The following is a 98,459-nucleotide window of genomic DNA, read 5'->3' on the forward strand; positions in this document are numbered from 1 at the left end:
GCAATGGAATGCCTTTAGCCCGCGCTTTTCGGCTCAATATAAATGGAAATCAACTGACCGGGTTTATTTTATGTACTCTCATGGTTTCCGCCCTTCGGTACTCGACGACTTGTGCCGCTCAGGTAGGATAAAGGGAGGCTTTAAAATTGCCAATCCTTCGGTAAAACCTGAATACCTGAATAATTTTGAAACCGGTATCGATGTGAGACCTGTTGAAAATCTGTTTGTTTCTGCTTCAGTATTTTATTCACGTGGTAAAGATTTTCAATATTATGTGAGTAATGGACAAACAATTGATATGGGATTTGGTGACAGACCAATATTTATCAGGGCAAATATCAGTGAGGTGGAAATGTATGGTGCTGAGGCTGAACTTCGTTATGATTTTAATGCGCTCTTTTCTGTTTTTGCCAATTATTCATACACCCATTCTGTTATTCTAAACTATGCTAAAATTGCGCTGAACGATACCATCGACCTTTCTGGTAAGTTTTTGACTGATGTTCCTAATCATATTTTGAGCTGCGGTGCAAACTGGAATAACCGATGGGTAAATGCCGGATTGTTTCTCAGATACACAGGCCGGATGTATATCAATGACCAGAATTCAGTTGATGAAATACTGCTTTCTGATCGCTATCCTGCTTATACTACATTAGATTTAAAGCTTTGGAAGCCAATTAAAAAGCACTGCAAAGTTTCACTTAATATTCAGAATTTACTGGATGTCAAATATTACGACAGCAAATATGCTGTTTGTCCGGGTCGGTTTATTACCGCTGAGTTCTCTGTTCATTTTTAAACATAATATTTATATGAAAAACTTATTCCGCTTAATGCTGTTAGCCGCCATTTTTATAACACAGGTTGTAAAAGCGCAAACCAATGATTTTTATGATGATGCCCCACAGTTTGATCTGAAAATGCAGGAATTATTTGTGGCGGGTGAAGTTGCTAATCCCGGGAAAGTTGATTTCTCTAAACTCTCTTTGCGTCAGATGGTTGTGAAGGAAACAGCGCTTGAGGGCGAAAATGGAAGGTTTGAAGGTGCGTATCAGTATGAAGGTTATTCCCTTTACGATATCCTTGACAATATTGTTTTGAAGAAGAACAATGAATCTGAATTTCCGCCGATTATTGATTTGTATGTCGAAGTTGAAAATGCAGCCGGCGAAAAAGTCGTACTGAGCTGGGGTGAAATATATTATCCCATTCATCGTCACGAAATTATGATAGCCTCAAAGGTCAGACGAATTGTTCCTTCCAAAACCAAAGACTTATGGCCTTTGCCCGCTGATTCAAAACTGGTGGTAGCTTCCGATTTGTATACTGAGCGTAATATCAGTGCTCCTGTAAGAATCACCGTAAAATCAAGCACCCTGAAGTATACCATTGACAGGAATATTCCTGATATGTATGCCGGAGAACTGAAATTTACAGATGGTGACAAACTTCTGAAAACACTAACTGATGGTGCACTTACGGGTGATATCATTTCATATGGCTCTGTTTTTTACGGGCGTGGAATGGGAATACATGGGACCACTCCGTTTAACGGCGTGATGCTGAAGAATTTTACAGGTGAATGGTACAAAATGGATCAGCAAAAATTAAGAACCGGTTTGTTTGTTGCTTCTGCTCCTGACGGGTATCGTGCTGTTTTTACTTTCAGCGAAATTTTTAACCGAAACGACCAGGCTGAAGTATTGATTGTGCCTATGCGTGGTGTGAAATCCCAGGGTGCATACTTACTTTACCCTGCCGCTGATTTCTTTTCTGACAGATCTATTCGCTGCTGGAACAGGTTAACTTTTATGCAATCAGCCGATATGTAAGATCCGGTGCACATGAGCCCAATGGTGTCTCGTTAAGATTTTTCTGAAAAACACTACACTCATTCATCAAACAGGTACGCTGGATAAAAAGATCCGGACAGTTGTACATTTGCTATTGACAGGCCGGCCTTTCAACCGTATATTCGCTGCGCAAATTATAATCCGCAGCTTTGGGTAATGACATTGAATACTTCACCAGGCTTTTACACTACCGTATGGTAAGCCTCAATAAATATATATCGCTTATTCAATTAACTAATAAAGCATTTTTTTTGAAACGTAATTCAATAATAAACTTGTCATTTCTGAACTTCACATTTTCTTCATGTGAAAAAGAGCAGGATAAACACCGATACTCAGGAAAGCAAAGTTGAAATAACAGATGTCGATTGTGCTGTTGTGGGTTGATCTTTAAATTCCGCGAAAAGCAGGAATTCAAGAAAACCAATTCCATGTTTATTACAAAAATAATATTTTGTCCCCAATAAAACACCTTACAAATCTTTAACTAAAGCAAAATGAAAAATACACTTTTTAAATCAATTGCAGTAATTGCACTATCACTGTTGATGGTAACCTGTACAAAAGAAAAACAAGAATCACAAAACCACACTGATCAGATTACTGATGAGCAGCTTATTGAGCGGGTCAATTGGTTTGCTGAGGCTGCTAATGATTTTAAGGATGGCAAGTACCTTAAATCCGGGGAAAAAATGCTTATTGAAGATGCTATCTTATCCATTGAGTCGGCTATGAATTATAAGTATAGTTACTCCCATGTGAAGTTTAAAGACTATTATGTGCAGGATGTTGAATTTGAAATTCCTATTCTCGCCACAGAGGGTAAAGCTTTTGTAGTTGATGCATTGCAGGGATTCAACACAGCACGTCAAAAATTCAGAGAGATTTTTCAAGCGATAAATTTAAGCAACAAAAACTTTTACATGTGCTCCCTAAAAAACAACGGTATTGCTACTAATGGAGCTGCCGTGAAAGTAAAAGCAACGGTTTATTTTGGTTATGGAAATAGAAATGTACAGACTGCAACTAATGAAACAGGTTATTATTGGTTTCTTGATGGTGGCGATTGCGATTTAATGGGACAGTATGGCGCGCCTAACTACCTTAGAGATAATTATTCGCCCGCCATCTATCTGCCATGCCCTAATGCAAGGGTTTGGTATGATCAAACCGGCTCATTTAAATTTATAAATCCAACGGAATATCCCAACCCAAATGGCGGAGTTATTGACAATTATTGTGATTATAAGTTGTTTTATGCTACAACCACTGTTGGCCCAATAACTTCAGAAGTAGAATGTGTGGGTTCGGAAGCCATTAACGGAGCACAACCCGAAATTGACTACTACCGGGAGCAATTGCAATCTTTAATTGATGCCAAGTTATCTTCGCTTAACAAACAGTTTATGGATGTAACATTTGTAACTCCTGACCAAACAAATGGAACTGTCAGAACCATCAAACATTTACCAACTCTCTTTTACGGGAAAATCCATTTCGCCTGCCCCGAGATTCCCATTGAGATACTTCCTATTACAATGGACTAACTTATTGTTTCCCACAATGATACATTCACTCGTTAAAAATAATATCATTATCACGGCAATGCTGCTGAATACAGTTTTTTTGCCTTGCAGCAGCATTGCCCAGGGAACATATTCATTGTTGTTCCGCTGTCCTTATGACGAAATGTCAATGTCAGTTATTGAGAACAACCAACATGAATATGTTGCTGTTGGGTTCGATAACACAAAGCCATATTATGATCTTTCCGGACGCAGAGGAAAGATATGGAAATTTACTAGCCCCACTGACACTTTGACCAAGACTTATTATTTAAATGATACTTCACTTTCATTTATTCAAATTTTTCAAAATGGAGAAGGGAATTATCATGTTTTTGGTATTTACAGTTTCCCTCCTGATTTCAAAGAATATTCGATTGCTATGTTGGAATTAAACTCTGACTTTGAGATTGTTAAGCAAAAGAGCGTAGTATTACCCGACCTCAATCATCATGTTTCTGATGTTATTCGATTCTTCAACGGCTATTACTATTTATTTGGTGTTGGGCATTGGGGCGATACAGTAAAAAGTTTCGTGTTTAAAGTAGATCAGGAACTAAACCTCGTAAATTACTCATGTTTAGCTTCTCCCGCAGAAGAATCAGGTTATTATATGGATTGTATCCTTTCACCTGATTCAACCAGGTTTTATGCGGTTGCATCTTTTCCTAGTGAAGGTGATGGGGCTTGCCATTTATTTGTTTATGATACTGCGCTAAATTTGCTATCGGTTAAAGTTTTCCCAAAGTATTTGGACCTAAATCAGGGAATTTTTGAGGACTTTTCACATAATGTTACCATTGCAAATTTTTCCAATAACAGGATACTTACCGCTGCTGTAATGGGCAAAATGCTTAATTGGGATCAGGAAGTCAAGATTGGATTTTCGTTCCTGGATACTACAATGCAGTGGGTACCACCACAGTATTTTGGTTCCGATGATACTACATTTTATACTGCGTATGGCCGGCCTACGTTTGCCTTCAGGAATCCTGACAGTATATTTTTTACAGGTACCAAGCGACAAATAGCCTCTTTCTTTCCACAAAATCCCAATTGGTTGATAGCGGGTGCTTTGGACTCTACTTTACAACCATATTTTATTAATTATTATGGAGGCGATGCCTATTATCATGCCAACTCCATGCTGCTTACTTCGGATGGGGGGTATTTGATACTTGCCGACCGCTATGATAAAAACACCCAAGACGATGAATATGATGTGTTTTTCCTGAAACTTGATAAAGATGGATTGATAACCGGGAGTGAACATCAAACTTTATGTCCACAAAAAGTTTGCGTTATAAACCCCAATCCTTTTAATGATAATTTACAGATTGATCTGTTTATTGAAAAGGCCAGGTTATCAATTACCGATGTTTCAGGAAGAGAAGCAGCAAATATTTCGCTTTCAAAGGGAAACAACAAAATAAACACAATTTCTTTCCCGGGTGGAATATATTTTGCCCGGATAATCTCAAACAAACAACAAATGCTTCAAACAGAAAAACTAATTAAAATCAAATGATATGAGAAAATTATTTACGCTGGTTACTATGATTTTCAGCTTGTCAATAATCGTAAATTTTTCAAACGCCCAATGTATTAAAACTTCGTGCAATGGTTCATCCAACACAGGCACCCCTGCTGCCGCGCGATTGTATCGCGTGGTTAATTAAAAGTTATTTCATACATTTATCCTGTATTACTTTTTGGATTCTGCCATGAGTCGCAACTATAAATTTTATATCCCGCTTTTCGACCGCGGCTTCACCGGCCATGTTAAGCAGCCGTTTGGTTTGCGTATTTCAGCAAACCAATTACGGATGCTAATCCCGCAGAGGAACGAATGCGGGAAAATGTTGGATGTATTTGGTTTGATTAATATGTTGAGCAACGCGAAATCCCGCAGCGAAGCGTTAGCGGGAAATGGCAGAATGTACGACCCGGTATTGGGCCGTATGCTTTCGCCGGATAATTATGTTTCCCTGCCGGAGCATACACAAGGTTACAACCGTTACACTTATGCCTTGAATAATCCGCTTATTATAACTGATCCCAGTGGTGATAATCCTGTTTTATTGTTTATTGCATTTGCGGGTGTTTTAAACGGGGCTATGTCAGCGCAAAATGGAAATGGGTTTTTGCAGGGTTTTGCCATAGGTACTGCAACAGCTGCTTTGAGCTATGGTGTTGGAGCGGTAATTTCTGCACCAGGCACGGGATTCATTTCAGGAATGATTGGTAATGGAGTATCTGCAGCAGTTAGTGGAATGGCTACATATGGAATTAATTCAATTGTTACAGGACAACAATTTAACTGGAAAGGTTGGGCACTAAATGTTGGTATGTCAATGGCAATGGGGGGGATATCTAAGGGTTTTGATGCAAAATCGAAAGGGTTAGATTTTTGGACTGGACGCGGTATAGTTGAATTGAAAGGATATATCCCAAATTATCAAGGTTCTGAAACTGGTATTAACACTAATGAAGAATTATATGAATACACGAAAAGCAACTTCCAAGGTTCAGAAGATTATGTAGAATGTACCACAATCGGTAATAGTAATAATGAATTACCTTCAAAGTATTTGGTTGACAGCGAAGGCTCTATTTATACAAGTCGAATTGAGAATGGAAAAACTGTCGATTATTATATTGCTGGGTTAACTGAGGTCGGTCATAGACATAAAGCCTCCATTTGGTTATCTAGGAATGTTGTAAATTATACTGGCGACTTGGTTCCTGTTTTAGGTCATGAAGTTATTCATGCATATCATGGTTTTTTTGGTTTTACTGCAACTTATGGAATAAATGCAACTGAATATTTTGCACATCGTTATACTACTTTAACGTTGGGTAATTCACAAACTTACTTTGAGAATAGTATGAAACTGATGTATAGTGATTTCTTTTTTGATGTGCGTAAAATAGCGCCCTATCATTATGGAATTAACTATATTTATCCTAAATGGGTGCCTAAAAGAATATCCAATGGATGGTAAAAACGAGTAGATAAAGCCAAAAATAATTACAAATGAAACCCACATATGCTTTAGACACAAACATGTATGAAAATTATTTTCATACATATGGGTTTCATCAGACCATTTTAATTAAATTTTTTTGCAGATGAAAATAAAAGTTTTGTTTTTAATTCTACTGATGAGCTTAAGTGTTAAACTTAAAGCACAATATGGTTATTATTATAATAAGGATTTGAGTGTTGGGATAGATATTATTTCGTCAATTTATTTTATGCAAATTTTTAATACAGAAATGTTTGCACGAAATGACAAGATGATGATAGATTCTCTGCTCTCAAGAGACAATAAATTATATAATCATCCAACCCTTTCAGATGTATTACATGTACCCATGAAAGGAACTCTCATATCAGGCGGAATTAGCATAGAAAAAGATATTATTTCTTTTAAAGATATTACATCTAATATGGAAATATCATCTTTCATAATGATTGATTCGTTAACGATAAAGTTAAGTTTCTCTACATTCAAGACTTTTTCTGACAGAAAAGATTCATTATATTTCCATAAAATAGTTTCATATTTTAAACCAAATCCTAATGATTTTATTCCTAGTGTATCTTGGAAGTATTCCTATTTAGATGAAATAATACAAGATACTTGTCATAATAAAAATTGGTACTTTTTTGATGGGAATCACAATCTGATTAAAATAATTCCTGATACAGTATTAATTCATCCCTTTTCAAATAAAAAGGATAAAAATAATTGAATTATTACTTAACCATCCGGTAAACTGGATATTCTCTACCACCAAAGGTTTCCTGATCTTGCCCGAGCAGAAATTGGTAGAGTTGGTTTAGGTACGAATACAGATAATTGGCAAAACATACAACAACATCTCCCAAACTACCCACACCCGAATTACCTCAGATCGTATTTTTAATTACTTTTACACCTACGATGAAAAAGGCAACCCCGATGAATATACCTTTCCATCTGATTATACCATTAAAAACGAGTACAAAACCGGTAACGGAGCTTTGCAGAACGTGAAAGAAAAACAAAGCGGTAGAATAATCTATGCACCCGGCAGTTTCAATGCACGTGGGCAGATGCTTCAATATGCCTTATCAATAGCAGGGATTCATACCGCTATTGCAGGTGGAATAACTTATGGAGCAGATGCATTAATAAATAATTCTGCTTTTAACTGGAAAGCGTATGGCATGAATATAGCCACTTCTATGGCTATGGCGGGGTTAAGCTATCAAAAACCTGGGGCTCAACATACAAATTATTCTCTTGCTGATATAGAAGCTGGCGGGATAACTGATCCGAGAAGAGGGTATGGGATGAGGTTTGGTGATCCGCCTGGCTATGTAAAGGTGTCTAGTGAAGAAGGCTTGATAAAGTATAATATTCCTGGGGCTGAAATTGTTAGTACTTCAATTAAAAATGAAGGCATGTCGTTAATAGATATTGCAAATACCTTTTTCGGTGCTGTACAATCACCTTTTTTTGTGATGCAAAATGTTGCTAATATTCCTGGTGGTGACAAAGTTGTATCAAATTCATTTGGGAGGTTTTCTAATTTTATAGGTAATGCTTCATTTGTGTCTAATGCGGGTTATTACTACTTTTCTGATGGAAAGTTTTCAATTGGTGACGGAGCAAGAGTAGTGTCAAATTTAGCGTACAATACGCCCTATGTTGGAAAAGTTTATATGGCTGTTGACATTGGCTTTGGAATTGATGGTTATTCATTAACTGATCGTTTTGGCGATTGGATTGATTATCATTTGGGTGATTATCGCGATGTTGATGGAAGGTTTTTTATACAAAAACGGTAATGAAAAAAATATTTTCAAGGTTGATGTGCCTTTACGATTACATGTATTATCGATTAACGAAATGGTTTAAAAAGTTTTATCCTGAAAAACATATGCCAAGGCAAGGTGTTGCACTTGTATCGCTCTTGCAGTTTTTTGTTCTGTTTGATATTTTTGGCAACTTCTATCTGGCTTTTTACTCTGCATCTGAGAGAAATTCCTCATTGAAATTTATATCAATTATTCTGGTGGTATTTGTATTGATTATAACAGCGTTCAACGATTATAAGTATAAAAGCAAATACAAAGAATACGAAGAGCGCTGGGCCAATCTGGATGAAAAGAAGAAAGATCAGTTAGACATAATTGTGCTTTTATTAGCGATAATACCATTTATTTACTTGCCTATTTTGACCAACGTGTTTGATTTTACGAAATAATAATAAAGTTGCCTGTGAAATTGAAAATAGCTTTGCCAAACACACCTGCCTTACCTCCGACCGAAATTTTAATTATATATACACTTACGATTCCCAAGGCAACCCCGAAGAATATACCTACCCACCCCCTGCTGCCGCGCGATTGTATCGCGTGGTTAGTTAAAAGTTGTTTTTCCTTCAAACGGTTTACCAGCAAGGCAATCGCAAAGGCAATAATTGCAAATCCGAAAGAAAGCCGGAAAGAGTTTATACCAGAACTATTTAGAAAGGCAGGAAATAGCTCATCGAATGTGAATCAATATAATTACTGGAGACATGACAATCATCCGGTAGAATTGTGGAGCAACAAAGTAATTAACAAAAAAATTGATTACATACATAAGAACCCGGTTGATGCAGGATTGGTATTCAGGGCAGAAGATTACGTATATGGCAGCGCTGCTGATGATGCAGGTGAAAAAGGTATGTTAACGATATCATTATTGTTAAGTAATGCCACGCGATGCAATCGCACGGCAGCGGAGGCTTGTTGATTTTACTGTGACTCCCCAAAGTATAGACACAACATTTGGGGTACAGTTCATAAAGGGGCTTTTTTATTTGTAAACTTTTGATGGTATTTATTTACTTTTAAAAAGAGAGGAGCGAAGTTTCTCTCTTTTTTTATGGGTATTTATACTCATCATTCTGATGGCTAAATGTTTCAAAAAGTGGTATTTAAACGAATTGATTGGGCCGTTTAGACAGTGTAATTTTGTACCATAAGATAAGATCCGGCGATCTCATTGTTGAGGATGTTCAAAAGGTCTGCCATCAATCTTTTGCACAATTATCACGGAAACTCAAACCACCATGAAGAATTTTATCATTATTGTAAGTTTGTTAATTCCATCTGTAATTGGTATCGCCCAGCCTCATAAATCAGGGGTTGAAAAAAGCCCGGGTATGATGATGGGTTTGGATAGTACCCTGATAAAAATGGAATATGCCAGATTTAACAATTACAGTGCTTCGGAATACTGGGAACGTATTTATTCGCCTGATAGGCTTATTTACTATTGTGTTAAATCAGATAATAAAAACCAGCTGAACGTGGCTCATATTTATGAGTTTGACCAGGATGGCCTTAATCATAAGTATACTACCATTGCCACTCAGGAAAAAATAAAATACGCCTGCGATTACCTGAACCAGATAGCTTTAAACAATAAATACATCTACGAATATAAAGGCGTAAACAGCAACAACCAGGGGGTGTGGGTGTCGAGTAAAAGAATAAAAGATTTTTCGGATTGTAATTGTGGCAATGTCATGGTTACTGTTACAGCGAATATTTCTGCAACAGGAGCTGAACAGTTGATTAGCAACTGCCCGGTGAAACCAGGGAAATCCGGAGAACTTCTTTCCATTGTTTATTCACCTTTGAATTGAACGAAAACAAATGTTTATGGCCGGGGGGCTAAATAATTATGATTTTAATTTTTAGGGTTTAAAGCGGCGGGGTCTTTTGATCCCGTTTTTTTTGCTGTTGCATTCATTAGTCATTATGGCAGACATTAGTATATCAATCAAACATTTACAGTGTGTGGTTGTTTAAAACTCAAACTGAACTTAAACTGATTTATATGAAACGGCCGATTCTTCTGGTTTTGTGGGTGTTTGTTTTCTCCTGTGCAAATGCTCAGATAAATCTGGTGGGTGCAGGAAACAATCAGGGAAATAATATTGAAATTGTAAAATGGCAGGCGCTTGATTCTGCCTCAGTAGTTACGTTTCCAACGCAACTTGAAGCCTATTATCTGTCATCTTCAGTATTTGATGCCTGGAACGGGCTCTACTATCTTTCAGGTATAAATTCTACGGGCAGCGGTTTGTTTTCATTTAACACCCTTACAAATGAGCAGCAGTTTGTCGATTTTACTTCATTCTCTAACATTTCAGAGATTGATATGAGTACTGGCAAAATCTACAACCTGTTTGCCGATACGTTGGGATTTATCAGTATCAATGAATATGATATTGCTACCGGAACTGACAGTCTGATTGGTCAGGTTTATGAGCAGGGCATACCTGGTTTGGTCGTTGATGCCATTAGCTTTGATGCCAATAACGGTATCCTTTATTATGTGGGAGTTGATAGCACCTCCTCTTTATGTTTATTCAGCTTTCATGTAAGGGAAAATGATTTTTTTTACGAAAAGGTCCAATTGAGTTTTTCAGCACCAATCAACAACATGACAAGTTTAAACTATGACAATGATAAAGATCTACTATTTGCCATGAATGCTGAATTTGATGAATTGGGGAATTATCAGGGGAATAGTGTAGTTGAAATAGACATTAAATCAGGAGAGGTGATAACACGTGGCCAACTTACCGGATTCCCATATTACCTGGCTGCATCTTCTGCTTATGACCAAAATACCGGCAGCATGCTTGTGGTTGCCTTTGATTCAGCCTTTGTCCGGAAAATGATTGTGTTTAATACAAATAACAACACTTTTACGACCGGATTTGTGCCCGGTTCGGTTTCTGAGATAATTTGCGATAACTCTGAATTTGCAAGAAGTACTTATCTTCTGACAGCTGTTTCGAAAAAGGAGCAGGCCAAACTGGTGCTATATCCCAATCCTGCAAACGAACTTGTGAGCATTGAAGGGCATGGTATTGATTCATTGCCTGCTCTCCTTCTGATTTATCAAGTTGATGGTAAGCTGGTAAAAGAAATAAATTTTAATAGCCACCAACTAAAAGTATTGGATGTCAGCGATATGAATGCAGGAATTTATCTGCTCCATCTTAAAACACAGAAAGAGCTATTGCAATCAAAACTGGTCGTTTTCTGATGCTATCAATAGCGCTTTTACTACCAGACTGATGGTCTTTGATGTCTTTATAAATGCATGCCTTGCAGGTTGCTATTGGCTATGAATGCATTGAAAATGTTGATAATGAGGCATTGATGTCATTGTAAAAAGGACATGTATGCTGAGAGCTTTAAAAATATAATGAAAGAATTGTTTCTAATTTAAAATGATTATTAATAAATTTACTGAAACTTAATTAAATTATGAAGACAAAAAATTACATTTCAATGGCATTGGCCGGCTTTTTGGGACTGGCTATGATGACTTCCTGCGGAGGAGGTAAAACCGGAAGTGAATCGTCGGCGGGAGCTGCCTCTGGTGAGGCCACAGTGGAAACTGCAGCCCCCGATGCAGAACAAATGGCCCGCGGCGAGAAAATCTTCAATGAAAAATGCTTTGCTTGTCACCAGGCAAACGGACAGGGCATTCCGAATGTGTTTCCAAGTTTGGTTGGTTCTGATTTTTTGCTTAACCAGAAGGTACTTGCTGTTTCGCAGGTATTGAATGGTTCAGAAAAAGTGTCGGCCAGTAAAACTATCAAATATCCGGCTCCAATGCCTCCACAGCTCGGTAATAAAGAGGATGCTGTGGCTGTTATCAATTATGTACTCAATAACTTTGGAAACAATGGTGGGTACGTTACACTTGAACAAGTTAAGGATGTGGTTATAGAGCCCCGGTAACAGGTTTATCAGGTGAATTTTGGCAGGTTTTCAGTTTATGAGCATTAAGAACCTTGTTTTTGCTTTAAACATCTACCCTGTATCTGTGGCCGGTTTCCTGTGGTTTAAATAAATAATCTTTGCAATTATCTCTTTTTTAAAGACTTAAAATCTGACAGTATGAACATGAAAAAACTTAAGCATCTGGCTCTCGTTATTATTTTGAGTATGGGCAGTACGCTTCAGGCTCAGGATTTCAGCAATTACATTTCGTGCCAGGTAGATGGTAAAGAATACAAGGCAGAGGCCCGAAGAATGAAAATTCCGGTGCGAGGATTTGAGTATCTGGGCCTGGCCGCTTTTCAGGTAAATCCTGATGTTCAGGTTTGGATTCAGCTTTACTATTTTTCTGATAGTCTTAAGCCCGGCACTTATCAGGTAATTTCAGAAGACGATTTGGAGTCTTCTGCCAAAAGAAAGGCTGATCAGGATTTGGTTTGGGTGATGATTGATTATTCAGAAGAAACAAAAGGTCTTGGCCATGCATTTCATGATGGAGAGTCTCTGAGTGGAACGCTAACTATCGACAAGGTGACAAAAACTTCCATTGAAGGCTCATTTGAAGCTACCCTCAGAGGCGTATATTATAAGAAAAGGGCCGTGGCAACCATGACAGGCTCTGGCATTAAAGGCAACCTGGAGCGCAAGGCCTTTACCAAAGCAGGAGGTGGTATGTTGGCCAATGCCGGCCCACATGATCATGATAATACCAAAAAAACAGACGAAACAGATACCATTGTACTCAGTGGAGGAAAGTTTTTCCTGGATTGGTCTAAACCAGCAAAGGACGAATAAGATTTTTTGCTGAAATCAATTCACCGGATACATCATTCTTGTCAAAAGAATTGTTGAATCCGGTGTTTTTTTATAAAATGGCTTGCATGCTCATTACAACCATCATCAGAAAATAATAGATATTGATAAGTATAAAAGAATACTTAAAGTCAACGTTTTCTCTGGCAGGGAAAATCAGCCTGGTAAAAGTGATGACAAGGATTACTGACAGAGCCCATATTGTATAAACAACTGCATGATAGTTAAAATGATAAAAAGCCGGTAACATAATGGCACTTACAGCTGTAGCCGCAATCCAAATAAAGGAGAGGCGCCGGATTTGAATATCTGAAAATCGCGTAGTCAACGACTGAAGCCCGGCCAACTCATATTCATGGCCATAGCGGAGCAATAAAAGCCAGAAATGTGGTATCTGACCGATAAAGAAAAAGAAACCGAGAGCAATGGCGGCAGGATTATTTAAAGAGCCTCCGGCAGCTACCCAGCCTATGAGAGGAGGCAGGGCACCCACAACGCCTCCAGGAACAGCTGCAAAGGCTGACCTGCGTTTGAGTGGCGTATAAATGGCGTTATACCAGAAAAAAGTGAGTAAGCCCAAAATTGCTGTAAGTGAACCGTTGAAAATAAAAAGTATGGCTAACCCTGCGGTTGCAAATAGCAAGATAAAAATCCATGCCTGAAGCATGGAAATAATGCCGGCTGGAATTGGTCTGTTGTGCGTCCGGGGCATAATCAAATCAGTTTTATGCTCCTGAACCTGATTAAGTGCTGATGAAGCACTGGCGAGCAAAAACACTCCTGCAACAGGAAAAACAATGCCACGGGAAAAATTTCCGTGGCTGAGTAAATATCCTGTTAAAGTGGTGAGTGCTACCGGCAGCGAAATGCTGAATTTGCCAAGCCGGGCGCAGGCTGATATTAAGCTGGTTCTCCGCCCTGTCATTGAAGGGTTTTAAGGTATTCAATAATTTTAACAATATCCTCATCGGAAAGCTGCGACTTGTATGAAATCATCTGCCCTTTTGCATAACCCTTTACGATATCGGCGTTGGGTTCATAAATGGATCGCTTGATATATTCATCATCTGCAATAATTTCCCGCTCTTTCCCGTCGGTTTCAACAATCACTTTGCTGCCGTACACTCCTTTGTAGGAGGGTCCCACCAGTTTTGAACCATCAGAAGAATGGCAGGCAATACATCCGTTTATTTCCATCAGGCGCCTGCCTTCGGCTGCGGGATTGGCTGCTGCAGCTGCTTTCATCGATGTGTCGGCCATTTTTGCGTACCAGGCGTCAAATTCCTTTTTAGGCAGTACTTTAACTTCAGTAAACATATAGGAATGTGATAACCCGCAATACTCGGTACAAAACAGCTCATAACTTCCCTCTTTAGTCGGTATAAACCACATTTTATTTCCCCTGTCGGGAACCATGTCTTCTTTTACTCTGAAGGCAGGTATGTAGAGGCTGTGTATCACATCCAGTGAAACAAGATCCAGCATAACAGCTTTATCAACAGGTACATATAGTGTATCTGTTTTAATGCCATTTTCATATTCAAACATCCATGACCACATGCGTGCAGTAGCCGTAACCTTCAATGAATCTTTCGGCGCTGCCTTAATGGGCTGATAACCGGCCCAGCCATAAAAAAACATGATGATTACCAGGATGGTTGGAATGACCGTCCACACAATTTCAAGGGTGTTACTTCCGTGAAGCTGGGTTGCCACCGGATTTCGCTTTTTGTTGTACCGGTATATAAACCAAAGCAATGTACCGGTTATTCCGATAAGAAAAATAACCGAAACCCCTATAATAAAGAAAAAGGCGTTGTCAGTTGTTGAAACAAAGTTTGAAGCTCCTGAGTACATATCGTTTATCTGTATAAGTAATCGAAAAAAGTAATGAGAACCACGGCTGCAAATATCATCAAAACTATGGTGGTCATTATCTTGTAAATTTTGTTGTCGAATTTCAGATGCATAAAGTAAAGCAATACAATAACTGCTTTTACAGAAGCAATAACCATTGCGGCAGCTGTGTTATAAGGGCCCAGTTCAATGCTGGTAACCGCTACGGTTATAACGGTAAGTGAAATCAACAGGAAAAGAACCAGTAGGTGGTCTTTATAGGCAACAATGTGATTTTTATCTTCGCTCATAGCCTTGCAGGATTAATGGATGAGATAGAATAACGGGAACAGAAATATCCAGATCAGGTCAACCAGGTGCCAGTAAAGGCCGCTGTTTTCGAGCAAAGCGTACCTTCCGCTGTTAATGGCGCCGTTGTTTACCTTGTATAGGGACACACTGAGTAAAACCATGCCAACAATAATATGTACGGCATGCAGACCGGTCATGAAAAAGTAAAGGCTGAAAAAGAGCATATCACCATGACCCAGATTTTTCATCAGCTCAGAACCCGGATACATGCCATGCTCAAATTTGGCGCCCCATTCAAAATATTTATTTACCAGAAAAGTGAGAGCCAGCAAGAGTGTTATCATGAGCGAAATCAAAGCAACTTTTTTGTCGCTTTTTTGAATGGCCGAAATGGATATGGCAACAGTAGCCGAACTAACCAGCAATATCACGGTATTGAGAAGCCCGATAGGAATGCTTAGTTCTTCATGAGCCAGATGAAAAGCAACCGGATTTCTGAAGCGGTATACTGAATAAACAATAAACATGCCGCCAAAAAGCAGAATTTCGGTAAAAATAAACAGCCACATGCCTATTTTGGCAGCAGTGTCATCGCGGTGCAGATCGGCGTGATGGGTTGTTGTGTTTTCCATACTTTCAATACTTTATTTATAATCGTAGGCTTCATGATCAACTACCGGAATCTCCTCGAAATTTTCGAGAATCGGGGGAGAGGCAATCGTCCATTCAAGGGTTTTTCCATCCCATGGATCTTCTATTTCTTTTCCTGAACCTTTGCGGGCTTTCAAAAGGTTAATAATTACAATTAGCAGCCCTGTAACCATAATCCATGAACCAACTGTTGAAATTATATTGGGCGTTGTAAACTGTGGTAAATAGTCGTAATAGCGGCGTGGCATTCCTACCATTCCTAAATAGAACATGGGGAAATACAACAGGTTAAAGCCGATAAAAAAGATAACCAGCCCGATGTTGGCGATTTTTCCATTGTAAACCTTGCCATAAATCTTCGGATACCAGTAATGCAAAGCTGCAAAAAAAGCAAAGCCTGTTCCACCGAAAACGATATAATGGAAATGTGCCACAACAAAAGCTGTATCGTGTACATGAATATCGGTGGCCAATGAGCCCAAAACCAGCCCTGAGAAACCCCCGATCATAAACACAAAAATAAAGCCTAATGCCCAGAAAAAAGGAGTTTGTAAATTAATTGAACCTTTATAAAGGGTAGCTGTCCAGTTAAATACCTTAATGGCTGAAGGGATGGCTACCAAAAATGTAATAAAGGAGAATACCCAACGGGCAGTGCTGCTCATACCTGAAGTAAACATATGGTGCCCCCACACAAAGTAACCGACAAAGGCAATGGCCATACTTGAAACCACCATTGCTGAATAGCCAAATACCGTTTTACGTGAAAATGTTACCATAATCTCAGTGATTACGCCCATTGCCGGAAGGATCATAATATAAACGGCAGGGTGAGAGTAAATCCAGAAAAGGTGCTGATACAAAATTGGATCACCGCCAAGTGCAGGGTCGAAAAAACCAATTCCTAATGTTCGCTCTGCAATTACCATCAAAAAAGTAATGCCAACAACAGGAGTAGCCAATAACTGAATCCAACCGGTGCCATAAAGTGTCCAACAGAAAATGGGCATTCTCATCCAACCCATTCCCGGTGCCCTGAGCCTGTGCATGGTTACCAGGAAGTTTAAACCAGTGAGGATAGAGGAAAATCCCAAAATAAAGGCTCCTGTTACTGCTGCAACCACATTGGTATTTGTTTTCAGGCTGTAAGGGGCGTAAAAAGTCCATCCGGTATCAGGAGGGCCGCTTCCCATAAACTGGGAGGTAATCACTATAATGGCTCCTAAAATATAAAGATACCAACTGAATAAATTAAGTCTTGGGAATGAAACATCTTTGGCTCCTATCATAATTGGCAGAAACAGGTTGCCAAAAACTGCGGCCACTCCGGGTATCACAAAAAGAAATATCATGGTAAGCCCGTGCACTGTAAACAGTCCGTTGTAAGTTTGAGCTCCCATTATTTGTTGCCCGGGTGAGATTAGCTCAAATTTCATCAATAACCCCATGATAACTCCTGAAAGAAAGAATGTCATCATAGCGTAGAAATACATCAACCCAATACGCTTATGGTCGGTTGAGGTGAGCCAACCCATCAAGCCTCTGTGCTTTCCCTGGTACTCCAGAAAGTTAGGTTCGTGTTTGTGTTCTTTTTGTTCAGTCATTGCGCGTTTATTCTTTGTTTGATGTTGTTTTTTTTCGGGGTTTCAAAACGAGAATCAGGAAAATGATAACGCCTAATCCAAGAATCAGGCTGCCGGCCATTTTTGTGATATTTAGCACATATTGTTGACCGACAGGGTCATAAGAGTAGCAAAATTGCAACACTTTAAAGATAGTGGGCCCGCTTTTACCTTCGGATGTTTCAACCACAGCCATTTTAAATTCAAAAGGCAAAAAATAAGTTCCCTGAAGGTATCGGGTGATTTTTCCATCAGGACTTATCATAATAACGGTGGCCGAGTGTAGAAAATCATTACCGGCCCGTTTGAATTTAAAGCCAACAGCATTGGTTGCTCTGGTAATATTTGCACTGTCGCCCGTAAAAAAATTCCAGCCGCTTTTGTCAACTTCTTTGGTGATGAGATTCAGATAATTCTCGCGTTTTTTGATGGCGAGGTCAGTGCCTTCCCGCTGGTCAAAACTGATGGTTATCACCTGAAAATCCTTCCCTAAAACCAGGTCGGTTTTGCTGATGACCTCTGCCACACTGGTCATTAAAGGGCTGCAAATTCCCGGACAACGGTAGTAAACAAACATCAGGACAGTCGGTTTGTCAATCATTTGTTTCAGATTGTATAATTTGCCATCTGTTCCGGTAAATGACAGGTCATCGGGCAGGTATTCGTCAAGATGTTCCACGATGCCAATTTCAGGTTGAGGCGATTTGATATCAGCAGTTGCCGGTATCTGAGCCTTTAACCCGAACGAAAGGATGGCAAGCGTTGTTAAAGCAATGATTCTGATTCTCATATTTTTAAGATTTGGTCGGATATCAAATTTACTATAAAAACACATTAGTGCAAATGATGGTGAAGGCTTTCCTCTAAGTAGGGATGGTTGCGCGGGATGATATCCGCAGAAGCAAGTGCTTTACCAACAACCAGAGAAAAGAACCCGGCAAATGCAGCAAAGAAACCTAACTCAACAATACCAAAAACCGGTGTGTGCATCACGCCTGGAAATATCTGTTCATACAGATCGATATACTGGCCAAAAATCAGGAGTATGCATATGGTCATAACCACTTTGATGTTTTTATTCATCAGTTGCGAAAGCAGCATCACAAATGGCAAAAACCAGTTGATGATAAAGTTTACATAGAAAACGACTTTAAATCCATTGTGCCATCTGAAGGCAAAATATTCAGTTTCTTCAGGAATGTTTGCATACCAAATCAGCATAAATTGTGAAAAGGTAAAATATCCCCACACAATACACAACATAAAGATGTATCGCGAAAAATCGAGCAGATGACTTTTGTTAAGTGCAGGAAAATATCCTTTTTGGTGAAGCAGAAGTACAATCAGTACAATAACGGCTGAGCCATGGTAAAATGCTGCCACAAAGTTTCTTAGCGAGAAGATTGTGCTGAACCAATGCACATCAATGGACATTATCCAGTCGAAAGTGGCAAATGAGAAAGTAATGGCAAGCAGGAAAATGTGAATTTTTGACAGCAATTCGCTCTTTTCAAAATAGAGCATTCCACCTTTTTCATCTTCTTCAAGTGAAGCTTTCCGCAATAAACGGGTCATGACTGTCCAGGCGATAAAAAAGATGACCAGTCTGATAAAGAAAAAGGGGATATTTAAATATGGTGCTTTGTGCTGAATGATAGCATCCGTGGCCACTGCTTCCTCATGAGACCAGTGGTAAATCGAATGCATACCAAAATAGAGTAACAGCATAAAGATACCTGAATAAGGTATAAAGGCCATCATGGCTTCCGGAACGCGTTTAAACATTGACGACCATCCTGACTGGGAAATATGCTGCAAGGCAAGGAAGAAGCTTGCTCCAATAGCCAACGAAAGGAAATAGTAGTTATTAAGCAGTAAATTGGCCCAGGCTCTTTCGGGCTGGGTAATAAATCCGTAGATGATAACGGCTGCTCCGGTTGCGATCAACGCAATGGCTGCATATTGAAAGCGTTTTGATACTGTAAATCTTGTGTTCATCTCCGCTCCTTATTTTACGGGTTTACTTTGCAGTTCATTCTTTACAAACATGGCAATTTTCCAGCGATCATCAGGCCGGATCATATGACCATGAGCCCCCATGACATTATAACCAACGCTGATTACATGGTAAATGTCACCTTCAGGTGCTGACATCATTTTGTCTGATATCAATGATGCTGGTTTTATGGCATATCTGCCACTGGTAAATAAATGCCCCTCTCCGTTGCCCTTTTCACCATGACACCCGATGCAAAAAGTGGTGAACAACTCTTTGCCCCTGTTTAGGTTATCAGCGTTTACTTCTAAAGGATTTACAAGTTCAGCTGCTGCCTGAGCCCTTCCTTCGATTGTTGCAGGATAGGCATATGGCATTACTTCGCGTGAAATGGTGTTGGCTACCGGCAATCGCATGGCCGAGCTATCAGACATTGCCGGAATTTTGGCATAAGTCTCATAAGTGAGTGAATGAGCCATATCCGGAAAGTATTCGTATCCTTTGTCGTTGCGTGTGCGGTCGCACGAAGTGCCCAGAAACAGGATTGCTGTTGCTGATATAAGGGCCGATATTATTTTCTTACTGATCATGTGCCGCTTAGTTTTGAGGTTGTAACTCTTTTTCATACACTTCAAGTGCTCCTTTTTCACGGAGAATGGAAGTTAGTTTGTCAACACTGTTTTTTAAAAGCGATTTGTCAAAAACAATCACAAATTTATCGTCAGTTGAACGTGAATCAGGCAGTATATAAGACTTTCCGGGGAATATTGCTGCCCTTGCCGAAAAAGTAAACAAACTGGCTAACGTAATGGTAAGAATGGTCAGGATAATCGTTACCACGATAAATGACGGAAAAGCATTGGTTGGCTTGCCGCCATAGTTTACCGGCCAGTCAATGACAGAAGTGTAATAAAGAAATGCCAGCACGCTTACTGCAGCTATAAATCCATATAAAAAGGCCGCAAAGGTAAACCGTGTTTTCTTACCCATGGCTTCTATGACTTCATGCATAGGGTAGGGGGTGTAAATTTCGCTAATCTCGATGCCCTCCTGCTTAACCTGGTTTACAGCAGCCATCAGGGTATCTTCTTCGTCAAATACACCTATGATGTGGGTCTTATTCATGGCTTGTATGTTTTTTGTCGTTTGTATTGATACTGGTAACTTTCAGTACACTCTTTACTTCACTTATGGCAATCATCGGGATGTATTTGAAGAACAATAGTACTCCGGCCGTAAACATTCCCAGTGTTCCGATATAAATGCCAATCTCAACCCAGGTAGGGGTGTAGGTGGTCCAGCTCGAAGGCAGATAATCTTTGGTGAGTGAAGTGATCAGAATGTTAAACCTTTCATACCACATGCCTATGTTGATAAAGATGGAAATGATAAAAGCCATGGTGAGGTTTTGGCGTACTTTTTTAAACCAGAAAAGTTGCGGAATAAATGCATTGCAGGTGACCATTGCCCAAAACTGGAATGTGTAATCACCGGTAACCCTGTTTTTAAAGAAGGTAAACATTTCATATTGACTTCCCGAATACCAGGCAATAAAAATTTCGGTTGCATAGGCCGTGCCCATTATCAATGATATAAAGATCAGGATCTTGGCAATTGCATTTAAATGCGAATCGGTAACGTAATCCTGAAATTTGTACATTTTGCGTATGATAATCATCAGGGTCATGACCATGGCAAAGCCTGAAAAAATAGCGCCTACAACAAAATAAGGCGGAAATACAGTGGTGTGCCATCCGGGAATGACAGAAACTGCAAAGTCGGTAGATACGATAGAATGAACTGAAACTACCAGCACGGCAGCAATCCCGCCCAGCACATAGCTTAAGGCTTCGTAGCGCAACCATTCTCTTGATGAACCTGTCCAGCCAAATGCAAAGAAGCCATAAACAGCCTTTTTAATTTTCGAAGTGGCTTTATCGCGGATAGTGGCAAAATCGGGCACCATTCCAAAGTACCAGAACGAAGCGGAAATAAGCAGATAAGCGCTGATAGCAATAAAGTCCCAGAAAAGTGGCGAGTTAAAGTTAACCCACAAAGGACCGCGTGTGTTGGGATAAGGGAAAATGAAGAATGCCAGCCAAACGCGTCCCATGTGAATGGCAGGGAATAAGGCTGCACAACCAACAGCCACAACAGTCATTGCTTCTGCCGCTCTGTTGATGGATGTTCTCCATTTTTGTCTTAGAATCAGGAGGAAGATGGAAAAAGCTGTTCCTGCGTGGCCGATACCAATCCACCATACAAAGTTGATGATCTCCCAGCCCCAGCCAACGGAGTTGTTAACACCCCATGTGCCAATACCAATGGCAACTGTCCGGTAGAGAGCTATTACTCCAAATGCAGTCATCAGAAGTGCAATCAGAAATGCCATCTTCCACCAGCCGGGAATCGGTTGATCGATAGGGGCTATGATGTCACTGCTGATCTGTTTGTAATTTTTGTCGCCCAGAATCAGAGGCCCTCGAACTTCACTTTTATACATAAAGTTTAACTTTTATGTGATTTGATTTTTCTTTGTCTTTTTACTCAGGCTTTGTTTTCTTCTTTGTTTCTGACCAGTGTCAGGTATCCGACCGAAGGTAGGGTGTGCAATTCCTCAAGCAGGTGGTAATTGCGGGAATCCTTAAAAAGTTTAGATACTCTGCTGTTGGGGTCGTTTAAGTCGCCAAACACAATGGCTGAAGAAGGACACGCCTGAGCACAGGCCGGAATAATCTCTCCGTCTTCAAGAGGCCGGTTTTCTGTTTTGGCCAGCAGTTTCTTTTCCTGAATACGCTGAATACACATGGTGCATTTTTCTACAACTCCTCTTTCCCTGACAGTAACGTCCGGGTTCAGCACCATGCGGCCAAGATCAGAATTCATGTTATAATCAAAGTTTTGATTGGTGGCATATCTGAACCAGTTGAACCGCCTGACTTTGTATGGGCAGTTGTTGATACAGTATTTGGTTCCGATACAGCGGTTGTAGGCCATCTGATTCAGGCCTTCACTGCTGTGGTTTGTTGCTGAAACAGGACAAACATTTTCGCAGGGGGCATTGTCACAATGCTGGCACATCAACGGCTGAAAAACGACTTCGGGATTGTTTTCATCGCCCGAATAGTACCTGTCAATCCGCATCCAGTGCATATTGCGGTTTTTCATCATCTCTTCCCGACCAACAACCGGTGAGTTGTTTTCGGCCTGACAAGAGATAACGCAGGTGCTGCACCCCGTGCATTTATTAAGGTCAATGGCCATTGCCCAGTGGTGACCTTTAAATTCGGTTTCTTTGTACAGGGTCACATGCTTTTTCTCAAATTCTGCATGCAGTTCATTGCCAGCTGCAGGGTTTTCAAGGTAAGCTCCCAGTACTGTTTCTCTTACAATGGGCCTGCCCTCCATACTGCTGTGCATTTGAGTGGAAGCCAGTTTGTATGTTCCTTCTGCTTTTGTTACTTTAACATCTGTGTTGTAAAAACAACGGGTGCCATTTTTATAAGTAATGAGTGGGTATGTGTTTTGGCCAACACCATTGGCCACTTTGCCAAAATTTGTATGGCCATAGCCTAATGCTACCGATATGGTTTTTAAAGCCTGACCGGGTTGTATAAATACCGGAAGGGTAATGTTGTTTATTTGTATCAGGTCGCCTGTAGCCACGCCGGCTTGCACAGCATCTTCAGCTGACATGGCCGCAAAATTATCCCAGCAAACTTTTGAAACCGGGTCAGGAAGTTCCATCAGCCAGGGGTTATTGGCATGGTTTCCGTTGCCCATCGTGAGATTTTGAACCATCAATACCTCCAATCCATCACTGGTTTTTATTTCGGCAAGTGCCGCCAGTGCAGTGCTGAGGATTTGCTGATCCATAGAAACTGTTATAACAGGCTGTGCTGATTCAAAAATGCCCTTCTGCAAAGTGGTTTTCCATTCTGCTTCTCCAGCTTTAAGAATTTCGTTTATCCAGTTGTTTTTCAGATAAGTATAGTAATCGTTCTCCTTCCCAAGCCATTTTAACAATGTATCCTGTGGCTGACGGGTGTTGAACAAGGGGCTGATAACAGGTTGCGCTAAACTATAATACCCGCGTTTGGCTTCTGCATCATCCCATGATTCAAGAAAATGGTTGGCTGGCAGAATGTACTTGACAAACTTCATTGTTTCATCTTCAACAGGGCTAAATGAAACAGTCAGCTTTATTTTTTTTATACCCGATTCAAATGCATTGGTGTTATAATAGTCATAAGCCGGATTGACATTCCACAATATTAATCCGCTGATGCTGCCATCATTCATTTGGCTTACCAGTTCTTCCATTTCACTGTCGAGAGCCTGTTTTGTGAGCAATGCCGCGCTAAAGTCAATGGTGTTGCCATTGTTTTCAAGCAGTTGGTTAATACCATTTACCAGTACTTGCTGATGCGGGTCATTGCTTCCGCTCACCACCAGCGATTTGCCTTTGGCAGCCCAAAGTCTGTTGGCAAGCTCATTTATTGTTTCATTCTCATTTTTTGCTGAAGAATCTTCCTGTTGTGCATCTTTAGCAATAAGATTATTATACAGTTGAATGAGTAAGGCAGCTTCTTCGGATGGTTTTATAGCAACGCGCTTATCGGCCTTGCTGCCCGTAATGCTTAAGCCTGATTCGAACTGAATATGGTAGGAAAGTTTCTTTTCATCATTGGTCAGGCTTCTGGTCAGGGCGTATCGGGCGGCATATTCAGCGGGCGACAGCCACGAGCCAAGGAAATCGGCTGAGAAGCTCACAATAATTTCGGCTTTGTCAAATCTGTAATCAGGTACAACAGGCTGGCCATAAGCGTTTTGGTTAGCCATGATGATTCCTGATACAGAAAGAGGATCATACACCATGTGTCTTACTCCCGGAAAAGCAGCTATAAATTCATTGATGAGCTTTTTTGTGGAAGGGCTGATAATATTAGAGGTCAACAGTACCGTATTTCCTCCGGCTTCACTTATTTCGCGGAGCGAAGAAACAATTTCGGCGTCAGCCGTTTGCCAATTGATCTCTTTCCCTTCTTTGAGCGGATTTTTGAGGCGGGCAAGTCCATCGTAAAGGCTGAGTACCGATGCCTGAACTTTGGCTGTTGTTCCCCCTTTGGTAACCGATGACAAAGTATTGCCTTCAATTTTAATTGGCCGGCCATCTCTGACTTTTACCAGAATGCTGTTGTATTCAGATCCGTCAAAAAAAGTAGATGCATAATGACTGGCCATTCCGGGGGTCACATCTTCGGGTTTATTCAGGTAAGGGATAGCCTTTTTTACCGGATTTTCACAACTGGATGCAATAGCAGCCGTGGCAAAACCAAATCCGCAGAATTTTAAAAAATTTCGCCTTGACGACGGTTTCTCTGCAATTTCTTCATTGATAAGGTCAAGCAGGTTTTTGCCTTCCGGTATCAGATTTTCGTTTTCGGAGTGTAAGACCTGTTTATTTAATTCTTCCGGGCTTTTCCAGTATTTCTTTTCCATTTAAAACCACTTTTATTTGGATGCTGTTAGCGACTTGTTTTTTTTGAAAGTACAGGCAGACTCATTTTGATTTGGGTTTTCGGTTGTCCTGATTTTCAGTTTATTTGCATATATATTGTTCCCCAAATGGATATGCATTATTAATAATGGCATTTCATGCAATCGAGGCCACCAATGTGTTCAACGGTTACAGAATCAATTTTACCCGATTTCAGATCTTCGTGAAGCTTTTCGTAAGTTGAATAGTATTTGTTGCCTTCGAAGTTTATTTTAGTGTCTCTGTGGCAATTGATGCACCATCCCATTGACAGATCGGAAAATTGTTTCATAATATCCATTTCGGCCACAGGGCCGTGACATTTTTCACATTCAATTTTACCTGCATTGGCATGCTGTGCATGGCTGAAGAACACATGATCAGGCAGGTTGTGAATACGTACCCATTCGATGGGTTTTCCGCTTTTGGCTGCCCGGTGTATTTTATTGATTTCAAATTTACCTGAATGGCGCCCGCTTAAAACTACATTGTGGCAGTTCAGACATACATTATTTGAAGGAATGCCTGCCGATTTGCTGTAATCTGCAATGGAATGACAATAGCGGCAATCTGTTTTATTGTCACCTGCATGAACCTTGTGTGAAAATTTAATTGGTTGATCAGGGGCGTATTCAGGTGTGCGGCTTAATGCCTGTGCTTCTACAACAGCCAGATTAAAGTGCACGCCAAGCCCAACAAGAATAACAATCACATGAATGAAGCGGTATTTTATCTTTTTGGTAAAAATCAGGTCAATAAGCGCAAGGGTCATAAGCAAGGCAAATAGAATAAAGAGCATTAGCTTTTTAGGGAATATTTTATGCTCTTTCATGCCTGCATGGCTGAATTCTGAAAGAAAGGATGCAATATAAAACACCTCCTGCTCGGTAAGTTTGTATTCAGCATGTGCTTGACGCATGACTTCAGAGGTGGGCTCCGCCATTGACTTATATATGTTCATTCCGTCCTTGTCCATAAAAGATGCTGCCAAATCCATGGCTGACGGATTCCAGTTAAGAGTGTCGTTGGTCACTGTGTTATGACAAGTAACGCAGGCAGTTGTACCGCCTTTTTCAAAAGGAATCAGTCCGTAAAAGAATCTTTCTCCGCGAAGTATTTCTGTCCTGGTAAATCCTTCTCTCTTGTTTACGTCAACATTGAAAACCACCTCTTTTTCAGGCTCCCATTTTTCAATGTAGTCGATAATGCTGTTAATTTCACCATCCGAAAGGTTGGTAAAAGTTAACATGGGGACTTTGTTGTTTTCTTCGTAAACTTTAACTGCAATGGGATCTCCGGCGTCGATCAGCTCTTTGGAATTGCGAATGAATTTTAACAGCCATGCTTTTTCACGTCGCTCAGTAACTCCGAGCAATTCCGGACCCACAAGTTTACCTCCTCCTATTTTATGGCATACAGCGCAGTTTTTTTCAAACAATTGCTTGCCTTCGTTCTGGGCGTTTGCATTGCTTTTGTCTGCTAAAAAGAAAATAATGGTCATCAGCGCAGCCAGTAGCATTCCGGCCGGTCTGAAACCTGATTTGCCTGCAGTTGGGTTCATATTTGGTTGATGTATGTATTTTTTATTCATTTTGCTTGTCATTAAAATAAAAAAGGCACTTACCCCGAAAGGTAATTGCCCTGCAAATAATTTATGAGCCTGAAAAGGCATCAAATGTTTACTGACTTTGAAAGTATGCAAGCTAAAGGTAATTTTGTTAACCATACGCTTTGTCTAATGAGTTTTACATCTTCGGCATGCTCAATTTATTGAAATCAGATTTTTATTCGTATTCTGTTAATAGATTTTCAAAGAAAAATAAACAAAGGCCTTTTTTTTTCTTGAAACAAAGGCTTTGATACTTGCGAATGTACATAATCAAACGAAAAATGAAAAATAAAGTTGGCAATAAATTGTTGACTCTTTGTAGTTTGTACTGAGTCTAAACAAGAATTATAATATGGCATTCTTGTAATCCGGTGGTTTTCATATAATTTATATCTACCTATGCGGTTATAAGTTCATGATTGCATGAATATAAATTGTGGAATTTAGATTATATATTTATGTAACGGGAAATTGGCGGGCTGTTTCTGTTGATGAATATATTGGATGTTAGTTTTATACCCTGTAAATTATGCAAAACAGAGGGCTGTTTCATAAAAAGTCCGGCAACAAATTTTGTTGCCGGACTTATAAAAAATCAGAATAAATGGTTGGTTCTTGATTTATTTAAACAAATAGCCAATTTTTAAGCCAGAAGAGAAGGAGATAGGGAATTCTTCACTTGAAATTACATAACCGTAATGATAGCCTTCAAAATACTCTTCAGTCGTAAATCCATAGCCAACACCGGCATATACATCTACGGCAAAGGCATTGTCAAACACCCATTGTTTGCCAAAAACAAGCTGAAATACGCCGGAAAATACATTAACTCTTTTTTCTCCGGCGTTGTAATAGCTGGAGGAGTAATCGTACCACCATTCGTCGCGAGAGAAGAAGCCAAAAGCAATTTCAGGTTTAATATAGCCTCCTTTAAGTATATGGGCATAGCGCATTCCTCTGAGGTAAAAATCAGGGTCTTTGATAAATTTATACCCAAGTTTTACAAATGCACCACCTGCGTTTTCGTCTCCCGGATCGGCGCCCAGTCCTATAATTCCGAAACTGGCTTCCATGCTGCGGCCGGGCCTGAGACTTCTTTCATAGGCAAAGGTTGTGTTGCCTGTTAAAGGGGAAAGAAAGTCAATTTTGATAATGTTCTTTTTGTTGTCAATATAAGTTTCAGGATTTGTCATGGTTTTCTGAAATTCCATTTCCTTTCCATTCTCAAAAATAATCTTATCTACATCGTCTTTATCTACTGATAGCAATACATCAGCAGAATATTCAGGAAGTGTGTACTTAATCTCATCAAGTCCAATTTCTTTTATTTTGCACTTAATCAGCTCATTATTTTTTTTCATAATAAGATCCTGCGCGAAAGTGCTGCCACCCAAAAGAAAAATGGATAAAATTAACATCAGGGAGTGTTTTCTCATAAAATTGAGATTTGGTTGGGTTTATGATAATTGTCTGTTCAACACTATAAGACTGTAAAAAGGTGAAATGGTTGCACAAAGGTTCAATAACTATGCCATTCTTGCAAATAATTTATTTAAACACGCCGTAATCGCCATCAATTGTACTGATATTTTGTTACTTTTGCACTCCCTTTTCAACCTTGGAGAGATGCCAGAGCGGTCGAATGGGGCGGTCTCGAAAACCGTTGTACTCTTACGGGTACCAAGGGTTCGAATCCCTTTCTCTCCGCAACTGATGCCTGTGAATCAATGATTTACGGGCATTTTTTTATTTGCTTTTTTCGAGTCTTCGCGCTGAAACCTGTAATGATTTTAAATCAGAAGGCTTTGAATTTTTTGGAAACATGAAAATATGCACTCAGCTTCAACGCTTTTATCTGACAAATACCCATTTTTCATCTGTTGAAAGCTGTTCCATATATTCATACCCTTCATAATCAAAGAGTTTTATTTGCTCTGGATGGGTAATTTCCTTGTCGATAATAAAACGGGTCATCATACCTCGGGCACGCTTGCCATTGTAACTTATAAATTTATATGCTCCGTTGCGAAACTCTTTGAAAACAGGCGTAATGATTGTTGATTTTGTTGCTTTAAAATCAACAGCCCTGGAATACTCTTCCGACGCAAGATTGATCAATGTATTGCTCCCCGATTCCTTGATGGCTTTTTTTACACTTTTGGAAATGCTGTCGCCCCAGAACTGATATAGGTTGGAGAAACCTTTTCCGGCTATGTTAGTGCCCATTTCAAGCCGGTAGGCAAGCATTGTGTCGTTGGGCTTAAGTATGCCGTATAAGCCTGAAAGTATGCGAATATGATGATTGGCAAAATCAAGCTGCCTGCTGTTTAGCTCCCGGGCTTTTAAACCATCATAAACATCGCCTTTAAAGGCAAATATAGCCGGGCGGGCTTCTTTTTCACTAAAAGGGTAATGCCAGTTCTGATACCTCAGGGCTGTAAGTTCGGCCAGATTGGAACTGATATTCATCAGCAGAGCTAATTCTCCGGGAGTGCTCTTTTTCAGAATATCAACGAGCTTTTGCGCATGTCTGACAAATTCAGGCTCTGATACTTGCATAGCCTGATAAGGAGATGTATAATCAAGCGTTTTACTGGGTGACAGAAGAATAAGCATAATCAGGGTTATTTAGTCGCTGCTGAATGTTAAATGCCTTTTATAAGGATTCATTTTAAGCACTTTCATTGTTTATAAGATGTAAACAAAGGATGCAAGTGTTTAGTATAGTGCCAGTTGCCAAAACAATACCGTAATGCTAGGCTAATAGGTGTTGAATCCGTTGTTAAAGGTGCTGATTCCCGGCAAACCGAAAGGTGAATAATAATTGTTGCCACCCTGCTGCATTCTTATTTCTGCCCCTATATGCATATTTTCGCCCACTTTATAGCCAATTCCAAAGCTCATGCCCTGGGCTTCCATTTGCAGCTGTTCGGGGCTTAAACGGGCGTTAAACGCCGGGTTGATGGTTTTATAAGCCGAACCACTAAGCGTAAGTTTGTCGTTGACCTGATAGGCCCCCGACGCAAAAACAGTCAGATTGGTCATGTTTCCGGAAACTTTGGCAAAACTGCCTTCGGTGCTTATTATTCCCAGATTGGAGTATGTTGCATGAGACACAACCGCCCCGGCTGTAAGTGTCAGCTTTTTATTCACTGGCTGACTGAATGAAGGTGCAATAAATGTATTGAACAAACTGCCCCCGCCCGGTACTGAAGTGAAAGTAGCTCCTGTTTGCAAATTGAATTTAACAGGAGAAAGGCTTTGCGACATTCCGGGATAAGTGCTGGGGCTGCTGTAAGGATTGAACCCGAATCCCGGATTTTGCGATTGAACAGCCAGACTGAGTAAAAATAAGGTAATCAGCAGAATATTGCGCAGTTTCATAGTGCCAGAATTGAATGCATAAAATTAAGCATTATCAGTTTAGTGAAACAAATTTCATTCCAATTCTCTGTTAATAAATGCTAATATTGAAGGCGGTGTTTTTGATTTAAACTCACACAAAGAATGGTTAAAACCACTTTCGTGATTTCATATATAAGAACATGGCTACTGCAATAAAGCACATTCCAAGCATGGCCAGGGGGTATCCCCACCTGAAGTGAAGTTCAGGCATATATTCAAAGTTCATTCCGTAAACGCCAGCCAGAAAGGTTAGTGGAATGAAAATAGCACCTATTAGAGTTAGCGTTTTCATTACACTGTTAAGTTTATTTGAAACAGTAGATGAGTAAAGTTCCATTAAGTTGCTGATGGTGTCGCGGAAGCTTTCCAGATTTTGGATAATGTTTTGCAAGTGATCGTATAAGTCATTGATATATTTAATCGTTTTTCTATCTATGAGAGTCGTTTCATCGTGTTGCAATTTTCGCAATTCATCTCTTAACGGATAAACATATTTCCGCAAAAGAATCAATTGTTTTTTCAGGTGCATCAGGTCGAGTGGTGTGATTTTATCTGTGTCGCGGATTAACTCCAGCTCTGTAGCTTCAATGTGATCTTCTATTTTTTCGAGTATGACGAAATAATTGTCTATGATTTTGTCAATCAATACATAAGCAAGGAAGTCAATTGTTTTATTGCGGGCTTTGCTCAATCCGTTTAACAATCGTTCACGAACAGGTTCAAAAACATCGCCGGTACGTTCCTGAAATGAGATAAGGTAATTATTTCCCAATATCAGGCTGATTTGTTCTCCTGAGATAGAGCTTGTTGCCGCATCCCATGTAAGCATTTTCAAACTGATATAAATCACATCGCCATAGTTTTCAATTTTGGGCATTGATTCAGTGTTTAGCACATCTTCAAGCAAAAGCGGATGCAGCGTGTGATGATCGCCCAACTGGCTTATAAGGCCTGTATTGGTAAGTCCGTTTACATTTATCCAGTTGTTTTTGGTTTTATCAATTTTGTTGATAATGTCTGCTGCATGTGCAGATTCGGTTCTGGCAATTGAGGCTGAATCAAAACAAAACAGATCGAAGCTGGTTTCCTGTTCAACATTGCCTGTGTAAACCAGGGAGCCCGGTGGCAGGCCGGTTTTTTTGCGATAATTTCGGATGCGTTCCTGTTTTGCCGGGTGTGAATTATTTTTCATCGGGCTTGTTTTTGTAAACAATGGTGCGATGTGGATAAGGTATTTCGATGCCGTTCAGGTCAAATTCCTTTTTCAGCGTTTCATAAACGTCGCATTTCAACACAAACCCTTCGCCTGAATTGGCTGCCCATGCGTAGGCTCTGAGGTTGACAGAGGATTCACCAAATCCCAGCATTCGGATAATAACTTTAGGTATGCCGTTTTCAATCTCTTCAGCTGTGCGGTTGTCGCGGCAATTGGCGTGCGCTTCAATCACTTTGCGAAGGATGGAAATGGCCTTATCCTGATTGCTTTCATAACTGATGCCAATTTCAATAAAGATGCAAACTTTTTCATCTTCAATGGTTGAATTGATAATGGTTTGCCCGCTAATGACGGTATTGGGAATAATAATCCGCCTGTTTTCGAAGTTATTGATGATGGTGTGCCTGAGCGTGATATCTTCAACCACCCCCTGATGAAGTTCGCCTATTTTAATATTGTCGCCTACCCTGAAAGGCTTGAAAATAACAATAAATATTCCGCTGATAATATTCGAAAAAGCCTCCTGAGAAGCAAAACCAATAATGGCTGCAAAAATACCAGCCCCTGCAAAAAGGGTGATGCCAATTGTTCTGAGTTCAGGAATGGTGTAGAAAATAAGTGTGATTGCCAGCATAAAAACCACAAAGCTTACTGCGTTGCGCAGAAATTTATACCGGGTAGGGTCTACTTTAAGCACATGGCTGGAGCGCTCAAAATAGACTTTCATGAGCTTTTGAAGAACTCTTGAAAGAATAACAGCAATGGCCGCTATTACCCCTGCAACAATTAAATATTGAATAAGTCTGTGGTTGATTTCTGCCAGGTTCGAAAAGTCAAAGGAAAGCGTCTGCATTGATTTTTTTTATACAAAGGTAAGAATTTGAATCGTGACTAGCCGAAAGGCTCATGAATTGTAAGGCTAACTGTCATGACAAGCTGAAGTTTGTCTGTTATGAGGGGCAAAAAAATACCCTGCCGTAACCACCGACAGGGTAAATTTACTCACACACACACTAACTTATAATCAGGAGAAACGAGGGTCTTTAGTTGTTAATAGAAAATTTTTAATATTGTAATTCAGTTTCTTAAGCTTTTTTTTATCGGTTTTTACTACGCCTGATTCTTCAAATGAAAAGTTAAAACCAAATCAGCTGTTTGCCTGGCTGAGTGCAAATATCTAAAGTGATTTTAAACAGAATATAAAGCCTGTGTTATCTGTAGGTTAAGAAAGTGAGGGTGTAAGTTGTTTATCGGGGATAAATAATTGTCATTTGCCAGACAATTTCAGGTTTTTAGGCAATGAGTCAGGTTTAAGTTTTTCATCAGTGGTATTAGTCATAGGAATTTATTCAATATTTACGCATAAATCAGGCGAATTAACAATTATTGGCAATTAATATTTTTATAATTCCAAATTATTGATTTATAATGCTTACCTTGCCACCTAAACTGAGAAATATGAAGAAAAACAAGCCGGTTTCAAGTCTCAACAATAGAGTTATGCATTCAATTTCTGCAGAAATGTCAGCAAGCTGTGGTTCCATCAAAGGGAAATTTCCCGTTGTGATTGATGGAGGCCGGACAACTATTTATATTTCTGATAAAAGCCGCGAGGCTGAAATTATTGAAAGATATAGTATCCGGAAAGGACGTTAATATTCCATATCTTAAATTCCGCTGCATCCTTCCAGTGTAAATGAATTCTGTGGAACAAATTCTTTCATTTATTGCAACGCCTGAATAACGGTGAGGGGGCAATATTGTCCCCGATGTGCAAAAGGAGAGTGTATCAGATATCCAGATGAAACTTTTTTGATTCAGGTGACGTAAAAAAGTTGTCGCATTGAATATGCCCTGTTTCGACCTGACTTTGAGCTTACGGGCGAAAGACCAGTATGTTAAACCGGAAAGAAAAACCTTAGAGGTAAAGGCTGTTTCTCTGCTCTTTTAATCGTTCATCACTGATATAATCGTCGTAATCCATCAGCTTGTCAATCATTCCTTTGGGTCCTATTTCAATGATTCTGTTGCAAACGGTTTGGATAAACTCATGGTCGTGTGATGACATAAGGATGTTGCCTTTGAATTTAATGAGGGTGTTATTAAAGGCCTGAATTGATTCCAAATCAAGATGGTTGGTAGGGGTGTCGAGCAGCATTACATTGGCATTGCGGGTCATCATACGGGCAATCATGCAGCGCACTTTTTCTCCACCGGAAAGAACATTGGCTTTTTTATAAATTTCATCGCCTGAAAAAAGCATTTTACCTAAAAATCCCCTGAGGTAAAGCTCGGTGGTGTCGTTCGAAAATTGTGCGAGCCAATCAGTGATACTGATATCAGTTTTAAACAAATCTTCATATTCTAATGGAAGATAAGCCTTCAGGATAGTTTGTCCCCATTCAAAACTGCCGGTGTCTGCCTGCTCGTGACCTTTCAGAATTTCGAAAAGCATGGTCATAGCTCTGGTATCGCGCGACAGGAATACAATCTTATCATCTTTCATCACTGTAAAGTTGATGTCGCTGAACAGCTTGACTCCATTGAGACTTTTACTGAGGTTTTTAACTTCAAGGATGTTGTTTCCGGGTTCACGCTCAGGGGTGAAAATAATGCCCGGATATTTGCGGGTAGATGGTTTGATTTCTTCAATATTCAGCTTCTCAATCATTTTTTTACGACTGGTAGTCTGTTTCGATTTGGAAGCATTGGCACTAAAGCGGGCAATAAACTCCTGCAATTCCTTTTTTCGCTCCTCAGCCTTTTTGTTTTGTGTTTGCAGCTGTCTGAGTGCCAGCTGACTTGACTCGTACCAGAAAGTGTAATTGCCCGGGAAAAGCTGTATTTTATTATAATCAATGTCAACAATATGCGTACATATTGAATCTAAAAAGTGTCGGTCGTGTGAAACAACAAGCACTGTATTGTCAAAATTTGAGAGATAGTTTTCGAGCCAGTTCACGGTTTCAAGGTCGAGGTCGTTGGTTGGCTCGTCCAGTAAGAGGTTGTCTGGTTTGCCAAATAGTGCCTGTGCAAGCAAGACTTTAACTTTTACTTTACCATCCAGTTCACTCATAAGTTTTCCATGCAGATGTTCAGCTATGCCCAGTCCGCTAAGTAAACTTGCAGCATCGCTTTCGGCATTCCAGCCATCCATTTCAGCAAAAACTTCTTCCAGCTCAGCCGCTCTGATGCCATCACTTTCCGAAAAATCTGCTTTTGCATAAATAACATCCTTTTCGTGCATCACCGACCATAGTTTGGTGTGCCCCATTAACACTGTGTTGAGTACAGTATGTTCATCAAATTCAGAGTGATTCTGTTTGAGCACCGATAAACGTTCACCCGGGACCATGCTTACATTGCCTTTGGTATATTCCATTTCGCCCGACAGCATTTTAAGAAAAGTAGATTTTCCTGCGCCATTAGCCCCAATTATACCATAGCAATTGCCTGGTGTAAATTTTAAATTTACATCCTGAAACAATATCCTCTTGCCAAACTGAATACCCAGATCCGAAACTGTAATCATTTAATTTTGTGTTTGTTGTATTAAAAAATATCTCTTCATTAAAAGGGCTGCAAAGGTAGAACTAATAATTGGATTTTTATGGCATGAATTACAGTGTTGTTGAATGATTCTTCAGTGTGAAGGCTGAAGATTTGTTTTAAATTCCGGATTTGGTTGCTCATGTTTTTCATTTTATGAGGTTCCGGGACGATTTTTAGTTTTTCACAGGTTAGGCCTAAATGAATTTATTTTCATGTTCTTATATAAAGGTATAATGTAGTTTCTTAGTTTTGCCGGCAATATGCGCTACCTGATTGGAATAGATGATACAGATAACCTTGAGAGCAGGGGTACCGGCCATCGGGCACGAATGCTGGGGCTGCAACTCGATGAGAATGGGATATGCCGGTTGCACAGCATTACCCGTCATCAGTTGTTTGTAAGCCCGCTGATTCCTTATACTTCACACAACAGCTCGGCTTGCCTGATGGTGTCGGATGTCGGAAATAAACAACAACTGATTGATTATTGCCGCCGCTTTCTGTTGAGCGAAAGTGCTGAAGGCTCTGATGCCGGCCTTTGTATTGCTGCTTATGATTTGATTCATGATGACATTGTAAACTGGGGCAATCAGGCTAAAACCGTTGTACTCAAAATGGAGGATGCCATTGAAATTGCGCAGAAAAATGATGTTTATCTTGAAGGATTGACCGGTACCCGGTGTGGAATAATTGGATCTCTGGCAGCTGTTGGCTTGCGCAAGGAGGGCAACGACGGACGATTGCTTTGGATGCGTCATCTTCGCGAAACGCAGGGCATATTTACGATTGACCAAATTTTAGCTTTGATCAAGATTGAATCGGTGGTTGACATGGAAGGATTTCCTGTACCTCCCAATGCTATTGTCACGTTGAGCGATTGGTCAAGGCCCGTTATGATGAATAATAAAATAACTCTCATTTTACAAAAATACAGTTCCAATGAAGAAACCTATTACACCTGTGCTTCAAAAGAGTATATCAAGCATATTTCCGGATAAACGCGTTCAGACACTTGCCGGGATCTTCGTGCTGTTTTTGGTTGGAATGATGGCCATGCTGCTTCATGCAAAGCTGCGTGTGCCTTTGCACCTTCCTGGTAAGCAGGGCCTTTTGTTTATGTTTTTGATTGTAAGTTCATCCCTGATGTCAGGTTTCAGGTTTTCAACTCTTATTGCTACAACCGGTTCTGCTGCTTTGCTTTTAACAGGTTTTGGAGGGTTCAGCGATCCATTTATGCCGGTTTATTATGTTGTGCTGGGCGTGATGATGGATTTATTGCTTGACTCTTCCTCTTTATCATCCGGAAAAGCCTGGTTTATTGGTTTGGCCGGATCCTTGAGCTTTTCGGTAATTCCCCTAAGCAGGGCTTTGATAGCTTTTTTAACCGGACTACCATTCCCTTCATTGTTGAACGGGGTGGCATATCCCTGGTTAACACATCTGCTTTTTGGCTTTTTGGGAAGTTATTTGGCTGCCCTCGCTGTTAAATCAGCTGTGCCGGAAAAGTAAGAGGTATTCCGTAAAACATTTATTAACTGCTTTACCAGAGTTTGATTCCGTTTTTTAAACTATTCGAAATGAAAAAATATTCATATCGCTGTTTCAGATGTGCTGTTGGCTTTATTGTATCAGTTGTTGTTTTAACACTGGCAGTTGCCTGTAGTGATGAGTCTGCAACCGACAATGTTCCGGTTATTCAGTTGATTCCTGATAACGGATCGCTGATATCTGATACTACTTTGCCTCCCGGTGGCTCTGTACCTGTAACTATCCGTGCATTGGGAGGCGGAAGTAATATTACTTATTTCGGTATTCGCATGTTTGACGGAACAACACATTACGTGCTTGATTCAGGGATGAATGCAGCCAGCCTTAATTTTAACCAGATACTTTATAAAGGCAATAGCCCTGTTGAGGAATGGACATTCGTGATGATGAATCATGACCGTCAAAAGGCTTCAGTTACCCTGACAATTGGCAAAAAAAATGTGACCGGCTGGGGCGCCATTTCCACATTGGATCATCTGGAATTGGGGGCTCAGTCAAATATGACTGCTGGTGGTTTTCTTTCGATGCCAGCAGGCGAGGTGTACAATTATGCTCAGGCAGCTGCAAATCAGCCCGGCATTGATATGATTTATTATTACGGTGAATATGAGGCAACATTATCGTCGCCCGGCGAGAGTGATGCACCGGCCTACTTTCCTGATCTGGCTTCATGGTCTACGAAAAATGAAACCCGATATGATACAACTTCCCTGAGTGAACAGGATTTTTACCGGGCATTTAACGATAGTTTGCTGATTGTTTCCTACGAACCTGTCAATGGAAAACGCAAGGCTAAAAATCTTACAGCGGGTATGGTTGTCGCTTTTAGAACCCAATCAGGAAAAATTGGCCTGGCGTTTATTAAAAATGTAATACCAGGTGCCGAAGGGAAACTTGAATGCGCGGTTAAAATTCAGAAATAGTGAAAAGGAAGTCTGTAAATATATTCATGGTTTTGTTTCTGCTGGTTTTTTCAGAAACGGTGTTTGCTCAGTTTGCCATAGAAGGACAGGTTACTGACAGTCTCACAGGCAATCCGTTGCCAAACGTTAACATTACAATTGATGGTTTGAAAAGAGGGACTGTTTCAGGAGGTAATGGATTCTTTACGTTGACCAACCTGCCTGCCGGACGCATTAAACTGCATTTTACCCATATAGCCTGCCAAAGCAAAACCATCAGGATTGATTTACAGCGTTCATTGAATTTGGGCGTTATTCGCTTACTGGCTGAATCATATGAACTGAAGGATGTGTTTATCACAGCCGACAGGCTTGAACGGCGTGCTGAAGAAGTGCCGGCCTCCATGTATACGATTCCAGGGAAAATGGCTGAGGTTTATGCCGTAAACAATGCCGATGAAATGTTATTGATGATACCGGGTATACGTATTGATCGCGACCGGGGGATATTTTCAAAGAACTCAAGTATCAGTATGCGCGGATTGAACGGCAGTGCACGTACCCTTGTTTTGCTCGATGGAGCGCCCATTAATAAAGCTGATGGCGGTGGAATTAACTGGAGCAGAATAGACCCTGATGCCATTGAACGCATTGAGGTAATGAAAGGGCCCAATTCGACCATTTATGGTGGTAATGCAATGGGCGGAGTTGTAAATATTATCACTGCCCGCAATCCGGGTACTTTCAGGGCGCGATTGAAAACTTTTTATGGTACTTACAATACTTTTGGGGGGAATCTTTCGGCAAGTGGTGCAAATATTCATCAAAACAAAGGTTTTTTCTGGTCGGTTAACAGTTTTTACCGCAAGGGAGATGGTTATTTTGTGGTGGCAGAGCTGGAGCGCGACAGTCTTGATGCCAAAACTTATCTGGAGGAAACCGGAGCTTCATTCAGAGTGGGTTATCAGTTCACCGCCCAAAATTCAATAGAGGCAGAATATAATTATTATTGGGATAAGCGCGGCGATGGCACGTTTATTACTGAACCAGGTGGAAGTTATAATCAGTATCCTTCACATTTTCTGAGGGTAAAATATCAGGGAACGCTCAGCCGCTGGCAACTTAATGCCAATGGGTTTTACCAGTTGGAAAATTACCGTCGGCAAAATGAAACCATCAAGAAACAAACGGGCAAATACACGCTTTACGAAACTGATTCAAGGCGCGTTGATGCCGGCCTCTGGCTCACAGCTGCCTTGCCCATGAAAAACGGAAGCAGATTGACCACAGGCCTTGATGCAAAGGCAGGGTCGGTTGATGCCTCTGATATTTATTATACAGCTACTGACATTTTAACCAATAAAGGGAAAATGGATATGGGAGCTGCTTTTCTTCAGCTTGAAATGCCTGTAAACGGCACAAAACTAAGCTTTGAAGCCGGCTTAAGGGTAGATGGAGCCCGATTTCATCATGGAAGCTTTGTTATTGAAGACCCTACTTCCTTTTCTGCATTTATGGTTGAATATCCTTCTCAATTTCATGATACTGCATGGTTGGCTGTTAGTCCCCGACTGGCTCTTTTGTTTCATCAGTCACCGTCATTTAAGACTTACCTGAGTTTTGCTCATGGTTTCAGGGCTCCGACTCTTGATGATATGTGCCGCAATGGAAATATAACCAAGGGATTTAAAAAGGCCAACCCTTTGCTAGGCCCTGAAAATCTGAATAATTTTGAACTGGGTTACTCTGCAGGCGTAAATTCAAAGCTTAAAATTGCGCAAAGCGCCTTTGTTTCAGCCGGAAATGAATTCCAGTATTTTATTGCCAACGGTGATTCGGTTTATACCGGAGGAAATAACCTGAAACCAGTGATGCAGCGTCAGAATATCAGCAACGTAATGATTTATGGTACCGAAGTCAGTCTTTCATGGCAGCCATTCAATTCTTTGTCAGTTTTTGCAAATTATGCATGGAATCATGCTGAAATCCGCTCTTCCGAAAATAGCAATGGACGCAGTCTTGAAGGAAAACGACTGATGGAGGTGCCCGAGCATCAGGCATCCGGCGCAATTGAATGGCGCTATAAATGGTTTATGGCCGGGGCAAGCCTGGCCTATACCGGAAAGTTGTTTGCCGATGACGATAATCTGATTGTCAATCAGGCACGGACAGAAACCGGCGTCAGGGTATCAGCTAATTATCATGAAAGAATTTATCTCAGCCTGAGTATGCAGGATGTTTTAAACAACCGGTATACTGATAGCAAAGGCAATATTTCTCCGGGGAGGTTTATGATGTGCAGCATTATCTGGAAGTGGTTATAGTAAAAATGCAATAGCATTTTGAGCGTTTGCCTGTTTAGCAGTGCTGAACACAGCATTTTTTAAGGGAGGCGAAAATAATTATCGCCATGATTGCATGGGCTCTGTTTTTCCTGAGAATTCTTTTATTTACCTTTTTTACAGTTAGTTACAGCAACTGCCAGATGTGTTGCTTTTGCAGAGTCGTTTATTATCAGCGTTTGCTTGATTCAAAGTAAAGCTTTTGGGCGAAAGGGACTTATTCCTGCAATTAAAACTGACAGGTTTTTAAGTTTACTTCATTTAATTTGCTGGGATAGAAATGCATTTAAAGCAGTAGATTGAGCTTTTTCATGATGTCGAACAGTTGCTCTTTTTGAAATGGCTTTGATAGATAGTCGTTACAACCTTCAGAAAGAGCCCTTTCTTTTTCATTTTGCATAGCATAGGCTGTTTGTGCAATAATCGGTAGTCCGGCCCTGAACGAGCGGATTTCTTTGGTGGCTTCGTAGCCGTTCATAACAGGCATTTTAATGTCCATCAGAACTGCATTGATATCATAATTCCGGCGACATAAGTCAACCGCTTCTTTCCCGTTTTCAGCATGTATAAGCTCAATAGGAGTGCCACTCAGCAACTCTTTGATGTATTTGAAATTGATTTCTTCGTCTTCAACAACCAATAGCGTAAATTTTGTTTTAAATATCTTATCAGGCTCATGCAGTGTGTTTATTGCGCCTGATGGTAAAAATGGTTTATACGGGATGGTGAAATGAAAAACAGAACCTTTGTGCAATTCTGATTCAACCCATATTCTTCCGCCCAACAGTTGCAGATTGCCTTTACAGATGGCGAGTCCAAGTCCCATGCCTTCATAAAATTTGTTGATGTCAAGCTCGGGCTTGTGAAATCGCTCAAAAATTTTATCAAACATATCAGGGGCAATACCGATGCCTGTATCTTCAACAAAGAAATTTATCTCCTGATTGCGCAGCGCGTAGCCAAACTTTATTTCTCCTTTTTCTGTAAACTTTATTGCATTGCTAAGTAAATGATTCAGTACCTGCCTTATTTTCATTTCATCGGTCAGAATTATGTCATTTTCGCCTTTTTCCTCCGCGATAAGTGAAAGTGTGACGTTTTTATTCACCAAAGGTTTGTACAGGTTGTATGAATCAGCAAGCAGTTTGTTGAGGTCTGTTTTGTTTTCAAATGGTTTAATGTTACCTGTTTCAATCAATGAGATATCAAGAATCTCACTCACAACTTCAAGTAAGCGGTTTGAGCTGTTGACAACAACTTTCAGATATTCTTTCCGCTGTTCCGGGCTCAGTTCGTTGTCATTCAATAATTCTGCAAATCCAACAATGCCATTCATTGGTGTGCGTACTTCGTGTGAGATGTTTTGAAGGAATGCCGTTTTCAATTTGTCACTTTCAACTGCTTTTTTTTCGGCATTTCTGAGTTTTGTAAGGTGTAGCCGCAGATAAAAGAAAAAAAGCAGGGCCGTAGCGCTTACATAGAATAATCCTTTATAAGTTTGAGCTTTTGTCAGGTAATTGTGATCTTCAATGATGGAGTTCAGAAATGAATCGGAAAATGCTATCCATAAAAAACCAAGCATCAGATATATGCCAGTAAATTTATATTCAAAGCTGATTTTCTTCATCGTTGGATAGAGTTAACTGTTATTCATCAATGGTTCATTTTAATAAACAATGATAACGGGATTTTGCATTAATGCGTAACCATCAGAAGGTACAGTTCAGGAAAGGAGTATCAGCGTATTGTTGAGTCAGGTGGTGATTACACAAAAGAAACATATCAGACTATAAATATAAACAAAAAAACGGGAATTTCGATTAATTGGCTGATTTTCAAAAAAAACGCCATTGGCATCAGGCCAATGGCGTTTTTGGGGGCATGAATCAGGTGAGTTACTCAGTAAGCACAAAAGATGCTTCTTTAACATCTCGTGAATTTCCTCCGATAAATACTTTAAAATCGCCGGGTTCAGCTACATAATTAAGGTCGTAATTATAAAACTTCAGGTCATTTATATCAATGGTAAAGCTAACTTCCTTTGTTTCGCCTTTCTTGATCATAATCTTTCTGAAATCTTTAAGTTCTTTCACAGGCCGGGTTGTGGAGCCAACCATATCGCGTAAATAAAGCTGGACAACTTCCTGCCCGTCATAATCTCCTTTGTTGCTGACTTTTACTTTTACTTCAATGACTTCACCCGGTTTCATGCTGTTTTTGCTCAGCACCGGTTCGCTGTATTCAAAACGGGTATAACTCAGCCCGAATCCAAAAGGATACAGCGGGTCATTGGTCACATCCAGGTAATTGGAGCGGAATTTGGTAAACCATTGGCCGTCGGGGAGGGGGCGCCCCGTGTTTTTATGGTTGTAAAACAATGGAATTTGTCCGATGTTTTGAGGGAAGGTGGTCGTTAATTTGCCTGATGGGTTTTCATCTCCAAAAAGTACATCTGCCACAGCATGGCCGGTTTCGCTTCCGCCAAACCAAATATTGAGGATGGCAGGGATGTTTTCACTTTCCCATTTTAAAGCCAGAGGCCTTCCGGTGAGCAAAACCATTACGACAGGTTTTCCGGTTTTGAGCAGGGCCTTGAGCAGTTCCTGCTGATTTTCAGGAATACCAATGTCGGAGCGGCTTGAGCTTTCACCACTCATTTCGGCTGCTTCACCAACAACTGCTACAACTACATCTGATAATTGGGCAGCGTTAACGGCTTCGGCAATCATTTCTGATTCCGGACGATTATCCCGTCCGGCAGGCTTTCCAAACATGGTAGCTCTCTCTTCGAATGATGCATCGCCCGAAATATTGGCCCCTTTTGCATAATGAATCAGGTTGGCGCTACCCATGGCTTCGGCCAGGCCATCAAAGATTGAAACTGACTTTTCGAAATCGGCAGCAACAGTCCAGGTGCCCACCATGTTTACCCGGTTATTGGCAAGTGGCCCAACCAATGCAATTTTGGTGTTTTTTTTGAGCGGAAGTATGTTGTTTTCATTTTTGAGAAGAACAAAACTTTGAGCGGCTGTTTTTCTTGCCTGGGCACGATTGGCTTCACTTAAAATATCAGTTGCTCCTCTTTTTTCATCACAATAACGGTAGGGGTCATCAAAAAGGCCGAGTTTATACTTGGCTTCAAGCACGCGATGACAGGCTGCATCAATTTGTTGCATGTTGATTTTGCCTTCTTCCAGCGATTTTTTAAGGGTCGTAAGAAAACCTTCACCCACCATATCCATATCGATGCCTGCTTTTAAAGCCAGTGCTGATACTGTTTTCAGGTCGCCAAGGCCATGTTCAATCATTTCATTGATGCCGGTATAGTCTGTAACTACAAATCCGTCAAAACCCCATTGGGTTCTTAAAACATCTGTCATGAGCCATTTACTGGCAGTAGCGGGTATTCCGTCAACTTCATTGAATGAAGCCATTACACTTCCTGCGCCGGCGTCAACAGCAGCTTTGTATGGAGGGAAATATTCATTATACATTCTTTGGTGGCTCATGTCGACCGTATTGTAATCGCGGCCGGCTTCCGATGCACCATAAAGGGCGTAATGTTTAACACAAGCCATAATGGTATTGTTGGCTGATAAGTTCTGTCCCTGATATCCGCGTACCATGGCTTTGGCAATTTCACCACCCAAAAATGGATCTTCTCCACTTCCTTCAGCAATGCGTCCCCAGCGGGGATCGCGGCTGATGTCAACCATTGGAGAAAAAGTCCAGCAAATGCCATCAGCACTTACTTCTTTGGCTGCAATGCGTGCGCTTTCTTCAATCAATGCCATGTCCCATGAGCAGGATAGTCCTAATGGAATCGGAAAAACAGTCTGATATCCATGAATGACATCCATCCCAAAAATCAAAGGAATTTTTAAACGGCTTTCTTCCACAGCTACCCGCTGAACATTGCGGATTTTTTCGGCAGTTTTAATGTTGAATAATCCTCCAACCTTGCCTTCAATAATTTGTTTGCCAATGTTTGAATTAGCTGCCTGTCCGGTGGTAAAATCACCTGCACTTGGCAGATTCAGCTGCCCGAGCTTTTCGTCAAGCGTCATCTTTGACATCAGTTCGCCGATGAATTTATTCATTTTCACCTCATCAGTAAGTGGCTGAGCCATGGTTTTGATTGCAATAGCTGTTACCATGAGCAATATAAGGATGCTGACTTTTTTCATCATATTAGTTTGTGTTTGGTTTTTTGTGCGAAATGGACTGAATTTATTTTATTGATTTTTGGTCTGTCGGGGTACTTTCAAATCCAAGCTTCATAAGCCCATGCTGAACTTCAGGACAACTCATAAAGAGATTCCATAATAATCCGGATCTGTAATTTTCAATCATGACAATGATTGGGCCCTGATCGATGGCCAGGTGTGATTTGGCGTACCAATTTTTGGTTTCGTTGAAAGCGTCGGTAAAGCCATACTCACTCCATATTTTTGGTCCTAAATCATAGTAAAAATGACGTAATGCCTTCATGGAGTATTCGGGGGTGTAGGGGAAAGCCGAGAGTGCAGCAGTGGGTGAAATTACGCCAAGGTCATTGTCAGGAGAATGGGCATTGTAGCCTTCGTGATTGTCGCTGGCTGTGAGTCCCCAGCAGTTTTCGCCATAGCCTTTGAATTTACCCGGGTTTTCGATGCAGTGTGCCCGGTTAATAAGTGTGTGATTTCTGTTTTGTTCCCAGTAGTCTGCATATCTGTCTTTAAGCCCGTGGGGGTTTAATCCCAGAAATGAATAGTGGGAGAAGAAAAGTGGCCCGCCAAAATCAAATCCCAGCGGTAGTTTAATGCCATAAAATTCTTTTCCATTTTTAAAAAAGTTGCTTTGAGCCCATCCGCGGTGATAAACTGCTGCACTGACCGGATAGCGCTCACTGCTTGCAGCCAGCACGTACATGATTAAACATTCATTGTATCCTCTAACCGGAAAATTCATGGCCCAGTCGTTGTTGGGACTCCAGTGCCAGTAAAGCACTTCTTCGCCACCCCTGGTAAACCAGCTCCATTCCACATCATTCCATAGTGAATTGATGCGGTTGCGTAATTCCGATTCAAGTGGGGTTTGCTGATTGAAATACTGACGGGCAGCCAGTAAACCCTGAAAAAGAAAGGAAGTTTCAACCAAATCGGCTCCATCGTCTTTGCGGCTGAAAGGGATGGTTTTGCCGGTTGTACCATTCAGCCAATGAGGGAATGCACCGTGGTAAGCATCAGCTTTGGACAAAAATTTGACTATTTTCAGCAGGAATCTGGTTGCCGTGTCACGGCTTATCCACCCCCGGTTAACAGCCACAACGGTGGCCATAATGCCAAATCCGGTGCCTCCCGATGTAACTACCTCGTCGCCATAATCATAGGCAATGTTGCTTCTTTCGCGCGCCATTCCACTTACGGGATGAGCAAAATCCCAGAAATACCGGAATGTTTGTCGCTGAACTACATCTAAAAGTGCTGAATCGGAAAGCCCTGTAATAATGCCAACAGGTGGTATCCGGTTATCATGAGGCTTGAGAGCTGTTTTCTTTTGTGCAAAACAGCTGCTAATAACAGTTAATGTTAAAAGTGTGAGAATGATTTTTTTCATCATGCTATTTTTTTGACACCCTGGGATTTTGTGGTTTTAAAGCTTTGTTGTTAAACGCTTTAATCTGTGATTTTGATTGTGTGAAGTGTATTTTTTCAAGGTGTGAAAGTAACACTAAGTTCGCATTTTTGCAAATACTTGCGTCATAATAGTTGCAATTTTGCACTATCTGATTAAAGGCTTGTTTACAGCATTTAAAAAAGCCTGTTGACCCGTTTGTTGCGGGGAAAAAAGTTCAGAAATGATTGACGTGAAACAAACCTACCTGCCGAAATTAAACCTGATGAGGAAAGGATATTCTTCATCTTCTGGATTTGCAACAGCAGCAGCCTGAAGGCCTTGCAGAAAGCCTTTGCGGTTGCCGCTCAAATCCTGATAAAAGCCTTCTGTAGCCAGTTGATTGCCTTTGATAAACTTATCCATCAAAGGCTGGTCGGGAATGTTGTAAAATACTCGATTTAAACTGCAGCGGTTTTTGTTGAGGTAATCAAGATTGGCTGTGAGGTTGATGGCGTCAAAAGATGATAACTTGAAAAACTCCGCGTAAGGTTGGTTGTCTGTATTGATTTTTGTCCCTGCCGGGAATTTCTCTATCTGAGCACTGTCAAGAACCATACAGGCAGCTACATGATAAGGATTATTATAAAAATATGGGTCGGTAACCGATTGGCTGATATTGTCACTCCATTGCTCAAAATCAATTTTCAAAGGGCCATTGCACCCGAGTAAAATAGCGTGGTAATGTCCCAGCCAGATAGTTGAATTGGGGAACACAGAATGAAACGTTTTGATGATGCCCAAAAAGTCGGCAGGAAGTAGTTTGTGCAGGGGCATGTATTGCGAAACCATCCCGCCCTGATTCAGATGTGCCTTGCACAGCTCGAAATATTCCTTTGTGTATAAGTTGCCCGAGCCCAGAATCGGGTGTGTAGGGTCGCTGGATATCAGGTCGTATTTTTTATCGGTTGATTGTAAGAAGTGTCTTCCGTCTCCGGTTTTTACTTTTAAACGTTTGTCGTTCTGTATGTTGTTATTGAGCCCCTGATAATAATGGGCAGCATCTTTGAGTCCTGCAACCAGTTCAATGCAGTCGATAGATTCAACTTCGGGATGTGAGGCGATGGCAGAGGTGGTTACCCCGATTCCAAACCCAACAACAAGGGCGTTTTTGCATTGCAGTCCGCTATAAAAAGGCAGATGCCCCACCATTTTTACAACTTTAATGGCATCGTAACTTGATCCGATAACGGCGCTGTTGTTCACATAGGTTGATAATACCGTGTTGTTTCCCGAAGTCTCTTTTCCAACAACATAAGTGCCTTCAACTGTTTCCTTATAAGCGAGAATTTCTTTTTCGTAGCGCGAGAAGGAAGGCGGAAGAATATAAATCTGAGGATTGATTATCAGAATGATGAAGATGATAACAGCAGCAACAGGAATAGTTATGTTGAGCAGGCCTTTTGCCTTTACAGAAGTGGCTTTTCTCAACATTAAAAAAACCATGACGAGCAGGAAAAGAATGAAGAAAATGATAGAAAGCCCTGCTCCCCAAACGGGTATAGCCAGGTAGGCAGCGAGCAGTGGACCTGCAATGCTTCCTGCTGTATTTGAAAGAAGGATACTTCCTATGCTGCTCCCTATTTCGCGGTAATTTTGCGCATGCATGGTACAGGCAAGCGGAAATGCATAACCAGAAAGGAAAGTAACCGGTATGATAACCAACAGGGCCGAAATGACAGGAATTACAATTATTCTGAGAAAATAAGCTTCCTGTTTGCCCGCGATGGGGAATAATATCAGTTCGGGCAAATTCACCATGATCAGGAATCCGGCCAAAACGGCCAAAACGGTATAAATCATTAATTTAATCAGCAACCAGCTGTTGTTCGTCGATGAGTTGCTCTTTTTAGAATAAAACCAACTTCCGGCAAATAAACCAAGAATTACCATGGATGCAATCAGCGAAAAAGTATAGCTGGTATTGGTCATGTAGATTCTGAAAATGCGGAACCAGATGACCTGTAAGCCTATGACTGTAAATCCAAATGCGAAAGTAGCCAGCAGAGGTATAAAACGGGACTCTGCAATTACCTCTGTTTTGCCAGGTTTTTTTAATGGTTTTGCATGGGTTTTCTGGTCAGGTTGCTGCAAGGGATCATTATCATGAATGGCTGGAGGCAATTTCATGATGAAAAGAAATGCAGCCAGCATAAGATTGATGATAACTGCAATAAATACGGTGCTTTGCTGGCCCAAAAAGCCGATGAGGACAAAGCCGGTTATCAGGCCTCCCAAAGTGCTTCCCATGGTTTCATAGGCATAAATGCGCCCCATCATGCTGGCTATCTCAGCATTAGCGTTGATTATAATGGTGGAAGCCACCGGCAAAATACCTCCCATGAAAAATGCCGGAATAAAAAGAAGCAGCAAGGCAATGATATATACCAGCGCACTTGTAACCGACGAAGTAAGGCCTGCCTGTTGTAATCCAGGGTAAAGTTGGGGCAGCAAATGGCTGAACAGAAAGTAATTGATAATTCCGAAGGCGCCAACTACCAGCATTTGTATGATAAGTAACGAAAGCAGCTTTGAATTTGTTACTGATTTTTTACCCCAGAAGAAGGCACCTGCACCAAATCCGGCCATAAATGCCATCAAGACAATAGTTGAGGCCGAAACCGTTGCGCCAAGCAGTAAAGCAAGCATTCTGAACCAGCTGACCTCATATATGAGAAAGCTAAACCCTGAAAAAAATACGATGACCAAATAGGGGAGCAGGCGGTTGTTTTTATTCTTCATAGGTATGGTCAGGGGGGGCTCGTTTTTATGTTTTTCCGGTTTAATTTGATGATTCTGTCGTATTAAAAATGTCATTGTCAAAATGTTGCATTTGGCTTTTTGCTGATTTTGAGAATGCCGGAAACCTGATTTGTTTTTATCTGTTGCCTGCAAATTTACAAAGTAAACCCGATACAGGTTTAACTTTGAAATATTCGGGCTGTTTTTATTCAAAAAAGCAGTCGGGCTTTGTTTATTAATCTGTGAATCATTGTAATGCAAAATAATAGTGGCTTACGCTTTTACCACGCATGTAATCTTTCTGTTTCAAAACATTGATTATTAAAGTACATCAAAAGGGTTAGCATCGTGCAGGCAAATGCCAGTTGCCAGCTGCTAGGAATTAAAAAATTCGTGATGAGGATGATCAATGGAGAATATTTATGTCGTTTCTTTAGCATACTTTCTGAAAATTTCAGCCAGAACTTCCTGCTTCAGCGGTTTGGTTATGTAATCGTTACAACCTGCTTCCAGGGCAAGTTCCTTGTCGCCAACAAGCGCATAAGCCGTTTGGGCAATGATAATGATTTCGCGGTTAAATTGCCTGATTTGACGGGTCGCGTCAAGTCCGCTCAAACCGGGCATTCTCACGTCAATAAAAATCATATCAAACACCTCACCGTTTCGAAGCAATTCAATCGCTTTTATGCCGCTTTCAGCTTTTGTAACCGAGTTGGTGTATTTGCCAACCAATGTTGAGATAAGTCTGAGAGATATTTCATCATCATCTACTACCAGTATTTTGAGAAAATTTGTTTCCTGATTTGGGAATTCTTTAACTGCTGTCTGATTTACGTTTGACGTAATCTCAGGGATTGGTTTGTAAGGAACTGTGAAGTAAAATTGAGAGCCAACTCCTTCCTCTGATATCACATAAATCTGACCTCCAAGCATTTCAACATAAGCCTTGGCAATAGATAATCCCAACCCGGCTCCTTCGTAAAAACTTGAAGTTGAATAGTCGGCCTGCACAAATCTTTCAAATATGGCATGTTGCTTATAAGTTGGAATACCAATGCCCTGGTCCTTGATAAAGAATTTAAGAAATTCATTTTCAATGGTATAACCGAATTCAATCAGGCCTTTATTTGAATATTTTATGGCATTTTTTAACAGATTGGTGAGTATGGCGTAAATTTTTTCCTTATCGGAAGCTATCAGGCAATTGTTATCACTCAGTTCTGTCGCAAATTCAATTCGCAAACCTTTTGCTTCAGCTTCCGGTTTGAAAAAGTTATAAAGAAATTTTACCTGTTCATTTACATTTACGGCTGAAACCTGTGTTTTTATTAATCCCGATTCAACTTTTGAAATTTCAATCAGGTCGTTGATGATGTTGAGCATGCGGGCACCACTCTTATTGATGATTTCCAGGTACTCTTTTATCTCTTCACTGGTAAGATCGGGGTTTTGAAGAAGCTCGGCAAAGCCAAGAATGCCATTCATGGGTGTGCGTATTTCATGGCTCATATTGGCCAGAAAAGCAGATTTGAGCCGCTCACTTTCTTCCGCTTTCTCCTTGGCTTCTATCAGCTCCTGGTTCATTTTCCGGTATTTGCGGATGTGATCTCTGATAATTCTGTTCTTTTTTACCAGATTGAGTTCATATTGCTTTCGTTGGGTGACATTAACCCCCAGGCAGGCAATTCCGGTAACTTCATTGTCAATGTCAGTTAGCTTGACCAGATTCCAGTTAATGGTGAGTTTTTCTTTGTTTTTTTTGTAAATATCATGTTCGAAAAAATGAATAACCTCATTGCCTTGAATGATACCGTGAAATTTTTCAATGATGGTTTCCTTGCCTTGTTCTGGTAAAAATAGGTTAAACCAGTTCTGGTTCTCAATTTCAGCTGTTTGATAACCAGATATTTCGAGCAGTTGCTGATTACAGAAAGTAATGTTTCCCTGTGTATTTACAATAAGTGTCAGTAAGTTGGAGCTTTTTAAAATTTCAGAGAACCGCCGTTCTGACTCAAGCAGATGTTCTTTTATCCTTTTGTTTTGCCAATTTTGTAATTGCTTTAACATGAGTTTCCCGAGAAGCACATTGGCAGGGATATAAACGATAACAATAGGAATCGCTAAGGCTTTTAAGGTGGAAATGCTTAAATCACCAGGCAATAACAGAGTGCAGGCCAGCATGAACATATGAACCAGCGTTCCCATTGCAAGCAACTCCAGCAGACTGTTACGTTGACTCCAGTCAGGTCTGAATTTTTTCCAGAGAATGCCGGTTAATCCGGCTGTAAGAATTACAGTAATACCCATCCACACGCCATCACCTCCCATTGTCCATCTGAAAGCGATGTCTATAGCCATCGCAGTCAACGTTGGTAATGCGCCAAAGAATAAACCGGAGATACTTATCATTACCGAACGGGTGTCAAATACTGTTCCTGGTAATAATTCCCATGGAGATAGCATCAGCACAATGCCGATACTCCCAATAATGACCCCAACCATGATTTTGAAAAGCGGGTTTTGAAAAGCTTTTCGTGTTATCCATAAATTGTCGTAGAGCATACTGAACGACAGTAATATGGCTGTATTTTGTAAAAGTCCAATGATAAATGAGCCACTCATGGCGCGAGATTCATAAGGTGTATAAATAGTCCCGGATGCCTTTTTCTTCAAAAGAATCAGGTAAAAGTAATAAATTGGTGATATCAAATTCAGAAATAGCGAAAATGTACTGAATTATTGTTTGTTAGAACAGTTTTTCTCAGTTGTCCGGTAAAAATCTGGATGAAGCCAAACAATTTTTCAGACTTCTGTAATGTGCTGCATTTTTTAAAAATCAGGAAATAGCATGGCTAAAGGCCCCGGATTTTACATGGCCGGCATTGCTATTAGATGGGTATGACTTTTGAAAAATAAAGCGTATTAGAATTTTGTTTATTGATGATTATGTAATTACGTAATTGACAGGGGCTTATGGAATAATAATAGTTGTTTAATAATGTTCTGGTTTTTAGGTGCTGTTTTCTTAAAGCTCAACAGGAAGCTGCATGTTAATTGCGACTTCCTGCTGGACTTTAAAGTGAGAATGGAATTTTACACTGTTGAGATTGCCGGATTTTTTATCAGGCAAAACAAAAAAATAACCTGAGATATTCTATGATGCAACCAGGGCTTTGGCAGTGCAGTCTATAACTATGTTTAAGCAAAAGGATAATCTGTATATCCTTTCTCACCGGGGGTATAGAATGTGCTGAAGTCAGGCTCCTGTAGTGGTAAATTATTTGCAAATCTATGGTCAAGATCCGGGTTTGAAAGATAATTGCGGCCAAACGCTGCTAATTCTGCTTTCCCTTCGGTGAGCAATGTTTCTGCTGCAGTTTTATCAAGCCCGCCGCTGCCAATTATAACACCTCCAAAGGCTTTTCTGATACCGGTTTTTACTGTTTCGGTGACGGGAGGAGCGCCCATAGAAGCATGATCTACAATGTGAACATAAGCAAGCTTGAGTTTGCCTAATTCACCAGCCAGATAAAGGTAAGTTTCTTCAACATCATCGAAGACAATAGTTCCGTTAAACACACCGTATGGCGATAGCCGTATGGCTGTTCGGTCACTTCCAATGGCATCAGCAACTCTTCGGGCCGTTTCAATGGCAAAACGGCTTCTGTTTGCAATCGATCCCCCATAATTGTCGTTGCGTTGGTTTGAAGCAGGATTAATAAATTGGTCGACTAAATATCCGTTAGCGCCATGTATCTCTACGCCATCAAACCCGGCTTTTATGGCGTTTTTGGCAGCATCAGTAAACTCTTGTTGTGCTTGTTGTATGTCTGCCGTTGACATTGCTTTTGGCACAGGGTAAGGTTGCATTCCTTTTGAATCTGTCCACATCTGGTCTTGCAGTGCAATAGCTGATGGTGCCACAATGGTTGCTCCGGGCTCCATGTTTTCAGGATGTGAAACGCGACCTGTATGCATCAATTGGATAAAAATCTTGCTTCCGGCTGCGTGAACAGCGTCAGTTACTTTCTTCCAGCCTTCAATCTGAGCATCATTGTATATTCCCGGAATACGCGGGTATCCCAGTCCGTTGGCTGAAGGCGCTGTCCCTTCGGTTATTATCAGTCCGGCCCCTGACCGTTGGCGATAATATTCGGCCATTAATTGGTTAGGTATATTTCCGATGGCGCGTGAACGGGTCATAGGAGCCATCACCATCCGGTTTTTTAATGCAATTTTTCCAAGTTTATATGGTTCAAATAGTTTCATGGTTGTTTTGTTGAATTTAGAATTTATTCTTTACCATCTTAAACAGGATAAAATGAACTTTGTTTTTAACGCCATTGGTGTAATTGCCGTTTACGGATGCAAAAAAAGAGGGATGCGAATTTCGCATCCCTCTTTTAAAAGCTTTTATGTCCGATTTTAATTGGAGGCTTTCCATTTGTGGTAGGCATCGAGCAAACTCAACGAAGTTTCATCGGGGACAGTGACTGAAGTGGTTACATTCATTTTCTTACTACCTGCCGGCCAGAAAACCACCGGCATAAAATCATTTCCATAAGAACCATTGGAGCTGATATGGGTTTCTGAGTCATAAGCCGCACTAATGCACATCATGATTGGACTTTTCTTGTCATATTGATAAAGCCTTGCTGACGATAAATCGGCAAAATCCAGACTTACTTCACCGCAAAGCTGGTTATTGTCTTCGAAGAGCCTGGTTTTAATGTTGGTTGCTCCCGGATAATCCTGAAGAATCTGATCTCCGTTGATATATTTATCGAGCAGTTCCTGAAAGTCGGCAGTGGTAACATCCTGCCCGTCATCCATTACCGATAGGATGTTGATGTAGCGAATGGTCAACCTGCCAGAGTTTTCACCAGTCAGCTCAAAGTTGTACTCTTTTTTTTCTACTGTTAGACATGAAGACATCATGACAGCAAATAAAACAATTATAATCAAAAAGATGCTTTTCGAAGTTCTCATACACTACTGATGTTTTGTTGTGCTTCAAAGATAATGCAATTATGAATACCTGTACCTTTGCCTGAAATTTCTGTGAAAATCAAAATAAAATCAGCACAATGAAAATCTCAGTTGAATTAAGTTATTATCCGTTAAACGAACAGTTTAAACCTGCAATCAAAGGTTTTATAGCTGCATTAAATACAAATACAAACCTGGTGGTTCGCACCAATACTATGGCTACGCAGGTTTTTGGCGAATTTGATGAGGTGATGGCAACCATTCAAAGGTGTATGAAGGATGCTTTTGAACTGCCCCATTCAGTTTTTGTGATGAAGGTGATCAACGCCGACCTCAGGGATTAAATGATTTTTATGCGGCTGACAGTCATTCTGCCCATTTTTATTTCGCATTGAATATTGCCCGTTGTCTTGTTTGCTGAAAGCAGGTTACAAACCGGGGTTGTTACTTTTATTTGTTTATTTATTACTTGTATATGTCTGATTTCTGGATCACTTTTCTGTCAAATTTAAGCGATACAACCTGGCTTGAAGCGCTGGCTGTAATTTTGGGAATTGCCAGTGTGTGGTATGCCCGCCGTGAACATATTCTGGTTTATCCAACCGGAATTGTAAGCGTTCTGGTATATGTTTACATTTGTTTCAATACCCGCCTTTACGCTGATGCCGGGATTAACTTATTCTATTTTTTTATGAGTGTGTATGGCTGGTACAACTGGACAAAAGTGGGTGCAACAAATGAAATCCTGAAAATTTCCGCCAATACTTTGATTCAGCAATGGTTTGGCGTTGTTTTTACTTTTATTTCCTATTGGTCTATTCTGGGCTTAATATGGTTGTTTAACCGTAACGACACCGTGTACATGCATTCATGGGTTCCATGGATTGATTCCTTTACAACTGCCGTTTTTCTGAATGCCATGTTGCTGATGGCCCGTAAAAAAATTGAAAACTGGACATACTGGATTATTGGAAATGTAGTTTCCATACCGATGTATTTCATAAAAGGTTTGGTTTTTACAAGCTTTCAATATGTGGTTTTTCTGGTGCTTGCCATCATGGGTTTAATGGAGTGGCGCAAACGGCTGCTTGAACAAAAATCAATGTCATGTTAAAGCGTATTTCTGTTACGGGGCCTGAATCAACAGGTAAGTCATGGCTGGCAGCCGGCCTTGCTTCAGCTTTTAATGAGCCATGGGTGCCTGAATTTGCGCGCGAATTTCTGGTTAACATCAACCGTCCCTATACCTTTGACGATATTCTGTTCATTGCAAAAGCTCAGTTGGAGGATGAAAATAAACATGCTGCATTGGCCAAAGAATGGCTTTTTTGTGATACTGATTTTTTGGTGACCACCATCTGGTGCAAAGTGAAGTTTGGCAAAACTCATCCGTGGATAGACAAAATGGCTGATACACATCGCTACGATCATTATTTGCTCTGTAATACTGATCTTCCCTGGGAGGCTGACCCATTGCGCGAACATCCAGATTTTAGAGATGAACTTTTTAAAATGTATCAAGCTGAGCTGGAAAGCCGCCATTTTCCTTTTTCGATTATTTCCGGAAAAGGCCAGGACAGACTGAAAAATGCCCTGCAGTCACTTCAGTTATTGTCCTTTTGATTTTTGGATAAGCATTACAGGACGTAAAACAGGTAGACGTGTTTTGCAGTTATAAACAAAGGTCTCCTTTTGACATAGAGTATTGTCAATGGCGTTTTTGTTCTCTGCGGCCTGTGTTTTGAGGAAAGAGGATGATTGACAATAACAAAGTTATTTGATGGCCTGCCGCATTTTACCGGAAGGTTTTCATAAATTTGACCAGCTTATAACTGTAGCCATACTGCTTTTTTACTGAACAGTATAAACCTGAAAAAAATGATTTATGTATAAACTCAGAATTAAATTGCTGGCATTCAATGGCGCAGCAGATGCTGTATATTTTAATGCTGCAAACAGGATAGAGAAACTGATTTCGACTGATAAATATGAAGTGGTAGAAAAAGATCCGGATGTGCTTTTCTTTCTTTCCGGGGGCTCAGAGCAATTGGCGGTTAATCATGTGGCACCCGGTCATTTTTATGTACTTGTCGGCTCGAAGCACGATAACTCTTATGCTTCAGCCACTGAGGTCAAGGCATATCTGAATCAAATGAACATATTGTCCTTGCTGCTTGATGAAGAGGATTCCATGACATCTGCGTTACTTGATGATTTTTTTGCAGTTCGATTGGCTCTGAATAATCTGAAAGGGAAAAAGCTGGGGCTTATTGGGAAAGTTTCAGATTGGCTGATTTCATCTTCGGTGCCTGCCGGCTTGCTTGAAACCACTTTCGGTATTCAACTGGATGTCATTCCCTGGAGTGAGTTGAGCCATTTTTCTGAATATGAAGCGTCAGAAGCATTTCTAGCTTCTTTTCAGCATACTGAAGGATTTAATCTTTCTGATACCGCAAAAGTTTATGCATTACTGGCTGATATAGTTCAGAAATGGCAGCTTGATGCCATGACAGTTGAGTGTTTCCCATTGGTACGCAAAGATGGTGTTACAGCCTGTTTGCCCCTGGCAAAGTTTAATGATGAAGGGCTGCCGGCCGGTTGCGAAGGCGATTTGACAGCAATTGCCGGTATGATGCTTTGTAAAGAGTTAACCGGTATTGTCCCCTGGATTGCCAATGTCAATAAAATTAATGAGGAAGCATGCTTGTTTTCACATTGCACCATAGCGCTCGGATTGGTGAATGATTTTAAAATAAACACGCACTTCGAAACAGGGGAGGGTACGGCTATTGAAGGTGATTTTAAAGGAGATTTTGCCACAATTTTCCGCTTTGATCAGCATTTTCGTAAAGCATTTATTGCAACATCAAATATAATTGCCAGGCCTCAGTTGCCAACAGCTTGTCGCACACAGATTGAGGCAAAGCTTAGCGCAAATGACGTGAAAATACTCAAAGAAAATCCGCTTGGCAACCATCATCTTATTTTTCCGGGTGATTGCAAGCGTCAGTTGCAGCTTTGTTGCACAGTACTGGGAATCGAAGTCCTGCAATAATGTTCCGCCGTTAAACTGTTTCGGGACAGCGCATTTGAACTTAAGTTTAAGTGCCGCAATTCTTTTGCAGAAAACAGGCTCATGCCGATAATAAAATGTTGGGGCAGGCTTGAAACATTTTATTTCTGAAAGAGTTAATTAACTCACTGAAGAATTTTGTTTTTCTTGCTTCAGAAGTGGAAATTATTGGATTGTAACTGACTATAATATATGCTTAACAAAATTCATCATATTGCCATTATTTGCACTGATTATGAGGTCTCCAAGCGGTTTTATACTGATATTCTCGGGCTGCAAATTGTAAAGGAGACCTATCGTAAAGAAAGGAAATCTTACAAATTGGATCTTGCGCTCAACGGGAATTATGTGATTGAGTTGTTTTCTTTTCCCGATCCGCCGCCAAGGGTATCGCGACCCGAAGCTGCCGGACTGCGGCATTTGGCATTTGAAGTTGATAATATCTATGATGTAATCAATCATCTGGCAACACACAATATTGTTACTGAACCTGTCAGAACAGATGAAATTACTGGCAAACGGTTTACATTCACCGCTGATCCCGACGACCTGCCGATAGAATTTTACGAGAAATGAAACAAGGTTTTTTAAATCGTAACTTGTTAAAACATTAAAAACATGCCGAAACTTTTTTCACCGCTCAGGATAAAGGATGTAACTTTCAGAAACAGGATAGGCATTTCGCCCATGTGCATGTATTCAGCCATTGATGGTTTTGCCAACGACTGGCATTTGGTTCACCTCGGAAGCCGTGCAACCGGCGGTGCTGCATTGATTATACAGGAGGCAACAGCCGTTTCACCTGAGGGGCGGATTTCTCCCGGAGATCTGGGGCTTTATCTTGATGAGCAGATTGAAATGTTGCAACGTATCAACAGCTTTATTCATCAGCAAGGAGCTGTGGCCGGAGTCCAGCTCGCCCATGCCGGGCGCAAAGCCGGATGTGCCCGCTCGTGGGATGGTGGAAAACAACTGGCAAAAGAGGATGGAGGCTGGACTACGGTGGCTCCTTCTGCTCTGCCTTTTTTGCCTGACGACATGGCGCCTTTGGCTCTGGATGAAGCAGGAATACGAAAAGTGATTCTTGATTTTAAAATGGCCGCTTCCCGTTCGCTTAAAGCAGGCTTCAAAGTGTTGGAGATTCATGCAGCCCACGGTTATCTCATTCATCAGTTTTTGTCGCCCCTGAGCAATGTGCGAACTGATAATTATGGTGGAAGCTTTGAAAACAGAATACGCCTGCTGCTCGAAGTTGTTGCTGCCATTCGCGAAGTGTGGCCTTCTCAACTGCCATTATTTGTGCGCTTATCGGCTACCGATTGGGTTGATGGCGGATGGAGTGTGGATGAAACGGTTCAGTTATCCGGTATTCTTAAACAACAAGGTGTTGACCTGATTGATGCATCTTCAGGGGGAATGGTTGCCCATGCAAAAATTCCGCTAAGTCCTGGTTATCAGGTTCCTTTTGCTGAACGAATAAAGAATGAAACAGGAATTTTGACAGGTGCTGTTGGCCTGATTACACAAGCCCGGCAAGCCGAAGAAATTCTGCAAATGAATCAGGCCGATTTAATACTTATTGGGCGGGAATCTCTCAGAAATCCGAATTTTGTTTTAAATGCTGCAAAAATACTGGGAGTTGATGTAGATTGGCCCCTGCCTTATCTGCGGGCAAAATAAGGGCTGAATTTCCGCCGGCTTTTGACAGCTTACGCTTAAACCCAGTGTGCAGTCAATAGGTTGCTGTTGCCATGATTTTTTGGGTTCTGGTGAATTTTATTTCATTTGCTTCATTTTGTTCAGGCATTCTTCATTCTTCAATCATTTTCATGACCTTTGCATACTGAGCAGATGAAAATATTAAAGACCGTGAAAGTATTCAGGAAAGCTATCCCTACCGGCAAATGGTCATTACGTGGCCTGTTTATGGCATGCGGGTTTGTACTTTTTTTTCTGCTTTTTATTTTATTCGATGCATTGTTCCCCTTCAGAGCCGATAAAATTCAATATTCGCAGGTGATATATGCCGCTGACAGCAGCCTGCTGCACGCTTTTCTAAGTGCTGATCATAAGTGGCGTTTGTATGCACGTCATGATGAAATTACGCCTGATTTGCGAAAGTCCATCATTTTTAAGGAAGATCGTTACTTTAAATATCATCCGGGGTTTAACCCTTTGGCGATGGTCAGGGCTGCATTTTACAATCTGGCCACTGGCCGCCGCACTTCGGGGGCTTCTACCATAACGATGCAGTTGGCGCGTTTAATCAAACCGGCACCCCGTACTTACAAGAATAAATTGCGTGAAGTGTTCAGAGCCATGCAGCTTGAATGGCATTATTCAAAATCGGAAATTCTTCAAATGTACCTCAACCTGCTTCCTTTTGGCGGAAATATTGAAGGGGTAAAATCAGCCTCGATGATATATTTTGGACAGGAAACCGGCGAATTAAGTCTTGCGCAGGTGGTTATGCTCACTGTAATTCCTAATAATCCCAATGCGCTGCGGCCTGGCAAAAGTTATGACAAGCTGAAAGCAAGAAGAAATTTTTGGCTTTCAAAAATGGCAGAAGAAGGCTTGTTTGAAAAAGCAGATACAGATGATGCCATTGCAGAGCCTTTCGACAGACAGAGGTTTGCCATTCCGGCTAATGCACCTCATCTTTCGTATCGGTTAAAAAATGTGGTTTCAGGTAAAAATGGTGTAATGACCACCATTCAGCCTGAATTGCAGAATAAGGTTGAAAATCTGGTAAGCAATCACGTCAGGCTTTTGCGCTCAATGCAAATTACCAATGCCGCTGTGCTGGTTGTAAATAATCATACACTTGAAGTGGAGGCCTATGTTGGTTCAGCCGGTTTTTATGATGATTTGTATCAGGGGCAGGTTGATGGTATCTCAGCGTTGCGCTCGCCTGGCTCCACCTTAAAACCTTTGCTGTATGCATTGGCTTTTGACAGGGGATTGATTACGCCCAGGACAGTAGTAACTGATGTTCCTTCCAATTTTAATGGTTATCGTCCCGAGAACTATGATGAAACCTATCGTGGAAAAATTACCATCGAACAGGCCCTGGCGCTTTCGTTAAATGTACCCGCAGTAAATCTGCTCGACAGAATGGGCAATGAGCCTTTTTTGGATGCGCTCTCAAAGTCTGATTTCAAATGGATTACCCGTAACCGTCAAAAACTGGGCTTGTCGGTAATACTCGGAGGGTGTGGTACTACTCTTCAGGAGCTTACGGCCTTGTTTGCATCGTTTGCCAACAAAGGAGTATATCATCCTTTAAAATTTATCAAAAGTGAAAAAGCTTCTTTTTCCGATACATTGTGCTCACAGGGAGCTGCTTATATGATTTCGCAGATTTTAACCGGCCTGAAACGCCCTGACTTGCCTCAACAATACACACAATCAGCAGATTTGCCTCAGATTGCCTGGAAAACAGGCACTTCCTATGGCAGGCGCGACGGATGGGCTATAGGTTATAACCGCGATTATACAGTGGGCGTTTGGACCGGTAATTTTCGTGGAAATGGTATACCTGAGCTCAATGGTACCGATTGTGCAGTACCACTCTTGTTTAATATCTTCAGAGCTATTAGCCCTCAAAACAAGTCAGACTGGTTTGTGCCGCCTGCCAGTCTGGATTTCAGGCTGGTGTGTTCCGAAACCGGAATGCCTCCCGATACCTTTTGCCATCAGTTGGTTATGGATTACTTTTTGCCGGGTATTTCTCCTTCAGTCAGGTGTAATCATTTGCAAAAGCAATTTGTTAATTCATCAAATACCATGAGCTATTGCCGAGCGTGCCTTCCTGAAAAAGGATATAAAGAGGTTTTATACCCGACTTATCCTGCTGATTTAATCTCATGGTATAACGAAATGCAGATTCCCTATAAAGTTGTACCTGCTCATAATCCTGATTGTCCGTCGGTTAAAAACGGAGGTGCGCCGACAATTACTTCACTGACTGACGGAGCTGAATATTTACTGATTTACGGCCGCCATCAGCAGCTTATGCTAACCTGCAATGCTGAAAATGGAGTGAACAAGGTATACTGGTATCTCAATGATAAGTTTTTTCAATCGGCCAACCCTTCTGAAAAGGTGTTTTTTACGCCCGATGCTGGTCATTATAAAATCAGTTGTTCTGATGATCGTGGTCGTAACAGCGATCTGTTTATCAAGGTTACTTTTATCTGACTTTCTTCAGGCTTTCGCGGCTAAAATCTAAATGACCGAACGGATTAAACGCAGCGTATTTTCAACAATTCTTGATTTATAGAGTAAATCGGGCTGCACCAGCTGGTTATTAATCGTGCAGAAGTTATATTTTTATGGTGCAGTCAGTCAAAGTACTCAAATCCTTCCTGTTTTACTCTTATCTTTGCACCTCTCTAACAATAAGAATTTTAAATTTATGGCATTAAAATGCGGCATTATCGGGTTGACTAATATTGGTAAAACAACCCTTTTTAACTGTATCTCCAACACCAAAGGGCAAACTTCCAACTTTGCATACAGTACAAATAAATCGAATCTCGGACAAATTATTGTTCCTGACGACAGATTGTATGAAATTGATAAACTGATTAAATCAGCCAGAATTGTTCCTGTAACTGTTGAAATAGTTGATATTCCAGGGTTGGCCAAAGGAGCTAGCCAGGGAGAAGGCGTGGGAAATAAATTTCTTGCCGATATCCAGCAAACCGATGCCATTATACATGTATTGCGTTGTTTTGATGACGAAAACCTTCCACATGTGGAAGGCTCCATCAATCCTGTGCGCGATCGTGAAATTGTAGATCTTGAGTTGCAGATTCGCGACCTCGATTTAGTCGAACGTAAAATCCTTCGACTCGAAAAGGCCGCTAAAACCGGCGATAAAGATGCCAAACATGGTGTTGAAGTGCTGACTGCCGTGAAAGAACATCTTGAAAGTTTTCAATCGGTTCGTTTGCTTGAAATTGATGATGCCGATCGCCGGTTTATTGACGATATGTACTTGCTTACCGATAAACCGGTTATTTATGTATGTAATGTTGATGATGCCTCTGCCGTGAGCGGAAATAAATATGTTGACCAGTTTAAGGAAGCTGTAAAAGAAGAAAATTCAGAAGTATTGGTGGTGGCAGGTGCGCTTGAAGCTGAAATTGCTGAACTCGAAAGCCCTGAAGATCGTAAGGTGTTTCTGGAAGATGCTGGCCTTACTGAGCCCGGTGTTAATCGCCTGGTGCGTTCAGCGTATAGCATTCTTAACCTGATGTCATTTTTTACTGCCGGACCAATGGAAGTACGTGCCTGGACTATAAAAAAAGGGATGACAGCTCCGCAGGCTGCAGGTGTAATTCACAGCGATCTGGAGCGTGGCTTCATTCGTGCTGAAGTAATGAAATACAAGGATTTTATTGAACTTAAATCAGAGCATGCCTGCCGTACTGCCGGAAAACTATTTGTTGAAGGTAAAAGCTATGTGGTTGAAGATGGGGATATTATGCATATAAGATTTAATGTTTAACATGGGGCCTTTTGATGGGTCAGTTTCTTGATAACTAACCAAGCAGCCTGGGATTTCATAATCTCAGGCTGTTTGGTTTTACTGGCTTGTTATGAAAATTAAAAATACAGGGGATGAAACTTAACGCCCTTTTTCCCGAATTCAAGTGCAGGCAGGGGAAATTTTAATATTCCCAGGTATTTCAGAAAAAGATTGACAGTGGCTGATGAAGTTTTGATTCTTGAAAGATCAATGTCAGGAGCCAGATAATACTGCCGGCGTCTGTCGAAATAGGGCAGGGGAACACCGTCTGCTTCAGCAGGATTTGAATTTCCGCCGGTAAGTCCATCCACTCCGTAGCCTGCAGCAAAGTTCAGCCATTTGGGGAAGCGTGAATCTTTTTTCAAAAATGAATGAATATTACACGATAGCCAGTAAGTCTGGCCATTATAGTCTTTTATCAGGCTTTCGGCATGATTGTGTCCGAGTTGCTCAGGACGGAATTCGGCAAACTTTGTAGGATGTGCCGACCATTTTATCTGGATTCGTTGCTCATCCCAAAGCAGTTGCTGACTTATAAATGCAGCAGAGCCAAACGTATTGGCCAGCAAATCACCGGGCGAAGCGCCCCATTCCTTCGAAAATCCATCCAGAATTTCGATTACTGTCAGGTACATAAATCCCAGACTACCACCATACCACGCTGATTTTCTTTTGCTCAGACCGGCCCATCTGAGTGTTTCATAACCCGCCATTCCCACATTATAGGCCGTAGTGGCATGTCCGATCTTGTCAATTTGCAGCCATTCACGGTTATCATTGATAAAATGAAACCCTGATTGTGGATAATTTTTATACCAGATTTGATAAAGTCCTGTCATGGAACCGGCATAAATGACGGAGCCTCCGATAATCAGCATTTTTAAACGATTGTGGTTAAGCTGATCAGGCTTCATGGTATCTTGCGCCTGAAACGAAGATTGATGTTGAGCGAAGGATAAAAATGGATAAATACTTAAACAAAAAAGGAGCAGCAGGCAAAATCCTGCTGCTGATAAAGGCTTTTTATGGTTTTTAATGATGACCATGCTCACCAGGAACAATAAACGGTTCAAGAATTTGAAGGGCTTTTTCCCGTTTTTCAGCAATGAGCTCTGGCGTGCGGGCTTCGGCTAAAAATCTGAGATAAGGTTCAGTGTTTGATGGTCTTACGTTAAACCACCAATTGGGAAATTCAACCCGATAGCCGTCAAAATCAAAGAATGCAGTGGGCATTTCTTCTGCTGTAAAAGCAGCTTTCAGCGCCTCCATGGCTTCTGTTTTTTTATCGATATGGAAGTTAATTTCGCCTGTACCATAGTATTTGCTAATGCCTGCAATAAGCTGCGAAAGTGTGATGCCTTGATCATGAAACTTTTTTACTTCACTCAAAATAATTAAAGCTGCTACATATGCTGAGTCAGAGAAGTAAAAATCACGGAAATAGTAATGGCCAGCCAGTTCACCGCCAAACAGGCCGTCAATTTCGCGAAGTTTTAAAGCTGCATAGGCACGTCCAACTCTCCACATATGCATATTAAATCCCTTGCTTTCCACATATTCGGTCACCGATTTGGAGGTGCGAATATCTTGAATGGCTTTGCCTGACAGCCCTTTATCCGCAAAATATCCGGAAAGAACGGCAATCATGATATCAGGCTGTATGAACTGTCCCTTTTCATCTACAAACATTACCCTGTCGGCATCGCCGTCAAAAATGAGCCCGATGTCGCACCCTTTTTCAAGTACCAGCTTTTTTAAGTCTGCCACATTTTTTTCTTCCAGCGGGTTGGGCTCATGGTTGGGAAAAGTGCCATCGGGCTCGTCAAATATGTAATAGGGCTCATTGCCCAGCAAATCTTTAATCAACAATGACCCCATTCCGTTTGAACAGTCAACTGCAATTTTTAGTCCGCTCAAATCACTTTGGTATTGCGCCAGAAATTCCAGGTATTCTTTGCGGAAATTGATGGTTGAGTATTTTCCGGGAATGCTGACTGGTTCAGTCATCTGCGTTTCGGCCATCTCAAGCAAATCGGACAGGCCGGTGTCAAAGCCAACAGGCAAAGCGCCTGCCCGTGAAATTTTCAAACCGTTATGATTGGCCGGATTGTGTGAGGCTGTAATCATTACCGAAGCCTGATAATTTAGTTTGGCAGTGGCCCAATAAATCATGGGGGTTGTGCAAGGACCGGCTACATTTACATCTGCCCCGGCATCAGTAATTCCCTTGCATAAATATTCAAGTATTTCGGGCGATGAAACCCTGACATCGTGGCCAATTAACACCGTTTCAGCCTGAAGAAGCCCGGGGAGGAAGTAGCCGATTTTATATACATCTTGACCGTTGAAGTCCTGATTGTAAATTCCACGAATGTCGTAGGCTTTAAATGCTTTTCTCATAATTCAGATTAAAATTTCAGATTTAAGCCGGTTTTGACCAATCAGATAAACTTTATCGGAAATACTGATTGTTGAAGAATTGACATTTACAATGCTTCAGATGTTGTTTCCGAAAGAGTGTCTGTTTGCTTTGTCCGGCAATTATTTATAGATGTTTCTTCTGTTAAGTGCCTGTTGATATTTGAATGCATTCAGATTATGCTGCTCAAGTGTCCGGGCAAAGTTATGATAACCTGAGAAATCTTCGCGGGCACAGAAAAACATAAAATTATGCTGTTCGCGGTTAAGAACGGCATCAATAGACGAAACCGAGGGTAAACAAATGGGGCCTGGAGGAAGACCTTTGTATTTGTAAGTGTTATAAGGTGAATCAATCTGCTTGTGTATGTTGAGTACACGCCGCATTTCAAAGTTTCCGTGGGCAAAAACCAAGGTAGGGTCTGCTTCCAGCAGCCAGCCTTTTTCAAGCCTGTTCAAATACACACCAGCCACCCGGGGTCTTTCGTCGTTTTTATTGGTTTCTTTTTCTACAATCGAAGCCAGGGTGATAACTTCGTGTTTGTTTAAATGAAGGTAGGCAAGCTTTTTGGTACGATCACTGTTCCAGAATTTATCTGCCTCAGATTTCATGCGGTTGATAAAGCTTCTGGCATTGGTGTTCCAATAAAATTCATAAGTATTGGGGATAATGATAGTATAAAGACTGTTGCGCGTAACCCCAAGCGAGTCAAGATAACTACTGTCGTTCAGTAAGTTAATAATGGAAAGCGAATCTGCTTCAATTTGTCCTGAAATACGTCCGGCAAGTTGATCGGGCGTTCTTATATTATTAAAAATTACTTTCACAGGCGCTTGTTTTCCTGATCGGAGAAGGTTCACCAGCTCGAGGCTACCCATGTCAGGTGTAAGTTTGTAACGGCCCGGCTTTATCATTTTATCATATTTCTTCAGGCCGGCAATCCATTCAAAGGATTTTCGGTGGATAATCATCCCATGAAGGTACAGCTCCTTTTTTACATCATCAAAGTTACTGCCGGTAGGAATGGTAAGATAGCTTTCTTCGGCGCCGGCAGTGTATACATTGGGCTCAAAAGCTGCTTTATAACCCAGCCAGACTACAGGTGTCATAAGAATAATAATCACCAGCACTGCCCATAAAAAAAATCGGCGGTACTTGTTTCCGGATTTTCTTTTGCCGGAATACTTCGTATGGTAGTATCCTCGCATAGCGCTTATGCTTTTATGAGTTGCATTGTAATTTCATCAATCCACCCGTTACGGGTCCATGTCCACTCTTTACGGATGGCAGTTTGTTTAAAACCTGCCTTAGTAAAAAGATGAATACTCGGAGGGTTGTCTGTTGAAATCTGGCAATACAACTGATGAAGATTTAGTGTGTTAAAGCTATATTGAATAAGCAATTGCAGTGCTTCTGCCGCAAAGCCTTTGCGGCGATCTTTTTTTTGAACAATGATACCAACGGCAGCTCGTCTGTGAAGCGGATCAAAATCAAACATGTCAATTGCACCAACAGGTTTGTCAGGTGTTTTTACAGGTGAAATCATCAATCTTAACTGTTTGTCAGCAAAAATGTCATGATGCGCGTTCAGTACATATTGTTCAATGGCAAATCTGGAATAAGGCGAAATTGTATGGCTCATTCTCCAGTCGGCCATGTCATTTTCCCATGCAAATAATGCATCTATATCTTCAGGCTCCGGTGCTCGCAGGCTAATCAGTTTTCCGGTCATTTCTCAGTGGGGTTTGCTGTTTGTCTTTATCGCATTTTAATTTAAAAGGTAATACTTTATTCGCATTCAGCAATATAGACCTCGCCGCGGTACGCCATAACTGCCGGCCCTGAAAGCCGGATATTGGTAAAATAACGGCCATTTGTTTCACTGGTAACTTTTAAACTTCCTCCCGCCGTTTCAATTTTCCATTCATTTTTACCCTTCAGTAACGATGCAATCAGAGCGCAGGCTGTTACGCCTGTGCCACATGATAGTGTTTCATCTTCAACTCCCCGCTCATAAGTTCTCACTTGTATTGAATCGTTTTCAATACACATCCAGTTGACATTGATGCCTTCTGACTTATACTTGTCAGAATATCTGATTTTGCGTCCTTCGGCTACTGTGTCAATTATTTCGATATTTTCAACAATATTAACCAAATGTTGTGTTCCTGTATTGATTTCTGTGCCTGAAGGGCTGACTTCCGGAATAAGTGTATCGCCCATGCTTATTTCAACAGTCCAACTTTCCCCGTTTACCTGCTCCACACAGGCTGTATGAAAGCCGTCGCCAGCCAGAAACCGGACTTTAGAGCCTGTCAGTCCGTTCATATAACTGAAAGCCACTGCGCATCTGGCGCCGTTGCCACACATTTTTGCCAGGCTGCCATCAGCATTGTAGTAAGTCATTTCAAAATCAGTTTCGGGGTGTGTATTGACAATGATAAGGCCATCAGCTCCAATTCCAAATCTTCTGTGACAAAGTGATGCAATGGTGTGTGGGCTTAAGCTTGATTTTAAGTGTCTGCCATCCAGCATGATAAAATCATTGCCTGTGCCATGAAACTTGTGAAATGTTGTCATAGTATTCCGGTTGTTGACAATTTGGCAGATATTGTCTGCAGGGACAAAGTTACAACTTTCAATTTGTAATGTTGTAAGGATATATCAAGATATTGTAATCTGCATAACTTTATAAGAGCAGAACATTAAAAGCCAGGTTGAGTGCAAGCATGCATTTCGTAAAGTTTTCTATTTCAGACTTTTGTTTCAGTTGAACATTCGGCTTGCAACAATCAAAAATGTAAGGCTTGCTGCTGCTATAAAACCGGAGGGTAGTGAATTTAATGGCAAAGTACTTAACAATTTTTAACAGGGGGGCATGTAACATTGGTATTTGAATTGCGTTTAAATCCATACCAACATTTGGTTTACACCTTGATGAAAAAAAAGATTAAATGAGGTGTTGATTACTGACCTTTTGTTTTTCTAAAAAACTAAAAAACTATGAAAAAGATTGCAGGAAGTTTGTTAATTGCCATTGCAGGTGGAATTATTGCTCTTGGAGCTTATGGCCTTATCAGCAACAAACAGAATCGCAAAAACAGCATTTCAACTACACAACAAACTCCGGCATACCTTGCCAGCATGCCCGGGGCAGGTGGGCCAATGGTGCTGCCCGATTTTACAGTTGCAGCAAATAATACCATTCACGCAGTTGTGCATATCAAGACTGAATATCAGCGCAAAAGCAGTGTTTATGATTATTTCTTTGATTTCAGGGACTTTTTTGGCGACAGGGGGCAGCAGGGAGGTCCTGCTCCAATTGTGGCAACAGGCTCTGGGGTAATTATTAGTCCTGATGGATATATAGTGACCAATAATCATGTAGTTGCTGAATCAGACAAAGTGGAAGTTACCCTGAATGATAAGCGCACTTATGAAGCAACCATTGTAGGAACCGATCCTTCAACAGATTTGGCTGTAGTGAAAATTGATGCCAAAGATTTGCCTTACTGCGTTTACGGCAATTCTGATGAACTGCAGATTGGCGAATGGGTACTGGCTGTAGGTAATCCTTTTAATCTTACCTCAACAGTTACAGCGGGTATTGTGAGTGCCAAGGCAAGGAATATCAATATTTTGGGCTCGCCGGATGGTTCTTCAATTGAGTCGTTTATTCAGACTGATGCAGCCGTAAATCGCGGCAATAGCGGCGGAGCTCTTGTAAATACGAGAGGAGAACTTGTTGGAATAAATGCTGCAATAGCCTCCGGTACTGGTTATTATGCCGGCTACTCTTTTGCTATCCCTGTAAATATTGTGAGGAAGGTAGTGGGCGATTTGGTTGATTTTGGTACGGTGCAGCGTGGTTTTATGGGCGTTAGTATTCGCGAACTGGATAGCAAACTGGCTTCCGAAGAGGGAATAGATGATATTAAAGGTGTTTATATTGCTGATGTTACTGATAATGGAGCAGCCAAAGATGCAGGTATTCGCGCCGGAGATATTATTTTAAACGTTGAAGGTGTGGCCGTTAATTCAACTTCTGAGTTACTTGAATTGGTTGGTCAGCATAAACCCGGCGATAAAATTAATGTAGCTGTTAGCCGGGATGGTAAAGACATGGACTTCAAGGTTACACTCAAAAACCGGGATGGCAATCTTAGTCTTGTAAAACGCGAAGATGTTGATGTGCAATCATTACTGGGTGCGAATCTGACTCCGGTTTCCGATGATTTAAAATCAGATCTGGACCTGGATTATGGAGTACAGGTAAATTCAATCAGAGAAGGTAAACTTCGGAATGCAGGTGTACGTCAGGGATTTATTATCACTCAAATAGATGGCAAACCCGTAAAAAGTGTGAAAGACCTGGGCAATGCCATTGAAAGTAAGAAAAAGGGCGGCATTCTGATAGAGGGAATTTACCCGAACAGAACCCGCGCTTATTATGGGTTTGGAATATAAAACTCAGATCCATAAATGATTAAAGGGGGGCGCTTCTTTAAGTTGCTCCCCTCTGTTGCATTATTAAAGGGTCAATTTCAGCCAGGAGAACTGAACTTTAGCGATGCTGTGTTGTTAATAATCAGAATAGGGTAGAGTTTTGCTCTTTTACCTTTCACCATTAAACTACTGAGCCATGAGACAGTTAAAAATAACAAAATCCATAACCAACCGCGAAACTGCATCGCTTGATAAATACTTGCAGGATATTGGAAAAGAAGAGCTTATCAGTGCCGAAGAAGAGGTGCTGCTGGCTCAACGTATTCGTCAAGGAGATCAACAGGCGCTCGAAAAACTTTGTAAAGCCAACCTCCGTTTTGTGGTTTCTGTGGCAAAACAATATCAAAACCAGGGATTAAGCCTTCCTGATTTAATCAATGAAGGTAATCTTGGTTTAATCAAAGCAGCTCAACGGTTTGATGAAACCCGCGGGTTTAAGTTCATCTCCTACGCTGTTTGGTGGATAAGGCAAAGTATTCTGCAGGCCCTTGCCGAACAGTCGCGTATTGTTCGTTTGCCGTTGAACCAGGTGGGCTCTCTGAACAAAATAAAGAAAGAGTCTTCCAGATTGGAGCAAAAATTTGAGAGACCGCCTTCTCCCGAGGAAATTGCGGAAGCGCTTGAGATTCCCGGGTATAAAATTGATGCTGCATTGAAAATATCAACACGATACATTTCAATGGATGCACCTTTGTCAGAAGACGATGATATGAAATTTATCGATATCTTTATTGATGAAGATACCCCGGTAACTGATGCAGGCCTTATGCGTGAGTCACTCGCCCGTGAAATTCAACGTTCTTTGGCTACTTTAACCGAGAAAGAACGCGATGTCGTTAACCTGTATTATGGTATTGGGATGAATCATGGTTTAACCCTGGAAGAAATTGGCGCAAAATTTGACCTGACGCGCGAAAGAGTTCGTCAAATCAAAGAAAAAGCCATTCGCCGGTTAAAACATACTTCAAGAAGCAAACTGTTAAAGTCATATTTGGGTCAATAATTTTGCTAATTATTTGGTCAACAGTGCTTTCTGTATTTAATAGAAAGCACTGTTGTTTTTTATTACTTTTGTGGGCGATTTTTTTTAGAAATTAGTTGAAAATTTTTTTACTTCTTTTCTGAAATCGGGGATTACTTTTCAATGTTTTTCTGATAAAGCAATAGAATTACTTTATTTTGATTAATGTTATGAAACCTTCCTCTGAAAACCTTGTAACGACTATGGGCAGCGACGAAAAGCTTATAAAAGTATTAATAGCAGAGGATAATGTTCTGAATCAGAAGATTATCGAGATTTTAATTAAAAGAATGGGATGGGACTATAAACTTGTTGCCGACGGAGTTGAAGCAGTTTCAGAGTGTTTTAAAGATAGTTATGATGTAATTCTGATGGATATTGATATGCCCCAGATGAATGGTTGGGAAGCTACTATTGAAATCAGACGGAAAAAAATGAATATTCCAATTATCGCCCTTACTGCCTATTCAGAAGAGTCGTTCAGAAAGAAAAGTTTCGAAGCTGGCATGGATTATTTTCTTTCCAAGCCTTATAACAAAGAGGAAATTTACGAAACGATTAAGAAATGTGTAAAAGTCAGCTGATCTGCTGGCTTTTAATTTTTCCATCACTTTATTTATATTTTTTTTTCAAAAGCTGCTGTCTTATTGGCCGGAGGTTTGTATTTTTGTGGCCATGCTTTTTTGTTCATTCTTTTTTTTCTGCGAATGAACTTGTTTATTAAGCTATGAGATATACTTGGTTTGTCTCATTCTCCGGCACTTGTTGCACGAATAAGCATGGTACTGGTAACTTTTATTGAATAAACCTTCCATCCTCCTCTGGTATAGGAAAGGGGATAGTTGTTTTTTTATTTAACAGGGTCGATTTTTAAAATTGCATTGATACATAATATTTAAACAATGGCATCAACAAAATATGTATTTGTTACAGGAGGTGTTGCATCATCACTTGGCAAAGGAATTATTTCGGCCTCGCTGGCCAAATTGCTTCAGGCAAGAGGGCTCTCTGTAACCATCCAGAAACTAGACCCTTATATTAACATCGATCCGGGAACGCTTAATCCTTACGAACACGGGGAATGTTTTGTAACAGAAGACGGCGCTGAAACCGATCTTGATCTGGGACATTACGAACGATACCTGAACGTTCCGACTTCTCAGGCCAATAATGTTACCACTGGGCGTATTTACCAATCGGTGATTGATAAGGAACGCAGAGGCGATTATCTTGGCGAAACCGTTCAGGTTATCCCGCATATTACTGATGAGATTAAACGCCGTATCAAGCTCCTTGGCAATGAAGGTAAGTATGATTTTGTAATTACTGAAATAGGTGGAACTGTAGGCGATATTGAGTCATTGCCTTACATTGAGGCTGTGCGACAAATGAGATGGGAAATCGGGACTGATTGTGTAGTTGTTCATCTGACACTGGTCCCATTTTTGTCAGCTGCCGGAGAGTTAAAAACCAAACCTACCCAGCATTCAGTAAAAACTTTGCTTGAGCAGGGAGTTCAGCCCGATATTATTGTGTGTCGCACTGAAAAACATCTGAATGAAAACCTGCGCAATAAAATCGCCCTCTTTTGTAATGTAAACCCAACGGCAGTAATTGAATCTATTGACGCCGACAGCATATATGATGTTCCTTTGCTCATGCTTGAAGAAAAGCTTGATGTTGAGGTGCTCGAAAAAACCCGGGTGGCGGTGGGCAATCCTCCTGACCTTCAAAAGTGGGAGGAGTTTTTGTATCGGTTAAAGCATCCCCGCAAGGAAGTTTCTATTGCCCTTATTGGTAAATATGTTGAGTTAAAAGATGCTTATAAGTCTATAAATGAGGCTTTTGTTCACGCCGGTGCTACAAACCAGTGCAAGGTGAAAGTTACTCCTGTTCATTCTGAATCTATCAACCCTGAAACAGCCAGTGAAATCCTGAAAGGATTTGATGGTTTGCTTGTTGCTCCGGGATTTGGTAACCGTGGAATTGAAGGGAAGATTGAAGCCATCAGATTTGCCCGCGAAAACAAAATTCCATTCCTTGGTATATGTTTGGGAATGCAGTGTGCCGTCATTGAGTTCGGACGGAATGTTCTTGGATTCAAAGATGCACACTCAACCGAAATGGCGCCTGAAACCACTCATCCTGTTATTGATATTATGGCAGATCAGAAATCAATCTGCAATAAAGGCGGCACCATGAGACTGGGCGCATATCCATGCCATATATCAGAAAATACCAAGGCATTTGAAGTGTACGGGCAGGAAAACATCACTGAAAGACACAGGCACAGATATGAATTTAACAATACTTATCTGGAGCAATACAGAAATGCCGGCATGGTTACTTCTGGAATAAATTTGAAGGATAACCTGGTAGAGATTGTTGAATTGCCTGATCACCCATGGTTTGTAGGTATACAGTTTCATCCTGAATACCGCAGTACGGTTGCTAACCCGCATCCGCTGTTTGTACATTTTGTAAAAGCTGCCATTAGATTCAGAGAAAAATAATCTTCTTCAATGAAAAAGTGCAGCCTGTTTCACGACTGCACTTTTGTGCTTTTACATGGCAGATTTGCCATATTTAAAAAATGAATTACTAATTGGTGGCTTTTGTTTAATTTTGTCACCTGAACAATCTTTCATTTCATCAATTTTATCCATGAATAAAAATACAATAATTGGTATAATCCTGATATTTGGTATCATGATAGGCTATACCTATCTGATGGCGCCTTCTGAAGCACAGAAACTTGCGCAGCAAAGGGCACAGGATTCAATCATTGCTTTACAGCAAAAAGAAAGTGAAATAGCGAAAGCTGCTGTGGCTAATCAGGATTCACTGGCTGCAGTCGCCAGGGCTGCTGATACGCTTGCTCCTGCAGGTCAGGCTGCTCTCTCAGCATCTGGACTGGGTGAAAAACTGGGCCCTTTTGCAGTTTCAGGAACCGGAGTTCAGCAAAATTACATTGTTGAAACTGACAAGCTGAGGTTGACTTTCGACAGCAAAGGGGGACGTATAAGTAAAGTTGAACTTATCGGGTACAAAACATTCGATGGCAAGCCTTTACTACTCTTTAACCCCGATTCATCAGATTTCAATCTTTCTTTCTTTACCGATGTACGCCCTGTAAATACTACCAATCTTTATTTTACTCCAGCCTGGACTGATAAGCGTTTTGAAGGGCAAACGGAGATGAAAATTACAGGTGAGGATTCTCTGCAGTTTGCCATGCGGCTTTATGCAGGAATATCCGATTCGGTGAAACTTCCGGGTTCTTATATTGAGTTTCTCTATACCATCAATGCCAGCAAGTATATGCTTGGCTATAGTGTGAACTTTGTTGGCATGGAAAATATAATAGCTCCTAACACCAAAGAGATGAATATCTCGTGGATGACCAGGCAGCTGAGACAGGAGAAGAGTCTTAAGAATGAAAAGATCAATTCTTCAATTTATTACAGGCATTCCGACGGTGAAGTTGATTATTTGAGTGAAACCAAAGACGACAGCAAGAATGTAAATACCCGGTTGAAATGGGTGTCATTTAAGCAGCAATTCTTTTCATCAACCCTAATTGCTGAAGATGTGTTTTTGAATGCAGATATGAAAAAAACCGGAGAACAGGCCAAAGAAACCGGTTATCTGCAATTGATGGAAACTACTCTTGCTTTGCCGTTTAACCCGGCAATGGACAAGCAGTTAAACATGTCATTTTATTTTGGACCGAATAAGTACAATATTCTTCGTAAATATAAATTAGATCTCGAACGTCAGATTCCACTGGGTTGGAGTTTTTTCCTGATGCAGTGGATAAATCGTTTTGCTGTTATTCCTGTATTTAATTTTCTTGAAGGATTTAATTTGAACTATGGAATTATCATCCTGGTTCTGACAATATTACTCAAGATAGTTTTACTTCCGATTGCATACAAAACCTATCTTTCTTCTGCCAAAATGCGTTTGCTGAAGCCCGAAATTGATGAAATTTCAGCCAAATTCCCGAAGAAGGATGATGCCATGAAAAAACAGCAGGCTACAATGGCACTTTATAAAAAGGCCGGTGTAAATCCGATGGCCGGTTGTGTTCCTATGCTGTTGCAATTCCCGATACTGTTGGCAATGTTCAGGTTTTTCCCTGCTTCCATAGAACTTCGTCAGGAGTCATTTTTATGGGCTACTGACCTTTCAAGTTATGATTCTGTACTCGATTTGCCGTTCAATATTCCTTTTTACGGCGACCATGTGAGTTTATTTACGCTGCTTATGACCATATCAACCATTATTTATACCAAAATAAACAATGATATGATGTCAACCGGAAATCAGATGCCCGGAATGAAAACCATGATGTATCTGATGCCGATTATGTTCCTGGGCTTTTTTAACGATTATTCTTCAGGCTTGAGTTATTATTATCTTTTGGCCAACCTGATGACCTTTGCACAAATGTTTTTAATCAGAAGATTTGTAAATGAAGATAAGCTTCATGCTCAACTTCAGGAAAACAAAAAGAAACCCGTGAAAAAGTCAAATTTCCAGAAAAGACTGGAAGAAATGGCTAAGAATCAAGGTCGTAAATAGTTTACAAAAGTTAAAAGCCCGGTTTATCCGGGCTTTTTTTTGGCTCAGATTATTGGCATAAAAGGCATCCAGATTAAACTAAAGCTGCATGCCCAATGAGGATTGCTAACCACTACCTGCAGAAAACAAGAATAAAAGAGTTTAAGGTATTCTTTGGATAATTCATTTAAATCGGAATAAAATCTGGTTGATTGAATGAAAATTAATGTGTTACAAGTTTGATAATTAGGAAAATTGCTTACCTTTGCACCCCGGTTTGGCCGGCGCCTTTGTATTATCTGAAAAGGTGATCCTGACCGACTAAACCAGTAATTATCACAGTATTAACCAGGTTTCGCAAGAAACCACAAAGAATGATTAAATGATAAACGACGAACAAAACGTCAACGAAGAATTGACCAATGCAGAGGGTGTTTCAGAAGAGCCCACCAATGAGGTTCAGGAAACTGCTAAAGCTGAGGTTGTTAACAACCCGGTAGTTGAAGCCCCTGTTGCTGAAGAAGCTGCAGTTATTGAAGATGATGATGAGCCCACCGTTGAAAAACTGAAAGCTACATTAATCACCCAGGTCTCACTCGAGAATTTTGACTGGGATGCCATCGGAAAAAAGCATGAAAACTATACAGCTGATGAGCGCACTAAACTTGAAACCCTTTACGACAAAACTTTAAGTTCAATTGTTGAGCACGAAGTGATTGATGGTACTGTTGTAGCCATGAACAGCCGTGAAGTTGTTGTTAACATTGGTTTTAAATCAGATGGTGTTATTCCTCAGTCAGAACTAAGATACAACCCTAATCTGAAACTTGGCGACAAGATTGAAGTTTATGTTGAAAGTCAGGAAGATATGGGCGGCCAGCTCTTACTTTCTCACAAAAAAGCACGTATCCTCCGTTCATGGGAGCGCGTAAATCAGGCTTTCGAAAAAGAAGAAATTATCAATGGTTATGTTAAATGCCGTACAAAAGGTGGTTTGATCGTTGATGTATTTGGTATTGAAGCATTCTTGCCAGGTTCACAAATTGACGTTAAACCTATCCGTGATTACGACGTTTACGTTGATAAAGTAATGGAATTCAAAGTTGTGAAAATCAATCAGGAATACAAAAACGTGGTTGTTTCTCACAAAGCCCTTATTGAAGATGAACTTGAGCAGCAAAAAGCTGATATCATCAGCAAGCTGGAAAAAGGTCAGATTCTTGAAGGTACCGTTAAAAATATCACCTCATACGGTGTATTTATCGACCTTGGTGGTGTTGACGGTCTCGTTCACATTACCGACCTTTCATGGGGACGCATCAATCATCCTGAAGAAATTGTTCAGCTTGATCAGAAAATCAAGGTGGTTATTCTTGATTTTGATGAAAACAAAAAACGTATTGCCCTCGGACTCAAACAACTTACTCCTCATCCATGGGATTCACTCAGTGAAACCGTTAAAATTGGTGACCAGGTTAAAGGCCGCGTAGTTGTTATTGCTGATTACGGTGCATTTATCGAAATCGCTCCTGGCGTTGAAGGTTTAATCCACGTTTCTGAAATGTCATGGTCACAGCATCTGCGCACTGCTCAGGACTTCCTGAAAGTTGGTGACGAGGTTGAAGCTGTTATCTTAACGCTTGACCGCGAAGAGCGCAAGATGTCTTTAGGTATCAAACAACTGATTCCAGATCCATGGACAAATATCAGGGATAAATATCCGCTCAATTCTAAACATGTAGCTACGGTTCGCAACTTTACCAACTTCGGTATTTTTGTTGAACTCGAAGAAGGCGTTGATGGCTTGATCCACATTTCTGACCTGAGCTGGTCTAAAAAAATCAAACATCCTGCAGAATTTACCAAAATTGGTGAAAGAATTGATGTAGTGGTTCTTGATGTTGATGTTGAAAACCGTCGTTTAAGCCTGGGTCATAAACAGCTTGAAGAAAACCCATGGGATGTATTTGAGTCAGTATTTGCTGTTGGTTCAGTACACAAAGGAACCATTACCAACGCCAGTGATAAAGGTATGGTAGTTGCTCTGCCTTATGGTGTTGAAGGTTTTGCTCCACTTCGCCATGTTGTGAAGGAAGATAACACACAGGCTAAAGTTGACGAATCACTTGACTTTAAAGTTATCGAATTCTCAAAGGATAACAAGAAAATCATTCTTTCACACAGCCGTATTTTCCAGGATGTAGCTTCAACTGAGCGCGCCAAAGAGTCTACTGCGAAAGAAAGTGCTGAAAATTCAACCAAACGTGCAGTGAAGAAACTCAAAGATAATCTTGAGAGAACCACTCTTGGTGACCTTGAAGCTCTTGCTAACCTGAAATCAGATATGGAAGAATCAGAAAAAGCTGAAAAAGCTGCAAAAGATAAAAAAGCTGAATAATTCCTGCTGAATGTCTATTGAAAAAATCCCCGTCAAGGGGATTTTTTCGTTTATAGTCCTTGCTGGTATTGTATTTTTATTGACTTTTACAACTCCATTTTTTTTAGGTTATTACTCCTTCTGTTTTAATGACTATGAAAGATTTTTCTGTTACTTTTCTTGGAATTAGTGCTGCTATACCTGCTAAAAATCGTAACCTGAGCGCACAGGTTGTCCATTATGCCGGAAATGTGTTCCTGATTGATTGTGGTGAAGGAACTCAGATGCAGTTAAAGCACTACAAGATTAAGACCGGGAAAATTAACCATATTTTTATCAGCCATTTGCATGGCGATCATTTTTATGGTCTTATTGGCCTGATTTCAACTTTCCATTTGATGGGCCGTTCTGCCGGCCTGCATATTTATGGGCCTGAACCTCTTGAATCTGTTATCAGGCTGCAGTTGGATGTGTCAAAAACCGAACTGCGTTACCCGCTTTTTTTTCATACAGTTGATCCTGACAGGCAGAGTGTTGTTTATGAAGATCATTTCATGGAAGTAAGGAGTTTGCCAATGATTCACCGGATTCCATGCACCGGATTTTATTTTATTGAAAAGCCACTGAACAGACGCATCAATCTGTCGGCTGCTGCGTATCACGATGTTCCCGTTAAGGCTTTTGAAAGTATAAAGCTTGGAAAAGATTTTGTGAAAGATGACGGAACTGTGATAGCCAACAGCGTTCTTACACATGAGCCAGCGCCTGCGCGTTCTTATGCTTTATGCGCAGATACACTCTATCATGAGTCAGTTGCTCAATTGATTAAAGGGTGTGATTTGATGTTTCATGAAGCCACATTTATGAAGGATATGGAAAATGTTGCCGCTGAAAAGATGCATTCAACTGCAGAACAGGCAGCTAAAATTGCAGTGGCAGCTGAAGCAGGACAATTGGTTTTAGGCCATTTTTCGGCACGTTATGAAAACCTGCTGCCATTGCTCGAAGAAGCCACTGCTGTTTTTTCAAACAGTTTTCTGGCTGAAGAAGGGCATACAGTGATGATAAAATCAGGAGTAAAGAATTCCTGAAAATAGTCTCAGCAACGTTTTCTTATCATAAGGTTTGGCCAGATAGTGCGTACAGCCGTTTGAAAGCAGCTTTTCGCGATCGCCCTGCATGGTGTACCCTGTAACCGCAATAATAGGCGTGTCTTTGTAATTTTCGAGTAAGCGCACCTGTTTGGCTACCGAAATGCCATTGGGCCCTGCCCCCAGGTTAATGTCCATTAATATGGCATCATACTTTTTCCGCTTCATTTTTTCAAGCGCCACGTATCCGTTTTCGGCCATCTCAGTGTTGCAGAGCTCGCGCAGGTATAAAGCTGCAAGCCGGCGGTTTATTTCATTGTCTTCAACAATCAACACTTCAGGAACCGGGCCGCGACTTAAACGGTGTGTGCTTAATGGTCCGGAAGCAGCTTCTGTTTGTTCTGAAACTTGTTCTGAAACAGCTGCCGGAAGCGCAATGTAAAAGTCAGACCCTTTGTCAGGTGTACTGTCAACCCATAGTCTGGCTTTTATCAGCCGGGCTATTTTTGAACACAAGGCAAGCCCTAATCCACTGCCTTCAAAAGTGCGTGATAAACCCTCGCTTACTTGTCTGAATTCCTCAAAGATAAGCTTATGATGTTCGTCAGCTATACCAATGCCGGTGTCAGAAACTTTGATGATAATCTCCCCTTTGTTGCTGTCGTTGGTAAACGCACTTACCGAAACGCCCCCGTCAATTGTAAATTTGATGGCATTGTCAAGTAAATGAAACAGCATCTGGCTCAGGAGTTTTTCATCTGCCATGACAAATAAATTGGGCGGAAGTGCTGTTCTCAGATAAAGTCCTTTGTCACTGGCAAGTGTATGCAGATTGCGTAACAGGGGCAGAAATATTGTTTTAATTCCTGTGGGAATTATTTTAAGGCTGTCAATATTAGATTCAATGGCCGAAAGATCCATGATTGAATTGAGCGTTGACATTAAGCGGGTAGCCGATTTGTAAATGGTAGATGCCATTACCTTCAACCTGTCATCTTCAAGCTCTTCATTTAATATTTCTGAAAAACCAAGAATGCCCGTCATTGGTGTTCTGAGTTCATGGCTCATATTGGCTAGCAGTGAAGATTTTAGTCTGCTGGAGTCCTCTGCTTCGTTTTTAGCCTTAATCAGCGCTTCATCTGCCCTGATTCGAAGAATGGAGAGGGCTACCTGCTCAGAAACAAAAGTCAGTATGTTTTTCTCTTCTTCACCATAGATAACTTCCTGCGAATATGACTGTATTGTCATTACTCCAACCACTTGTTCATGTGTTTTTAACGGAACACCTAACCATGATTCAGGAATGACTGATGGCTTTCCTATGATTTTTTCCTGAACCATCAGGTCAATGGCCGATGCTGACACTAACAATGGTTCACCTGACTTGAGCACATAGCCAATCAGACCATTATCAGCATCCTTGGTGTTGGAATTTTTGGTTGGGTCGACACTATACGGGAAAGTTAATTTACCGTCTTTGTCATTTGTAAGGGCAATGGTAAGATTTGGTGCAGGTAACAGTGTGTTGATTATCTGATGAATGGCAAGCATTACCGGGCTGAGGTTATGCTCTGAATGCATGAGTTGTGAAATCTGATAGGCAGCAGCCTGAAGGTTTTCCGCTTTTTTTTGATAGGTGATATCCTGCAGGGTGCCCGACCATTTCTGAAGATGCCCGTCAGAGTTGTATTCAAGTTTTGATTCGGTATGTATGTATCTGGTTGATTTTTGGGCATCAACAATGCGATAATCATACCTGTATGAAGTCAGTTTTTTGCTTTTAACTTTTTCCAGAAACTTTTGGTAATCTCCGATGTCGTCTTTGTGGATAAGCTCGAAATGGTAGAGATCGTCCATTGATATTTCTGATCCTGTTTCGCCAATTCCAAGTAAATCAGGGAAATGCCATGTGTTGATTCTGGTAACATCATCAAAAATAACATCCCAACTTCCCACCGATGAGAGCCTTTCGGCTTGCTTAAGCCTTGCCTGAATTTCAGAGAGTGCGTCAGCTGTTTGTTTTATTTCGGTGATATCGCGAATGGCCACAAGGGTATGGCCTTCATTGGGCTGAATAAGGCGGTATTCCAGTGTTTTCTTTTTTCCGGCAATGGCTATTTCTTTGCTGCGGACTTCAGCAGGACGATTTTTTAAAGTTGTTTCCGCATGTTGGATCTCTATTTCATCGTCACTGAAAATCCCGCGGATTGAGGTTGCCTTTTTTATCCAATCTACCAGAAAGGCTGGTTGATTGGGGTTTTCATTGATCAGTGTTATTTTGCCGGTATGATCTGTTTCAATCAGCAATTCGGCCGTATTGAAAATATAAGCGCGCAGTTGCGTTTCGAAAGAAGCCTGCTGTTGGTTTGTGCCGTTGTTAATGCCAGCGGCGGCGGTTGGCTGCAAGTCTTTTTGTATATCCTGATGGACTGAAGGCTGTGATAAGAAAAACAAAAGGATATTTTCTTCATCGGGAATCTGAATGATTCTGACTGAAACGCAGCAGTCAATACTAAACCCAAAGAAGGTGTTGATTGGAATTATCCGGGGTGATAAAGACTCCTGAGCTTCTGGTTCGAAAAGTATTTCCGGACTGATGTTTTGTTTTAGCCAATGAAGAGGCAGAGTGTCGGTCAGATAGCCGGTTAATTTGCTGAACGCCTCATTTACGTGCATTATCTGCAAGCTTTTATCTGCTATTAATGCGGGCGTTGGGTAGTAATTTGTCCAATTGAACTGTACGTCAAAAGGCTGACAGTTTTTTACTGAATCCGGTTGTTCAAGCCTGTTGGAGGTCATTCATTTATAGTTTATCTGTCATTCAGAGAGCTTCTGAGGGTAAATATAAATCTATAAATGTAAATATCCTTATTTAAGTTATTACTTTTTTTTAACAATTCATGAGAAAGATGTGAACATACTCATTATTGGCTGTCGTAAAATATGTAATGATTTGTTGTGGTGACTCACTTTTTTTATTCGCTGGTTATTTCCGGTTTATCGGCCAGGGTATTTTTGCCTTGCAGTATGTCGGTGACAAAAATTTCTTTCACTTTTACGGGCTCTTCAAAGAGCGGGCTATGTGCTGAATGTGCAAATGTGTAAAACCCCTTTAAAGGTGCTTTTAATGTTGTCAGGTATTTTTCAGATAATCCGATATTTACAGTAAAATCATATTTACCGCTGAAAAAATAGACGGGAATTTTTAACTCAGGAATCATGCGAGGAATGTCCATTTCAAACAGTTCGTCGTTAAACCGGGCTTTTTTTACAAATTTGAATTTAGAGACCCATATGTTGTATTTTTCTTTCAAAGTATATGCTTTGCAGGTCCAGGAAGGTAAAAACACGCCAGTGAAAATTGATTTCATATGGTGCATAGTGCCAATGCCCAGTTCGTGCATGGATTTATCCCTGATAAGTGATTTGAAGAAAGGAACAAAGCTAGTGTCGTTATCGGTTACAGGGTATTTTTTTAGTTCGTTCAGGGCTTTTTCATTATTTCTTATCGTATATTGTTCCAGCATATATTGATAAGCCATTCGTTCTGATTCAGATTGCTGCGTAATTTGCGCCATAGCAATGTAAGCGTTGTACAATTGCGGGGCCCGTGCTGCAGCCTGAATGGCAATAGGTGTGCCCCCCGAATGAGCCATGAGGTAAATTTTTTCCTTTTTAAACCGCTGGCGAAGATATTGGGTAACTTCAATGGCATCTGAGGTGAGCTGCTCAAATGTCATTGTTTCTAAAGGAATTGAAGGGTCGTACGACAAGCCTCCGCCACGTTGCTCCCAGTAACAAACCGTAAATAAATCCTCCAGACCGGGTTTGTATTTTTCAATGAGAAAGTAAGTGGGGAATGCTGGCCCGCCATGTAAATAGAGCAATACAGGATTTTGTATGTTTTTACTCCTGATAATCATTCCTTGTCTTATTCCCCCGATAGTGACAAAGGTTTTTTCTGAAAGACTTCCAATCAGAGGTTTCCCGTTATTATCAGTAAAAGGCTCCGGCTTTCCTGGGCTGTTGTACAGTAAGATGATGAAAATAAGCAGGGCTATGCCCGTAATCGTGATAAGTAGCAATGTCAGCATGCTTTTCGCCAGATTTTTGGTTTTTTTCAATGTCCCGGTTCGTTTTTCTTTGTCGGCCTTTCTGCCCTGAATTTACAAAAAAATTTACAGTTCTACTTTGTTTGAAATGTTGTCGGTCAGTTTTTTTCTGAATGATTGCAAGATTTAAAATTGATCAAGGTTATCAGTCTGAAACACTTTGATATTTTGGTTTTCAAGCTCTTTATCAATGTAATATTTATGATCAATGCCGATGGCTACCAGTATTTTTTTGCCTGGATTAGCGCTGATAATTTCAAGGATGTTCCGCACAATATGGTCATTTCTTTCGTTTTCAAATGCCACAATAAAATTATACTCAGGATGCTGGGCATAAATATGGTATTTAAATTCATTTTTGGCTTTCCAGAGGCGGGTGATGCCGGGTGAGTTAATTTCTGCAAAATCCCGGGTTTTAAAATAATCATTCAATAATGAAAACATCCCGCCTGACAGTCTTATTTCAGGAAGGAGTGATGTGTCATTCATGGCCTTTTGTTGCAGTTGTTGCCACTTGTTCCCTTTTTCTATGTCCCACCAGTCAATTCCATAAATGGGGATACTGTCATGCAGCGCTAAGGGAATCATAAACTTTTTGAAGTCAAACGGGGTTTCTTTAAAGCTTGCATCATCAACATATTTTTGTTTGGTTTCAACACAAAGTATATCGGGCTTGAGTTGTTGATAAATTTCTCCCATTCTTTCATAAGTGTATTTTTGGGCTTTTTCATGCGATTGGTGAATTCCGCCCAATACAAAAACGCCGCCGGCAGATTGAGCTGATGAAAGAAGGTGGGTGAACATAAGCCCTCCTGCAAGAATTATTATCCTGGAAAGGTTCGTTTTCATACGTCTAATGGTTTCTGATTTGGCTGGAATCTGTGGCAGAAAACAGCTGTATTGTTTAGACGGAATTTTTTAGTAAAGTTACAGTTGCCTTTAAACAGTGGCATGACTGAGCCCGGGAAATTCAGTTTATTGAGGTTAGTCAGCTGCTTTCATTTTAAAACAGGCCGGAGGTTGATTGTAAGCAAAAACGTGAGGATTTTTAAAGCCTTTGGTGGCTATTAACCATTTGTTTTCAGCGAAACAGGTGTTATGTCTGTTATTTTAATCTGGCATATCTGATTTCGTCGCAAATCCTGCCATCTTTCCAAATGGCATTTTTAAAGACAGCTTCTTTTACAAACCTGCACTTTTCCAACACTTTTTGCGAGGCTATGTTATAAGAAAACACGCCGGTGTGTATCCGGATAATATCCAGGTTCAGAAATCCGTATTCAACGATCATGTCAACGGCTCTGCTTGCGATGCCTTTATTCCAGAAAGGTTCTCCAATCCAATAGCCTATTTCAGCTGATTTTGAGTACACATCTGATTGGGGAAACAGCCCGATGGAACCTGCAAGTTCACCACCATACTCAATAGCAAAACAGGTTGGAGGGTTAAGGCTCAGGCAGTATGCTATGTATTTTCGGGCATCAGCAAGTGTGTAGGGGTGAGGGAATCCATCCCGCAGATTTATCCATATGTTTTTATTGTTTGCTAATTCAAAAATGCTCTCTGCATCAGTGTCAGCAAACGGCCTAAGTTTTATTTGCTTTTCAGTCATTTTTGTATTCCATTACCAGTTAAAAAAACAATTGATCTCATACGGAGAGAGCAGGTGCAGATTAAAGTGCCCGGTTTTGTTTATGATGTAAAGAGCAAATGCTTGTTTAACAAATCAAATAGTTCAGTTTTATGAATGGGTTTCGAGATGAAAGCATTACAACCAGCACTCAGCGCAAGTTGTTTATCCGACTCGGTAGAATAGGCTGTAAGCGCTATAATGGGCAGTTCGGGCAACCGCTTTTTAATTTCTTTTGTCGCCTCTAATCCATTGATCACAGGCATTTTAATGTCCATTAAAATAAGATCAATTTCAGAAGTTGCCATACAAGTCTCAATGGCTTCTTTGCCGTTCAAAGCGCGTAATAATTTGATTTTTGATTTGAATCCTTCAGTAAGCAGGGTTTCAATGTACAGGTAGTTAATTTCCTCATCTTCGGCAATAAGAATGGTTACATTTCTTTCATTATTGATTTTGGAGATTACAGAAACGGGAATGGCTGGCTTCTTTTCGGACGGGAGATAGGGAATGGTGAGATAAAAGGTTGAACCGACATTTTTTTCAGATTCAACGGTAATGTCTCCGTTTAATAATTTCGCGTTTTCTTTCGAAATGGCTAATCCCAAGCCCAGCCCACCGTATTTTCTCGACAGTTCTTTTTCTTCCTGGGCAAAGCGATCAAATATACGTTCAATGTTACCGGGAGAAATGCCAATACCTGTATCCTTCACAAACAGGCTTACCCGGTTATCTTTTATGACATAGCCTGTTTCAATGGATCCCTTACTTGTAAATTTCAGTGCGTTTTCAATCAGATTACTGATAACCCTGGTTATTTTGGCTTTGTCGGAGGTGATATAAGAGGCATTGTCATCAAGTGCTGTTTTAAAACTTAAGGAAAGGCCTTTTTCCTTTATTCTTTTTTCAAAAAGAAAACAGAGCTCTTTGAGCAGGGTGTTCAGGCTGAAAGTTTCCAGGCTGATGTCAATCTGATGGGTTTCAAGTCTGGAGATCTCCAGAATGTCATCTATAATGTTTAAAAGCTGGAAACTGCTTTTTACTATAATGTCGGTAAACAGTTTTCGCTGTTCATGATCAATATTTTCTTCACACAGCATTTCTGAAAATCCGATAATACCATTCATCGGTGTGCGGATTTCATGCGACATATTGTTCAGGAATTCTGTTTTTAACTGGCTCGCTTCTTCTGCTTTTTGTTTTTCAATAATTAAATCTTCAACGATTTTCTTTTTTTCTGTAATGTCTTCGCTTACAGCAACAAAATTGGTTAATTCATGATGATTATAAATAGGGGAGATTGCCAGGCTTACCCAATAATGCTCACCCGATTTTTTCTTGTTTTGCACTTCACCCACCCAGGTTTTTGAGGAAAGGATTGTATTCCAAAGGGACTTATACATGTCGACGGGGTGGTTGCCCGATTTGAGTATACGCGGATTGTTTCCGATGGCTTCATCAAAAGTATAACCTGAAATTTTTGTAAATGCAGGGTTTACATACTCTATTATCCCTTTTTTGTCGGTAATTACAATTGCAATAGGGCTTTGCTCAACTGAGCGGCTTAATAGCCTGATTTTATGCTCGTGAATTTTCTTTTCACTTACATCGTGCACGATGGAATAAAGGTATTGCCTTCCTGAAATGTTCACTTTGCTTGAAAATACTTCAACGTCTGCGACACTTCCATCAGCTTTTCTGTGTCTGAATTCGAAATGTACTTTCGTTGTTTCACGGGCCTCTTTCATTTTATGTTTTATCTCATAAGAGGTAAGTGTGTTTATGTCGCTGATGTTCATTTGGGTGAGCTGTTTAAGGCTCCAACCATAGAAGGCAATTGCAGCAGGATTGGCATCATATATATGTCCTGTCTCAGCATCTATTAAAAGTTTTACAGCTGAGTGCTCAAAAAACAGCTGTTTGAATTTTTTTTCTCCCTCTTCAGCTTTGCCTTTGGCAAACAATAATTCACTGTTTAACCTGGCGAAGTTCGCGTTTTGTTTTTTTAGCTGTTGGGCAATTTTTCTTCTTTTTAAAATATTGATAATTAATGATATAATCAAAATGAAAAGAATGCCAAAAGCAGCAGTGGTGATAAAGATGATACGTTGGTATTTATGAAAAAATGTTTCGGGAGAATTAATGATGACTGAGCCCGGCGGGAGTTTTTTTATGGGTATTTTATACCTGGTTAACTGGTTATAGTCAAACTGAAAAACATTCGGACTTTTGTTTATCACTTTCATTGCAGCAACGGGCTGACCCTTCAGAATGTGATAAACCATGGTTGCTGCTGTCTGACCTTGCATGGTGTGAGAAATTAACTTTCCGCCTAAAATTCCACTGCCCATGCCATGCTCCCATAAATGGAAAAGCGGAGCATGAAGGTTCTTTTTTAAAATGGAGAGGGTTTCATTAAATTCGATTGTCTGGTGCATCTCGTCCTGATAGGCCGAAAGAAGCAGCACCGGAACGTTAGATGGTATTGTTTTTAATTTTTCCTGATATGCTGAATAGGAGAGTGTCGAAAGATTAATTTCTTTAAAATCAATTCCGGTCATTTGCCTGGCTATCTGCCGGTATAGTTTTAAATCGGATAATCCACTGCTGGTGCTGTCGGTAATACAATAAACACTTTTGGTTTCCGGAAAAAGGTTTATCATAAGCCCGATGGTTTCCTGCATGGACACAGCCTCAATAACACCGGTAACATTGGGGTTTTGGTCTTGCTCAAGTGCCTTGAGGGTATTATTTACTCCAAAAAATACGATGGGTGTGTTTTTAAAGAGTTCATCCTGATATCTGAGGGCAAAGTTAAAAGCGTCGTCATCGGCCGTGAGCACTGCATCGTATTTTTTTATAAATGATAATTTGTTTTTGAGCGTTTCATAAAATAAAATGTGCGTTTTGTTGTCGATAAATCTTTTGCTGTCCATAAACTCTGCATCAATTACAGTATTGGCAGTGTCCAATATCGATTTTATACCGTTAATCTGCTGGAAGTACGTTGGGAATCCCGAGTTGTATGAACTAATCAGAAGAACGCGTTTTTGGTCCTGCGCTTTAAGCCCGAATGAATACAGTAAAATAATGGCCAGAAAAATCGTACGTCTTTTATTCATTCGTGGCTTGGTTTAATTAAAATTCATTTTTGATTTATTGATTTGGCACTTTTCTTATTTTAAATCTAAATGCGTGTTGAAATGCTGATTTAAAAGGTAAAATGGTGAACACAAATAAGAGTGATTAGCTATATGTTAACTTCACAAATATAAAAAGAAAGAATCTATTAAATGTGAAGGAGATGATTTTTTCTGAGCGCATCTGAATTTTACTTTAACGGTTATGATTGCTTATTTATCCCCTTTTTGTTTGCCGGTTCCATTCCTTGTGTTATCATGTGTCAGCAATCTGAAACGAGAGATAGTTAGCTGTTTTACGCCGCGATTCGCAGCGGTTTAAACTTAATTATAGAGGAGCACAGTTTTGCCAAATAATGATAGAAGCTGTTTAAAGGTTTTTAATGTATGGAATCGTAAAATAAAAAGATGAACCATGTCCTGATTCACTTTCAACCCTGATTTTGCCATTTTGCTTTTCAACAAATTCTTTGCATAATATAAGGCCTAACCCTGTGCCTGATTCTTTTTCTGTTCCCTTTGTCGAAATGTTTGAGGCGATGTCAAATAATTTTGACTGCATCTCCTTTGACATTCCGCGACCATTATCTTTTACAGCTATTTCAACCCATTGCTGTTCTTCAGAAATGCTGGCTTCAATGCTGACCACTCCACCTTTGGGCGTGAATTTTATGGCATTCGATATCAGGTTTCTTAATATGGTTGAAATCATATTGCTGTCGGCATGAATGAAAATATCTTCCGATACCTGATTGATTAACTGAATGGATTTCTCAAGTGCCGATTGTTTTAAAATGTTGCATGAAGCTTCAGATATTGACAGCAAGTGTATTTTGTCGGGCTTAAAGCTGATGGTTCCTCTTTGTGAGGCAGCCCATTGTAGCAAATTCTCAAGTAAATTAAAATTGTCTTGCAGCCCTTGGTGAATATAACTAATTATCTTTTTTTGTTGCTCATTATCATAGCTTTCAAAGTCTCTCTCCAGTAATTCAGATAAGCCCATGGTTGCACTTATTGGCCCTTTCAGGTCATGAGCAATAATGGAGAAAAACTTGTCTTTTGTTGCATTTGTTTCTGCCAGACTTTTATTAACAACTTCCAGTTCTTTCTCTGATTTCCTGATTTCTTCTTTTTGTTGCAGAAGTGTTTCATTCAATTCCTGAAGTTTGAATAATGATTCTGTAAGCTGATTCTTCTGTTCATTAATCAGATTATTTTTTTGATTGAGTTCGGCATTCTTTTTTTTGCGGATAAGCAAACGGCTATAGATTAGAACTATTGCCAGGATGGTTGTGATGAGTAAAAGAATCAGAAAGCTGCGTTGTGTTTTGTTTTTTTTAATAGTTAACCTGTCAATTTCTATGTTTTTCTGCAGAAGCCCGTTTTTAAACTCCGAACTTTCTAAATTGTACCTGGCCTGCATCTCAACTATTGTACGGATTTTGTTGTCGTTGAGTATGCTGTCGCTTAACGCTTTATGCAACTGGTAGTAATAAAGTGCTGTCTGATGATTATTGATTTTAGCGTAATATTCTGAAATATTCCTGTAGGCATCATTGATGTATTCATTTGCATGGGTTTCCCTGGCATATTTTAATCCGTTAATCAAATATTCTCCGGCCTTATCGTATTTTTTTTGTTTTAAATATACCTCCCCTAAATGATTCATTGATTTGGACTTGCCCAGATGATTGTCGGTTTTATTGCTTAAAACCAGTGCTTTATAAAAGTATGTAAGAGCGGATGTGTATTTGCCCTGTAAATTGTATATGTTACCGATGTCATTATACAGCCATATCAGGAACACCTTTTCGTTTGAATTTTTAATGATGTTCAATACAGCCAAATATTGTTGCAGAGCTTCTTCGGGTTTGCCCATAAGCATGTTTAGCTCTGCAATGTTGTTTTCAATTTTTGCAAATTCAATTGTATCTCCGGTTTCTTTGATAATTTTGGCTGATTCGGTTTAGTTCTCTATGGCCTTTGTGTAATTTTTCAGATAGGTATTTACCATTCCCAGGTTATTCAGGTTGTAGGCGCACAGCCTGCTGTCTTCTAATTTACGGGCAATGGTCAGTGATTTCTGATAATATTCAATGGCATTGTCATACAAGCCCATAAACCAGGCATTTACACCTCCATAAAGCAAGGCTTTGGCTTTCTTCGGCTCATCGTGGTGCTTTTCTGCCAGCCTAACCGCTTCATTGGTATAAAACATGCCTTTGCCGGGCGCAATTGTCCAGTTTGCTTTGCTCAGCTGAATTAAGATGTCAGTTTTATTTATCTCTTTTACTTTGTTTAATTCTATTTCCAGGCTATCGGTATTTATGGCCTGAAGGGGGGCGATAGAAAGAAATGTCAGTAGTAGAAATAAAGTAATTTTAATCTTCATCATGTGTTGGCGCGCATAAAATACATTGAGTTTATTGAATTTTATAGTACTTTGACGGATCTTCCCTTAAGAGAGACTCTCAACAGATTATTTATGCCCGTGGCCTCAAGGTATTTCCATAGGAGGGATTGCCTGTCCAAACGGCTGTTTAATTGCGTGAGGTCGTCTTGAATGGCTTTATTTGGTTGTTTTTCCGCCCATTTCGGTGAAAATATGGTCAACAGGTTCCCAAAGTTCAATTTTGTTGCCATCTGCATCCATAATGTGAACAAATTTCCCGTAGTCGTATGTTTCAATCTCATCAAGAATGGTCACACCACTTTCTTTGAGCTTATTTACCAGTCCCTGGATATTCTGAACCCTGTAGTTAATCATAAAGTCTTTTTTTGAAGGAGCAAAGTATTCACTTCCGTTTTTAAACGGACTCCACTGGAGGTAATTTATTTCATCCGGATTGTTTGCATTTCTGAATTCAAAGCTTGAGCCATATTCATTGGTTTCGAGGCCCAGGTGCTGACGATACCATTCTCTCGTCTGCTGAGGGTTGTCTGAAAAAAAGAATATTCCTCCAATCCCTGTTACCTTGGGAGTTGTGTCGTTAATTGCGCCCTGGTTAGATGCTTCATTTTTATGATTTTCCATTGTGGTTGCCGTTTTTTGAGTTGGGTTACAACTGGATGAAATGATTAAAATGAAAATGGTTTTTATGAGTTTGTTCATTTTTTTATCCTGCTATGCTGAAGTGATGTAAAGAAGCTGGCCGCCGATAAATGTACAGAAGGAATACCGCTGATTGGTTACTTATGTAATTCCGGAGGCCGGATTTGCTGATAAATGTATGAATTTTCTAAATGCACTCTTTGCTTGCCGGGTAATTGTTCAGGGTAAATCATGTGAGGTCTGAAAGGGTACTTTGCAAAGATGTATGAAATTTAATCTCTGAAGCATTGTTTGGCTTTCATTAAAAGTTAAATCAAGTTCCTTAAGCTTATGAGGAATCCGGTTCATTTCATTGGTATGTTGTATGTTACCCACCTATATGACCGATAGTTGTTTGTGCTTTTTAGTCTATTGCCGAACGCATTGATGTAAAATGAATCGTGAATTTGTGGGGTAAAATCTACCTTTAAAGGAAATGGCAGTGCACAAACTATCAGAGGGGGTACGAAAGCTTTGAAAGGGCGCATTCTCAGGCAAAGGAGTATGATTGAATTAAATAGGCCGGGTAAAAATGTAACCGGGACTACGTGTGGCGTTTTTAGCTTCACATAGTCCCGGAAGGGTCACTTAAAGTAATGCTGACTTACAACGAAGCATTAAAAGTGTTGGCTGCATCAGCTCCTCTTTTAGGCCAGCCAGAGGTTGAAATGCCTTTTGTATCAGCTTTTATACAATGAATTTTCCCATTGCCACCATCTTCTCCCATTGTCATTACAATTATATTGCCATTGCTAAGTAAGGTAATATCGGTAAATGGCGTAGCATTGTCGATGCCAATGGTGGATGCATATGCTGCGTATTTTATTTGTCCCGAGTAATTGGCTCCGTAAATGCCATATACGTCACCACAATACATGTTTTCGTCTTTGGCGTGAATCATGGAAGTAAAACTACCCATTGAAATGTATTCAGATTCACTTGGTGGTTCCACTGCCCATGATTTCTGACCGGTTAATCCGTCAATTTTGATTAAATCGTTGATTCCTCCATCGTAAACATGGCCTTGTTCATCCAATGTAATGCGTGAAGCATAAGGCCGTTCATATTCCCAAAGTTTCTGGCCCTGATTATTGTATGAAATTAAGATATCCATGGATGGATTGGCCAGTTCGCCATAGGCAAATGTAACGTTGCCGTTTGATGCGATAACCATGTCTTTCTCAAAATTAAAATAATAGGTTGGGTCGTCGCCCGGAAGTTGAACACTCCAATCTAAATTCATGGAACCATCCGCGTTTACCGTAACTTTATACAGATATCCGCTGGCCAAATACACAGTATTGCCATATGCTGCCATATTTAGCCAAACTCTGTCGCTGGTGATGGCCAATGCGCCGGCTACCGATCCATCATTCGGATTCAGGGCAAATAAATATGAGTGTTCAGCAGTCTCCCTCTCGAGTGTTATGAGAACTTTTTGTTGGGCAATAGCGATGGATGAGCTTATGGATAACATGGAATCGGGCAGGTTATATTCCCATAACTGATTTCCGTCTGAGGCATTCAAACAAACGACCTTTTGGTTTGAAGTGAAAAATAACTTGCCCTGGAAACAGGTTGGCATATTGTGGTGTGGCGAAGCGCTGTTGTTTGTTTTGCTCCATAGTTCTGCGCCGTCTTTGTCGAATGCCTGAATTGCATATCCATTGTTGTAATCACTTGACAGGATATAAATATGGTCATTCTCATCAATTGCAGGCATATAGTTTTGTCCTATAGCCGGATTTACAGGAAATGCAAGGTCTTTCGACCATGCTGTTTGGGCTTCTGAAGGTTGATTGTTGTTGTTATTCCCGTTCTCATCTTTGTTGCACGATGTAAATAAGAGAATGCCTGATAAGAAAAGTGTAATTAAAATTCCGCTCTTTTTCATGTTCATTTTTTTTGTTTTCAGTTGTTTTAGCTCAGTACCTGGTTTTTGATTGTGTTTGTTGTCAGTATTTTGTGGGTTCATTGATTTATGTTTAGCTACGGCTTAAAGCTTTTTTGTTTTGTGTTCATGCTGGTTTGCAACCTTGTAAAGCCTGGTTGGCCTTATTTTGGTTTTCATGTACTGCGTGTTGGTTTAAAAGCCTGGCAATAGCTGCCAATTGCAGGTAATTCTCAATTGAAAGGCTTTCATATGATTTTGAAAAGAATGAATCAGGTTATTGGAATCATAAAGGAGGCAGGCGGGTTTATGAATGAACCATGTTCATATTGATAAATTATAGTATCGACATTTTACGCTATCGTAATTCCGGGATTTATATGATTGGTACAATTGTGCCACCATCATGAAAAATGACAATGGACGCAATTTGAAAATATGCTCATTTCAAAAACCTACCCCCTCCGAAATGATTAATTTCCGGGGTGCAAACATAAAGGAATTCAGGGGGCGCGGAGTTGTAAAAAAACGACAAATTACGGGCGAAGCAACATTTTGGCAAATGCTTCTTTGTTAGAAAAATATATTTGGGGTGGCACTCCTGTCATAAGTCTGAAATCTTTGATAAAGTGGCTGTAATCATAATACCCCACCTCAAAGATGATGTCAGGGATTGGTTTGCCGGGTTGTTCGTTCAGCATTTTAAAGAAATTTAAGTTCCTGATAACCCGCAGATAAGTCTTAAGGCTTAATCCGATTCTTTCAGTAAAATAGCGCTGTCGGGTGCGATCTGAAACCGGACAAATATTTTTGATTTCTTCGGGTGATATCTTGCCTTTATTCTCATAAATTGTATCAGCTAAAATATCAAAATCATTATTTGTGAGGGGCTTATTGGCAATCAGCTGAAGAAAATAGTGGTTGAGAAGGGCTGCTTTATCGCCTTCTGTCCGGGCGTTTTTCAGCTCAACTGATAGCTGGTGCATATCATGGCCAAAAAATGGAGCTGCTGGTGTTCCTTTATCAGTAAACTGTTTTACACTTGTATTGAGGAGTTTATGCAGCGCCGTAGGTCTCAGGTTTACGCCAATAATTCTGGTGTTCTCTGTATTTTTGATTTTTGCAAATTTTGAAAGTTGTCCAATTATCATCACATCTTCAATCGGGAAATTATAATTGGAAAAGAAATTGTTCAAATTACTTCTTTCATGAAACTGAATAACAGGATGACCCAGTGGCGGAATATTGTCGTGCGTATTCGCATGATTCTGAATTAAGTAATAACTGTAAATGATATGATTCAGTTTGAAATCAGGTTTTATTTCTACAATTTGCATTGTTGCTGTTTGTTATAATGTCTGATAAAATGACAATGGCCGGTAAACCATTAAGTTATAATTGCGAGTATAAAAATCACTGCTATGGAGCAGTATGCCAAAAGCAGCAGTTCAGATGAGCCTCCCGATACTCATGTCCCGTTGTTTATGCTTTGATATCTGCCTTTGGCGGATAGCGTTCTCAAAAATACCCGATTCTTTTATTTCTCAGGTCATTTTTGTTTTCCGTTAAGAAAAATTTCCGGAACTAAATTGGCAAAACAGCGCGAACAGCACACCTCAGAATGAAGAATAGCCGTAAAGGCTTTCAGCGATTGTATTCGCTGGCAAAAATTTGATGGCAAAACAAGGCGCAATTAATTTAAGGCCAGTTTGCTTTATTTACTAATTTTCAGCATAATATCTGGCTTGTATAGCCTGGCATCTTTTTGTAAGGCATCGCCTGAGCTTTTAAGAGAAAATAAGCGACCGGGACCCCTGTTTTATTACAGTGAATCCCGGCCGATTTTGCATCCTTCAGACTAATGCTCAGTCTTTGTCGTCTGACGGGCATTTATTTTCAATTCGCATATAGCAATATGGTTGTACGCGCTTGCGTAATTCTCCTGACTTATTTACTTTGCTAAAACCGCAATGAGTCAGACTTCATTTCGGCGATTATCTCATTTTTAAATTGATAAAGCTTCACCAGGGTTTGAGATGATGCATCGTTGTTTTGTGGCGTAATGACTACAAAATTCATGGATGAAGTATCTAAATTATTGTGATCTATCCATGTTCCGGAGTTTACATAAATTGATTTTTGTCCAAGATGATCGGTGGATGCTTCTATTGTTGGTACATGCGAATGCCCGAAAACGACCAATCTGACATCTGAAGCCGGATTTAAAAAATACTGGGCTTTTGCCTGGTTGTCAGTGAAGGTTGCACTGGCTGAGCCCGCGATTGCTTGTTCGGCAGGAATGCTGACCGGCACATGATTGTAAGTTTGTCTCTGGCCCCAGCTGTCCTGTATGCCTTTGTAAAGTTTAACATCAATAACTCCGCCTACAGTTGATTGGAATGGCAAAATGTCATTCACAGCGTAAGAACCATTTAATCCATTGATATTTGAAACAATCAAAGGTTCATTAAATGATTCGTTTATTCTGAGATTGTTTAAGGCCCAATTCCATACTTTCCAGTAGCCGAATAATAAATTCTGGCTATCATCGCCAGCAACATTTTGTGTTACTACAGGGATACTGTCTCCTGTGGTTGGATATCCCTCAGATACATGAAGTGCGGCGATTCTTGTAAAAAAGTAGCCCGGAGGAGTAATTGTGCCAGGGGCTATATCCTGGTTGGAGAACGGGTCGGGTGCACAGAAGAAGTTGTAGCGGTGACCATGTTCAATGGCCATCTTTGGCAAGCCTTCAGGAGCGTATGTGCCTAATCCAAGTTCAGGGTCGCGGGCCTGGCTTATTCCCGGAAGTATGAGCTCAACACTGGCTTCTGAAATTGTTAAATCATGGTTGCCGGGGACATAGGTTACCAGAATTTTCTTTTCCTGGATTATGCTGTTTAACTGATCAAATACCCCTTTGTTTGCGGCTGCTATTCGTTGCACAAAATCTGCCTGATCTTTTCCCTGATATGTATCTATGGGGGCCGGAACAAACCATTCATCCAAAAGGTCGCCGGCAATAACCAGCTCTTTTACATTGGCTGAAGTTCTTACCTGGTTCAGGAAATTTTCGAGCGCAGGCAGGTTTTTGTTACATTCTGCATAAGCAAGGTCGGCACCTAAATGTATATCACTGATTACAACAATCATACTCCTTTCGGTAGTTCCATTGTTAAAAGCATCTTTGACAATGGGTTCATCTTTTTCCTTATTACAGGACAATAACAAAATAAATGCTATTCCCAAAATGGCTGTTGTCAGCAAATAAAAGGTTCTTTTCATCTCCTTGTTTTTTAATTTTTTTGATTTTTCCTTGTTCTTCAGACTCTTCCCCATTTCTAAGATGGCGGTAATTGGATATCCAATTCAATTAATTAGTTTAGGCTGTGTTGCTCATCGGTTTTCTGTGTTTTTATGCTGGATTAATTCTGTCATCACTGCCTGAATCTTTTCAAAATCTTCACTTTTCGAAAAGAAGTAGTCTGCTCCGGCTATCATAGCCTGTTGCCTGTAATGTGATTCTGCATAAAAAGTGAGTAGCATTAATTTTACGGTGTGATCTTTTTTTCTTACCTCCCTTATTACTTCCACTCCTTTGATACCAGGCATTTTATTATCCAGAATCGCTACATCTGGGTTAAGTGTTTGTATAGCAGTCAGGGCGTCTGTTCCGTTGCTGAAACTTCCTATGACTTCTACCTGCTCCAGGTTGTTTAACATTTGCTGAAGCCTGTCAAGCATAAAAGCTGAATCATCTGCTATCAATACTCTCATTGGATGTAAGTGTGGAGGGCGAATATCCAATTAATTGTGCTGAATATTTGTAGGCACAGGACTAAATGCTTGTAAGAAAATGCTGATATTCATGTAAGGGAAATCTTACAGGAGGGAGGATGGTTTCACCTAAAGCCCCCGCGATGGTGTTGTGTCAATGAAGGAGATGGGCCATGCAGATGGCCTGGATTAAGCTTTTTAATAAAAAATTCAGGGAGGTAAACTATGTACTATAAAGGTTTATAACAGCTGATTTTCAAAGCAATAGCGGGCGAGATCTGTGTTTTTTCCAAGATTCATTTTTTCCATAATCCTTTTTCGGTAGGTGCTTACCGTTTTATTGGAGATAAAGAGTTCGTTGCCAATTTCTATCAATGATTTTCCTGCTGCAATCTTGAGCATGATTTCAAATTCGCGTTCCGATAATTTTTCATGTAAAGGTTGATTGCTGTTAGTGATTAACGATAAGGCCAGGCAATTGGCCAGCGACTGGGAGATATATTGGCCATTTTCTGCTATTTTTCTCACAGCCAGCATCAGTTCTTCAGCAGCAGTATCTTTGGTGAGGTATCCTGAAGCGCCGGAATGAAGGGCCCGAATGGCATATTGTTCCTGAGGATGCATGCTTAACATCAGAACATGAGTGGCCGGCCATTTTCTTTTTATCGTTTGCAGAACATCCAGCCCACTTTGATCGGGTAAAGAAATGTCGAGCAACAGGAGGTCATACGACTCTTTTTCGAGCATATTTATCGCTTCGTGTCCTTTAGCAGCTTCATGAATAAGCCTCACGTTTTTGTGTTGTGAGAGAATTTGCCTCAATCCGTCACGTACGATTTTATGATCATCACAAATCAGCACTTTCATAACCTGTTTTTAAAAGTGGGGGAACTTAATCATTATTTTACTTCCAAAATTTTCTCCGCGCGAGACCTCAAATGTGCCACCCAATGAGGTTGCTCTCTCTCTCATGCTCATGATTCCAAAAGATTTCCTGGCATTGATTTGCTCATCAGTAATACCAGCACCATTGTCGGAAACCTCAAAAAGAATGCAATTGTCATGCTTGCTGAGGATAATCTCGATGTGCGTTGCTCCGGCGTGTCGGGCTATGTTGGTGAGCGATTCCTGCATAATCCTGAACAATGGAAGCGATTGTTCGTTTGAAATGGAAATGCTGCTGTCGATATCCAGAAAAACCTCTATGCCATAGCGTTTTGCATATTCTTTGGTATACCAGTCAATGGCAGCTTCCAATCCAAGGTCGTCGATAATTTCGGGCCTGAGTTGCGATGTAATTCGCTGAACAGTTCGTATGGTGTTTCCAACCAGCATTTTAACATCTTCCAGTTTTTCTTTGGTGGATGGATCTGACGCGCTTTGCCTGATGAGCTCCAAATCGATTTTCACTGCAGTAAGTGCCTGCCCTAAGTCATCATGCAACTCTCTGGCAATGTTCATTCTTTCGTTTTCGCGGGCTTGCTCAATGTGTTTTGATAATTGATGCAACTGCTCCAGCGATTTTTGGAGTTCTCTTTCGGTCCTTTTTCTTTGGGTTATGTCATGTACTGTTCCAATCCATTTAACAGGAACACCTGCTGAATCGAAAATGATTTCGGCCTGTTCATGTATAAATCCTTCCTCTCCATTGGGGTAGATGATTCGCAAGTCAATGCTTAAGGGTGTAAAAAGGTTTTTTACATCCTCAATCATATCCATCAGTTGCTGAAAATCATCGCGGTGAACCATGCTGTAAAACAAATCAAGCGATGGCTCTATTTCGTCAGGTTCAAAACCGAATATCCTGAATGTTTCATCGGAGCACTGCATCCGGTTGCTTTTGTAATCGTACTCCCAGCTGCCTACATGTGCTATTTGCTGAGCTTTGGTGAGGATGGTTTTACTTTCGCGCAAGGCTTCCTGGGCCTGCTTTTGATCGCTCACATCTGTGCCCACTCCAATCAGGTATTGCTGCCCCTGGCTTTCTAATTTAACAGCAGTAAGCAGGAAGGGGATTGTATGACCATCTTTTGCCAACAGGTTTGTTTCAATTCCTGCTATGCCTGTATTTGTAAAATTATCCAGAGATTTTAAAACTGCAGTGTGGTTTTCGGGTAAATGCCAATCCAGTACATATCTTCCTTTCATCTCTTCAGGTGTAAACCCGAAAAGAATTTCATGCTGTTTGTTCCATCTTACCATCCTGAGTTCAGGATAGGTATAAAGGTAAAATATTCCGGGAATACTGTCTAAAAGCGCTTTGTTGAATAGTTGCTCTTTCAGGTATTTCCGACTTCTTTCCTCTAAATGTTCATTAGCCCTGGCCAGGTTTGCAATGGAGTTGCTTAATAGTTCAGAATGAAGGAGAATGGTTTGTTTTTGCCTGAAAAGATAAAGGAAAACCTCAACTTTGCTCAACAGTACCTTTTGCGAAAAAGGCTTGAGAATGTAATCGACAGCGCCTGAAGAATAACCCTTAAGCTCTTCTTCCTGATCAAAATAATTGGCCGTTAAAAATATAACGGGCACTTTGTTTTCTTCTCTTTTTTCGTTGAGCTTAACTGCCAGTTCATAACCCGACATGCCTGGCATTCTTACATCGACAATGGCCAGTGCAAGTTCAATGCCTTTAGCAACAATTAAAGCTTCCGGCCCTGAAATGGCGCTGATAATTTTAACATTTATCTTTTTCAGGACGGAGATAAGTAAATTCAGATTTTCTCTGCTATCGTCAACAAGAAGTATGGTAGGAGTGTAATGAATCTCTGACATATTGAGGAAAAAATGAGCTTACATTGAGAATTCAAATGTACGGAAATCAAATAGAGCAATCAAAGCCGGACGAGAGAAATATAGATAGTTCAACAAATCACAGGCGGGCAAATGTGTTTTTCAGGCTAGCAAATGTAATGTGGTTGATTTTTTTTCTCTCAGGCTAAGCTTCATATTTAATCAAACAGATGAAAGACCCGAAAACTATAAAATGTTTATTGAAACTCATTTTTAAGGCGCGGTTTTCTGTGTTGTGTGCTTTTATTCAGTGTCTTAACAAAAGTGGCTGAGGATTAAAGTTGTTAATTGTTTTGGGTTTTTTCAACATATTTTTGTGTTAAATAATTGTTGACCAAAAAATGTATTGAAATGGAAAAAGGAAAAAAGATTTCTCTCATCGTACTGGTAATAACCCTGTTTATTGCTTTTTACCATCTCTTTCTGGCTGACTTTATG

78 protein-coding genes and 1 tRNA gene (1 of these 79 only partly in view) are annotated in these 98,459 nt (G+C 40.5%); 35 read left to right on the top strand and 44 right to left on the bottom strand.

Features of this window, described 5'->3' with window-relative positions; all coding sequences use genetic code 11:
• From H6541_13605 to H6541_13670, 14 genes are all read left to right on the top strand, one after another.
• Positions 1-802 carry the 3' end of a TonB-dependent receptor gene (locus H6541_13605; GenBank protein MCB9016819.1) on the top strand. 1,541 nt of this gene lie to the left of the window's left edge, so only the last 802 of its 2,343 coding nucleotides appear in the window; its start codon lies beyond the left edge, outside the window; its stop codon occupies positions 800-802.
• Between the two features lie 13 nt (positions 803-815).
• The gene (locus H6541_13610) at positions 816-1,835 is read left to right on the top strand and encodes a hypothetical protein (protein MCB9016820.1); all 1,020 of its coding nucleotides are present in this window, start codon (positions 816-818) and stop codon (positions 1,833-1,835) included.
• 518 nt (positions 1,836-2,353) lie between these two features.
• Complete coding sequence (locus tag H6541_13615; GenBank protein ID MCB9016821.1) at positions 2,354-3,403, top strand: hypothetical protein; 1,050 nt, start codon at positions 2,354-2,356, stop codon at positions 3,401-3,403.
• Between the two features lie 16 nt (positions 3,404-3,419).
• Positions 3,420-4,949, top strand: coding sequence for a T9SS type A sorting domain-containing protein (locus tag H6541_13620; GenBank protein MCB9016822.1), 1,530 nt, complete (start codon positions 3,420-3,422; stop codon positions 4,947-4,949).
• A gap of 1 nt (position 4,950) precedes the next feature.
• Positions 4,951-5,100 carry a hypothetical protein gene (locus H6541_13625; protein MCB9016823.1) on the top strand — a complete coding sequence of 50 codons (150 nt, stop codon included), beginning with the start codon at positions 4,951-4,953 and terminating at the stop codon, positions 5,098-5,100.
• Between the two features lie 45 nt (positions 5,101-5,145).
• Positions 5,146-6,426, top strand: a complete 1,281-nt coding sequence (locus H6541_13630) for a hypothetical protein (protein MCB9016824.1) — start codon at positions 5,146-5,148, stop codon at positions 6,424-6,426.
• Positions 6,427-6,553: 127 nt separating this feature from the next.
• A complete protein-coding gene (locus H6541_13635; GenBank protein MCB9016825.1) occupies positions 6,554-7,180 on the top strand; it encodes a hypothetical protein in 627 nt (208 codons plus the stop codon).
• A gap of 271 nt (positions 7,181-7,451) precedes the next feature.
• Positions 7,452-8,261, top strand: a complete 810-nt coding sequence (locus tag H6541_13640; GenBank protein ID MCB9016826.1) for a hypothetical protein — start codon at positions 7,452-7,454, stop codon at positions 8,259-8,261.
• Positions 8,261-8,680: a hypothetical protein gene (locus H6541_13645; protein MCB9016827.1), complete on the top strand. Its 420-nt coding sequence runs from the start codon at positions 8,261-8,263 to the stop codon at positions 8,678-8,680. Before H6541_13640 ends, H6541_13645 begins: the two co-directional genes overlap by 1 nt.
• Before the next feature lie 14 nt (positions 8,681-8,694).
• Complete coding sequence (locus tag H6541_13650) at positions 8,695-9,213, top strand: hypothetical protein (GenBank protein ID MCB9016828.1); 519 nt, start codon at positions 8,695-8,697, stop codon at positions 9,211-9,213.
• A gap of 319 nt (positions 9,214-9,532) precedes the next feature.
• Positions 9,533-10,111 (top strand): hypothetical protein, encoded by a 579-nt coding sequence (locus H6541_13655; protein ID MCB9016829.1) that lies wholly within the window; start codon positions 9,533-9,535, stop codon positions 10,109-10,111.
• A 194-nt stretch (positions 10,112-10,305) separates the two neighbouring features.
• A complete protein-coding gene (locus H6541_13660; protein ID MCB9016830.1) occupies positions 10,306-11,526 on the top strand; it encodes a T9SS type A sorting domain-containing protein in 1,221 nt (406 codons plus the stop codon).
• Between the two features lie 224 nt (positions 11,527-11,750).
• Positions 11,751-12,230 (top strand): cytochrome c, encoded by a 480-nt coding sequence (locus H6541_13665; protein MCB9016831.1) that lies wholly within the window; start codon positions 11,751-11,753, stop codon positions 12,228-12,230.
• A gap of 165 nt (positions 12,231-12,395) precedes the next feature.
• Entirely contained in the window at positions 12,396-13,064 is a 669-nt protein-coding gene (locus tag H6541_13670) for a hypothetical protein (protein ID MCB9016832.1), read from the top strand.
• Between the two features lie 70 nt (positions 13,065-13,134).
• Here H6541_13670 and H6541_13675 read toward each other — a convergent pair whose 3' ends face one another.
• The 13 genes from H6541_13675 to H6541_13735 form a co-directional block, all read right to left on the bottom strand.
• A complete protein-coding gene (locus H6541_13675) occupies positions 13,135-14,007 on the bottom strand; it encodes a protoheme IX farnesyltransferase (protein ID MCB9016833.1) in 873 nt (290 codons plus the stop codon).
• Positions 14,004-14,939, bottom strand: coding sequence for a cytochrome c oxidase subunit II (gene coxB / locus H6541_13680; GenBank protein ID MCB9016834.1), 936 nt, complete (start codon positions 14,937-14,939; stop codon positions 14,004-14,006). Before coxB ends, H6541_13675 begins: the two co-directional genes overlap by 4 nt.
• Before the next feature lie 5 nt (positions 14,940-14,944).
• Entirely contained in the window at positions 14,945-15,229 is a 285-nt protein-coding gene (locus tag H6541_13685) for a cytochrome C oxidase subunit IV family protein (GenBank protein ID MCB9016835.1), read from the bottom strand.
• Between the two features lie 12 nt (positions 15,230-15,241).
• Positions 15,242-15,862: a cytochrome c oxidase subunit 3 family protein gene (locus H6541_13690; protein ID MCB9016836.1), complete on the bottom strand. Its 621-nt coding sequence runs from the start codon at positions 15,860-15,862 to the stop codon at positions 15,242-15,244.
• Between the two features lie 12 nt (positions 15,863-15,874).
• Positions 15,875-17,485 (bottom strand): cbb3-type cytochrome c oxidase subunit I, encoded by a 1,611-nt coding sequence (locus tag H6541_13695; GenBank protein MCB9016837.1) that lies wholly within the window; start codon positions 17,483-17,485, stop codon positions 15,875-15,877.
• A gap of 7 nt (positions 17,486-17,492) precedes the next feature.
• Positions 17,493-18,293 (bottom strand): SCO family protein, encoded by an 801-nt coding sequence (locus tag H6541_13700; protein MCB9016838.1) that lies wholly within the window; start codon positions 18,291-18,293, stop codon positions 17,493-17,495.
• Between the two features lie 44 nt (positions 18,294-18,337).
• Positions 18,338-19,501: a quinol:cytochrome C oxidoreductase gene (locus H6541_13705; protein MCB9016839.1), complete on the bottom strand. Its 1,164-nt coding sequence runs from the start codon at positions 19,499-19,501 to the stop codon at positions 18,338-18,340.
• Positions 19,502-19,510: 9 nt separating this feature from the next.
• Entirely contained in the window at positions 19,511-20,089 is a 579-nt protein-coding gene (locus H6541_13710; GenBank protein MCB9016840.1) for a c-type cytochrome, read from the bottom strand.
• Between the two features lie 7 nt (positions 20,090-20,096).
• The gene (locus H6541_13715; GenBank protein MCB9016841.1) at positions 20,097-20,624 is read right to left on the bottom strand and encodes a DUF3341 domain-containing protein; all 528 of its coding nucleotides are present in this window, start codon (positions 20,622-20,624) and stop codon (positions 20,097-20,099) included.
• Positions 20,617-22,002 carry a polysulfide reductase NrfD gene (gene nrfD / locus H6541_13720; protein ID MCB9016842.1) on the bottom strand — a complete coding sequence of 462 codons (1,386 nt, stop codon included), beginning with the start codon at positions 22,000-22,002 and terminating at the stop codon, positions 20,617-20,619. Before nrfD ends, H6541_13715 begins: the two co-directional genes overlap by 8 nt.
• 44 nt (positions 22,003-22,046) lie before the next feature.
• Positions 22,047-25,001 carry a 4Fe-4S dicluster domain-containing protein gene (locus tag H6541_13725; protein MCB9016843.1) on the bottom strand — a complete coding sequence of 985 codons (2,955 nt, stop codon included), beginning with the start codon at positions 24,999-25,001 and terminating at the stop codon, positions 22,047-22,049.
• A 140-nt stretch (positions 25,002-25,141) separates the two neighbouring features.
• Complete coding sequence (locus H6541_13730; protein MCB9016844.1) at positions 25,142-26,599, bottom strand: c-type cytochrome; 1,458 nt, start codon at positions 26,597-26,599, stop codon at positions 25,142-25,144.
• A 668-nt stretch (positions 26,600-27,267) separates the two neighbouring features.
• Positions 27,268-28,083 (bottom strand): hypothetical protein, encoded by an 816-nt coding sequence (locus H6541_13735; protein MCB9016845.1) that lies wholly within the window; start codon positions 28,081-28,083, stop codon positions 27,268-27,270.
• Positions 28,084-28,267: 184 nt separating this feature from the next.
• Here H6541_13735 and H6541_13740 point away from each other — a divergent pair.
• Positions 28,268-28,354, top strand: a tRNA-Ser gene (locus H6541_13740).
• Between the two features lie 144 nt (positions 28,355-28,498).
• Here the strand turns inward: H6541_13740 and yaaA are convergent.
• The 4 genes from yaaA to H6541_13760 form a co-directional block, all read right to left on the bottom strand.
• Positions 28,499-29,263 (bottom strand): peroxide stress protein YaaA, encoded by a 765-nt coding sequence (gene yaaA / locus H6541_13745; GenBank protein MCB9016846.1) that lies wholly within the window; start codon positions 29,261-29,263, stop codon positions 28,499-28,501.
• A 144-nt stretch (positions 29,264-29,407) separates the two neighbouring features.
• Entirely contained in the window at positions 29,408-30,031 is a 624-nt protein-coding gene (locus H6541_13750) for a hypothetical protein (GenBank protein ID MCB9016847.1), read from the bottom strand.
• 127 nt (positions 30,032-30,158) lie between these two features.
• The gene (corA, locus tag H6541_13755; GenBank protein ID MCB9016848.1) at positions 30,159-31,244 is read right to left on the bottom strand and encodes a magnesium/cobalt transporter CorA; all 1,086 of its coding nucleotides are present in this window, start codon (positions 31,242-31,244) and stop codon (positions 30,159-30,161) included.
• Entirely contained in the window at positions 31,234-32,121 is an 888-nt protein-coding gene (locus H6541_13760; protein MCB9016849.1) for a mechanosensitive ion channel family protein, read from the bottom strand. Before H6541_13760 ends, corA begins: the two co-directional genes overlap by 11 nt.
• 605 nt (positions 32,122-32,726) lie before the next feature.
• Here H6541_13760 and H6541_13765 point away from each other — a divergent pair.
• On the top strand, positions 32,727-32,924 hold the full coding sequence (locus H6541_13765) for a hypothetical protein (GenBank protein MCB9016850.1): 198 nt from the start codon (positions 32,727-32,729) through the stop codon (positions 32,922-32,924).
• Positions 32,925-33,186: 262 nt separating this feature from the next.
• Here H6541_13765 and H6541_13770 read toward each other — a convergent pair whose 3' ends face one another.
• A complete protein-coding gene (locus H6541_13770) occupies positions 33,187-34,800 on the bottom strand; it encodes an ATP-binding cassette domain-containing protein (protein MCB9016851.1) in 1,614 nt (537 codons plus the stop codon).
• 280 nt (positions 34,801-35,080) lie between these two features.
• On the opposite strand from H6541_13770, the gene H6541_13775 reads away from it, so the two are divergent.
• From H6541_13775 to H6541_13790, 4 genes are all read left to right on the top strand, one after another.
• Entirely contained in the window at positions 35,081-35,818 is a 738-nt protein-coding gene (locus tag H6541_13775; GenBank protein ID MCB9016852.1) for a hypothetical protein, read from the top strand.
• Complete coding sequence (locus tag H6541_13780; GenBank protein ID MCB9016853.1) at positions 35,760-36,329, top strand: hypothetical protein; 570 nt, start codon at positions 35,760-35,762, stop codon at positions 36,327-36,329. The genes H6541_13775 and H6541_13780 overlap by 59 nt, the downstream gene beginning before the upstream one ends.
• 68 nt (positions 36,330-36,397) lie before the next feature.
• Positions 36,398-37,291 (top strand): hypothetical protein, encoded by an 894-nt coding sequence (locus H6541_13785; GenBank protein MCB9016854.1) that lies wholly within the window; start codon positions 36,398-36,400, stop codon positions 37,289-37,291.
• Positions 37,291-39,594 (top strand): TonB-dependent receptor, encoded by a 2,304-nt coding sequence (locus H6541_13790; protein MCB9016855.1) that lies wholly within the window; start codon positions 37,291-37,293, stop codon positions 39,592-39,594. Before H6541_13785 ends, H6541_13790 begins: the two co-directional genes overlap by 1 nt.
• Positions 39,595-39,898: 304 nt before the next feature.
• On the opposite strand, the gene H6541_13795 is transcribed toward H6541_13790, so the two are convergent.
• From H6541_13795 to H6541_13825, 7 genes are all read right to left on the bottom strand, one after another.
• Positions 39,899-41,239: a response regulator gene (locus H6541_13795; protein ID MCB9016856.1), complete on the bottom strand. Its 1,341-nt coding sequence runs from the start codon at positions 41,237-41,239 to the stop codon at positions 39,899-39,901.
• Between the two features lie 268 nt (positions 41,240-41,507).
• Positions 41,508-43,802 (bottom strand): beta-glucosidase BglX, encoded by a 2,295-nt coding sequence (gene bglX, locus H6541_13800; GenBank protein ID MCB9016857.1) that lies wholly within the window; start codon positions 43,800-43,802, stop codon positions 41,508-41,510.
• Positions 43,803-43,842: 40 nt separating this feature from the next.
• A complete protein-coding gene (locus H6541_13805; protein MCB9016858.1) occupies positions 43,843-45,213 on the bottom strand; it encodes a beta-glucosidase in 1,371 nt (456 codons plus the stop codon).
• A gap of 258 nt (positions 45,214-45,471) precedes the next feature.
• Positions 45,472-48,009, bottom strand: coding sequence for a fused MFS/spermidine synthase (locus tag H6541_13810; protein MCB9016859.1), 2,538 nt, complete (start codon positions 48,007-48,009; stop codon positions 45,472-45,474).
• A gap of 420 nt (positions 48,010-48,429) precedes the next feature.
• Positions 48,430-50,682 (bottom strand): response regulator, encoded by a 2,253-nt coding sequence (locus tag H6541_13815; GenBank protein ID MCB9016860.1) that lies wholly within the window; start codon positions 50,680-50,682, stop codon positions 48,430-48,432.
• Positions 50,683-51,207: 525 nt separating this feature from the next.
• Positions 51,208-52,278 carry an alkene reductase gene (locus H6541_13820; GenBank protein ID MCB9016861.1) on the bottom strand — a complete coding sequence of 357 codons (1,071 nt, stop codon included), beginning with the start codon at positions 52,276-52,278 and terminating at the stop codon, positions 51,208-51,210.
• 156 nt (positions 52,279-52,434) lie between these two features.
• Positions 52,435-52,998 (bottom strand): hypothetical protein, encoded by a 564-nt coding sequence (locus tag H6541_13825; protein MCB9016862.1) that lies wholly within the window; start codon positions 52,996-52,998, stop codon positions 52,435-52,437.
• Positions 52,999-53,096: 98 nt separating this feature from the next.
• Here H6541_13825 and H6541_13830 point away from each other — a divergent pair, with 98 nt between their 5' ends.
• From H6541_13830 to ychF, 8 genes are all read left to right on the top strand, one after another.
• Positions 53,097-53,342 (top strand): thiamine-binding protein, encoded by a 246-nt coding sequence (locus tag H6541_13830; GenBank protein MCB9016863.1) that lies wholly within the window; start codon positions 53,097-53,099, stop codon positions 53,340-53,342.
• 131 nt (positions 53,343-53,473) lie between these two features.
• Complete coding sequence (locus tag H6541_13835) at positions 53,474-54,112, top strand: nicotinamide mononucleotide transporter (protein ID MCB9016864.1); 639 nt, start codon at positions 53,474-53,476, stop codon at positions 54,110-54,112.
• Positions 54,106-54,621, top strand: coding sequence for an ATP-binding protein (locus tag H6541_13840; protein MCB9016865.1), 516 nt, complete (start codon positions 54,106-54,108; stop codon positions 54,619-54,621). Before H6541_13835 ends, H6541_13840 begins: the two co-directional genes overlap by 7 nt.
• Positions 54,622-54,883: 262 nt before the next feature.
• Entirely contained in the window at positions 54,884-56,053 is a 1,170-nt protein-coding gene (locus H6541_13845; protein MCB9016866.1) for a hypothetical protein, read from the top strand.
• Positions 56,054-56,263: 210 nt separating this feature from the next.
• Positions 56,264-56,647: a VOC family protein gene (locus tag H6541_13850; protein ID MCB9016867.1), complete on the top strand. Its 384-nt coding sequence runs from the start codon at positions 56,264-56,266 to the stop codon at positions 56,645-56,647.
• A gap of 42 nt (positions 56,648-56,689) precedes the next feature.
• Positions 56,690-57,751, top strand: a complete 1,062-nt coding sequence (locus H6541_13855; GenBank protein ID MCB9016868.1) for an NADH:flavin oxidoreductase/NADH oxidase — start codon at positions 56,690-56,692, stop codon at positions 57,749-57,751.
• A gap of 246 nt (positions 57,752-57,997) precedes the next feature.
• Positions 57,998-60,274 (top strand): penicillin-binding protein 1C, encoded by a 2,277-nt coding sequence (gene pbpC / locus H6541_13860; GenBank protein MCB9016869.1) that lies wholly within the window; start codon positions 57,998-58,000, stop codon positions 60,272-60,274.
• Positions 60,275-60,491: 217 nt separating this feature from the next.
• A complete protein-coding gene (ychF, locus tag H6541_13865; protein MCB9016870.1) occupies positions 60,492-61,589 on the top strand; it encodes a redox-regulated ATPase YchF in 1,098 nt (365 codons plus the stop codon).
• A gap of 98 nt (positions 61,590-61,687) precedes the next feature.
• On the opposite strand, the gene H6541_13870 is transcribed toward ychF, so the two are convergent.
• The 5 genes from H6541_13870 to H6541_13890 form a co-directional block, all read right to left on the bottom strand.
• Entirely contained in the window at positions 61,688-62,656 is a 969-nt protein-coding gene (locus tag H6541_13870) for a DUF2279 domain-containing protein (GenBank protein ID MCB9016871.1), read from the bottom strand.
• Positions 62,643-64,010 carry a phosphomannomutase/phosphoglucomutase gene (locus H6541_13875; GenBank protein MCB9016872.1) on the bottom strand — a complete coding sequence of 456 codons (1,368 nt, stop codon included), beginning with the start codon at positions 64,008-64,010 and terminating at the stop codon, positions 62,643-62,645. Before H6541_13875 ends, H6541_13870 begins: the two co-directional genes overlap by 14 nt.
• A 141-nt stretch (positions 64,011-64,151) precedes the next feature.
• The gene (gene mltG, locus H6541_13880; protein MCB9016873.1) at positions 64,152-65,237 is read right to left on the bottom strand and encodes an endolytic transglycosylase MltG; all 1,086 of its coding nucleotides are present in this window, start codon (positions 65,235-65,237) and stop codon (positions 64,152-64,154) included.
• A gap of 5 nt (positions 65,238-65,242) precedes the next feature.
• Positions 65,243-65,761, bottom strand: a complete 519-nt coding sequence (locus H6541_13885; GenBank protein MCB9016874.1) for a GNAT family N-acetyltransferase — start codon at positions 65,759-65,761, stop codon at positions 65,243-65,245.
• A 56-nt stretch (positions 65,762-65,817) separates the two neighbouring features.
• Positions 65,818-66,609 carry a diaminopimelate epimerase gene (locus H6541_13890; GenBank protein MCB9016875.1) on the bottom strand — a complete coding sequence of 264 codons (792 nt, stop codon included), beginning with the start codon at positions 66,607-66,609 and terminating at the stop codon, positions 65,818-65,820.
• Positions 66,610-67,032: 423 nt separating this feature from the next.
• Here H6541_13890 and H6541_13895 point away from each other — a divergent pair, with 423 nt between their 5' ends.
• The 7 genes from H6541_13895 to H6541_13925 all read left to right on the top strand — a co-directional run bounded on the left by H6541_13895 (position 67,033) and on the right by H6541_13925 (position 77,590).
• Positions 67,033-68,496, top strand: coding sequence for a Do family serine endopeptidase (locus H6541_13895; GenBank protein ID MCB9016876.1), 1,464 nt, complete (start codon positions 67,033-67,035; stop codon positions 68,494-68,496).
• A gap of 175 nt (positions 68,497-68,671) precedes the next feature.
• A complete protein-coding gene (locus H6541_13900) occupies positions 68,672-69,538 on the top strand; it encodes an RNA polymerase sigma factor RpoD/SigA (GenBank protein MCB9016877.1) in 867 nt (288 codons plus the stop codon).
• A gap of 188 nt (positions 69,539-69,726) precedes the next feature.
• A complete protein-coding gene (locus H6541_13905; GenBank protein ID MCB9016878.1) occupies positions 69,727-70,140 on the top strand; it encodes a response regulator in 414 nt (137 codons plus the stop codon).
• Between the two features lie 318 nt (positions 70,141-70,458).
• Positions 70,459-72,069 (top strand): CTP synthase, encoded by a 1,611-nt coding sequence (locus tag H6541_13910; protein MCB9016879.1) that lies wholly within the window; start codon positions 70,459-70,461, stop codon positions 72,067-72,069.
• Positions 72,070-72,220: 151 nt separating this feature from the next.
• Positions 72,221-74,143 carry a membrane protein insertase YidC gene (yidC, locus tag H6541_13915; GenBank protein MCB9016880.1) on the top strand — a complete coding sequence of 641 codons (1,923 nt, stop codon included), beginning with the start codon at positions 72,221-72,223 and terminating at the stop codon, positions 74,141-74,143.
• A gap of 361 nt (positions 74,144-74,504) precedes the next feature.
• Positions 74,505-76,520: a 30S ribosomal protein S1 gene (gene rpsA / locus H6541_13920; protein MCB9016881.1), complete on the top strand. Its 2,016-nt coding sequence runs from the start codon at positions 74,505-74,507 to the stop codon at positions 76,518-76,520.
• Positions 76,521-76,654: 134 nt separating this feature from the next.
• Complete coding sequence (locus tag H6541_13925; GenBank protein MCB9016882.1) at positions 76,655-77,590, top strand: ribonuclease Z; 936 nt, start codon at positions 76,655-76,657, stop codon at positions 77,588-77,590.
• Here the strand turns inward: H6541_13925 and H6541_13930 are convergent.
• From H6541_13930 to H6541_13995, 14 genes are all read right to left on the bottom strand, one after another.
• The gene (locus tag H6541_13930) at positions 77,570-80,389 is read right to left on the bottom strand and encodes a response regulator (GenBank protein MCB9016883.1); all 2,820 of its coding nucleotides are present in this window, start codon (positions 80,387-80,389) and stop codon (positions 77,570-77,572) included. The genes H6541_13925 and H6541_13930 overlap by 21 nt on opposite strands.
• Before the next feature lie 176 nt (positions 80,390-80,565).
• Complete coding sequence (locus tag H6541_13935; protein ID MCB9016884.1) at positions 80,566-81,684, bottom strand: alpha/beta hydrolase; 1,119 nt, start codon at positions 81,682-81,684, stop codon at positions 80,566-80,568.
• 144 nt (positions 81,685-81,828) lie between these two features.
• Positions 81,829-82,551 (bottom strand): hypothetical protein, encoded by a 723-nt coding sequence (locus H6541_13940; protein ID MCB9016885.1) that lies wholly within the window; start codon positions 82,549-82,551, stop codon positions 81,829-81,831.
• A gap of 256 nt (positions 82,552-82,807) precedes the next feature.
• Entirely contained in the window at positions 82,808-83,314 is a 507-nt protein-coding gene (locus H6541_13945) for a GNAT family N-acetyltransferase (GenBank protein MCB9016886.1), read from the bottom strand.
• An 80-nt stretch (positions 83,315-83,394) separates the two neighbouring features.
• Entirely contained in the window at positions 83,395-86,454 is a 3,060-nt protein-coding gene (locus H6541_13950) for a PAS domain S-box protein (GenBank protein MCB9016887.1), read from the bottom strand.
• A gap of 388 nt (positions 86,455-86,842) precedes the next feature.
• Positions 86,843-88,351, bottom strand: a complete 1,509-nt coding sequence (locus H6541_13955) for a tetratricopeptide repeat-containing sensor histidine kinase (protein MCB9016888.1) — start codon at positions 88,349-88,351, stop codon at positions 86,843-86,845.
• Positions 88,352-88,438: 87 nt separating this feature from the next.
• A complete protein-coding gene (locus H6541_13960; protein MCB9016889.1) occupies positions 88,439-88,867 on the bottom strand; it encodes a tetratricopeptide repeat protein in 429 nt (142 codons plus the stop codon).
• 174 nt (positions 88,868-89,041) lie between these two features.
• Positions 89,042-89,506 carry a VOC family protein gene (locus tag H6541_13965; GenBank protein ID MCB9016890.1) on the bottom strand — a complete coding sequence of 155 codons (465 nt, stop codon included), beginning with the start codon at positions 89,504-89,506 and terminating at the stop codon, positions 89,042-89,044.
• Between the two features lie 661 nt (positions 89,507-90,167).
• Positions 90,168-91,538 (bottom strand): PQQ-like beta-propeller repeat protein, encoded by a 1,371-nt coding sequence (locus H6541_13970; protein ID MCB9016891.1) that lies wholly within the window; start codon positions 91,536-91,538, stop codon positions 90,168-90,170.
• Positions 91,539-91,990: 452 nt separating this feature from the next.
• Positions 91,991-92,791 carry an AraC family transcriptional regulator gene (locus tag H6541_13975; protein ID MCB9016892.1) on the bottom strand — a complete coding sequence of 267 codons (801 nt, stop codon included), beginning with the start codon at positions 92,789-92,791 and terminating at the stop codon, positions 91,991-91,993.
• A 622-nt stretch (positions 92,792-93,413) separates the two neighbouring features.
• Positions 93,414-94,739, bottom strand: coding sequence for a metallophosphoesterase (locus H6541_13980; GenBank protein MCB9016893.1), 1,326 nt, complete (start codon positions 94,737-94,739; stop codon positions 93,414-93,416).
• A gap of 111 nt (positions 94,740-94,850) precedes the next feature.
• Complete coding sequence (locus tag H6541_13985; protein MCB9016894.1) at positions 94,851-95,231, bottom strand: response regulator transcription factor; 381 nt, start codon at positions 95,229-95,231, stop codon at positions 94,851-94,853.
• A 240-nt stretch (positions 95,232-95,471) separates the two neighbouring features.
• On the bottom strand, positions 95,472-96,098 hold the full coding sequence (locus H6541_13990) for a response regulator transcription factor (protein MCB9016895.1): 627 nt from the start codon (positions 96,096-96,098) through the stop codon (positions 95,472-95,474).
• A 9-nt stretch (positions 96,099-96,107) separates the two neighbouring features.
• On the bottom strand, positions 96,108-98,003 hold the full coding sequence (locus H6541_13995; protein ID MCB9016896.1) for a PAS domain S-box protein: 1,896 nt from the start codon (positions 98,001-98,003) through the stop codon (positions 96,108-96,110).
• Positions 98,004-98,459 lie beyond the last annotated feature (456 nt).

The organism is Lentimicrobiaceae bacterium (assembly GCA_020636745.1).
GTDB lineage: Bacteria > Bacteroidota > Bacteroidia > Bacteroidales > Lentimicrobiaceae > Lentimicrobium.

Excerpts from the sequence above, each read along its gene's own strand:
- H6541_13770 (MCB9016851.1), bottom strand. The coding sequence starts at position 34,800 with ATGATTACAGTTTCGGATCTGGGTATTCAGTTTGGCAAGAGGATATTG.
- H6541_13875 (MCB9016872.1), bottom strand. The coding sequence starts at position 64,010 with ATGAGAAAAGCATTTAAAGCCTACGACATTCGTGGAATTTACAATCAG.
- H6541_13945 (MCB9016886.1), bottom strand. The coding sequence starts at position 83,314 with ATGACTGAAAAGCAAATAAAACTTAGGCCGTTTGCTGACACTGATGCA.
- H6541_13840 (MCB9016865.1), top strand. The coding sequence starts at position 54,106 with ATGTTAAAGCGTATTTCTGTTACGGGGCCTGAATCAACAGGTAAGTCA.
- H6541_13950 (MCB9016887.1), bottom strand. The coding sequence starts at position 86,454 with ATGAATAAAAGACGTACGATTTTTCTGGCCATTATTTTACTGTATTCA.
- H6541_13995 (MCB9016896.1), bottom strand. The coding sequence starts at position 98,003 with ATGTCAGAGATTCATTACACTCCTACCATACTTCTTGTTGACGATAGC.
- corA (MCB9016848.1), bottom strand. The coding sequence starts at position 31,244 with ATGAAAAATAATTCACACCCGGCAAAACAGGAACGCATCCGAAATTAT.
- H6541_13910 (MCB9016879.1), top strand. The coding sequence starts at position 70,459 with ATGGCATCAACAAAATATGTATTTGTTACAGGAGGTGTTGCATCATCA.
- H6541_13610 (MCB9016820.1), top strand. The coding sequence starts at position 816 with ATGAAAAACTTATTCCGCTTAATGCTGTTAGCCGCCATTTTTATAACA.
- H6541_13615 (MCB9016821.1), top strand. The coding sequence starts at position 2,354 with ATGAAAAATACACTTTTTAAATCAATTGCAGTAATTGCACTATCACTG.
- H6541_13850 (MCB9016867.1), top strand. The coding sequence starts at position 56,264 with ATGCTTAACAAAATTCATCATATTGCCATTATTTGCACTGATTATGAG.
- H6541_13710 (MCB9016840.1), bottom strand. The coding sequence starts at position 20,089 with ATGATCAGTAAGAAAATAATATCGGCCCTTATATCAGCAACAGCAATC.
- H6541_13890 (MCB9016875.1), bottom strand. The coding sequence starts at position 66,609 with ATGACAACATTTCACAAGTTTCATGGCACAGGCAATGATTTTATCATG.
- H6541_13885 (MCB9016874.1), bottom strand. The coding sequence starts at position 65,761 with ATGACCGGAAAACTGATTAGCCTGCGAGCACCGGAGCCTGAAGATATA.
- H6541_13775 (MCB9016852.1), top strand. The coding sequence starts at position 35,081 with ATGCGCTACCTGATTGGAATAGATGATACAGATAACCTTGAGAGCAGG.
- H6541_13785 (MCB9016854.1), top strand. The coding sequence starts at position 36,398 with ATGAAAAAATATTCATATCGCTGTTTCAGATGTGCTGTTGGCTTTATT.
- H6541_13725 (MCB9016843.1), bottom strand. The coding sequence starts at position 25,001 with ATGGAAAAGAAATACTGGAAAAGCCCGGAAGAATTAAATAAACAGGTC.
- H6541_13940 (MCB9016885.1), bottom strand. The coding sequence starts at position 82,551 with ATGAAAACGAACCTTTCCAGGATAATAATTCTTGCAGGAGGGCTTATG.
- H6541_13900 (MCB9016877.1), top strand. The coding sequence starts at position 68,672 with ATGAGACAGTTAAAAATAACAAAATCCATAACCAACCGCGAAACTGCA.
- H6541_13825 (MCB9016862.1), bottom strand. The coding sequence starts at position 52,998 with ATGAGAACTTCGAAAAGCATCTTTTTGATTATAATTGTTTTATTTGCT.
- H6541_13660 (MCB9016830.1), top strand. The coding sequence starts at position 10,306 with ATGAAACGGCCGATTCTTCTGGTTTTGTGGGTGTTTGTTTTCTCCTGT.
- H6541_13695 (MCB9016837.1), bottom strand. The coding sequence starts at position 17,485 with ATGACTGAACAAAAAGAACACAAACACGAACCTAACTTTCTGGAGTAC.
- H6541_13735 (MCB9016845.1), bottom strand. The coding sequence starts at position 28,083 with ATGAGAAAACACTCCCTGATGTTAATTTTATCCATTTTTCTTTTGGGT.
- H6541_13665 (MCB9016831.1), top strand. The coding sequence starts at position 11,751 with ATGAAGACAAAAAATTACATTTCAATGGCATTGGCCGGCTTTTTGGGA.
- H6541_13925 (MCB9016882.1), top strand. The coding sequence starts at position 76,655 with ATGAAAGATTTTTCTGTTACTTTTCTTGGAATTAGTGCTGCTATACCT.
- ychF (MCB9016870.1), top strand. The coding sequence starts at position 60,492 with ATGGCATTAAAATGCGGCATTATCGGGTTGACTAATATTGGTAAAACA.
- rpsA (MCB9016881.1), top strand. The coding sequence starts at position 74,505 with ATGATAAACGACGAACAAAACGTCAACGAAGAATTGACCAATGCAGAG.
- H6541_13990 (MCB9016895.1), bottom strand. The coding sequence starts at position 96,098 with ATGAAAGTGCTGATTTGTGATGATCATAAAATCGTACGTGACGGATTG.
- H6541_13670 (MCB9016832.1), top strand. The coding sequence starts at position 12,396 with ATGAAAAAACTTAAGCATCTGGCTCTCGTTATTATTTTGAGTATGGGC.
- H6541_13975 (MCB9016892.1), bottom strand. The coding sequence starts at position 92,791 with ATGCAAATTGTAGAAATAAAACCTGATTTCAAACTGAATCATATCATT.
- H6541_13760 (MCB9016849.1), bottom strand. The coding sequence starts at position 32,121 with ATGCAGACGCTTTCCTTTGACTTTTCGAACCTGGCAGAAATCAACCAC.
- H6541_13930 (MCB9016883.1), bottom strand. The coding sequence starts at position 80,389 with ATGACCTCCAACAGGCTTGAACAACCGGATTCAGTAAAAAACTGTCAG.
- H6541_13830 (MCB9016863.1), top strand. The coding sequence starts at position 53,097 with ATGAAAATCTCAGTTGAATTAAGTTATTATCCGTTAAACGAACAGTTT.
- H6541_13845 (MCB9016866.1), top strand. The coding sequence starts at position 54,884 with ATGTATAAACTCAGAATTAAATTGCTGGCATTCAATGGCGCAGCAGAT.
- H6541_13750 (MCB9016847.1), bottom strand. The coding sequence starts at position 30,031 with ATGAAACTGCGCAATATTCTGCTGATTACCTTATTTTTACTCAGTCTG.
- H6541_13645 (MCB9016827.1), top strand. The coding sequence starts at position 8,261 with ATGAAAAAAATATTTTCAAGGTTGATGTGCCTTTACGATTACATGTAT.
- H6541_13985 (MCB9016894.1), bottom strand. The coding sequence starts at position 95,231 with ATGAGAGTATTGATAGCAGATGATTCAGCTTTTATGCTTGACAGGCTT.
- H6541_13805 (MCB9016858.1), bottom strand. The coding sequence starts at position 45,213 with ATGATGAAAAAAATCATTCTCACACTTTTAACATTAACTGTTATTAGC.
- nrfD (MCB9016842.1), bottom strand. The coding sequence starts at position 22,002 with ATGTATAAAAGTGAAGTTCGAGGGCCTCTGATTCTGGGCGACAAAAAT.
- bglX (MCB9016857.1), bottom strand. The coding sequence starts at position 43,802 with ATGATGAAAAAAGTCAGCATCCTTATATTGCTCATGGTAACAGCTATT.
- H6541_13810 (MCB9016859.1), bottom strand. The coding sequence starts at position 48,009 with ATGAAGAATAAAAACAACCGCCTGCTCCCCTATTTGGTCATCGTATTT.
- H6541_13630 (MCB9016824.1), top strand. The coding sequence starts at position 5,146 with ATGAGTCGCAACTATAAATTTTATATCCCGCTTTTCGACCGCGGCTTC.
- yaaA (MCB9016846.1), bottom strand. The coding sequence starts at position 29,263 with ATGCTTATTCTTCTGTCACCCAGTAAAACGCTTGATTATACATCTCCT.
- H6541_13955 (MCB9016888.1), bottom strand. The coding sequence starts at position 88,351 with ATGGGCAAACCCGAAGAAGCTCTGCAACAATATTTGGCTGTATTGAAC.
- H6541_13795 (MCB9016856.1), bottom strand. The coding sequence starts at position 41,239 with ATGAAGAAAATCAGCTTTGAATATAAATTTACTGGCATATATCTGATG.
- H6541_13870 (MCB9016871.1), bottom strand. The coding sequence starts at position 62,656 with ATGGTCATCATTAAAAACCATAAAAAGCCTTTATCAGCAGCAGGATTT.
- H6541_13970 (MCB9016891.1), bottom strand. The coding sequence starts at position 91,538 with ATGAACCCACAAAATACTGACAACAAACACAATCAAAAACCAGGTACT.
- H6541_13895 (MCB9016876.1), top strand. The coding sequence starts at position 67,033 with ATGAAAAAGATTGCAGGAAGTTTGTTAATTGCCATTGCAGGTGGAATT.
- H6541_13855 (MCB9016868.1), top strand. The coding sequence starts at position 56,690 with ATGCCGAAACTTTTTTCACCGCTCAGGATAAAGGATGTAACTTTCAGA.
- H6541_13705 (MCB9016839.1), bottom strand. The coding sequence starts at position 19,501 with ATGAACACAAGATTTACAGTATCAAAACGCTTTCAATATGCAGCCATT.
- H6541_13980 (MCB9016893.1), bottom strand. The coding sequence starts at position 94,739 with ATGAAAAGAACCTTTTATTTGCTGACAACAGCCATTTTGGGAATAGCA.
- H6541_13675 (MCB9016833.1), bottom strand. The coding sequence starts at position 14,007 with ATGACAGGGCGGAGAACCAGCTTAATATCAGCCTGCGCCCGGCTTGGC.
- H6541_13965 (MCB9016890.1), bottom strand. The coding sequence starts at position 89,506 with ATGGAAAATCATAAAAATGAAGCATCTAACCAGGGCGCAATTAACGAC.
- H6541_13655 (MCB9016829.1), top strand. The coding sequence starts at position 9,533 with ATGAAGAATTTTATCATTATTGTAAGTTTGTTAATTCCATCTGTAATT.
- H6541_13685 (MCB9016835.1), bottom strand. The coding sequence starts at position 15,229 with ATGAGCGAAGATAAAAATCACATTGTTGCCTATAAAGACCACCTACTG.
- H6541_13820 (MCB9016861.1), bottom strand. The coding sequence starts at position 52,278 with ATGAAACTATTTGAACCATATAAACTTGGAAAAATTGCATTAAAAAAC.
- H6541_13625 (MCB9016823.1), top strand. The coding sequence starts at position 4,951 with ATGAGAAAATTATTTACGCTGGTTACTATGATTTTCAGCTTGTCAATA.
- H6541_13960 (MCB9016889.1), bottom strand. The coding sequence starts at position 88,867 with ATGATGAAGATTAAAATTACTTTATTTCTACTACTGACATTTCTTTCT.
- pbpC (MCB9016869.1), top strand. The coding sequence starts at position 57,998 with ATGGCATGCGGGTTTGTACTTTTTTTTCTGCTTTTTATTTTATTCGAT.
- H6541_13780 (MCB9016853.1), top strand. The coding sequence starts at position 35,760 with ATGAAGAAACCTATTACACCTGTGCTTCAAAAGAGTATATCAAGCATA.
- H6541_13635 (MCB9016825.1), top strand. The coding sequence starts at position 6,554 with ATGAAAATAAAAGTTTTGTTTTTAATTCTACTGATGAGCTTAAGTGTT.
- H6541_13700 (MCB9016838.1), bottom strand. The coding sequence starts at position 18,293 with ATGAGAATCAGAATCATTGCTTTAACAACGCTTGCCATCCTTTCGTTC.
- H6541_13765 (MCB9016850.1), top strand. The coding sequence starts at position 32,727 with ATGAAGAAAAACAAGCCGGTTTCAAGTCTCAACAATAGAGTTATGCAT.
- yidC (MCB9016880.1), top strand. The coding sequence starts at position 72,221 with ATGAATAAAAATACAATAATTGGTATAATCCTGATATTTGGTATCATG.
- H6541_13935 (MCB9016884.1), bottom strand. The coding sequence starts at position 81,684 with ATGCTGACATTGCTACTTATCACGATTACGGGCATAGCCCTGCTTATT.
- H6541_13715 (MCB9016841.1), bottom strand. The coding sequence starts at position 20,624 with ATGAATAAGACCCACATCATAGGTGTATTTGACGAAGAAGATACCCTG.
- coxB (MCB9016834.1), bottom strand. The coding sequence starts at position 14,939 with ATGTACTCAGGAGCTTCAAACTTTGTTTCAACAACTGACAACGCCTTT.
- H6541_13730 (MCB9016844.1), bottom strand. The coding sequence starts at position 26,599 with ATGAACCCAACTGCAGGCAAATCAGGTTTCAGACCGGCCGGAATGCTA.
- H6541_13620 (MCB9016822.1), top strand. The coding sequence starts at position 3,420 with ATGATACATTCACTCGTTAAAAATAATATCATTATCACGGCAATGCTG.
- mltG (MCB9016873.1), bottom strand. The coding sequence starts at position 65,237 with ATGCGAGGATACTACCATACGAAGTATTCCGGCAAAAGAAAATCCGGA.
- H6541_13690 (MCB9016836.1), bottom strand. The coding sequence starts at position 15,862 with ATGGAAAACACAACAACCCATCACGCCGATCTGCACCGCGATGACACT.
- H6541_13905 (MCB9016878.1), top strand. The coding sequence starts at position 69,727 with ATGAAACCTTCCTCTGAAAACCTTGTAACGACTATGGGCAGCGACGAA.
- H6541_13835 (MCB9016864.1), top strand. The coding sequence starts at position 53,474 with ATGTCTGATTTCTGGATCACTTTTCTGTCAAATTTAAGCGATACAACC.